Consider the following 82,727-nt stretch of genomic DNA (forward strand, 5'->3'; position numbering starts at 1 on the left):
GTCACTGTATCGCTATGTCTGTTATTGTCCTGAACCTGAAAAAGGTTCTTTGCGCCTTTTTTGTGTTCCTATATTGTTTGCTAATAACACATCATCTACCGCAGCGAAATTTGAAATTCGTATTTGTTCAGTAGACATTACTTCGAAACGGAAAATACATGACAGCTTCATTATATGTGATATTGAGCGTCATTCTTTGCTTTTTCGGTACAGTTCTCGGTATGACGCTCTCTCGCTTATTAAAAGCGAAGCTCGCGCAATAGAAAAAGCTTTTGCGGGTTATAATTCCCTCAAAAGCTTTTTATTTTTAATTATATTTTAATACTATTATTTTCCTATATACAGAATATCGCTGATATTACGCTCGTAAAAGCCATTGCCGTCTGTAGGAATGTTTACTACTTCACCGTTGAACCACATTGTCGCCGATCCGCCTCCGTCCAGATTATACGCACATGTGCAGTTCAAGTCTGCGAAGACATCCGCAAGCTGATAAAGCGACAAACCGGCGCTCTTGTCGGTACGCCCGTCGGATACGACAAATACATAGTGAAGGGGGGAAATGATGCCGATGGCTGTGCGCGGATTGCTCGACATAGCGCGTCCGACCTCCGCATTCTTAGAAACAACGATTTCACTGTTGTTAATAAGCGTCGGTCCGAAGGACAGAATCTGATACGCTCCCGCGGAAACAAGCGAATCAATATTTGCCGTGCTTTCTTTTATAGATTTGAATGTGCCGTCGGCAAAAATAGCGAGCGCGTCTCCCGTCCCCGCCGTTGAACGGTAAAGAAAACCATTTCTCAAAACGAAGCCGGTATTTCTGAAAGCGTAATAATCTCCGTTTATTGCGAATATAGCGTTATTACTTTTGGCCATTGCTGATGTCTTTTCTTTTAGGTTTCGACCGTACGAATTTTTCGCAAAAGCAGTTTTTAAATATTTCAGACTTGATACTTTTATGTCAGCGATATAAACCTGTGTGCTGTCGCGTCTGATTTCATTAATATTGATCTCTATGTTCTCATCTTTATAATAATTGTCTTTAATTACAGGATATTGCTGTAAAGGCTCTTCTGTGACGGGCTGTCCCTGTGTGTATGTACCTGTATTGGCTTCTGTTCCGGTAACGGGAGTTAAATCCGTATCGGAATCCATTACCGTGGTATTGTCAGAATTGATATCCGACTCTTCGGATGTCTGCCAAAAGAAATGTCCGTGATTTCCGGTTCCGGTCGCGGTTATAACCGCAATTACTCTGGGTATTACAAACGTATCCAGCAGGACAAATGTCATGCAGGCGGCCAATATCGCCGAAAACGTCAAGGCCCATCGATATGGCTTTTCAAAAAATTTCTTCATAATATCCCTCATGTTATAAACGCTGTATCATCGCTTGTGAGAAAAAGGAGTCTGGGTATGTAAAATTGATTATTCATATAATACTGCATTACCCGGTAAATTAGATGAAAAAAGTGTGAATTTTTCTGATTAAACGTAAAAATCCTACACTTTGACTTCGGTCATTTATCTTATTAACCTCAACATTTAAATAATTACCGCCAAAAGAGAGAAAAGGCTCTGGTATATGAGCTTTTCTCTCTTATAAAAACAAAGCTTACTTAAGCCGATATAATAATTCAAGCTTTAAGCGCGTCGACAAGCGCATATAGCGATGTGTAAATTCCGCATCCTCCTGATGCGAGAAGCGTTTCGCGGCTTTGGTGGCCGTTTGCGACAAGGGCACAGTCCGCGCCAATTATACGCGCAGTTTCAAGATCATGCGTGGTGTCACCGATGAACAGCGGGGATTCCGGCTTTACCTTTGCCGCCCATTGTTCTGCGATTATAAGTTTACTTTCCGCAAGGATATTATCAAGGCCGACAACATCGGTGAAATACTGCGATATTCCAAGCGATTTTATCTGCTTTTGCAGCATACCGCTCTCCGTCATGGATATGACTGTCTGCGGCAACTTCATGGTAGCGAATAATTCAAGCGCTTCCTTGACACCGGGGCAAAGCGGAGAAGACAATGAATTCTCAAGATATTCCTTCACCCATTCGCGGGCGAGCATATCATAGCTTTCCGGAGAAACGTCATGTCCGAGCGAACGGTAATACTCCTTTATGGGGAAGCGGAAAATGGAGTGATAATGCTCCCGGTTTTTGATAAGCGGCATATTGCGTCGGTTAAGAAGTGTATTCTCGCTCTTTATAGCGGCATCCGTGTCATCAAGGATCGTGCCGTTGAAATCCCATATAATATGCTTATACTTCATTTCCCGACCATGTATCCTTTTTTTATCGAATTATTTATCACATATTCGACAAAGCTCCAAAGCGCGGGGATTGCAGTTTTTACAGGCTCCATGCGCCGGTATACCTTTGAAGCTTCGACTCCGTGCAATGCCCATGTATAACCGTCGGTCATATAATTATTGATAAAAGGCTGAAGCCGGTCGATTGCGGAGGCATACAATGCGTCCGGCGTTTTCATTTCGTCAAATTCCTCCCACTGAGCTCGGAAGTCCGCGGCCTGATCATCAGGCAGAAGAGCGAAAAGTCTGTCAGCCGATGCTTTTTCCCGTTCGGCTTTCGACAAATTGCCCGCATCGTCGTAAGCGAAGGTGTCTCCGGCGTATATTTCGACAAGGTCATGTACAAGCGCCATTCTTATCACCCGGTTTATATCGACTCCATCCGCGTCGGCATATTCGCTCAGAGTCATCGCCATCATTGCAAAATGCCAGGAATGCTCCGCATCCGTCTCCCGGCGGGATTTGTCTATTAATACGGTCTGACGCAGAATATTCTTTAATTTATCAATTTCTATGAGAAAATCAAGCTGCTTTTTGAGTCTTTCAGTCATTCTATCTCCTAAGCATTATATATATAATATTTTGTAAAACCTGATTGTGACATTGATAATAACAGAAAGCTTTTGATTTTAAAGCTTGACATAATGAATTCAATATGATATAATTTTAAAAAATAAAATAGATAAAAAAGAACCGTCGTGTGCGGATTTTGTACAGAAGGGCTTTTTTGTATTTACATTACTGTGAGGTAAGCGATATGAAGAAAGCCGCTTCTGTTTTTTTGTGTGCGGACATAAATTCAAACGATATAATGAATCTTATAAAATGGCTTCAGGATGAATCCGTGACACAGTTTCTCAACGAATACGAATTCGCGACAGCAGAATTGAATTATCTGTATGATAATGTTCCGGAATTTATGTATACATTTCATTTAAATCATTCGGGGCGTTTTTTTATGATATATTCGGAACACAGAGAGCCGATCGGCTTTTTAAGATTTAATGATATATCCGATCAGAACGCATGTGAAATCGTCTTTGCGATAGGTGAAAAACACCTGTGGGGACACGGTTACGGAAAAAGCGCGGTAGGAGAGGCACTAAAGTATGCTTTTTTTGAACGGCGCGTTGAAAAAGTTATAGCGAATATTTACAAAGGCAACTTACGTTCGATGAGAACTGTTTCAAGATGCGGTTTTCGTCCGGAATTAAGCGGTAATAAACTTACAAGATTTACGGTTACTTCTGATGATTTTATATCAAAAGCTAAAATCGTTTAAAACAATTAAACAACCACTTCATAACGCCGTCAATTATTAAACGGCAGTTAACAGCCATTTTATTTTGTATAATGCTTTAGCTATTAGCGATTCCTTTAAATAATATTGAATTCTAGCGAGCAAAACCCATATACCAGTGTTTCTCATCTTTAAGGGGTGATTATTTAATTGTGGCGTTAATAATACTCATATGACCGCGTTTATTCCGGCGCGAAGCGCGGCAAGATTGATTTCAACATGAGTCGGTTTAACGATCTTCCTTACTGCAGACTCGGTATCCTCTATGGAAAACGGCAATAATCCTTTACCGAGAGCGGCGCCGACCATCACAGTATTCATTACCTTCGGATTTCCAATAGCTGATGCGACAGAAAGCGGATCAAATACGATTACATAGATTTTGTTCCGCAGGTTTGTCAAATAATTACAGACAGCCGATGGATCGTAAGCGGCGTTCTTCGGCGCGGAGGAATAAACGGGTGAAGGCGAGAAAATAAGGCTTCCGTCCGGCTTGAGATATTTCAGATTTGCGGCCGCCTCTGCCGGCTCGAACGCTATCAAAATGTCTGCTTCTCCCTGCGGAATCATACTTGAGCATTTCTCCGAGTATGTTCTGACATGACTGACGACGCTTCCGCCGCGCTGAGCCATTCCTATAGTTTCAGCGGTGCGTACAAAAAGCCCCGCCTCCATCGCGGCGGCGGCAATCAGGCGCGAACAAAGCACGGTCCCCTGCCCTCCGACACCGGCAATAAGTATGTTCATCTGTTTATTATCCATTAGCTTTAACCTCGTTTGCATTTGCAATTGTAATTGCGTTTACGGGGCATACATTGCTGCAAAGAGCGCAGCCCGTGCATGTAATGGCGTCGATTTTTGCCTTTTTATCGGCAATAAATATCGCAGGGCATCCGAGCTCTTTTACACAGCGGCCGCAGCCGATACATTTATCGCTGTCGACCGTATATTTTTTCTTTTGTTTTTCTAACGCAATGCAGGGAGAGCGGAATATAAGAACCGAGAGTCCGATGTAATCCGCGGCGCGTTTTACAGCATCGGAAGCGGCGTCATAATCAAACGGGTCGCACACCTCGACAAAGCCCGCTCCGCAGGCGCGTGAAATATCTTCAATAGAAAGCTTTGGCGCGGGCGCATTCATTACAGTGCGTCCTATTCCGGGATGAACCTGGTGCCCTGTCATCGCGGTAGTGGAATTGTCAAGAACAATAACAGTTATATCTGCGCCGTTGAACGCGGCGTTGACCAGTCCGGTTATCCCGGACGCAAAAAACGTGGAATCTCCGATAAACGAGAAATATTTTCTTGAACTATTTTTTAGCTTTTCGGAAGAGTTCTCCGCAGTATCGCCGAAAAAGCTTTCTGCGTGAAAAAGCCCCTGCGCAACGGTGACAGACGCGCCCATGCAAAGGCATGTGTCGACCATATCTAGCGGCATTGCGTTTCCTAGAGTATAACAGCCGATATCGCCGCAGAATACCGCGTTTTTGCCTTTCATCGCTCGCTTTACCGCGTAAAAAGAAGCTCTGTGCGGACATCCGGCGCATAGCACAGGCGGACGTTTGGGTATAAAAGGAGCTTCCGGAAACTTTTCTGTCTTGACGGGCTCCGGGTTTAACAGTTTTGAGAGTATGTTTTTTACCGACGCGCATGACAGCTCTCCGGCATACGGCACGTCTTTGCTGTGCTTCCCAAATATTTCAATTTTCTGCGGAAGGTTCGTGCGCATTTTTAAAAGCTCGTCCTCGATCACATAATCAAGTTCTTCGAAAACAATAACTTTTTTTACCCCTTTCAACGCCTCCGATATAAAACGTAAAGGGAACGGAACCTCGGCACAAAGCTTTATAAGCTTTATTCTTTTTCCAATGGATAAAGAATTTAACGCTTCAAGGGTGTATGAAAAAGAAACTCCCGACGCGACCGCCGCCGTTTCACAGCCGGCATCGCCGTATACCTCGTTGAACGGGATATCGGAATATATTTCCGAACAGGTTTTCAGCTTTTCTTCTATTTCAAAGTGTTTTCTGTAGGAAAGTGCAGGGAAAATGACAAATTCACTGTTCTTTTCAAAAAGCTTCTGATCGCGGACATTGCGGCTTCCGTCAAGCTTTATTGAAGCACAGCCATGACAAACACGTGTCGTGGGCCTGAGAATTACGGGAAGAGACAGCTTTTCGGACAGCTCAAAGGCGTATTTTGTCATCCTGTATGCTTCCTCAGGAGTAGACGGATCAAGCACGGGAAGTTTTGAGAATCCGGCAAAGCGTCGTGTATCCTGCTCTGTCTGAGAGGATATCGGCCCCGGATCGTCGGCACATAATATAACCGTGCCGCCCCGGCAGCCGATATATACGAAGCTCATAAGAGGGTCTGACGCGACATTCAGTCCGACCTGCTTCATTGTGACCATTGTTCGAGCGCCCGTATATGACGCGCCCGCCGCCGTTTCCATGGCGGCCTTTTCATTTACCGACCATTCGACATACATCGTTCCATCGTTAAGCTTAGCGCATGTTTCCAGAACTTCGGTGGAAGGCGTGCCGGGATATCCGCAAACAACTCTCACACCGGCCTGAAACGCGCCCCATGCGATGGCCTCGTTTCCCATCAATAATTTAATTTCATTCATATTAAAATATTACTTTCTGTCATTGTTTGTTGTATGGTTCACTGACTATATATAAATACATCGCTTGTGATATGGCCTTTACCGCCATTGCGAATAATACAAATTCAAAGCTGTGAGTAAGAAGGTATAAAAACAATATTAAGACAGAAAGAACAGCCGATATCACGGCAAGCGTTACGGCACTGCTCTTGAACCGTCCGGATGCCGCAACAGTTTCATCAAGGCAGGAAAGCGTTTCCGGTACTATGACAAGATCCGCGCCGTCAAGCTCTTCTGTGCGATCTTTTGCCCCGCAAAGAATTCCGTAATAATATTTCCCGACGTTTTTCCCTTGTTTCTGTATAAAATAATCGAAATCTTTTTCTACCGCTTCGCCTTTTTCAGACGAGAACTCAAGCACGCGTGCTATCGCAGCTCCGCTCTTTTTTGTGTTTTTTATATGATCTCCGACAAGACTTGATATATATATTTCCTTGGCCGCTTTGAATTTTTCCTCCGATACATATTTTATCCTGTCAGGATCAGGATTTTCAAAAGTCTGTTCCTGATTTATATACGGACCTTCCGTGAAATCATATTTGATATAACCTATCGGCTTTTTATCATAATAAATATAAATTAACTCATATGTATTTCCGTCAAATGCATTATCCCGTGTGATGACACTCGCTCCGGCGGCGCTTTTTGCGACAAGCGAAAAAACGTGGCTGCCAAGGCTGTATGTGATATATTTTCCGTCTGAAGATGAAACAAAACGCATTCCGGAAAGAATTTTACCGGCATTGTCGTCTGAATTCAGAATAAACTCATTTTTTTTACAATATTCCTTCAGCGGAATAAACATTGCATCAGTCGTAGCCTCTGTCATTTTATCAAGCACGCGGTGAATAAATTCCCTTTTGGCATCGAGCTTCATATCTACCGATAGCTTTACGTCGCTGCATTTTAGCTTTTCAAGAAGCAGTTTTTCAGGAATAATACATATTTCAATTTCCGCGGCTTTTGCAATATCGTCTTTCCTGCGCGGAAATATTCCCATATCGGCAAGCGACGAGATCATATGTGAATAAATAGCGTTTAGTGCGCATAAAAATTGATCGCACAAAGTCGCACATAAAAGTGCAAGCGCAGTCGGAAGAAAGCCTGTTTTACCGAATCCTGTAGAAAAAACAAATGCCACGCAAATAATCAACGCTACGCGTAGTATGGAAACTGCTGTGATTATGCGTCTTTGCACGCCGGAATGCGCGTATGCAAGAGCATAATATCTCTCGGTTATCCTGTTCGCAAAGCTATCTTCGTATCCTCTGACAAATACGGCTTCCGCCTCGCCGGTGAGGATTTCCGTACCCGAACAAATGTCATCGCCGGATTTAAGTATTGAAGGAACCTCATCTCCGTCAGATGCCACAAATTTACAGACTATCTCTCCCGAGGTTATCTTTGCGTCCGCCGGACACGCTTCTCCCGCGGAAAAGCGCACCTTATCGCCGGGCGTTATCACGCCCTTTTTTTTCTGAGAAACAAATCTGAGCGATGACAGCGAAAACTCATACCGTATTTCACGGACATTGTAAGCGCGGCTGTAAATAAAAAATGAAAGCGCGTCACAGAAAGTAAATATTGCCGCAAACCAAAATGCAGTATTATTTTTTCCTGATAATAAAAAAGCCGCCAAAATAACCAATGCCGCAAGATAATCGCTGGACGGATAAGTCTTTACCGCCCTGAAAGCATAAGCACACAAAACGGGAAGAAATAATAACGCGATGGAAACAAAATAAAAGCTCAGCGACGCCGCCTCTGAAAGCGCCTTGAGCAAGGAGCAGCGATAAATAATATATGCAAGAAGAATGAGCGCAAGCTTTGACAGCACATATCCGAAAGGAATTGTGCCGTAATAAGAAAAATAATTCGCGCCTGAAAGCGCCCCGAAGCTGTCCGGGTCGGAATAATGCCGGTCGCTGTACTGACGGATGTATACGCCGGCGTCGTCAACGAGCGTACTAAGTTTTTGATCTGTTTCGGCGGCCTGTTCGCTCGTGTTCTCACTTATTTCTGTTTTAGTTTTCTGCCTTTTTATCATATTGCAGCCATGTCGATTCAATTATGATTTTTTATGTTTAAAGCTGTGTGCGCCCCTCAAATGCCCGCGCAAGCGTCAGCTCGTCCGCATATTCAAGCTCTCCTCCCGCAGGAAGTCCGTATGCGAGCCGGGTCACCTTTATTCCCATAGGCTTTATTAGCCGTCCTAAATACATAGCGGTCGCCTCGCCCTCCACGCTGGGATTGGTGGCGATTATAACCTCAGACACAGTTTCATCAAGCCTTGAAAGAAGCTTTTTAATATTAAGCCTGTCTGGACCTATGCCATCCACCGGTGAAATGAGCCCGCCGAGGACATGATATAGCCCTTTATATTCGCGCATTTTTTCTATTGACGAAACATCCTTAGGCGCTTCAACGACGCAGATCGTTCCTCTGCTTCGTTCCTCGGGTTCGGACGAGCAAAGCTCGCAGACATCCTCCTCACTTATATTGCAGCAGACGGAGCATGTCTTTATCTGAGTCTTTGCCTCAATTATGGCCTCGGCAAAATCGTCGGCGTCAGCCTTGCTCATATCGAGCACGGCAAACGCCAGCCTGACCGCCGTTTTATATCCGATTCCGGGCAGCTTTCTGAATTTTTCGATCAGATGCTCAAGCGGATGAATATATTCCATTAAAACATACCCGGAACACCGGGCATTGAAAGATTGCCCGTTATCTTCTGCATTTCCTTAGAGTTCGTTTCTTCCACACGCTTAATTGCCTCGTTTACACCCGCAACGATTATATCCTGAAGCGTTTCGGCGTCATCCGGGTCGATTACGACTGGATCAAGCGTGACAGAGAGAATTTCTTTTTTACCGTTTATCTTTATTTTGCATACTCCGCCGCCTGATGCGATTTCATATTCCTTCGCGTCAAGCTCCTCCTGCAGTACAGCTATATCCTCCTGCATCTTCTGAGCCTGGCGGATCATGGTATTCATATTCGCGGGCCCCTTGCCCATTCCTTCTGGCAGTCTTGCTTTCATTTCCTGTTTTCCTTTCGGTTTTTCAAAGTGAGTCTATCGCGTCCGGTTCTTTTTTCCTCTGTTCGGACTCCAGACGGACAGCTGTTATTTCGGGAGTTATATTTTTTACATATCGAAGAATTATATCTTCGGCCTTCATATACGAAAGTATGCCGTTTGTGAAGCTCTCCGTCAATACCGCAAGCGTGTTCTGATCACGGCAAATGAATTTCGCAGATTCAAGATACGGATATATTATCGCTTCACCTTTGAGAGACTGAAGCAGGCGGCGCGATTCTGGATATGTCCCGGAGGAAACGGAAGGCGCCTGCTTAGATTCCTCAGCAGCAATTTTCTGTTTTGGAGCTATCTTTTCTGCTTTTTCGCCTTTATCTGATGGTAATTTTGGGGCGGCTTCATATCCGCCGCCGTCGAGGCGAGATTCAAGCTTATCAATCCTTGCGGACAAAGCGTCAAGAGATGCCGTCGGCTGTGACTGCGGATGACACATCCGTATAAAGGCAAGCTCGACCGAGGCCCGTTTGCCTGACGACAGATAATCGTATCCTGAAACAAGCGGCTGAAGCACCGAAAGCTGATATATAAGCTCTGACTCTGACGCGGCGGATGCAATATCGCACAGCATTTTATATTCCGTTTCCGAACAGTCGATGAGCATCCTCGGAGACGGCACCGACTTGATGACGGTTATATCACGGTAAAGCTTAATTATTTCGTTCAATGATGCCTTGAGGTCGGAGGATTTTTCATAAAGCTCCGAAATAAGCGCCATACAGCGCGACGGATTGCTTTTTATGCAGGCTTCGCACAGGTCGATTAATATTTCGCGATCAGACAGTCCCAAAATCGCAGTTATTTCATCGGGAGTAATGACTCCCGCTTTCCCCGCACATGCTTCCAAAAGGCTGAGCGCATCACGCATTGCGCCGTCCGAAAGCCGGGCGATTATCGCGGCGGCCTCACGTTCTATGGATATGCCCTCCTTCGAGGAGATACGCATAAGCCTGTCGGTAATAATTTCCGGTGAAATTCGTCGAAAATCGAACCTCTGACAGCGTGAAATTATCGTGGCGGGAACCTTCTGCATTTCGGTCGTCGCCAAAATAAAGAGTACATGCTCCGGCGGCTCCTCAAGGGTTTTCAAAAGAGCGTTGAAGGCCGCGATAGTAAGCATATGGACTTCGTCGATTATGTATACTCTCTTTTTAAGATCGGCAGGCATGAATTTAACCTCTTCGCAGAGGCTTCTTATATTGTCGACACCGTTATTTCCCGCAGCGTCTATTTCCATCACGTCAAGCGTCGTCTGGGAATCTATCGCGCGGCACGAGGCGCATTTGTTACATGGATTTCCATCCTCCAACGCTTCGCAGTTCACCGCTTTAGCAAGCAGCTTTGCGCAGGTGGTCTTCCCTGTCCCCCGTGAGCCGCAGAACAGATATGCATGTCCGACCTTGCCGGATTTTAGCTGGTTTTTTAAAACGGTTACAATGTGTGACTGCCCCACGACATCACCGAACGTCTGAGGGCGAAATTTTCGGTATAAAGCCTGATACATTCTTTTACCGTGCCTTTATTATTAATTACGAGGTTGAGTACGGTCGCTTTTTGAAAAAAGCTCCGCAAAAACTTTAAAGTTCTTGTTGAGCAGATAATCAGCAGCTATTATTAACTCGGCATTTAAATAACTACCGCTTAAAGAGAGAAAAGACTCTCGTATATGTGCCTTTCTCTCATGTAAAACAAGGATACGAAATAAGACTGTGCACCCCGCTTCGAAGATAAGGTTATGTGCGCTTTTCTTTTTACCGGCTCGGAACAGGCAACCTGGCGGCACATCAAAGTCACCGCTTAATGCTGCTTGGTTCCCCACCTGACATGATTCGTGGTCTTTGATTGCGCAAGACCCATTCGTCAACGCCGGTTCAAAAGGAGCATCCACACAATTTATTCCTCAGACGGGGAATTCACCCCTGCTATAGCGGATGGCAGGTACAAGGCACCGCTGACTCCCCGGATAGCACAGTCTTATTTCGTATCCTTTTGTATATCGGATCTGAAATCGGATCACATATTATATTGTATTTATTTGGTGCCGAATATTCTGTCTCCCGCATCGCCCAGACCGGGAACGATATAAGCATTTTCATTGAGCTTTTCATCAAGGCATGCGCAGAAGATTTTTACATCGGGATGCGCGGCAAGCAGCGCTTTTACTCCCTCGGGAGCCGCGATGATATTCATCATTTTGATGCTTTTTACGCCGGCGCGCTTCAAGAGGTCAATGGCGGCGATCGCGCTGCCGCCGGTGGCGAGCATCGGATCGATAATTATCGCGTCGCGTTCCTCGATATCCGACGGAAATTTGCAGTAATAAGTCACGGGCTTGAGAGTGTCATGATCGCGGAAAAGACCGATATGCCCTACCTTGGCGGCCGGTATATGCTGTATTATTCCCTCTTCCATGCCCAAACCGGCGCGAAGAATCGGAATAACGGCAAGCTTTTTACCGGAAATGACCTTTGTTTTAGCGATCGCGATAGGCGTTTCAATCTCGACCTCGCGGAGCGGGAGATCTCTTGTCGCCTCATATGTAAGAAGCGAAGAAATTTCGGTGACGAGCTCTCTGAAATCCTTCGTGCTCGTGTTTTTATCTCTTAAAAGAGAAAGCTTGTGCTGTAAAAGCGGATGGTCGCATATGATAAGATTCGGGAAATTTACGTCCATTTTCTCTCGCGACGACAGCCTTTGCGCCGCCGCCTCTCCTAATTCGATTTACGATTATATATTATAACATAGCCCAGGCTATATTTCAAGTATTAATTTCCCGGAATTATTCGGATATATGGAAAGCGGTTTATATCAGTTTTCATAAAAAATGGCTTTGGTAAAATTAATAAAATAAAAGACGAGTTTTCTATAAAAGATAAAAAAGTAATTAAAATATTTGTCATATTTCATAATTAGATGCTTTTTCGTGGTAAATATAATGATTTTATTATCTTTTACTAATTTTTAATATTTTTGATTGACATATATATAATAATAATTTATAATATATATTGATCTTATTTCTGATGAATTTCAACTTTCTTAACAGGGTTATACTGGTTTTTCATAGTTGGCACGATGTCAAAATATTATAGTAAAACTTTATATAATAAATTGAGGTAAATATTATGAAAATTTTAAAGTGTTTATTATCAGGAATTTTTTTATTATTATTGGGAATAGCGTTTACAATTATTACAGGGGGAAGATCATGGGGTGGAGCCGCAGGCATTATTTTATCTATTTTAGGCTCACTTGTTTTTATCAGGGGATTGTTCTATAGGGACAATAAAAATGACGATAATAAAAGATGAATATTTCCCTGACGTTCTTGAAAACACCCGCGAATCGCTAAACGTAATGCTTGATATGACGAAATGATTTAATTATAGGGAACCTCTAAATATTCAATAATCTCTTGTTTTCTTTTATTATCTCTACTTTTCTCGTTTTTTTGAGAGTAGAACAATAGCAAAAACGAGTTCTTAGAGGTTACCTATACAATATAACAGGAGAAAACATGATGATTTCAAAATCAAAAAAGCTGCTCTTAATCGTTTCTGTTTTGATTATACTTATATCAGTTTTCTCCTGCTCCCCAAAATCGCCGGAGACGCTTCCTCCTGAAACAACACAAACATTATCCGCAGGAACAAATACAAAAGAAGCTGAGCCAATAGAAACAGCAAACCGAACAGAAACCACGGTATTACCCGCAACAACGGCGGAACAGACTGATGAAAAGCAGACAGGCATAAGCGAACAAGAAAAAGAAAAAACCCCATATGAAATAGAGCAAGAAGAAAGAGAAAAAGCGATAATAGCGCTGAACCGTCCAATGACTCATGGCGGAGTTTATAAATCCATTCTTGATGATTTTTTTAATGAGATGTTAGAATCATATACTTATATAGGTGTTCTACTTGACGATCACGATAAACAGATTAATGAATTTACAGAAGTATGTGAGAAAGAATTTGAAGGAATGACGCTTGATCAAATACTTGAAAGCCATTGTGCAACTTATACTGGCATTAGGTATTTTAATATTACAAAAGAAAATTTTTCAAAAGAATGGACCCCCCAATATCCAAGTGATTCACCATTATACCTTTCTCAGGAAATAGTTGACGCACTCTACAACGACAACTGGCTCGAAGCAAAGGAAGCGCTCGCGCTTCCGGAAACAATCTATTTCGACGGAACGATATACCGTTACAAAGACCTCAATAAAGAGCTTTTGACAGAACTTTTGAATAAAGGTCTCGACAAAGCAAAGGCGCATAAATATTTCGAGTACATGGAAAAGTTCCTCGCGATATATTTCCCTGACGTTCTTGAAAACACCCGCGAATCGTTAAATATAATGCTTGATATGACGAAATGATTTAATTTTACAATATAACAGGAGAAAACATGATGATTTCAAAATCAAAAAAGCTGCTTTTAATCGTTTCTGTTTTGATTATACTTATATCAGTTTTCTCCTGCTCCCCAAAATTGCCGGAGACACTTCCTACCGAAACAACACAAACATTATCTGCAGGAACAAATACAAAAGAAGCTGAGCCAATAGAAACAGCAGACCCAACAGAAACAACAGTATTGCCCATAACATCGACGGAACAGACTTGTGAAAAGCAAACAGGCATAGGCGAACCAGAGAAAGAAAAAAGCCCATATGAAATAGAGCAAGAAGAAAGAGAACAGTCAATAAAAGAGCTTAATCGTCCGTTTACTCCCGGTGAAATCAATCTTAATTTCTATTTTGATGAGATGCTATGTTCAAATACTTATATATGTATTTTTCTTAATAACCCTGATAATCAAATTGATGAATTTGAAGAGTTCTTTAAAAACGAATTGATAGGAATGACACTTGATCAAAAACGCGAAAGTCACTGTACAACATATACAGGTATTAGATATTTTAATATTCCCAAAGAAGAATTTCTAAAGGAATGGGGTCCGCAATTCCCAAAAAACACACAAAGCTACCTTCCTCAAGAAATTGTCGACGCACTCTACAACGATAACTGGCTCGAAGCAAAGGAAGCGCTCGCGCTTCCGGAAACAATCTATTTCGACGGAACGATATACCGTTACAAAGATCTCAATAAAGAGCTTTTGACAGAACTTTTGAATAAAGGTCTCGACAAAGTAAAAGCGCATAAATATTTCGAGTATATGGAAAAGTTCCTTGCGATATATTTCCCTGGTGTTCTCGAAAACACCCGCGAATCGTTAAATATAATGCTTGATATGACGAAATGATTTAATTTTACAATATAGCAGGAGAAAACATGATGATTTCAAAATCAAAAAAGTTGCTCTTAATCGTTTCTGTTTTGATTATACTTATATCAGTTTTCTCCTGTTCTCCAAAATTGCCGGAGACGCTTCCATCCGAAACAACACAAACATTATCCGCAGGAACAAATACAAAAGAAGCTGAGCCAATAGAAACAGCAGATCCGCCGAAAACCACGGTATTACCCGCAACATCGACGGAACAGACTTGTGAAAATCAGACAGACACAGGCGAACCAGAAAAAGAAAAAACTGAACAACAGATTGCGGAAGAAGAAAGAGAACAGGCAATAAAAGAGCTTAATCGTCCGTTTACTCCCGCTGGGATTTGTGATGCTCATTTGGATTATTATAATGATGAAATACTACAATCGTTGACATATATTGATTTCGTTGTTACCGACGAACAAAAAATAAATGAGTTTATGGAATACACCTACAATGTTAAGTGTAAAGGTATGACAATCGATCAAATATGTGAGAGCACATTAGCAACATACGAAGGTATATGGTATTTAAATATCCCTAAAGAAGATTTTTTAAGGCAATAGGGACCTCATCATCCCAAAAACACACAGAGATACCTTTCCCAAGAAATTGTCGACGCACTCTACAACAACAACTGGCTCGAAGCAAAGGAAGCGCTCGCGCTTCCGGAAACAATCTATTTCGATGGGACGATATACCGCTATAAAGACCTAAACAAAGAGCTTTTGACAGAGCTTTTGAATAAAGGTCTCGACAAAGTAAAAGCGCATAAATATTTCGAGTACATGGAAAAGTTCCTCGCGATATATTTTCCTGACGTTCTCGAAAACACCCGCGAATCGTTAAACGTAATGCTTGATATGACGAAATGATAAATTTCCTGTTTTTTTCTCCTTCACAGGAATATATTATCGACAAAATAACGCGCCAAAAGCGCGTTATTTTGTTTGCTATTTTACCGCTTATAAAACAAAGTATACTTTAATATCATCCGTTCCAGCCGTATTTAATCACAAAATAAATAACATATCCCCAATTCAATAATCCGTGAAAAATCGCCCAGCCTATCGAATGCCATTTTACATATGAAATCACCATAGCGAGCGCAACGCCGAAACCGATTCCCTGCTTTGCGGTATTGCCAACTGTCTGATTTGTGACATTGGTGATATTTGTTACCATATTCCGTTTTTCACCATATATTATTTCTTCAACAGACACATTAAATATCTGAGAAAGTTTGAATAAAGTATCGATATCCGGTTGTGTTTTTGAATTCTCCCAATTTGATACGGCTTGTCTGGTCACATTCATTTTTTCGGCAAGCTGATCTTGAGTCATGTTATTATCTTCTCTGAATTTTTTAATTATTCTTCCTATATTGTCCATATAACCGCCTCCTTGTTCTATATTATAACTCAAATCCCATTTATATCAAGCAACAATTTATTGCTGTCACTTAAACATGGAATTTTTATAAATGCCAAATTAAAAATCCGACTTGCAAATGCAAGTCGGATTTATTGGTGCCGGTAGTCGGGGTCGAACCGACACGGTATTGCTACCACTGGATTTTGAGTCCAGCACGTCTGCCAATTCCATCATACCGGCAAAGGAAAAGTATCGGCAGATGGTATTATAACATATCGGTGACCGAAATTCAACAGTTTTTTCAACATTGTTCCATAATAAATACAAATTCAATAATACATGTCGCCATTTTAAAAATTTAGCAGATAAACGCTATAATTCAATATACCCGCAAATATCAACCAAAGAAGATACGGCACCTGAAGCCATGCCGCCGGACGGCTAATCCTTGCGAACGCAAATATCATTGCGGCAACAAGCAGCGCGAGAATTACGAGCCATATAAACGAAACAAGATAAAACTGTCCCTTGAAAAATAATATCGGCCATACGAAATTAAAGGCAAGCTGTGTGAAATATAATATTGCCGCCGCCTTTTTCTCAGACACGTGGTTCTCTTTTATATAAACCAGATATGACGATATACCCATTAACCCAAAAAGAATCGTCCAGACAATCGGGAAAACAACCGGAGGCGGAGCAAATGCCGGAAGGTTCAGCGATTCATAGATTTGCCCTGCTCCGCGTGTAATAAATCCGGAAATTCCGCCTACAGCAAGCGGTATAACCATGGATATCAGAAATTGCTTAATTCCGGATGGATTTTTTTCTGTTGCTTTTTCTGTGTTTGTCATAACTCCGCGCACCTTCATATTATATTTTTATTATTTTATGCGGCAATTTCTATTTAAATTCCCTTTATTCCATAAATATATCAAAGGAATTATTAACTCAGCAATTAAATAATTACCGCTTAAAGAGAGAAAAGACTCTGGTATATGGGCTTTTCTCTCTTATAAAACAAGACTTATTTAATTGCCGAGTTAATAATCAAGCTTTCTCGATCTCCGCCTTGCTCCAATAATTTCTGATATAAACACTATTGCAGACTTTCAGCAGTATATTTCCGTTCTTTCAGGATATAAAAAAAGCTCTGTTATTAAAACGGCATTTACTTATTTAAATGCAGAGTTAATAAAAGAGCTTTTTAAGGTATGTACGGTGGTCAGGATACTCAGTATTTATTTGCTTTTGCTGCCAAGGCGGATCATTTCGTCTATACAGCGTCCGGCATCCGCAATAGTTTTCGGATCAAGGCTTATTTCCTCACCTTCGCCATTAAGCGCGTCAAATACGTCCACCAAAGTCGTAAGCTTCATATCAAGACATATCAGCTTTTTTGAAAGCGGGTAAAATTTCTTTCCCGGCGCGTCATATTGCAGATGCTCCGCCACAGCTAATTCTGTGCCGATGATAAATTCTTTTGCTTCGCTTTCCTTCGCGAAATCGATTATTCCCGCCGTTGAACCTACATAATCCGCTTTTGCGACAACCTCTGGCACGCATTCCGGATGCACCAAGACAAGCGCATTGGGATGGGCATTCTTTGCTGTGTCGACTTCTTCGGGAAGGACAGAAGCATGTATCGGGCATCCGCCGCTCAATAGTTTTATGTTCTTTTCCGGGCATTGCTTTGTGACATAGTCGCCTAAATTGCAGTCAGGGATGAAAAGAATGTTTTTATTTGATATATTTTTTACAATCTTTACAGCCGAGCTGCTTGTCACACAGACATCGCATACCGCCTTTAAAGCGGCGGTTGTGTTTATATACGCAACGACGGTATATCCCGGGTTACAGCGTTTAAATTCCTCTACTGTTTTTACATCAAATTGTTCCGCCATTGGACATGCGGCACCTGAATTGGCAAGAATCACACGCTTTTCGGGTGAGAGAATTTTAACGGTCTCAGCCATAAACCTCACGCCGCACATTACAACGGTTTTGTTTTGAACCTTGCTTGCCTTCACGCTGAGCTGATATGAATCGCCGGTGAAATCGGCAATTTCACATATCTCACGCGCTTGATATGTGTGTGCAAGAATACATATGTCTTTTTTTAATTTTAGTTCTTTTATTTTCCTCTGAAGTTCGCCGACATTTGCGGCAGGAGCTGAAGCAGTCGCCATTATTTGTTCCTTTCAAGAATGCTTGGTATGTTTTGGGAGCTTTTTATTGCTTTTATTTTGTTTCTTTTTACTGCGGTCATATCTTATTATGGCAATATACAGTCCGAACAGCACGGCCGATATACATATTATGATCAGAATTATCAAAAATATAATGTCCAGAGCGCTTTTTCCGTCATCGCGTTTTCCATACCAGCTGTTGATATTAAAACTCTTGTTAAAGCTTTCGATCATTTGATTGCCCGAAAAGCTGACAGTAACTTCGGAGCATTTCCAACCGTCTTCAGTTTCGTTGCTGAAATTTATTCTTGAAGGCTCTCCGATCTCAGGCGGTAGAATTATGTTGAAATTTTGTGTCTCTCCGCGGGCAAGCGGAGAATTATACAGCTTTGAAAGCTCATTTGTTATGTTTATTTTATCGCTTAGCTTTTTCTCTCCGGTAAATCTGTCCGTATATTCAAACTGCATCAAAACTTCCGAGGCGGTATCCGCACCCGGCTCGTCGGCAGTAGTCAAAGTGAAAGTGTAGGTATTTTTACCGAAAATCTTTATATTACACTGAACACTCGCCGTGCTTTTATTGGTGTCGGTAACCGTCACCGTGAACGGATACAGTCCGTTTAATAAGGCGACACCCGATATTTTACCTGTCACATGATCAAAATCGAACCCATTCGGTAGTTTCCCCGCTGTTACACTATACTCATATGGCTCCGCTCCTTTAGCAACGGAAAAGCCGGAATATTCAAAGCTTTCCCCTTCAATGCCATACGGAATTTCGGTATTATAAAGCTCTACTCCTATTATATTCCAGCGAGCGTAATAAACTTTATCGGCATTGATTTTAACGCTGCCATTAACGGCTGTGTCTCCTTCTCCGGAAGGTTTATCAAACCAGCCCAGAAATTCATATCCGCTCTTCACCGGTACCGGAAGAGTAATATTCTTCCCTTTTTCCAATGACGTCACCTGATCTTCAAGTCCTGCTATCCCGTATGAAAGCGTGACCGTAACCTGACCGATCATATCGTTGAGCTTTGCATCTCCGCGGATAATGCAGGAGCCTTGTATCAGACAGCCCGCACCCGCTCCGACATCCTTGGCAGGATTCTTTTCAAGCTCGGCTTTATTCGATATGTCGCTATCAGAAAACAAGATATCTGAGTATTGCGGATTGAAGGATATCGGTTCAACCAAAGCTTCATCCGGAATTTGTTTCTCAATGTCAGGTTCAATTTTAAATTCGCCGAATGCGTAATCTCCGTGAACATATGATTTTTGTGTCGTTACAGGCTGATCCGGCTCGGTTCCGATTTCCGCCGTTTGGTTTTCGTTTCCGGTCTGATTTCCAGTATCAACTTCGTTTCCGGAACCATTCTGATCATCGGTGTTTTCGACCTGAGCTTCGGTAACGGTGACAATGATCTGTTTATTGGATACACTTTTGACCACCGCGCTGTCCGAAACGTTTACTGATATTCCCGCGGCGTTTTTCCCGCCGCCGATACCGGCACCGTATTTGCCGCCAGCTGCTCTGACCTGAGCGCTGCCTGAGATGGTAAGCGAACCGGACACCACAAAGCTGTCGACCGAATTTTTGCTACCAAGCCCTATTCCGGCTCCGAGATTACCGCCCTGCGCGACGACATTGCTGTTATCTGTTATCGTAACCGTTGAAAATGACCCGCAATCGGCTCCCGTACCGATTCCCGCTCCGCCCTTTCCGCCGACAGCAACGCATGACGCGGATGAATTTATCAATATTGAGGTTATATTTCCGTTAGAACCGCTGCCTATTCCCGCGCCGTTTTTACCGCCGAGCGCTCTTACGACAGATGATCCGGTTATTTCAATACTGCCCTCTTTTACAGAGAAAGCGCTTCCAATCGCCGGGCAAAAGCTTCCGCCGTAAGCCTTGACATTTGCAAATCCGGATATTTTCAAGATATCGAATCTGCCGCCGATTCCGGCTCCGTATGAACCGCCGATTGAACAAACGACTGATTTATCACCGATTGTTATATTGTCTGCCGAACCGGATGTATATTTGGCACTTCCGATCCCGCTGGCATTTTCACCGCCGCCCGCTCTGACCGAAGCCGCGCCGGATATTCCGATATGCTTGACGCTGCCGTTGTATCCGCAGCCTATTCCGGCACCGCCGGCTCCGCCGTGAACGCGAACCGACGCCGAACCTGAGACCGCAATTTCTGATACGGATCCGGATTCACCTGTTCCGATTCCCGCTCCGTTTACGGCGCCCTGAGCTTCTACTTTCGCGTTATCGGTAATAAGGATTGTCCTTGACACCGTTCCGTTTTTACCGGAACCAATTCCGGCACCGTAAAGACCGCCGGCGGCATGCACAGACACATCCTTCGAAATAGTGACGCTGCGTGCGCCTCCATCCCGTCCGCCGCCTACTCCCGCGGCTCCTTCTCCGCCGTACGCCCATATATTGACATTATTTGTTACCGTGATATCTCCGGTATCGGTACCGACAGTATCGGCTCGCCATCCTCCGCCGATTCCGGCTGCATATTTACCTCCGGATGCGTCCAGATAGCCATCTCCGCGTATTGTAAGGGAAGCGAATTTCCCGACCTGCAGACCGGCCATATAATCACTTCCGGCAAGGCGGTTATTCCCGATCAAAGTTAAGACAACATCCTCGCCGAGATCCATACAAAAAGGGCTTTCCAGAAAATAAGAATTCTCTATTATAACGTTGTCAAGCGTGATGTTTGCTGACACATTTCCGCATATAAATATAGAATTGCGGGTCGTTTCACCGCCCTTGATTATTATTTCCGTATTGCGGCCGACTGACTGAGAAGTTTTTTTCTGAGTTATCAGCAGGTTGCCGGCATTGTAAGGATCCTGTTCTATTCTGATGCTGCCGCTGTTGATGATATATTCAACAGGAGCGGCATAAGCGCAAAAAGGATTCACCGCAATGACAAAAAGCAGCGCGGCGGCGATCAGTATTATTCCTATGTATTTTATGTTTGTGCGGGACATTGGGGTTTGATTCCTTCGGATTTATTTTTGGCGCGTATTATGTTTATTATCAATATATAAGCTTATCAGAAGCAACAATGATATCGCGGCGGTAAAATTTAAGTATATCAACGGCCTTTTTTATGGCGTTGAAATACAACAGCTGCTTCTGTCCGTTCGCGTCTTTATATATTATGAAGTAAAGACTCGGCGAAGACATTGAATCGGCCGCAATAATCTTCTTTTTAATATCAGGCGATTCAATCCTGTTTTTATATTGCTCCTCGACAGGTGCGCAAAATTCAACGTCCGCGAGCTTGAAGCCGCAAAGCTTCTTCCTCTGGCGGCGGCCGTATATTGCTTCCATTTCCATTTCGCCGGCCGCGATAACATACTCGTATTCAACGGAAACAAATCTCCAGAGATACCATCCGAGTATTATAAACAAAAGCGCGTAAACCGCGCCGATTGCCGGCATTTTTTCCAAAAGAAACGCAGACGAAACAATGAACACAACAACAAGCGCCAAAATAATCAGAATTTTTTGTGCCAATACTTTCCCGGTGTTTTTTCGAGGAACGAGATATTCAACATAATTTGCAGTATATCCTTCGTTGCTCTTCAAATTGTTTGTCATTATATATCTCTCCACTTTAATATTATTCTTTGACAGTATATCATATTTTCTGTCGATTTTCAACCTGTTTATTATAGCCTACATAAATTTAAGCCGGCAATCAATAACGACCGTCGGCTTTTCCTAATAATGTACTTGATATTATAATGCGTGCTCCGCTGACCAGAGACCTTTTTCTATTGCTTTTTCCCAATCCACATGAAGAGTACGGATTGTTCTTGAAAATCCGATACGTTCTTCTTTCTTTACGATGACGCCCATATCAATAAGCTCCATTAAGGCCGTTCTGACATTGTCTTCACATACATGATAACGGACGGCCACATATTTTACTGTCGATAAAAAGGTCGGGTATACGTTCTTTTGTCCCTGTTTGAATAAATAATCAAAGTTTTCGATCAGCATCTTATAGTAATTTACGCGTTCATCATCCTGATTCGGGAACTCAATACATTCGTCGGCGATTGATTTCAATTTACCGCTGACAGCGCCTTTTACGCCATATATAATTATCTTTTTTTTCTTTTTTATTTTCAAATACCTGACGACCGAGCTGAAATGTCCGTCGCCGGTAAATAATATGTAGGTATCCGCTTTGGGGTTTTCATCTGCTTCCTGATAGATACAGTCGAGCATTATGAAATCCGTGTAGTCCTTTTTATATGTCAGAGAAGGATTTTGTGTGTCTATAATATTATTTGTCACTTCTCTGATGCCATCCATTTCATTCCTGAGCAGCGGATTAGTAAAGTCGCCGAAGAAAAGCATCTTAATTACATTAAATCTCTTTGTAATTTCCTCGTATTGATTTCTGACCTGCGGCCGCATATTGTGCAGTCTGCTCAGGGAAATACACCAATGCTCGAAATCGACAAAGATGATTGCGGTTGGGAGGGACGCATTTTTTTTGCGGAACAGCTCGAAAAAGCTCATAAATCTTTACCTGACCTTCCCTGTGTTATCCTTTTCTTTTTTTGATTTTTTATAGCAGATTCCTTCTTTTTATATAATTTTATCTGAATTTTCTTTTACTGTTGGCTTTTTCTTTTATATTTAATAATATTTTGCTTAATATTTTCTGTTATATATTCTATAATATCATATTTTATGGAAAAAGTATAGAGTATATTGCAGAATTTTTTATACTTTCCGGAAACCTCTAATAGCTATAAATTAAATGAAAAATAGAGGTTGCTGTTTCGCGATTAATTTATAATGTCTGCTGAAGTTTTTGGAAATCGAAAAACCAGCCAAAACCTGCAGTATCCATTAATTACCATATGCACCTGAACAATCATTATTTTTATATTTACCTTACTGTCGTATGTGTTTTATGATTATTCAGCAAACATTAAATAATGTCTTGTTTCTTTGTTCCAATTTTAAACACGAAAAAGCGGGAAGCAAAATATAACTTCCCGCCTAGTAAGCTATTTCATTGTGAACTTATTCGCCCCAGACATCAATTAAATCATTATACGTTTTGTCCATGGCTGTCTGCGCTCCGCTCATGGCAGCATCAAGTTTAGAAGTGAATCCGCCGTTCGTACTTACGGCAGAGCCGATAACATTAACTAATGAACCCCAGCCGAAGGTATATCCGACATCATATATTTTTGAAGAAAAAATTATATCAAACATGTCTCTCGTGTCCAGATCGGGCGTGAGACGCGATTTTATATAGCTATCATAATATGCCGGAGTCAAATCCTTACGACCATAATAAGCAAGCTCCTCCATTATAATTCCGGTCATAGCCAAATCGGAATTGGTGGATGGCACACAGTACCCGGAGCAGGCATTCGTGAGAACAAGATGATAATACCTGTCCTGCGTCGCTTCGTATTTCGGTATCGGAAGAACGCCGCAAACATCAGTCATCTGAAGATACTGACGAAGATTATATATGTTTGCCGGACGGAACATTACTTTTCCGGCGACCATATTCGCATTGAGCGTGGTCCAGTCTCCGAAATTCTTTTCAACAACGCCGACAACGGAATTGTCATTGTATATATCCGCGATCTTCTTTACCACTTCCGCGGAACGTGAGTCATTTATAGTAATAACAGGTTTTCCGCTTTCATCAAGGCTCGCGAAGCGTTCGCCGCTTCCGTGGAACAGACAAAACGCGCTGCTGAAAGCATGGCCGAGGCCGTATTCATCGTTCTTGTCAAATTTTCCGTCGCTGTTCAGGTCGTGAGTGCCAAGCTTCGCAAGAGTGTACATTGTGTCAAGCGTCCAATTGTTGTCCTTAATATATTGATAAGGATTGATATCGTATTCGGCGGCAAAGGTTTTATTGAACGCGATACAAATATTAAGCTCTTCGTCAGATATCGAAATGTCGCCGGTGATTGTAAACAGCTTGCCTCCGATTGCAAGGTCTTTCTGTATCTGCTGATCCCAATATGTCTTTGTGAGGTCAAGATTCTCTACGTTGTGAAGCTCGACAAGCGCGTTCTTCTCAACAAGAGTATATACGGTATTCATCATCGGCGCGACCAGCTCGTAATCATCGGTGCCGGCGGATATGGAGGTCATTGCCAATGTGCTGACGTTGTCAGCAGTTGTGACTATCGGTTTTATTGTGATTCCGTATTTACCCTCAACGGCACCTTGTCTCATATGAGCCGCTTCGTAAATCATTTCGCCTTCCTGATCGTTATTATCATAGAAATCGATGTTGTCGATGTCCGTGCCACCCTTGTATATAAGTATGCGGAATTCCTTGCCTTTAAAGTCGACATCAGTGGGTACATTAGGCACTTCTTCAGCCTCAGAAGTTTTTTCAGTCGTTGCGGTCGGCTCTTTCGTGGAAGTTTTGTTCGCCCCTGTATCGTTTCCTTTTGTCTGCTCACAGGAAACGAGAAGAAACGATGCGATTATTATAGTAATTAATACGCGAAGTGTTTGCTTTTTCATCGATAATCTCCTTATTTAATTCTTATAAGGCATATTTTTAATCAATTGTAAACCATTGATTAAATTATCAGCACCGATAAGTGTATGTATTATGTCTACATTAAATTATATCATATAGATTTCACAAATTCAATATACTGCGACTCGAAATTTTTTGCGATGTTTTACCAATAATAAATATTCAATGTCATATTATTATGCTTTTCCGAATAAATGTTCTGTGAGTACAGGCCTTTTATTCGAGTTCACCCAAAAAACAAACCCGCGGCATATGCCGCGGGTTATTTTTATGCTGTTATATTATTTGCCGACTTTTTTAGCGGTGTTTCTGATTCCTGCGATGATATTGTCGCAGTCAGTCGTGGTCAGACGCGGATGCATCGGGGTGTTGAATTCTCTCTTATAGAAGAATTCATCAGCCTTCGGGCAGAGATGAGTTCCGTATCCCATATTCCGGAAGCTCGTGAAGTCATATGTCGGCTGATAGTGGAGAATTCCCTGAACTCCCTCTTCTTTGTAAAGAACTCTCAGGAAATCGTCACGTGAAGCGCCGAGTACTTTTTCTTCGATGCAAACTGTGTAAAGGTGATAAATGTGCTTGCAGTTCGGATCTTCGAAAACGGGGGTCACTCCCTTAATGCCGCGGAGTCCTTCGGTAATATAACGGCCAAGCTCGATTCTCTTTGCGTTGAGCATCGGAAGCTTTTCGAGCTGGCAGACGCCGACCGCGCCCTGGCATTCGGTCATTCTATAGTTGTTGCCGTGCTTGCCGTTGACGTCTCTGTTGTCAAAGTGTGACGGCAGCCAATAATCGGTCTGATTCTCCCAGTTGAAGTTGTTCATGCAGCGGAGCTTGTCGATCTTTTCATAAAACCAGTCGTTGTTGAAGGTGATCATGCCGCCTTCGCCGAGAGTTGTGATGTTTTTGAGAGAATGGAAGCTGAAGCAGCCGAAATCTCCGATGCTGCCGGCTTTTCTGCCCTTGTATTCGGCTCCGGGCGCGTGAGCGCAGTCCTCAAGAACATAAAGATGGAATCTTTTTGCGATATCCATGATCGGATCCATGTCGCACATTTGTCCGCCGTAGTGAACGACAAAGATTGCTTTTGTTCTGGTGGTTATCTTCTTTTCTATTTCAACGGGATCAATATTAAAAGTCATAGGATTAATATCGGCAAATACGGGGGTTGCGCCTTCTTTGATTATTGCAAGACTGGTTGCGACAAAGGTGTTCGGAGTGACGATGACTTCATCTCCGGGAACAAGACCCATTGCCTGTGCGGCAACATGCATAGCGGTCGTGCAGTTGGAAGTGGCAAGAGCATACTTTGTGCCGGTCATATCGGCAAAATTCTTCTGGAATTCGGCAACCTTCGGACCCATTGTAAGGGAATCCTGGTGCATAGCCTTCAGAACGGCCTTCTCTTCTTTTTCATCGTATATGCTTCCGAAGAAGGAATACGGAACTTTCAATACTACGCCGTCGTCAACGCTGTAGCTTGAGGTTATACCGCCTTCGGAATCGTTTCCTACGGCGAGATCTTTTTCTTTTTCGGTCATGGCAATAAATTTCCTTTCGAAAATAGTATTTTTCAACTGTTACATTATAACATATCGAAATAAAAAATGCAACGGTTTTGGCAAAAGAATTTTTATAATAATAAGACATTTTTTGTTCTTTTGCGAAACGTCTTATTGCTTCGGTGATTTGTCCTGTAATTGATATAAGCTTGTTTTAATGTGCAGTATTTAAGACATTTATTGCTATTAGCCTATTTGTTGTTATTATTAAAACAGCAATTAATTAATCGTTATTTCACAAGAGAAAAGCATTGATATATGCGCTTATCACCCGCATGAAAAAGCAATTAACTTAACTTGAGGCAGAGCAATGAACGGCTTAAAATTATTGCATAAGAGAAAAGCCTATATGTCAGAGCCTTTTCTATCTTTATACTGTAATTTTAATAAGTGATTAAGAATAAATCACGGTTCAAATGGTGAAAATATTTTAAGAACTTTTTTTCATTTTTTGAAAACACAGGATGATCCGGATATATTATCTATGCCAAATTTTTTAAAGCAAGTCAAAAGTATCAATACATATAATTCCGTTTAAAGGCACACATTATGTTTGCGCGAAAAACGCAAAAAACGAGCGGAGAAAAAAAATGCAAATAAAAACAATCGGGCGCTTAGCGGCAATCATATCAATCATTGCTTTGATATTTACAGCATTCACGGTTCCTTTTCAGGATACTGCTGTTGCTGCAGCGGCAGTAGGGGATGAAATAAAGCTAATTCCCGGCGGAGAAAGCTTCGGTATGAGGATAGACGCCGCAGGAGTTGTTGTAACAGGTATTTCGGAAATTGATTCGGGTGGAAATAAAATTTCGCCGGCGCAGAATGCCGGGATCAAAAAGGGCGATATAATCCTTATGATTAATAATAAGGAAACAAACTCTTACTATGATGTCGTAAACACCGTGGAAAAGAGCGGAAACGCCGATATAGTCCTGACAATCATGAGAAATGGCGAAAAAATCTCTATTAAGCTTCGGCCGGCGAAAAGCGATGCCGACGGAAAATATAAATGCGGAATCTGGATCCGCGACAGAGCTGCCGGAATAGGAACCATAACGTATATCGATCCCGCAACAGGCGAATTCGGCGGACTCGGGCATGGGATCTATGATACCGAATCCCGCGTTTTGATGCCCATGCGCAGCGGAGATGTATTCAATGTAATTCATTCCGAGACAATAAAGGGCGAAAAAGGAAAACCAGGCGAGCTTAGAGGAATATTCGGCACAAAAAATCTTGGAATATTAACAGCCAACACGGAATGCGGTGTATTTGGTATGCTCAACCAAGAAGGCCTTAATATAACAAGCTCGAATTTTATCGGAATAGCTTCGAAAGATGAGATAAAACCAGGTAAAGCGACAATTTACAGTACTCTTTCGGATGGCGTAAAAAGGGAATATGAAATAGAAATTGAAAAAATCGGTCCCGGAAACGGCGAAGCCAAAAACATGCTGATTCATGTAACCGATGAAAAGCTTCTCAACGAAACAGGCGGCATAATTCAGGGCATGAGCGGGAGCCCTATTATACAAAACGGCAAACTCATCGGCGCTGTGACACATGTGCTTGTAACCGATCCAACACGCGGTTACGGTATATTTATAGAAAATATGATCAAATGCCGTCCTAAAGTGGCGGCGTGAACAATATTGGAAATATTTGTAATTAATTTTACGGAATACTATTGATTTTTTTGGAAATTTATGTTAATATATCCTCACCGACATAAAAACTAATAATTTTAGATAGGGAGTATTAACCATGAGTCATGACGCAGTATTGAAAGTATTCATCGTAGATTCCGGGAGTGATTACAGATATGTATGCTCGGAAAACCTAAAAAAGCTCGGCTTCGATGTTGTAGGCGACACCGGAGACGGTCAGGAAGCGCTTGTTGCAATCAGAAGGCTTAAGCCTGACGCGGTCCTATTGGACATGTGGTTTCCGGGCTTCGACTGTGCCGGGCTCATACGCGAAGTTAAAAAAGTGATGAGCTCCGGCGCGCCGAAATTTATACTTGTCACAGGAATTACGAACAAGAAGCTGCTTGAAGAAGCATTTACGGCAGGTATTTCAAACTGTATGATCAAGCCTTTTGATTATCAGAGCCTTGCCGACAAAATCAGACAAACGGTTAATTCACGTAAAGGCGATATGATCGCGGGCGATCGCGTATCGGATTATGATCTTGAAGCTTCTGTCACAAGGATAATACATCAGGTCGGTATTCCCGCGCATATTAAAGGATATCAATATCTGAGATGCGCAATAATGATGGTCGTGCGTGACAGCCGTATAATAAACGAAGTAACAAAAACTCTTTATCCTTCCGTGGCGCGTGAGTTTGACACGACTTCTTCCAGGGTTGAACGAGCCATACGCCACGCGATTGAAGTCGCATGGGACAGAGGCGATGTTGATGTATTGAACTCGTTCTTCGGATATACAGTGCAAAACACCAAAGGCAAACCGACAAACAGCGAATTCATCGCAATGATTGCTGATAATTTAAGATTGAAAATGCGTGGCATGATTTCATAAATTTTCTTATTTTCGTAATAATCAACATTAATTCTAAATTTTTCGTATTTATTACGGCAAAGTCCTTTTTATAGTACATGATATGTGCTATACTTAAAGCATGAAATAAAACCGGACAGTATAAAGGAGACAAATAATATGATAGGAACAATACTTGCCGTCGCGTTTTTCGGCTTTGTAATAGAATTATGCCGTATTGAAAACGAGGAGCGGAATCCTGCCCCGCATCCTCGCCCTTCCAAAAGAAACGCGGGACAGATCAGAAATTCCCGTAATGCCGATGCGGAATTTCAAATCATGTATGCGAGATATCTTGATAAAAAGAGCCAGGGTCTAATAGAAAACAAATCATGTAATCAGCTTGTATATACCGGCGAAAGATACGGTGGAATGCAGAAATGCGCGAGCGTTGAGATGCGCGGCTTTCTTGAAAGAAAGCCTGGCAAAGAACTTTAATTTATAGATTCAGGCGTTGCGGTATATACCTCGGAAAGCCGGAAACATAAGTTTCCGGCTTATTTTTTTCTGAAAATGGTTTGATGTGCTTTTAGCTAAAAATCATAATAAACTTACTATTAATATTATGTTTACAATATTTCCATTGAAACATAAAATTTTGGCAGTAATATGGAATTGAGATCAAATGTCGAATATTTATAAAAGTTAAATACATTTTAATATAAATAGCAATATGTATATACAATTTTAAGCGTCTTTCTCACATCAGGAGGAGAACAATGAAACATTCAAAAGTTATTTCAGCATTTTTATTTATTCCCATAATTATTGTATCCGCTTTTTCGTGTGTAAACGCGCCTGAAAACACAACCGAAACCGCAATTAATACGCGAGAGACCATTTCGAAAACAATAGAGCCTTATACAAGTGTAACTACAGAACCGATTATAAGCACAAATGAAGAAAATTTTCCGGATGGCAGCGATGATATATCGTTTAGTCTTTTTGCTTTTTGCGGCGATGAATTGGAAATTTCAAAATCGATCAGCGACTTAACATCAAATATATTTGATATAAATAACATGGACGCCACACAATATTCATTCTTTACAAGAAAATATTATTCCTCGATAATAGGCCCTGTTTATGAATACACATCGAAGGTGAGAGAAACGGCAAGAGACAATTTAAAGAAGTTTTTATCGCTTATAGGAATTTACGCAGAAGACGCTGAAATCAACACAAATAATACAGTTTATCAAGAGGAATATATAAAAGACGGGCTGGAAGTAGGAAGCTCCATAAATTATGGAATAAGAATCTCAAACACCTCATTTGACGTCGACATAAATACTTCTCCGGAGGATATCTTAAAATTAATCAATAACGATATACGCATTAAATCTGCCTGTATCTATAACAATATAAAAAATCCTTTTGTTTATAAAACCGTGAGATATTATCAATCCGGAGAATTTATGGGCAAAATATGCGAAGTAACATTCAAAATCATTGATAAATCAAATTATATTAATGACGCGCAAAATAATGTTATTAAATATGTAGAAATAACATACAATCTGGAATTTACGGCTGAATCTAGATGTATTTTACGTATCGCAAATGAACCCGTTACAGAAATAAGCGTGAAGGAAGAGGACGCCGTCTCATACGATGAAGCGTTGGATTTCCTTCAAAAAGGTTATTATTATTTGGGAAAGGGTCTTTTCCCGTCGATAATAATACCCGTATCGTTATCTGAAGTGGAATTCTGTGAACTTACGTATACAAATATTTTTAATTATATATCACTACCGAATAATAAAATTACGCCTGCTTATTATATTCCTTGCTATAAATTTTACGTAAAAGGTGAAAAAGATCAAAATGTACCGGAGCTCACCGATTATTATATATGTTATATCCCCGCCATCAGGAATTACGCGGTTTTCCCGGACAAGTATTGATAAGCCTTCCCGTACTTATACTAATCTTTTTCCTGACTTACTTCTATCCCGATTTCCCTTTCGAGATTTACGGGGAAAAGACTTTTCAAAAATAATTTGCCCGTTCCCCTTGACAAATGATGAACGTCAGTATATAATTTTTACATATTGAAAAGCGATGATCGGGAGTAAGACGCAGCGCGTCTTAACGACAAAGAGAACGTTTACAGAGAATTGCCGGTTGCTGAGAGGCTTTAAGCAGAATCTCTGTCGGATACATCCCGGGAGTTGCATCGCAGAAACATCATACGCGGTTTTGATGCCGCGGGAAAGTATGCGATGCCGGGCGCGGCCGTTATTCCGCCGGGGTATAATACATTTTTTAGTGTTTCGTACCCGTCAAGGTTCTGCTTCGCGAGAAGCTTGAACAAACAGAGGTGGTACCGCGAATTTCGTCATGATTTTCGCCCTCGGGGTTTTCCCCGAGGGCTTTTTTATGTTCTGTTCGCTTTCGATCCGCTTTTCAAAATTCATTTTTGAGGTTATGCTATGTTCTGGAAAATCTTCATGCTCGCTGTATTTTTCTTGATCACCGTCATCGTCGGCTTTATGTTCCGTAAAAAAGCGAATGATGTCGGCTCATTCGTGCTCGGCGGACGAAATGTCGGCCCGTGGCTTACAGCTTTCGCATACGGTACGAGTTATTTTTCCGCCGTTGTTTTCGTCGGATACGCCGGCCAATTCGGATGGAATTACGGCATATCAGCAACGTGGATCGGAATCGGAAACGCGGTTTTCGGCAGTCTGCTCGCCTGGGTCGTCCTGGCGCGCCGCACTCGCATCATGACCAAGCATCTGGATGCCGCGACAATGCCTGACTTTTTTGAAAAAAGATACGACAGCCGCGCAATCAAGCTTATCTCCTCTCTGATCGTATTCATTTTTCTCATTCCTTACTCCGCTTCAGTATACAAAGGATTGTCAGGCTTGTTTTCTATGGCCTTCGGCATTGATGTAGTATACTGTATAATTATCATGGCCGTTTTTACCGCCATATACGTTATAATCGGCGGTTATTTTGCCACAGCCGTCAATGATCTCATACAGGGCTTTATCATGATCGTCGGAATCATCCTGGTAATTGTCGCCGTTCTCAACGGTAAGGGCGGTTTTACGAATGCAATAAATTCACTCTCGCAAATAGAAATCGAAGCCGCGCCGAACATGAAGGGTGCTCTTGTATCATTCTTCGGTCCCGATCCCATCGGACTTATATCCGTTGTAATAATGACAAGCTTCGGTGCCTGGGGGCTTCCTCAGATGGTTCATAAATTCTATACCATAAAAGACGAACGCTCCATTAAAAGCGGAACGATTATTTCAACCGTATTTGCGTTAATCATCGCCGGCGGCTCATACTTCATGGGCGGCTTCGGAAGACTATACTATTCTCCCGAAAACGGCAAGGTTCTTTATGATAATATCGTACCGACAATGCTGTCGAATCAGCTCTCCGATATACTCATCGGAGTAGTTCTGATGCTCGTGCTGTGCGCCTCCATGTCGACTCTTTCATCTCTTGTGATTACATCCAGCAGCACATTTGTCCTAGATTTTATCAAGGACAGCCTTAAAATAAACATTGACAAGAAAAAGCAGCTTTATTTTATCCGTTTGCTTTGCGCGGTTTTCATACTTATATCGGTAGTGCTTGCCCTTAATCCAAATTCTCTTATCACCGCGCTCATGTCTCTTTCCTGGGGCGCTCTCGCGGGAGCTTTTGTCGGTCCGTTCATGTACGGGTTGTTCTGGAAGCGTGTGACAAAAGCCGCCGTATGGGTGAGCTTCATCTGCGGAGTGGGATTCATGACGGCCAATCTATTTATCAGTTTCATGCCGATGACAATGGCGGCCACCATTGCGATTATTATTTCACTTATCATAGTGCCGGTTGCTTCTCTTCTCACGCGAAAGCCCGATTCGGGGAAGGTTGAGAGCATTTTCTCATGCTATAATGAAAAAGTAATCGCTCCCACGGTCGAGGTTTTACCGGACGAAGAATAATATAAAATTTAGGAGAACTTTTGGTAGGCCTCATTAAAGCTTTTCTATCTTTAAAAAATGCACCGGGGACTTTTACAGAAAAAGTCTCCGGTGTTCTTGTTTGATATTTATTAAAACAGCAATTAAATAATCCTTGTCTTATAAGAGAGAAAAGCCCATATACCAGAGCCTTTTCTCTCTTTTTAGCGGTAATTATTTTATTGCCGAGTTAATAATTAATGAGTTTTAGTGGCCTTAATCGGGATATTTTTCTTTTATCACATCGCTTATGAAACAGGGCTTGTATCCGTTTTCGCCGGCCCATGCGCAGGCCGTACGGATCTTCTTCTCATAATCCGGCTGATACGCACAGTAATACGGATAGAAATATTGCTCGTGTGTGACAAAATTCATCGTTCCCGCCTCCGTGGGACGCTCGTCACGCAGATAGTCGAGGCGCGGGCGTATCGCGTCGAGAGCGAAGGCATCGATAACCATCTTGTCCTTGGAGAAAATAATTCCTTCTTTATTGTCAACCCAGAAATCGCGGTCAAAGCAATGAAGAGTCTGTTCTTTATTAAGATAATATGAAACATACGGATCGCCGTTCGAATCAAATGTATAGTATCCGACAAGACAGTTTATACCGCATTCGCGTAGAGCTCTCGCGCCTTCTACCGTGGTTTCTCCATAGTGAAGCCCGTTTGCGCTCGTATTCATCGTTTCTTTTCCGGCGAAGCGGATAATCTGATCTGTCACAAGGTTATAATCGCGGATGAGCACGGAATAAGGTGAATAACGATAAATTCTCGACGGTTCGTTGGCATAAGCGTGGAACGTGAGCTTAAGCCAGCTGTTGTTGGCGATGAATTCCTCTTTGTACTTATCCGGCATCATCGTGAGGTCAAAGCCATTTTCGTCGGTATAGTATATATTCATATGTACATCGGTCCCGAAGTCGTTGTTCAGATTCTTGAACAGCCGGAAAAACGCGCAGTCGAAAATGGATTTATATTCATCCTTTTTTTCAGCGAGCTCACGAACCGACCAAATTATATCGTCAAGCGCAAGGCGGTATTTTTTATCCGCGCTTTTGAAGCGATAAATATATATTACTTCGTTTTCCGCACCGCATTTGGCGTCAAGCGCCGTGCGGTATCCGTTTATTGTAATGGGCACAGAATATTCGCACATGCCCTCGCTCCCGCGGCCTGAATCAATGGCTTTGTGTTCGTTGACTGTCAGCTCACAGCCTGCCGGCGCAAGAAGCCTTACATTTATCGCAACGCCGCCGTTTTCATCGGCTTTTCCGTCTGCGGGAGTGATTACGTCTCCGTCAATCGGGAATAGAAATCTGATTTTTGACATTATTCATACCTCATAAATAATAAAATTTATATTGACATACCGAATCAAATGTGATATATTATTGCTTGCGCGTTCCGAAATAAATACGCGATAAACATATAAATGCTGGTGTAGCACAGTGGTAGTGCAGCTGATTCGTAATCAGCAGGTCGTGAGTTCAATCCTCACCACCAGCTCCAGACGAAGTCCTCCTGAATCCGGAGGCTTTTTTTGTTTCGCTAAATGATCAAACTTGCTTTCAAGGCAAAACATGCTGGAATTCGCAACGGTTTCCGTATCGCCTATCGCATATCGAATATCGACTGAATGATTATATCAAATATACATAAAGAAAGCAAGCATTCACATGTCGATATAAATAATTTTCTGAAGCAAAAAAGGCGGATCACTAGATCCGCCTTTTATTATCATTGAATTTTATTGTCTGTAGAACAACGGTATATCCATCCAAACTCCGCCCTTCATAGCCGCTTCGTGCGCGATAAGTCCCGGAAGCGTCATATCGAGAGCCTTGACAACATCGATAGCGGGCTTTCTGTCATATAGAATATCATCGATAAATGTCGAGATAAGGTAATATTCGCATGTACCGTGACCGCCGGCTCTGAGTTGTTCTGAGGCATTCGGATCACTCGCGAGGCAGTTGTAGTCCACGCCGCCCTCATCGATACCCTCGAAATATCTGCGGGCACGAGTGGAAGTATAGCTGTCCGTTTCGATGAAGCCCTTGCTTCCATAGACGGCGTATCCGCAGAGCGCGGGCTGACGCGGAGAAACGCTGCTTCTTAATAGGCGGATAGTCGCGCCCTTTGAAGTTTCAAAAAGTGCGCATTGCATATCTATAGCTCCGGGGCCGACATTTTCTATTATATTTACGCCTGTTCCGGAGGCTGTGCCGCGGACGATATAATCGTCGAGCCAGAAAAGAATCGGACCCAGACTGTGTGAACAATAATGAAGCGGAGCGCGCTGTGTTCTCCAAAGGTTATTACCGGATTTGTCAATTACTCTGTCCCTGATTTCATGGACATATTCGCCCTCGGCATAATGAATATGACCGAGATATCCTTTGTTGATGAAATCCTTCCACTCAAGAACGAAATGCATGTAATTGCAATTTTCGGCAAGCATATATTTGGCTTTTGAACGCTTTACGGCGTTGTATATGTTTTCACAGCCCTTAACTGTGTTTGCGGCGGTGACCTCGCAGAGAACGTTTATGTTCATGTCGAGCGCTTTTATGACCTGCTCCTCATGATAAGGAATCGGAGTGCCGAGGATTACGAGATCAAGACCCGAATTGATGAATTCGTCATAATTTGTAAATAACTGCTTATCTGTAAGATTGAAATGCGGTGCGTTTTCGGCAAGCTTTTGCTCATCAAAATCGCAAAGAGCCGTTATTTCGGTTCTCGGGTTGTTTTCGATGACATAGCCGTATGCGGTGCCTCTGCCGATACCGACCATGCCGACGCGAAGCTTATCCATATTGTAATACCTCTTTTGAATATAAATAATTTTAATTTTCAGAAATTGCGAGCATATCGTCTCGGATGGCCTTTAAGACAATATTCTCTATGAGATAGAATAGCAATTTTCAACACGTTTGTCAACAGAAATAAAAAATAAATTTACTCTTTGCTTACCGACATGCCGTTTGATAATACTTTGATATCACACAGCCTTTTGCCTGCGCTCAGTTACGCCTTATTTTCACAGCCGGTATGTAAATCGGGAAGAATTTATGATATAATCATGTCATATTGACTATAATGTTTATGCGTAATTCGGTTAAGGAGCCCTTTCATGAAAATACTGTCCAAATTCAAACTGAACCTAAAGGAATTTGCCCTTTTAAATCTCGGTATTCTGCTGATATCGGCAGGAGTTTATTTTTTCAGCTTTCCGAACAAATTTGTCGACGGCGGAGTTTCGGGACTTGCGATAATTCTCGGCAACATTCAGAATGTCGTGTCTACGGCGACAATAATCGTTATTATAAACACTCTTTTGCTTATCGCCGCATTCATCATCCTGGGCAGGGATTTTGGTTTTAAAACAATATACGCCAGCTTCATGTACTCGGCAGTAACATGGGTGTTTGAAAAACTGGTTCCGCTCAAGGCTCCTCTGACGGGCGAGACATTTATGGAGCTGTTGTTTTCCATAGGGCTTCCCGCAATCGGATCGGCTATATTGTTTTACCTTAACGCATCAAGCGGCGGAACTGATATCATTGCCCTTATATTAAAAAAATACTCTTCCCTGAACACGGGAACAGCATTGCTCGCTTCAGACGCGCTGATCGCTTTTTCGTCTCTGTACTTTTTCGGAATACGCACAGGAATGTTTTCGGTGCTTGGGCTTTTCATGAAATCCTTCATAGTAAACAATGTTGTCGAAAGCTTGAATATGTGTAAATATTTTACAATTGTCACTGAAAAAGAAGAAGAAATTCGTAATTACATTATTCATGAACTTGAACGCGGCGCAACCTGCGTCGACGCGGTTGGAGCCTTTACGGGGTCAAAAAAGAAAATGATTATGACAGCCTGCAAACGATCAGAAGCTGTCATGCTTAAACGAATGATAAAAAAAGCCGATCCGGACGCGTTTATGTTCATCACCAACACGAGTGAAATAATCGGAAACGGATTTTTAGGTGTATGAGACAATGACGCTTTAATCTACGCAGAAATTATAACAAACGTCGACCATATGGCCGGCGTTTGTTTTCCATATGCTGCTTGTGTCGGTTATACGACTTATGCTATGTCATATTCGAAATCATATTTTAATTTTACCGCAATGCTTTGGATACTTGCAGTAATATTCACAGCTTTTGCGAATATAATTAAATATAAGTATTTTATTACGAAATATCCGCATTATGTGCGGCATCACAATACATATTTATACTTTATGCTGTCGTGAATGAGATCGCTTTGATATCCCAGATGGGCCGCGGCTCTTTGAAAAATAATTGTAACAAAATTCTGACGCCTGGAGAAATAATATGAAGAACAAAACAAAACGCTCTTTGACCGGTTCCGGCAATGTTTTTTTAAGCGCGATTTCATCGGCGTTCGCCGGATTCATCCTTGCGCTTTGCGTTATGCTGCCTGCCGCCGCCGTAATATCAAAATCCGAAAAGCCCGAAACCTTTTACAGTATAGCGGCTATAGCCTGTCTCGCCCTCGGTGCGGTATTCGCGGGCGCCCGCTTCACATCCAAAACCGGAAAAGCTCCCGGAGCCGCCATGCTTTGCGGAGCGGTGTTCGCATTGATTACCCTTGCTTTTTCCTTAAGCGCCGGAGCGGGGGGAAATTTAGATTTAATGAGCATCGTAAAGCTTGCAATATGTCTTGTCTTTTCTGCGATCGGCAGTTATATCAATACAAGGCTGTCCAAGGGACGCGGCATAAAGAGCATAAAGAAGACGATATCGAATCCATCCTTCCGCCGTGCATTCGCAAAATCAAAGAAATAACAGGCGGATAATTTTAAACACATGACAGGATAAAATACCAGAACCTTCGCCGTATGATTTGCCGGCGGAGGTTTTCGCCTGCAATCTTTTAATAATAAAACGCTTTCATTGTAAGAAAATATTCAAAATAAAGTGTTGATTTTGTATCCGGCGTATGTTATAATCACTTTGTTTAAAATTATGGCGAAAGGCGATTCATCATGAAAAACATTAAAACAATAAATACGAAGAAATCAATTACACAAATTAAAAAGTCCGGATGCGGCGAATGCCAGGCCTCCTGCCAATCCGCGTGCAAAACATCATGCACGGTTGCTAATCAGAAATGCGAAAGGGTCTCAAAGTAATATAATTCTTTGAGGCTCTGCTGTGCATACTTTTTAACGCGGAAGGGGGTAATGAGGAATTTTTCATTACCCTCTTTATTTTTAAATTTTTATTTGCGATGAGTATTATTAAAATTATTGTCTGAATTATAAGAGAAGCTCTATATCATAGCCTTTCTCTTAATAAAGCGGTATAATTTACGCATCAATAAACAGCAGTTTTTTATATGAGACTTTTTCTCACGAGAACTAATTGTCTAATTTACTCGCAAATAAGCACATATTATAATTATTAAGGACTATAAAATGCAATACGGTATGATTCATAAATTTGCTTCCGATGGTTATTATCTTGTCCTCGATGTAAATTCCAACACTCTACATTCGGTAACAAAACCGATTTACGATATACTTGATTTTATTGCCCCACCGTTTTCCGAAAATATTCCGGAATCTCTGTACGGAGAAAAAGCTCTTTCATATTTAGACGAAGAGACGCTTTCCGAGTGCTGGGCGGAAATTCGCGAACTGTATGACGCCGGGATGCTGTATTCTGCCTTGCCGGAGCTTGACAGCGCCGCAATGAACTTTGATTCTATGCCGATAAAGTCAATGTGCCTGCATATAGCGCATGACTGCAACATGAGATGCCGCTATTGCTTTGCTGAAACAGGCAGCTTTCACAGCGAACGCTCTATGATGAGCTATGAAACCGGAAAAGCGGCTCTTGATTTTTTATATAAAGCATCCGGTAAAATACGCAATCTCGAGGTCGATTTTTTTGGCGGTGAACCGCTCATGAACTTCGACGTTGTGAAAAGCCTCGTCACTTATGCCCGTGAGCGTGAGAAAACGCTTGACAAGCATATAAGATTCACGATAACCACGAACGGCTCGCTGCTTGACGATGAGTCGATCGCGTTTATAAATGAAAATACGGATAATGCAGTGCTTTCCTGTGACGGGCGACGTGAAATACACGACTTCATGCGCCCCGCAGAAGACGGAAGCGGCACATACGACACAATCATGCCAGCTTTTAAAAAGCTTGTCGCCGAACGCGGCGAAAAAAGCTATTACATACGCGGGACATACACACGTAAAAACCTCGATTTTTCGCGTGACGTGCTTGCTATGGCCGCCGAGGGCTTTGATCAGATCTCCGTTGAGCCGGTCGTACTTTCTCCGGAAAGCCCATATTCAATACGCGAGGAGGACCTTCCGCGGATACGCGCCGAATACGACGTGCTTGCCGCGGAATTGATACGACGCAAGCAGAAAAAGGAAGGGATGTTCAACTTCTTCCACTTTATGGTCGACCTTGACGAAGGCCCGTGTATATACAAACGCATAAAAGGCTGCGGAAGCGGGAGAGAATACATCTCGGTGACGCCGACGGGAGATATATATCCTTGTCACCAATTTGTCGGGAAAACCGAATTTATGATGGGAAATGTCTTTGAAGGAAGCATTGACCAGAAAATCAGAAAGCAATTCACACGTGCCGCCGTGCTGTCAATACCGAAATGCCGCGACTGCTGGGCCAAATTTTTCTGCGGCGGCGGGTGCGCGGCCAATAACTACAGCTTTAATTCCGATATTAATATTCCCTATTCGATCGGCTGTGAAACCGAAAGGAAACGGCTTGAATGCGCATTGATGCTCAAAGCCGCGGAAAACGGGGAACCGCTTGAAGCGGAGTCGCCCGAAGCGAAATCGTTCGAAGCGAAGAAAGCTCAGCATTAATAATCATGAAAAAGAATTCAATCAATCATATAATCGCATTAATACTGTGTCTGGCTTTGGTCTTTTCGTACCTTTGTTCATGTGATATCGGCAATAATATACGTGATAAATATGCCGGCGAAATGTGCAATCAGGGGAATAAATCCCTATTTTGTGATAATTACGGAGTGTTTTTTGCATCGACGCTTAAGCTGACAGGTGAAAACGCTCCGACAGCAACCATAATCAAAAGCAGCGACGGAAAGCTGTACGCCGCATATCCGCAATTTACCGCCGCGTCACTGACAGACACGGTCAAATCAGAGATTGACGGCTTTATATCCAAAGTAAAGCTTCCGGAAAACGATCAGAAAAAGCTTGATTATACCGCAGAGGTTTTTTCGAACTATATCAATTTCACGTTCGCTTTAACTTCATCCTCAGCAAAAGATGACCGCGTATTCATGTTTTGCCTTGATACAAGTTCCGGAACGATTCCTTCTCTCAAAGCTCTTTTCAAATACGAGAAATTCGCCGAAACACTGTATCCTTACATTAAAAGCCAGATATCCGGGAACAGTGCGTTTTCAGGTCTCTATGACAGTGAAAAGCTCGCTTCATTCTGCGAAACTAAATCCGAAATAAAGTATTTTCACCGCACTGCCGCCGGAGCCACCTTGTTTTTCGATGATTCTACATTTGCCGGCGAAGGCAAAACATTAAAGCTTTTCATATCAAACAGCGTTCTTGACACCGCAGGCAAACCCGGAGGAACAGATAATTACAACCCTGTTGTTGACAACAACGAAAAAGTGATTGCTCTTAGCTTTGACGACGGTCCCAATCCGCTTCAAACACCCAGACTTCTTGATATGATTGAGAGATACGGCATAAAAGTTACCTTTTTCCAAATAGGTGAACAGATAGGTTCAAAGGATGGCAAAGTATTTCCAGAATCAAAAAAGATTTTGGAACGTCAGATTTCACTTGGCTGTGAAATAGGTAATCACTCATATACTCACGCGAATTTTAACAATATCACGGATGCGGAAGCAAAAAAAGAGCTTGAGCTGACAAGCTCTTTGATTACCAGCGCATGCGGAGAATATCCGATTCTCTTTCGTCCGCCAGGAGGAAACATAAAAAACAAAAAGTCTCTCTGCACGGAGCTTGGATATTTCATTATCAACTGGGCCGTAGATACAGAAGACTGGAAGCTTAAAAAGCTTGCGACCGAAGAAGCCACGGCACAAATACTTCAGACCGTCAAATCAAACGCGAAATCCGGAAGAATAATACTCATGCACGACCTCTATAAAAACTCGGTAGACGCAGCGGAGCATGTGATAGAATACCTTCTTTCGGAGGGCTATCGCTTTGTAACAATAAGCGAACTATGCGATCTCAGAAACAAAACACCGGACGGTCAGGTAATATTTAACCGATCAAGTCTGGCATAAAATAATTCAGGAGTACCATCAGATGGAAATGATGTATAAACGTTTTTTGGAAACCGAAAAAACCGGCCCCAACGGAGAGCTGATCGATTTTAAATGGAAAAAGCTCGAAAGCTTTAATTTTGCTTATGACGTTGTGGATGTCATAGCAAAGGAAACACCGGATAAACGCGCCCTGCTGTGGGTAAATGACAAAGGCGAAAAACGCAATATAACGTTTTCGGAGCTTTCCGAAAAAAGTGATGCGCTTGCCGCGTTTCTTATGTCTAAGGGCATTAAAAAGGGCGATAAAATCATGCTCGTTATGAAGCGTCACTATGAATACTGGTATTCATACCTGGCTCTTCATAAAATAGGAGCGGTGGGCATACCGGCCACGAGTCAGCTTTTAGCAAAGGATTATATATATCGCTTTGAGCTCGCGGATGTTGCCGGAATTATCGCGACAGGCGACGGCCAGGTCGCCGAATATATCGACGAAGCGGAAAGCCATTATCATCCGATATTAAAAATATTGAACAAGACAAAGCGAACCGGCTGGTACAATTTTCAGTCAGCGATCGATTCCGCGCCAAAATTCATAAAACCTGCTCCGGACGAGCTTCCGAAGCCCGATGATACGATGCTTTTGTATTTCACCTCGGGTACCACCGGAATGCCGAAAATGGTAATGCACGATTTTATGTATCCGCTCGGTCTTACTCCGATGGCGCTTTACTGGCATAAGGTTGTTCCGGGCGGCCTTCATATCACGGTCGCCGAAACCGGCTGGGCAAAAGCGGCATGGGGAAAAATGTACGGCGCATGGATGGCCGACTGTGCGTTTTTCGTATATGACCATGACAGATTCCACGCTGCCGATCTATTGGATGTCATAACAAAATATAAAGTCACGACTTTTTGCGCTCCTCCCACGATTTATAGATTCATGATTCAGGAAGATCTCACAAAATACGATTTCTCGCATCTTACTCACGCGTCAATAGCGGGTGAAGCGCTGAATCCTGAGGTTTTCAATCGTTTTTATAAAGCCACAGGTCTTAAACCTATGGAAGGCTATGGCCAGACAGAGCTTGTGCTCGTTGCGTCCACGCTTTTCTACATGGAGCCTAAGCCCGGATCAATGGGTAAAGCAGTTCCGTATCTTCCGCTTGACATTGTTGACGACGACGGCAACACAGTCGACAACGGCGTCAACGGCGAAATAGTCTTGAGATGCACTCCTTCTGATAAACAATACGGAATATTCAAGGGTTATTATAAAGACGAAGAAATGACGAATTCCGTATGGCAAAACGGAATGTATCACACCGGCGATATCGCATGGCGCGATGAGGACGGTTATCTTTGGTTCGTCAGCCGCAAGGACGATGTCATAAAATCAAGCGGATACCGTATAGGTCCGTTTGAAGTTGAAAGCGTCCTTATGGAGCATCCCGCCGTTGTGGAATGCGCGGTCACCGGAGCTCCGGATCCGGTCAGAGGTCAGGTTGTGAAAGCGACTGTCGTTCTAGCCAAGGGATACGAACCCACGGAAGAATTGAAAAAGGATATTCAGAACTATGTCAAAACACACACCGCTCCATATAAATATCCCCGCATAGTTGACTTCGTAGACAGTCTTCCCAAAACTATCAGCAGCAAGATCCGCCGTGTAGAAATCCGTGAATCCGACAAAGCAAAATCATATTCAGACTGAAATTTCAATAAAATCAAAATATTGTCATAACTTTTGGAGGAAAAAATGAAAATATCCGTAACTACCTATAGCTTCGGTTCGCTTATAGCCGAAGATGCGCTCGGACTCAAGGGCATGATGGAAAAGATAAAGGAATTCGGCGGCGACGCAATCGAGTATTCAGTTTCAAACCGTCCATATGACGAATTTATTGAATACGGCAAAAAAGCTAAAGCGGCATCGGAAGAAGCCGGGATAGATACCGCCGCATTCTGCACCGGTGCCGACTTCATAAACGGAAGCAACGGCAGCCTTAAAGACGAAATAAAACGCGTTCAACAGCTGGTTGATGTGGCCGAAGCCTTCGGCGCAAGAGTTATGCGTCACGACACCGCTTACGGTTTTTCAGATAGCGTCAAATCAAAGAGAAGCTTTGACAGCGCGCTTCCCCGCATAATCGAGGGCTGCAGAGAGGTGACAAAATATGCCGAGCAAAAAGGCATAGTCACCTGCACCGAAAATCACGGATACTTTTCACAGGACGCCGACAGAGTGGAAAAAATCATCGACGGCGTCGGCGAAGACAATTTCGGCTCACTTGTAGACTTCGGAAATTTCCTCTGTGCTGACGGAGATCCTGTAAAATCAGTCGGTCTTCTCGCTCAATATGCACGTCATGCGCATGCAAAAGACTTTTATTACAAGCCGGGCTATCTCGACAACCCCGGCGAACAATGGTTTCAAAACCGCAACGGCAACTATTTGAAAGGTACAATCATCGGTCACGGCGTCGTCCCGATCCGCCAGTGCATAAATATTCTCCGTAAAAACGGATATGACGGATATGTCACAGTCGAATTCGAGGGCTACGAGGACAGACTCGACGCAATAAGAATAGGCATTTCCAACCTCAAGAGGTTTATGGCTGAATAACTCGTCACTTACGCTTAAGAGAAAAGGCTCTGATATAAGGGCCTTTCTCTTATAAAACAATATTATTAATCGCCTTTTAATAATAAATTGCCAACTTTAAAATCGCAGAATAGTCTGCGTACCTGAGTTACCCTTATACTATTCGGAACACCATTCCGAATAGTATTAATAAATTTTTATGCAGACTTCCCTATTCTGCCTTTAAGAATTATTTGAAAACTTTAATTTTCTCATTTGAACTTTTTTAAAAGCCCCGGGATTTTACGCGAAAATTCTCCAAACGGGGGTTTCGGGGAAAGCGCCCGGATTGTAATATTATTATTATTAAAACGGAGGCGGGTCATGTCCGGAAAAAAATCGCACGGAGCGCAGCTCACATATAAACAGACGTTTACACTTGTTATATGCTGTATTGTTGTTCTGGCTCTTTTGGGAACGGCCGCGGCCGCTCTGATAAAATATAAAAATGATAACGGCTTTTGGTTCTGGGAACGTTTTTCCGCACCGGAGAATACCGGCGGTCCTTCCGTAGAATACTACGAAGCGAATTATGATGAAAACATTTTTGAAGACAAGGACTATATGTCGCTTGTCAGAGACATATATTATACAACCGGCGGATATACCGAACTTCTTGACAAAGCCGGATGCGAAAGCAAAGGCAAAGACGCCGTATTTTTTCGCGAATTTTTTGACGCCATAATATCCGGAGACGCGGATACCTATAATACGTTTTTCATGAAGAACTATTTCGAAACTAATGAAAAAGATGACAGCTTCACAATGCAGCGCATATACGATATTTCTGTCACCGTTCGTGAAGACACCGAAACAGAGCTGAATGGCGCCAAAATAAAATGCAGCAATTATATCGTTTCGTATAAAATCATGAAGAATAACGGAACTTTCAGGCTAGGTATTCCCAGCGATACCGTAAAGCCACAGCTTTATAGATTAATTGAAGAAAACGGCAAGCTGAAAATTCACAGCATATTAGAAATTAAAACAATTTATGAATAGGGATAAAAAATGAAATATCTCGTAATGCTTGGCGACGGCATGGCGGATTTGCCTGTTCCGTCGCTCGGCGGCAAGACACCGCTGGAAACAGCTATAAAACCTGTTATGGATTATTTGGCCGCACACGGCCGAGGCGGCCTAGTTAAAACTGTTCCCGACGGAATGGTTCCGGAAAGCGACACCGCAAATCTTGCCGTTCTCGGATACGATCCGCTTATATACTCGAAGGGACGTTCTCCCCTTGAAGCGATGAGCATAGGTCTTTCCATGGCTCCAGATGATGTCGCTTTCAGATGCAACCTCGTCACAATATCAGATGACGAACCGTATGAATCAAAGATCATGCTCGATCACAGCGCCGGCGAAATCACAACAGAGGAAGCTGACGAGCTGATACGCTCGCTTGACGAATATTTTGGAAACGATGTAAGGCATTTATATACCGGCGTCAGTTACCGCCATTGCATGATATGGAAAAATCCTCCCGGATCCGATAAATCCGAACGCATATATGATTTTTCGCGCCCGCATGATATTCTTGGCAAGCCCATAGGCGAATATATTCCGAAGGGATCGATTGGCGGCGAATACGGCATGATGTATCCAGAAAGCTATAAACTGCTGATAAATCATCCGGTAAACAAGAAGCGGATTGGACGCGGTCTTCGTCCGGCAAACTCCATATGGTTATGGAGTCCCGGGAAAAAGCCCGCTCTTCCGAGCTTTAAAGCGCGTTTTGGCCTTGACGGAACGGTTATTTCAGCCGTGGATCTTATAAAGGGGATTGCAATATGCGCCGAGCTTAAGGCACCGAGCATACCCGGAGCAACGGGAACGGTCAACACCAACTACGAAGGGAAAGCACACGCGGCTATACACGCGTTCAATTCCGGAGACAGCTTTGTTTATATTCATGTTGAGGGTCCGGACGAATGCGGCCACCGTGCCGAAATCGAGAACAAAGTCAAAGCTATCGAGCTGATAGATTCTAAAATTTTATCTCCGGTTAAGAATTATCTTGACAGTATGGGCGAGAGATACCGCATACTTCTGCTTCCGGATCACCCGACACCTCTCTGCCTTCGCACGCACACGCGTGAACCCGTCCCGTTTGTCATATATGACAGCGACGATATAAACGCTTCCGGAATTTCATCTTTTACGGAAAACTCCATGAAGTCAGGTGAATTCGTGCCTGAGGGGCAAAAGCTTATAAATATGTTAATCGGTTGAAAACCGATGCGGTTGAAAACCGATGCGGTTTATTTATAAGTGTTTGAACAAATTGCAAATTTTACTGTTTTTTGAAAATTGTAATTGATTATTTTATAGCTTTATGCTATACTTACGCTGTTATGGTATGGATCGAAGCAGTCCTCTGCCGGTCTCAGCATGAATGCTTCATGTCCTTTCCGAAATTTATATATTCTGAAAGGAGAAGCCTTATAATGGATCTTTTAAAGGCTTTGACAAAAGAGCAGCTCAAAGAGAGCGTTCCCGTATTTGAAATCGGAGACACCGTCCGCGTTCACAACAAAATCAAGGAAGGCGCCAAAGAAAGAATTCAAATGTTTGAAGGCACCGTGATTGCGAAGAGAAACGGCGGCATTTCTGAAACCTTCACCGTCAGACGAGTAACTTACGGAGTCGGCGTTGAAAAAACATTCCCGCTTCATTCCCCGAATGTCGCGAATGTCGAGGTAATTCGCCACGGTAAAACCCGCAGGGCAAAGCTCTATTATCTGCGTGACCGCGTCGGCAAGTCCGCCAAGGTTAAAGAGCTTATATAACAGAGCTTATATAAGCGCCAATAGCGAAAACGCTATCATTACCGAAAGGGGCTTTGTCAAAAAAGTCCCTTTCGGTTATTTTTCGGAGATAATTTATGACACAATCCACGTTCATGAAGCCTATTAACAACAAAAAATTCAATCCTGTCGCAGATTTTTACGACTGGATCGAAACATTTTTATATGCGCTTGCTCTCGTTGTCCTGATGTTCACATTTCTTTTCAGATTTGTGACCGTTGACGGCGAATCCATGACGCATACCCTTAAAGATAAGGATTATCTTATTATATCCGATCTCGATTATAAACCAAAAACAGGAGACATCATCGTATTTGACGCAATGAAATACAACGGAGGCGTAAAGCCTCTTATTAAACGCGTCATCGCCACCGAAGGTCAGACAGTCGACATTGATTTTGACACATGGCAGGTATATGTAGACGGCGTTCTGCTGGACGAGCCATATGTCAGACGGGAAACCACCGGAAGAATGGAAGACGGAGATCGCGCCGATATGTATCCGATCACAGTTGATAAAAACTGTGTCTTCGTTATGGGAGACAATCGCAATGGATCCCGCGACAGCCGAATGTCTAATGTGGATCAAATCGACACACGTTATATTCTCGGAAGAGTTCTTGTCAGGTTTTTCCCATTTGAAGCCGCCGGAAAGGTAAACTGAGAATGCCATCAAATCAAATTCAATGGTTTCCCGGTCACATGGCAAAAACACGGAGGCTCATTTTAGAAAATTTGTCATCCGTAGACATAATTCTTGAAATTCTTGACGCCAGAATACCGTATTCTAGCAAAAACCCCGAAATCGACCGCATGATCGACATAAAACCGCATATCATTATTCTAAACAAATCATCGCTTGCCGACAGCCACGCAACCTCCGTTTGGATATCATATTACCGCAAAGCTCTGCAAAATGAAATCTCTGTAATAGCGGCAGACTGTATTACAGGCGAGGGCTTTTCATCGATAGCATCCGAAATCAGGCGGGTTTTATCAGATAAAATCGAACATTTAAAGCAAAAAGGTGTCGAGCGACCATTGCGCGCTATGGTCGTCGGAATTCCCAATGTCGGGAAATCAACCATCATCAATAAAATGACCGGAGCCAAAAAGGCCGCAGCTGAAAACCGTCCCGGTGTCACACTGACAAAGCAATGGGTAAGGACAAAGGATGGCTTTGATCTTCTGGATATGCCAGGCGTACTCTGGCCGAAATTCGAAGACAAAACGGTTGGCGAAAATCTCGCCGCAACAGGCGCGATAAAGGACACTCTGATTTTTTCAGATGAAATTGCGCTCACACTGATCGGAAAGCTTAAAAAAGCATACCCAGAGCTTCTCAATAAGAGATACAAGATTACTGACGAAGAATTTGCCGGATCAGAAGATAATTACACGTTGTTTTGCTTGATAGCAAAAAAGCGCGGGCTATTGATCTCAGGCGGAGAGCCTGATACGGATCGCTGCGCCGCAATGCTTCTTGATGAATTCCGATCCGGAAAGATCGGGCGGATTACGCTCGAGTTTCCATAAGTCTCAAACCAAGCAGATTCCTGACGAAACAATTTAATATAACGTGTTATTACATGCTGGCAATGTCAGTTTTGCCTGGTTCCGATCCGAATCATGACGCCAAATTCTTTTACGGAGGTCAATATGGATTGGTTTTTTCAGAACAGCATCGTTCCCGAAGGCTATTCTGTCGTCTGCGGACTTGACGAGGCCGGACGCGGCCCCCTCGCGGGACCGGTTTATGCCGCGGCGGTTATCCTTCCGCAGAATCTGACGATACCCGGTCTTGATGATTCAAAACGTTTATCTGAAAAAAAGCGTGACGAGCTTTTCGAAGTGATAAAGGCTTACGCCATTGATTGGGCAGTCGCTCATGCAGAGCCCTATGAAATCGACATGATGAACATCCTGAATGCGAGCATGCTTGCCATGAAGCGCGCTACATCGCTTTTGCGTGTCAGGCCGCAGCTTTTGCTTGTCGACGGAAATATCGCACGGGGCTTTGACATTCCGGCTATTCCGGTAGTAAAAGGTGACGGCAAGCTTCCGAGTGTTGCGGCCGCTTCTATTCTTGCCAAGGTGTTACGTGACCGATTTTGCGAGGAGCTTGACAAACAGTATCCAGAATATCATTTTGCGCAGCATAAGGGATATCCGACAAAAGAACACCGCGAGCTTATAAAAAAGTTTGGGCCCTGTCCGGCTCACCGCATGACTTTTCTCAGAAATATAATAGGCGAAGAATCCGACCAGCTCCTTTTATCATGAATATTTGATATTGCTATTAATATGAATAAATCAAAAAAAGCCTTCGGCAGCGAAGGAGAAGCGCTGGTTCGTTCGTACCTGATAAAAAATGGATATGAGCATATAGCTTCTAATTATACTGTAAAAGGCGGCGAAATTGACCTTATAATGATGAAGGACGGCGTCATCTCTTTTATAGAGGTAAAAACCCGCACACTTGAAAGCGCGATGAAATTCGGGCGTGGCGCATCCGCCGTAAACGAGAACAAACGCCGCCGCATTGCTTATTGCGCCGGGCGTTACATATTCGAAAATCCGTCGTTATGTGAAAACGTTCAATTCAGATTTGACATTGCAGAGCTTTACCGCGACAAAAGCGGAAAGCTTTTTTTCAGGCATTTTGAAAACGCGTTTTTTGCGCAGCCGGATAACTCAAAATTGATATAGCCTTCCATACGCATTTTATGCAATCCAATTATGAGTTCTGTATTAAAACCGAGCAGAATTCACCAATAATTTGTTTTTTGACAATCTGATTCAGCCATCATTATGTATTAAAGCTACTATATGTTTAATTTAAATTTTGATTCCCCAAAAATCACAAAGAGGATTTGTAAATGAAGTATATAAGCACACGCGGAGGATGCGACGGCGTATCGAGCGCATATGCAATCAAGAAAGGGCTTTGCGCAGACGGCGGTCTGTATATGCCGGAAGCTATTCCTCAGCTGACCGCTCAGGAATTGAAGGAGCTATGCGGTAAAGATTATGCCGGACGCGCCGAGGCCATACTCAACAAGTACCTTGACGATTTCGGCCCGGAGCTGATTCATTCCCTTTGTCAAAAAGCATATTCACCCGAACGTTTCGGAAATAATCCCGTACCTGTGATACCGGTAGGCGACAGACTTTCGGTAATGGAATTATGGCACGGCCCAACCTGCGCGTTCAAGGATATGGCCCTGCAGATGACACCGCTTCTTTTATCCAACGCGCTCGCCATTACGGGAGAAAAGCGCACGGCCTGCGTTCTCGTTGCTACTTCCGGCGACACGGGAAAGGCCGCACTGGAAGGTTATCGGGATGTTCCGCAGACCAAGATCATAGTTTTTTACCCCAAAAATGGCGTAAGCTGTATGCAAAAGCTTCAAATGGACACACAGGAAGGAAACAATGTCGCCGTATATTCGATAAACGGAAATTTTGATGATGCCCAAAGCGCCGTTAAAAGTATCTTTTCAGACGCAGAGCTTAATAAAGCAATTGAAAATACCGCTTTCCTTTCAAGCGCCAATTCAATAAACTGGGGTCGTCTCGTTCCTCAAATAGCTTATTATGTATCTTCATATTGCGATCTTGTTTCATCCGGGAAAATTTCTATGGGCGAAAACGTAAACTTCGCCGTTCCGACGGGAAATTTCGGCAATATATTCGCCGGATATCTCGCCAAGCGCATGGGGCTTCCCATACGTTGCCTCATCTGCGCGTCAAACACAAATAACATTCTCTCCGATTTTTTAAAAACCGGCATATACAACCGCGAAAGGCGATTCTATCAGACAATGAGCCCTTCGATGGATATATTGATTTCCAGCAATCTCGAGCGACTTCTTTATCTGCTTGCCGGCTGCGAAGAAACGAAGAATTATATGACACTTCTTAGCACTCAGAAAAAATACAGCGTTTTATCCTGTGTAAAAGCAAAGCTTGACAAGACGTTTTTCGGCGGATGGTGCGATGAATCAATGACCGCTCAAACCATTAAAACAACTTTTTCTGAGTATAAATATTTATGCGATCCTCACACGGCGGTTGCTATGAAGACCGCAAGAGAATATATGCGTCAAAGCGGAGATTCATCATATATGGTGGTCGCCTCCACCGCGAGCGCTTATAAGTTCCCCGCAAGCGTATATTCGTCTCTTACAAATAAATCGGTATCCGACGAATTCGAAGCAGTCAAGCTGCTATCTGAATTTACGGATACCGAAATACCGAAGCCGATTGCTTCGCTGATATCTAAGTCTATACGCTTTAATGAAACTCTGTCAAAAGAGTCTATGAGCGCCGCCGTGCTTAATCTGCTCGGTTAAGCTGACAGCTCCCGACATCATCGCGTATCAGACGCGTTATGGCTTTGTGCTTTTCGGCTTGAAAGTCGAACAGACCGTCTCCGTACTGCACTGAGCACTGTACGGACCTACATTTATTTTTTCCGCCGTACAATAACAGCCGTCCTCATTATATGAACAGTTATTCACATCGCAGCTTATACCTTTGATATGCCTTGAAATATCATTTCTTGATTCCGTGTCATTTTTTGAATTTCTCATTGAATTCATCGTTTATCTAATACTCCTTTGTTTTTTAATTTGCACAGCGTTATTATTTCACTCATACAGGTTACTTATTCATGATATCGCGAGGTAAAAATGTCGCTTTTTGTTTTATCAGATCCTCATCTTTCGCTGTCCGGCGAAAAACCGATGGATGTTTTCGGCGGTATGTGGAGTAATTATACAGAAAAGCTAAGTGAAAACTGGAATCGCACTGTTTCCGCCAGTGACACCGTTATAATACCGGGTGACATTTCATGGGCAATGACCGCTTCCGAAGCGCTTGAGGATTTTAAGTATATTGATTTTCTTCCCGGAAAAAAAATTTTAATGCGCGGAAACCACGATTATTGGTGGGCGACATTGTCAAAGCTGAATAATTTCTGTTCGGAAAACGGCTTTGAGAGCATTTCATTTTTACATAACAACGCCATGCGAATTGAGAATTTTATCATTTGCGGTACACGCGGCTGGATTTGGGAAGATAAAATGAGTGATGACGACACAGCAATTCTGCGCCGGGAAACTTTAAGGTTTCAAATATCGCTTTCCGAAGCAAAAAAGCTTTTCTCATCCGCATCTTCGGAAAATACCGGTTCACATATTGAAAAAATTGCTTTTTTCCATTATCCTGTTGTAACCGGTGCCGAAAAACGTAATCCTCTTGTCGATCAAATCAAGGAAGCCGGGATAACCCGGGTATACTGCGGTCACCTTCACGGTCCTTCTTTCACGAATGCCGGCCTTAATCCGTATCTGTCGTGTGAAGGCATTTCATTCTATCTCTGCTCCGCGGATTATCTCCGATTCGAGCCTTTATTAATAAAACCGGCTTATAATAAAAATCTCTTAATATGAAAAATAAGCAAAATTTCGACATTTAATATTGACTTATTCAGCATAAATATATATAATGTATATTGTTGCAATTTTACTGTCAATCGAAAGGATTATTTAAATGAAAAACGCCGCCGGCAAAAAAGCCGTGAACAAATCGGCCATTACGATTAACGTTATAAGCATTCTTCTCTGTGTCTTTATTATTTCCGTCGTTGTAACTGCAATTCTGAACAGATCCGATATATTCTCGACAGACGAATTCAAAGATATCATGAAAAGTTATCTCGGCAAGGTTCCTGCCGCGATAACCGAAACCGATCTGGACACTGTCAAGGCGGTTGTCATTTCAGATACAAAGCTCTACCTTGGCGGAGAAGATTTTATTAACGCCATAAAAAAGAACGATTCGCTCGCCGACGGCGAAGAAGAAGTCTCTATTTCAGACCTTTACAAGGAATATGACCTTAAAGCACCGATTGATAATTTTAACGACATTAAGCTTTTTAAGCATCTTGAATATCTCAGCATTTCTGATGTCGCGTGCTTCAACGGATTCTCCGATATTGAATCTTTTAAGGAGCTTTATTTCCTTGGAATTTCCGATTACACGGTTTCCTCTCTTGAACCTCTTAAGGATTATCCCGCGCTTCGTTCGCTTTCACTCAACAAGATCGGCAATTCCGACCTTTCAGTAATCGGTTCTTTGACCGACCTTATTTCCCTTTCCTTCACAAGCAACGAAGCCGAAGATATTTCCGGTATTTCCGGTTTGAAAAATCTCCGCACGCTTTATATTAACGATAATAAGGTCACCGATATTTCAACAGTTTCTAAATTCTCCTCTCTTGAAAATTTTGATTTTGACTCCAACAGCGTTTCGGACATATCATCTCTTTCAAGTCTCGACAAGCTTGTTTATGTTTCATGCAAAAAAAACAAGATAACAGATATATCCGCTCTTTCCGGTAAGAAGAAGCTTAAAAATCTCGATGCCTCTGAAAATGAAATTTCAGATATTTCCGTACTTAAGGATTCGACCGCTATGCAGGTTCTGTCACTTGCAGACAATAAAATTTCAGATCTCACCGCCGTCGGAAAAATGACAGAGCTGCTGCAGCTATTAATTGGCAACAACCTTGTTGAAAATATCACGCCTCTCAAGACCTGCACAAAGCTTTATTATCTGACCATAGAAAAGAATAAGGTTACGGATTGGACAGCCCTCGATGCCTTCGGCGATAAAATATATGTAACCGGCAAGGATGATCAGCTCACCGACGAGAAGCCTTCAACTACGGAAGAGCCTTCGACAACTGGAGAGCCTTCCACAACAGATGAAACTCCCGTAACGACGGAAGAACCCTCGACCACGGATTGATCTACACTATAATTAACAATAACCGCAGGCAACGCCTGCGGTTATTGTTAATTTGGCAATTATATGTTCACCGCTTAAAGAGAAAGAGCTCTGGTATATTGGCTTTTCTCTTAAGTAACAATTATTAACGCCCGAACTGGCTCTGACCAATCCGGGTTGATTCCTCGTATTTTTTTAATTTCTTTTATTCTTTTTCGCGTCTATATAGCTCTGTAAAATGAGCTGAGCCGAAAGCGTGTCGATGACGCGCTTTCTTTTTCTGCCCGAAATACCCGTTTCATTTAAAAGCTTATGAGCGTGCATAGTCGAAAATCTCTCATCGACGAGCTCTGTTTTGACCGGACATCTTTCATTTACCATTTTTGCAAATGCACGCGATTTTTCGGCTTTTTCTCCCTGAATCCCGTCCGTTCTGATTGGGAGCCCGATCAGTATCAGCTCTGCTCCTGTATTAGCCGCCTCCAATACTGTTTTATCGGCGGCATCGCGCATTCCGGTTACATCAATCGTCTTTAAACCGAACGCAATGGTTTCATCCCTGTCACATGAAGCGAAGCCCACATGAACCTCGCCCAGATCAACACATAATATCTTCATAATCAGTTTTTAAGGCTCTGCAGCGGCGCGGGTACTCTTCCCCCTCTGCCTATAAATACCTCAGGTGAAGCGGTGTTGACCTTCATAACCGGCGCGATGCCTAAAAGCCCGCCGAATTCCACCATATCTCCTACAGATTTTCCGTATGCTGGGATAAGCCGCACTGCGGTTGTTTTAGTGTTTACAACACCGATGGATATCTCATCGGCGATTATGCCGGAAATGACTGCTTCCGGTGTATCTCCCGGAATTGCGATCATATCAAGTCCGACCGAACAGACTGCCGTCATTGCCTCGAGCTTTTCGATCGTAAGGCAACCGCTTTTTGCAGCGGTTATCATTCCCGCGTCTTCACTCACCGGAATAAAAGCTCCCGAAAGCCCTCCGACGTGGGACGAAGCCATAACGCCGCCTTTTTTCACCGCGTCATTCAACAGCGCGAGACATGCTGTCGTGCCGCAGGCACCGCATGTTTCAAGCCCCATGGCTTCAAGCACATGAGCGACGGAATCTCCTATCGCCGGAGTCGGCGCGAGAGAAAGATCAACGATGCCAAACGGTACACCCAGTCTTTTTGATGCCTCGCATGCGACAAGCTGACCGACTCTTGTAATTTTAAAAGCGGTCTTTTTGATCACATCCGCGATTTCGGTTATATTACAGGCGCCGGCCTTTTTTATTGCGCTGCTTACGACTCCCGGCCCGGAAACGCCGACGTTTATAACTGTGTCAGGTTCTCCGATGCCGTGAAAAGCTCCGGCCATGAATGGATTATCATCCGGAACATTCGCGAAAACCACAAGCTTTGCGCAGGCTATCGAGCCTTTTTCGCGTGAAACATAAGCCGCTTTTTTGATTATGCCGCCCATTTGAGCGACAGCATCCATGTTTATGCCCGCCTTTGTCGTGGCGACATTCACGCTGGAACACACATAATCTGTCTCGGTAAGCGCATACGGTATAGATTCGATCATTTCGCGCTCTCCAAGCAAATATCCCTTTTGAACAAGCGCGGAATATCCTCCGATGAAATTCACTCCCAATGTTTTTGCGGCTTTGTCAAGCGTCATGGCAATTTTAATATAATCGTCTGAGGAAACATTTCCGCCTATAAGCGAAACCGGCGTCACAGACACGCGTTTGTTAATTATCGGAATACCGTATTCCTTTTCAATTTCCATGCCAGTCTTCACAAGGCGACCGGCGCAGCGGGTTATCTTATCATATATTCTTTCGCATAACACATTGATGCTGTCTGCCCGGCAATCAAACAGTGAAATGCCCATTGTTATCGTGCGGATGTCAAGATGCTCGCCGTCGATCATATTAATCGTTTCGAGGATTTCATCCTTGTTTATATTAATCATTTAATGCTTCTCCGAAAAATCAGATTTTGTGCATCGAGTTGAATATATCCTCGTGCATGGTGTGTATCATGACATTTTTCATTTCGCCTATATTTGACATTGAGTCCACAAAATCCGAAAACGGAACATTCAGCCCGTCAATCTCGACGAGCATTATCATCACGAAATAATCCTTTAATACGGTTTGTGATATGTCAATAATATTTACCCTGTTTGCGGCGCATTCGCTGCTTACCGCGGCAATAATGCCAACGGCATCCTTGCCTGTTACTGAAATTACAGCTTTCATATGAAACCTTTCATGTAAATGTATTTTATCCCGGAATATTAAAATTCAACTTGTTATCTACTATTGAAGCTGATATACCGCTGTATTCAAAAAAACCAGTTGCATTATATACGATTTTACTGTATAATGATAAACGTTAACATAATACTATACGGAGGACTTTTATGATATTTTTATTGGAAGACGCCGCTGCGGCAGTTGATCCCGCATACAACTCCGGTCAGCTCTGGGTCACGATCGGCACCTTTGCCATCGTAATCGCGTTTTTATATTTCGGCATGATACGCCCCCAGAAAAAGCAGGAAAAGCAGGTCACTGAGATGAGGAATAATCTTCATGTCGGCGATGAAGTATCAACCAACGGCGGACTTATCGGCAGAATCGTAAAGATCAAGGACGATATTATCACTCTTGAAACAGGTACCGATAAAACAAAACTTAAATTCTTTAAATGGGCTATACGCTCTGTTGAGATACCCATTGACGCTCCTGCGGAAGAAGCTCCTAAAAAATAAATAATTACGCTGTCAAGGCTCCTCCGTGAAACAGAGGAGCCTTTTTTGCAGTTATTTAACGATTTCGACCTTTAAAGTATTAGTGCTTCCCGGCGTGTCAAGAGGGATGCCGGCGGCGATTACGACATGGTCGCCGGAAGCCACGGCGTCAATCAGCTTAGCACAGTCAATAGCGTGAAGAAAAAGCTCGTCCGCTGTGTGCTGGTATCTGGCGAGTACGGGAAAAACTCCCCATGACAGTGCAAGCTGGTGAAATGTCTTTTCAACCGGAGTAGCGGCAATTATAGTTTCGCGTGGACGGAATTTTGACATTCTTCTGGCTGTCTGCCCATATTTCGTCAGGGCGATTATCGCCTGAGCCTTAATATCTTTTGCAAGTGTGCACGCGGCGTCGCAAATGGCATTTGTCGTATCCGAGGTGTCCATATCATAGCTTATATTATCATATATCCCGGCTTCAAACGCGTCAAATTCCGCCTGTTCGGCAATTTTAGACATGACGCGCACAGCGTTTACGGGGAATTTACCGGCCGCTGTTTCGCCCGATAGCATAACCGCCGACGTTCCGTCAAAAACGGCGTTGGCAACGTCGGTAATTTCGGCACGGGTCGGACGGTAATTATTTATCATTGATTCGAGCATCTGGGTCGCCGTTATTACCATCTTTCCGGACTGGTAACACTTTTTAATAAACTTTTTCTGTAAACCCGGCAGTCTTTCGTATTCTATTTCTACTCCCATATCACCTCTGGCGACCATTATTCCTTCAGAATAATCCAATATTTCGTCAAAATTCATGACGCCTTCAAGGTTTTCGATTTTTGATATTATCTTGATGTCATGTCCGCCGTTATAATTGATAAATTTTCGCAATGCTATAACGTCATCCTTTGATCTGACAAAAGAAGCGGCTATAAAATCGACATCGTTTTTGATACCGAACAATATGTCGTTTTTATCCTGATCGCACAAATACGGAATATTTATATGTATGTGCGGTATATTTATCGATTTATGGTTTTTGATCACTCCGCCCTGAATCACGGTGCAGGTAATTTCACCGCCGTTTATCGATTCAACACGCATTTCAAGATTTCCATCGTCTATAAGTATTGTATTCCCGGGAGAAAGAGAATCGGCAAGGCACGGAAACGAATACGATGCGCCGTTTTCATCGCCTTCGATATCACGTGAGGTAAGAAGGAAGCTTTTGCCGCTTTCCACTTCGGCACAGCCGTTCTTAAAATTTTTAAGCCTTATTTCGGGGCCCTTCGTGTCAAGCATTATAGCCAGTGATACGCCTTTTTCTGTTCTCAGCTGTTTTAATGTATTGATATTTTTAAGGTGATTTTCGTATGTGCCGTGTGAAAAGTTGAGACGAGCGACATTCATTCCGCTGTCTATCATATCGGACATTATTTTTATATCAGAGCTGGCGGGGCCGATAGTGCAGACAATTTTTGTTTTTCTCATATTCAGATAAAATCCTTTTTGCGGCTGCGCCGCTGCTTTTATTAACTCGGCAATTAAATAAATACCGCTTAAAGAGAGAAAAGACTCTGGTTTATGGACTTTTCTTTCTTATGAGACACAACTTATTTAATTGCCGTTTTAATAATTATATAAAAAACCGGAAAGCAAATTTTGCAAATGCCTGAATTATATTAATATGTTGCTTCGTAATAATATAGCTTGTCGGCTATTTTTTCGGTATAGTAGGTCACATCAGAGGATTTATAAATGAATCCTCCATCGCTTTTAATCAGCTCAACTGAAAAATCACTCAGAAATACAGGGACATCCGTAACAGAATAATACACGCCGAAATAATATCTCCCGCTGCCTCCGCAGCTGAATTCGCATACCGAATAATTTTTACCGGAATTCGCCGCTATCGACACTACGCCGCATGTTTCGAGAACTGTCCTGACATTCTCGCTGTCAATAGCAGAAATGTTTTTATTTTTACCGTCGACAACATCAGCGCGGTACAAGCCATTGATAGTTTTGTCTTCGATCGGGTATTTGTCGGTCGAGGAGATATATACATCGGATTTATATGCTAAAACCTCTTCGGCGCATTTTATAAGTTTTTGTCTGTTGTCAATACACTCGGATATGATTTTCCCCCTGTCGGGCGTATATGTTTCAAACCCGCAGGAAACGAAAATTAATATTATTGCAAGAATGGATACGATGGCAGCAACACGGTTTATATAAGAATGTTTACTCATTTTTTTGGTCATACCTTTCCGCCGGACCGCAAATTTGTGGCGGCTTCGGCTTGCTACCGTAAACAATTATATCATAATTTTTTTAATGATGCAACCGATATCATCAGAACATGAATTATGACATATCTCTTACATATTCAATATCAATCCGTGTTTTCCTTCTATACGGACTCCAAAGGATATGTGCTTTTCGGTTATACGGTATCTGGGATCCAGCTTAGGACCGCACGAGTTGCTTCCTATCCCCGAAACGCGGTAGTCGGCGGAAATATATATATTTCCATCAGATCTAAGCTCCTTATTATGAGAAGCAGAAGAAATTGCCTCCGGCGAATACGGCAAAGCATTGAACGAAAACGATTGTGTTTCAGAGCACGGCGTTATTTTCATGCCTGTTCCGTATACGTCTTTTACTGCCGCATATCGGACTCCGAAATGGCTTCCCGTCTCCTGCGGCTTTATATAAGGAATAAAATTATCCTTCACATCGGATGCGAAAAGCCCCATGCGGGAAGCAAGCCTTTTATCCTCGTAGCTTTCATACGGTCCCATGCCGAAATATTCCATCCTTCCGTTTTCACCCGGAGACACAAATTCAAAGCCGAATCTCGGAAGAAACGGCGCATCGGGAGAAATATCGGCTTCTGCCAAAATCAACGCGGAGCCGTCAGCAGAAACTTCAGTAATGAGATGTGCTTTCAGGATATACGGTTTTGTCTCGCACAAAAGTGATATTTCAGATGAAAAGGCGACAGAGCTGTCGCCGCAATGAATCATGCTTACTCCATGAACACGTTTCCTGGCTTTGTCAAATCCGAAGTGTTTCCATTCGTTGACTATATTGCGGTCGTTGTCTGTCGGAGCGCGCCAGATCTGAAGCTTTACAGGGGCACAGATTAGCTTCTTGCCTTCATATGTCAGACGCGTGATCATTCCCCCCGACTCGTCAAAGACATATTCCGCCTCCCCTGCCTTTATTACTGTCAATAAATTGTCGTCGCCGCGTGCAACCGTAATACATACCGTATTTCCGTATACAGTCAAAGACGCGTCTGATAATTCAGGGACGGATTTCAAATGCTTTTGATATGAGCAGATGCCTTCGCCCGGAGCGCGCCACTCCCGGCCTTTTTCTTCCAGTAAAAAAATGTTTAAATAATATTCGCCGACATCCTTCATTTCCGGCATGGGTGGCAATCTGTATACGGCGCTCCCCAGAGCGGGGATTTCAACTTCGTATATTCGTGTTTCGTATATTTTTAAACCGTTTCTTTCCGCATTTATATAGAGAGACACACCGTCAAGCGATGTGAAATACTTTTTCGATACAATCGTAAGCTCATTTACGGCTTCATCATACATGAATTTCACGGGTGCGTATGCCTGTTTGGCTTCCAAAAATCCGGTATGAGGCGTCCTGTCAGGGAACACAAGCCCGTCTACACAAAAATTTCCGTCGTTCGGAAAATCTCCGAAATCTCCGCCGTAATTATATTTCTCGCTTTCCCGCGGATAAATCAACGCGTGATCGCAGAATTCCCATATACAGCCGCCGAAAAACCTGTCGTTATTTTCTATCTCAGCCCAGTAAGCGGCAATATCTCCCGGTCCGTTGCCCATGGCGTGACAGTATTCGCACATAAAATAAGGCTTGTCAAATTTCGGATCGGATAAATAGCTTCTGATCATTTCTATTGACGGGTACATAGTGCTTTCCAAAGGGGAAAGCGAAGTAAATTCGTCCGAATAACGCAGGCAGCTGCCTTCGTAATGGATAATAGCCGACATATCACGCGAGAGAATGTAATCGCGCATGGCATAATGGTTCGCTCCGCAGCCTGATTCGTTGCCGAGCGACCAGAAAACGATGCCGGCGCGGTTTTTATCGCGTTCGTAAAGCCTTTGAGCACGATCAACAAATGCGTTTTTCCATTCCGGCGAATCTGACAGCTCATTCCATCTTCCGTCAGTCTGCATTCCATGCGCTTCGAGATCGGCCTCGTCGACAAGGTATATTCCGAGCTCGTCGCACATCTCTGGCAAGCGCGGATCCGGAGGATAATGTGATGTACGGATCATGTTCACATTAAAGCGCTTCATAATCAGCAGGTCGCGCCGCATATCCGAAACAGAAACTGCGTAACCGCGCAGCGGATCTGAATCGTGGCGGTTCACGCCCTTTGCTTTTACATAGCGACCGTTGATCATGACCGCTCCGCCGACGATGCTAACTGATTTGAAGCCGATACGCTGAAGTATAATCTCATCCGAATGAGTTATATACAAATTATATAAAACCGGAGATTCGTCGGACCATGGTGACACACCCGGAAGAACAATCGATATACTTTCATTTGGCGGGCATTTTCCGCTCCAGAGAACTGCCCCGTTCTGGTTTTCGAGGACAATCTCGGAAGCAAGCAAAGATGCGGGACATGATTTGAGTTCTATCGTCAGCTTTCCGAGCGGAAGATCTCCGTCATCGTCGTAATCGGTTTTGATTCTTACATCGGTAATATGCTCCTTTGCGTGCGCGAGAAGATACACATCCCTGAAAATACCAGACAGCCTCCACATATCCTGATCCTCGAGATAACTGAAAACGCACCACTTCATTACGATTACCGTAATACGGTTTTCTCCGGATTTGACAAACGGAGAAACAAAAAACTCGGATGTGGAGTGGCTTACCGTGCTGTATCCGACATATCTGCCGTTAATGTAAAGATAATATGCGCTCGAAACTCCGTCAAAATTGATATAAAGCTCTCTGGACGTAAAATCAGCTCCGAGCGTGAATACGCGCGAATATGCTCCGACCGGGTTGTTATCCGGTATTTCCGGCGGATTTACCGGGAAAGGATACTGCATGTTTAAATATTGCGGAACATCACCGGGGACCGGATGCGAAATCTGCCAGCAGGAAGGGACATTGAGCTTTTCACAGCTGCATATATCTTCGCATGATGAATCAAACCCGTTTACAACCGAATCCGGAACCGATTCTATCCGGTCATAATGGCAGAAATCCCATTCACCGGACAGTGATTTAAAATACGCGCTGTCTTCGCGCGGAGCCCCTGGAACGGGCTTTTTTTCAAACGGAATAAAATACGCTCGGGGAGGCAGTGTGTTTTCGTGCAAACATGACAGCGACTTATGATTGAAAAGCTTCATAATATTCGCCTTTCTTTTTAAGGAACCTCTAATAACTAATAATTACAACAAAATTAAAAGAGGCTGCCTTTATGTATTCAGGTTTGATTTATTATTAACTCGGTATTTAAATAACTACCGCTTAAAGAGAGAAAAGGCTCTGGTATATACACTTTTCTCTCCTATAAAACAAGGCTTATTTAATTGGTATTTTAATAACTCGGCAATTAAATAATTTTATATTGACTTTCCTTATACTTTGCGGATTTATTCCCGGTAAAACGGAGCAAATTATTTACGGTCATAATTGATTTCGACTCCAAGCCCGGGCGCGTCGGAAAGAATTATATTTCCTTTTTCAAATTTAACGCTGCTTGAAACAGGGTTTTCGCTTATAAGGAAAGGAGGATCGAGGTCGATTTTTGTGACGACATCCGCATTTGCGGCGGCAAGATGAGCGGCGGCGATCACTCCGACGGGATTTTCAAGCATACATCCCATCATACACCGAACTCCGTATTCACGGCAGATGGAGATAACCGAGGCTGCAGTGTTGAGCCCTCCGGTTTTCATCAGCTTAATATTTATCATATCTGCCGCGCCGCGCTTGATCACCTCTATCGCATCGGAAATGCCGAACACAGCCTCATCCGCGAGCACAGGAGTGAGCACACCCTTAGAAACCGTCTCCAAGCCCTCTATGTCAGCGGCTTTAACTGGCTGTTCAACAAGCTCAACGCCAAGATTGCGGCGTTCAGCTTCATTTATTATAAATATAGCCTCCTTCGGGCTCCATCCCTGATTGGCGTCTATCCTTAGGATAATCTTTTTTCCGACGGCTTCTCTGACCGCTTCAAGGCGGTATAGATCGGATCTTGGGTCACCGCCGAGCTTCAGCTTAAGTATATCAAAACCGCGTCCGATCGCGGTCACGCTGTCTGAAACCATTTTTTCGGGAGTGTCAAGTGAAATCGTTATATCTGTCTTCAGACTGACCGGCTTTGAAGCGCCGAAATATTTATAGAGAGGTATGCCCATTGTCTTTGTGTAGAGATCAAAATAAGCGATTTCACAGGCGGCTTTTGCGCTTGTATTCCGCTGGATACATGACTTTATCTTTACAAGTACGGCCGTCTTGTCGAAAAGATCCATTCCTATTATGGAAGGAAGTATAATATTAGTAAGCGAAAAAGTGATTGACGCGGATGTCTCGCCTGTTATTGCGGCAGTCGCGGCGGCTTCTCCGACTCCGTATTTTCCGTTGTCACCGAACAGCCTTACACATATGCCGTCGGTGGCAGAGGTGGCGCGCAGCGCTGTTTTAAAAGGAGTGATTAATTTCGCCGTGAGCGGCGTGACTTCATAATGAGTAATCTTCACAAAAAAATCTCCAGTATACATTGATATTATATAAATTTATATTCGGTCAGTGCGGCTTTGCCAAAAGAAGCAATTGCATCTAATGCCTTTTGAGGTTCATAAACATCGCTGATAAAAACTGAAAGAATGATAGTTCTTCCGTCCTTCGTAAATAATCCGCTGTCGTTTTCAACTCCGCCCTTTTTGGGCTCCGGGTCAAGTTCTCCGCCTTTGCCGGCAAAAAACAAGCCGGACGGGATCTTAGCCGGCAGTCCGTCAAGATGACGCTGTCGGCTGAGCAGGGATAGGAGTGCCTCCGACTTTTTCTTTCCGAAGCCACCGTTTACAACGATGTCCAAAAACCTCACGCAGTCTCGGGTTGAGGTGAAATTGTCAATACCTCTTGCGACCGCGTCAAAGTCGAGCATGATGCGCCTGAGTGACGTACCTGAAAAGCCGTGCGAAGCGATAATTGAATTTATATATTCGAATCCGTATTTTTTAATTAAAATATTTGTGGCATCATTGTCGCTTACGGTAATCATTTTTTCTAAAAGCCCGGAGGTGTATTCATCTATCTCAATTTTTTCTTCTTCAAAACGAGTCAATACCGCCAAAGCAATATACATTTTAATGACCGAAGCGGAACGGAACGGACGGTTTTCCCCCCAGTAAAATTCATTGTTTGTGTCTGCGCCGAAAACTTTTAACCCCGCGGACCAGCTGCCGACGGGATCAAACAAATTCGCAGCATATGATTTATCGAAAATCATTATAATTCCCCTTTCAAGCATTAGCGTGAAAAATCCCGGTCTTCCTCCGAGCATAACATATAAATAATTCTATCACATCGCGTTCTCACTTTCAATACCGCGGCGTGAATTTTCGGAAGCGAGAATAAGAGGGGCTCAGTATTTAAATAATTACCGCTCAAATAGAGAAAAGACTCTGGTATATGGGCTTTTCTCTTATAAAACAAAGTATAATTAAAAATACGGCGCCATACAAAGGCACCGTAAAAAATTGATATAAATGCTTTCCATTTTTAAGTAAGCAAGGATATTTTATCTTACTGCTTAGGCTCCATGCTTTTATTTGCCTCAATCCATTCATCGAGCGTTTCATAATTCCTATCTTTGCATTCACTTCTACGCCAGCTATCAAACAACGCGTCAAGATCAACTTTTTCAGAAAGCGTATAAGTTTTCTCCGCATTGAATTTAAGTTTATTATTTATCACTTCAGCAGAGCCATATTCGCTGTAGAATTCGTCTCGACCTGTGCAAATGTACAGAACACCGTAAACAAATTGATTCGCGTCGAACTTTTTCGCCATACGGAAATATTTCAGATGCCCGTCGTCATCGCGGTATAACGAGGTCGTGGTGTCTTCTTTCTGATCGTATGAAGTATGTATCTCACCCGTTCCGCCTTCCCAAAAAGCAAAGGTATCTCCGAAATTATAATATAGCTTCGATATGACCACAACGCCGTCGGCTTCAAATACAGCAAACTCAAAATTACCGTACATTTGAATCGGGTTTTCAAAATGCACGCTGCTGCCCTTTGCAACGATGTCTGAACAAAAAGCCGTGTTATCGTGAATGATGGCAGTTAAAACAGCTCTGTCCGCATCGGTAATACGCAGCTTCAGGCTTTTACCTTGATATGCGTCGTCCTCACTGATATCGTTTATATATTCACCAAGCTCAGACGCGGCAACATCAACCTCAATTAACGGTTCCTCCTCAGTCTTGGTATCAGTTATATATGTTTCTGATGTATCAGTTTCTGCCGCATCAGTTTCGGTGAAATACGTTTCGGGAATATATGTATCTGTACCGGACGCCGTATCATGATCGGAAGAAGCTTCCAATGCGGTTAATGATTGTGCGGTATCAAGTGTTTCATGCGGTTTATTAACCATGTCACATGAAGATATTATCGACAAGGATATAGCTAAAACAGAAATAATTAATATAGTGTGTTTCATTGTTTCCTCAAATCGGTATCGGTAATCCGCAAGGGCTCGGGAGACCGCAAGGGTCTCCCCTACGCGATCAATATCCTTCCGGAAGTCTGTTAACCGCTTCGTTGGTTCCGTATTTTGCGTCTTGAGTTACGAACTCCATCAATCTGCTCATCACCCGATATCTGCTCAGATAATAAACACGGCTTTTATTCCCAAGCTTTGTAATCAGGTAAACCTCGTCGTCACCGCCAGCTTCGGACTCGTTTGTTTTCGGGATAACCGTCAGCTTTGCCTCCGATGATAAATATACCTCAATCTTTTCGGCAGATTCATATCGCGGCGAAATGTAAAGTCTTTTGCGTTCCGTTATGGTGAAAAGAGAGCGCATTACCTCGGTATTCTGCCCGTTTAAATGAAATATACTTTCGGTTCCGCCGGCATCTCTGACAACCGAATAGCACGAGCTGTTTGTGATTGCATCGGCTGTATATGCAGTAAGCTCATTTTCATATGAGTAATAATCGTATCTGTCGGCAACAGCGAATATCACCGCGCCTATACATGCCGCCAAAAACACAAAAACGGAAGCTATCAGAATTTTACCCTTTATCATATTATTAATGACCTTTTTCCCTTACCGGAATTTTATACAAACCATATGTTTGTGCAGAACAATATTATCAGAAAGCCTATAAGTCCGAATATCAGCGCCACGACAAGCCCGGCGAGCATAGCGTTAAGCACCATTCCCACAGACTCCCGCCGTGTCATTTTTTCTGGCTCATTGGCAGAATCAGCTGCCTTTTCCGTTTCTACGGCAGAATGATCTTTCTTTTTTTTATACGCCTTGAGAAAACCGATGAAGTGCCGCGACGAATCCGGCATTCCATCAATATTCATATTCGCGATGACTCTCCCGTCATCATCCTCGTATTTATTATGCTTTTTTGACATATTATTTATCATATAAATGGCAGCTTACCGTGTGCCCGCCGCCGATATCTATTGTTTTTGGTTTTTCACATTTACATCTTTCGGTACAGTATCCGCATCTGGTGTGAAATTTGCATCCGGAAGGCGGCTTTACGGGCGAAGGGATCGAGCCTTCGAGAATTATGCGATTCATCTTTACGGTCGGATCCGGAACCGGAATCGCGCTGAACAACGCCTTTGTGTACGGATGCAGAGGATTTGAAAATATCTCATCCTTTGTACCGAATTCGACAAGATTGCCGAGATACATAACTCCGACAGTATCGGAAATATGCTCTACAACCGAAAGGTCGTGAGAAATGAACAAATATGTCAGCTTGAATTCATTCTGAAGATCCTTCAACAGGTTGATTATCTGGGCCTGTATCGAAACGTCCAGAGCTGAAACAGGCTCATCGCAAACAACAAAATCCGGATTAAGCGCAAGAGCGCGGGCAATACATATCCTCTGACGCTGTCCGCCGGAAAATTCATGAGGATATCTGTCCTTGTGATATGTCCTCAGTCCGCAAGCGTTCATTATTTTCGTAATGTACGAATCATACTCCGCTTCCGGCACGATTTTATGCTCTCTGACAGCTTCTCCGATTATTTCACCGACAGGAAGACGAGGCGACAGACTTGAATACGGATCCTGAAAGATGATTTGCATCTTCGGTCTGAGCTTTATCATTTCTTTTTTTGACAGATCATAAATCTCTCTGCCATCAAAAAGAACCTGTCCGTCGGTCTTCGGCGTCAGCCGCAGAATGGTGCGGCCGATCGTCGTTTTACCGCAGCCGGATTCGCCGACAAGCCCCATGGTCTGACCTCTTTTTATAGAAAAAGTAACGCCGTCGACCGCCTTCACATATGCGCAGATTTTTGACAACATACCGCCCTTGATCGGAAAATAAGTGCGCAGAGCATTTACTTCCAACAGATTTTCCGGATCATGCTTGATCGGTGTAAACACATTCTTAGCAAGAAGCTCAGCCATATTATTTATCCTCCTTTCCGTTTTCACCTGACGCGGCATCAAACAGGTAGCATGACACATAGTGCGTTTCGGTAATTTTTATTTCGGGAGGATATTTTCCGCAGCATTTTTCTCCGCATCTATTGCATCTGTCTTTAAAATAACAATAATCGGGCATATTTATCGGATTGGGAACCTTTCCAGGAATGCTGTAAAGCTTTTCAACGCGTTTGTTTACTACCGGCTTGCTCTCCATAAGACCGATCGTATACGGGTGGCGCGGGTCTTTGAAAACCTCCAATGCTGATCCTTTTTCCACGACCTTTCCGGCATACATGACAACGACAAAATCTGCCATTTCAGCAATGACTCCGAGGTCATGGGTGATCAGCATTATACTTGAATTAATCCTGTCCTTAAGCCCGCGTAAAAGATCAAGTATCTGCGCCTGAATTGTCACATCAAGCGCGGTCGTCGGCTCATCGGCAATAATAAGCTTTGGCGAGCATGAAAGCGCCATGGCGATCATGACTCTTTGGCGCATGCCGCCGGACAGCTCGTGAGGGTACATTTTATAAACACCCTCTGCGTTTGAGATGCCAACCATCTCCAGCATCTGTATTGAACGCGTTTTCACGTCCTCTCTGGACATGCCGTTATTGTGCAGAAGAATGACCTCGTCGAGCTGCATCCCTATACGGAATATCGGATTCAGGCTCGTCATAGGTTCCTGGAAGATCATTGATATTTTATTGCCGCGGATCGTCTGCATAAACTTAGTGGGAGCCTTTGCTATATCGTAGACTCCGTCGCCGCTGTCAAAACGGATCGCTCCGCTTACTATCTGACCCTGCGGCCGCTGAACCAGGTGCATCAGGGAAAGGCTTGTCACCGATTTGCCGCAGCCTGATTCCCCGACAATTCCGACAGTCTTTCCCTTCGGAACCTCAAAGGTAACCCCGTCAACAGCCTTAACAGTGCCTATATCAGTAAAGAAATATGTGTGAAGATCATCATATTCTACGACATTGTCCGGATTTTTCATCTCTGTGGTAAATTCAGATATATTATATTTTTTTCTGCTTCGCTTTTTTTCGAGTTCATTTGTTATTTTTCTGTTTTTTCTGGATATCGCGCGAACTTCCTTCGCGGAAAGGTAGTTTACGCTTTTTACTGTTTTTTTCTCGTTTGCCAAAACGCTCACCTACCTTTTCATTTTAGGATCAAAGGCGTCGCGAAGTCCGTCGCCGATAAAGTTGAATCCGAGCACCGTGATCAATATCAAAAAACCGGCCGGTATCCATACAAACCAATAATTGCCGAGAATATAAGGATCGTTGACGGCATTTATTATATTGCCCCACGAAGCGTAGGGGTATTTAACGCCGAGATTTAAAAAGCTCAGTGTCGCTTCGGTAAGAATAACGCCGCCGAGACCCATTGTAGCGTATACGATAAGCTGAGGAATGACGTTTGGGACAAGATGCTTGAATATTCTTCTCGTTACGGAAAGGCCGGTCGCCTCTGTCGCGGTCATAAATTCCTGCTCGCGTAAAGAAAGAATCTGTCCTCTTACGACTCTTGCGATCCCTGTCCACCCTGTTATTCCGAGAATAACCATTAAAAGAGCGATTCGTGTCCCGTTTGTTATCTGAAGCGTACTTAAAAAAGCGCTCAGTATTATGTAAAGCGGCAGCGTAGGGATGCAGTTCATGGTATCAACTAAACGCATGAATACTGTATCGATCCAGCCGCCGAAATACCCGGACAGACCGCCGATGATCACGCCCATGAAAACCTCAATGAAAATCACTATGAAGCCGATTACAAGAGAAACGCGTCCGCCGTACATAAGCCTGACTAGCATATCCATCCCGTTTCCGTCTGTTCCGACCGGATGCATTGCGGACGGAAATGCATACGAATCAAGCAGATCGGTGACACGTTCGGTTTTTATTGAGTATTCCATTTCTTTGCGTGTGATCGAATATACCGCCCGGGCACCGTCCGCATCTGTAAATGAAAATTCCTTCAGATCGGCGGCAATCGCTTTGTATACTTCCGTTTTGTATTCCAGTGACAGAAATATATCCTGTGAATATGGGGTCACAATGAATTTTGATATGCGTGCGAATGGCTTGCCATTAAGACTCAAATTATAAGCGTCAAAGTCATTATCGTGCTGTATTGAATATTCTTTTCCGTCAAGCCCGAATGAAGAGACGCCTTCAGTAAGCGCTTTAATCGTGTTGTATTGAAGCTCGTATGAATTTACTGACAATGGATCAGCAAATGAAATTACGGATTTGGATAATATGACAGCTCCTTCATAAGTAAATACAAAGCTTTCGCGTTTTGCGGTTTTAAGCAAATACTCCGTTCCGTCATACACCATTGATGTCTTCTTATCGGATACAGCTTTTTCATACGCTTCTTTGAATCGGTCATCTACAACGATTTTTGTATCAGCGGCCGGTTCAAACTCGTTCTTGCCGGCAATGGTATTGACGGTCACCTCTGTTTTCAGGCGGAGAAGATTATATGAATCCTCTCCGAGCTTTTCTATTTTGAAGGTGACTGTTTTGGATTTAATCTGGGTATTAAATATTTCATTTTTCGCTTCAATTGCTTTTGCGAGATCAACACGGTTTATACTTCCGAAGCTTTCGCTTTCAATTCCTTTTTTAGCGATCCAGTAAAGCGTATTATTAAATGTCGCTCCGGCATAATTCGCGACAGCCTTTTCTTTTTTAAAAAATTGCTCGGCCTCTCCATAAGGATTTACTATGCCTCCAATAAAAGCGAATGTGAACATTATTATAATAATTATCAGTCCAAGCACAGCAAGGCGGTTGCGGATGAATCGCTTTGCCACAAGCATTCCCGGAGAGAGGAGCTTTACTCGCTGTTCGTCGTCAAGAGAAGACGATTCGCTTATATGTCCCGATTCGTCATTAATATCATCGTTTGTTTTATTTTCGCCATTTTTATTTCGGTCATTTTTCAGCATTTTGTGCTTCCCTCCTCTCAGTTTACTCTGACACGCGGATCAACAACAGCATACAGAATATCCGCCATCAGTGTGCCGACCAGCGTCAATACTGCCAGAAACAGCAGATAGAACATTGAGAACGGTATGTCTCCCTGCACCATCGCGTTGTACGCCGTATATCCGATACCAGGAATGGCAAACAGCTGCTCTGTTATAAGCGCACCGCTGAAAAGCCCGGGAAGCGTGCCGCCGACTATGGTTATAATGGGAATAAGCGTGTTCCTGAAGGCATGCTTGTTTATGACAGTTTTTTCAGGCAGCCCTTTCGCGCGCGCTGTTCTTATATAGTCGGAGTTAAGCACCTCAAGCATATTCGTCCTCGTATAACGCATTAAAAACCCTATGCTCACAATTGTAAGGGTGGCGACGGGGAGGATAAAATGCTGTACCACATCCCAAAATTTTCCGATATCGCTGAGCTGATCGTAAAAGCGCCCGACTTTTCCCACCGGGTCGACCCAGTTGAGCTTTATTGCAAATATAAGCTTCAAAAGCGTCGCAAAGAAAAACGATGGCAGAGATATCCCGATAAGCGCAAAAACAGTCACTGCGTAATCGGTTCTGCTGTATTGCCTGCGTGCGGCGAGAATTCCGAGCGGAATGGCAATGACCAACTCAAGGAGCAAGGAAACAAACGAAAGCCAGAATGAATCCCATATTACTTCCTTGAATTTCTGGACAACGGGAACATTATATACCCAGGAATCTCCGAAATCACCCTTTATTATCTCTCCCAGCCACCCGAAATAGCCCGGGATGACATCACTGTCAAGATGATAAACGGCCTGAAGCTGACTTAATATTTCGGTAAAGCTTTTTGCTCCCGGAAGCGCGGAGCGCTCGCGAGCAACACGTTCTACATATGACGTTGGGAGACTGCGCATTATCGCGTATATTATGATAGAAACCAGAAACAATATCAAAACGCACAAAAGCAGCCTTTTGATTAAAAATTTTCGCATAAAGACTTCCTTACCTGACTATTTCAAAGAAAGCCCGCCTATCATAAGGCAGGCTTTCTTTAGAAATTGTGTTATTTTGATTATTCGGCAGTATTTACAGGTGTTTCTGTTTCCACGACTTCAAGCAGCTCTATATCATGCATCCAGCCCCAGTATGTCGTGATATCCGGAGTCAAGGTATCAATTTTAACTCTGTTTGTCGAGAATATTATTACGTTCTGTCTCTGATAAGACGGAATTTCAACAGCCCAGTCAATTATTATATCAAGGCATGCCTTGTATATAGTTTTTCTTTGCGACTGATCGGCAGATTTGCGCGCATCGACAATGTATTCGTCAAGCTTTGCGTCGTCGATGTGGTAATGGTTGGAATCAGAGCCGTTTCTGCCTATTATTCCCGAGCTGTGATAGATCTGATACATATCGGGATCGATCGTGGCGCTCCATGCGGCAGTCCAGATTTCCTGGGTTCCAGCGTCAATCCTGTCCCAGAGAACCGTGGAATCGGTCAGATCGTTGACTGTCAGAGTAATGCCTATCGTTTTAAGGGCATTGGAAGCGTTGGACAAAATTTGGAAGTTAGGATGATCGCCCACTCCGTCTCCCGGGACAAGAGCTTCATATGTGAGCTTCGCGCCGGCGGGAGCTGCGGTAAATGTCTTTGTGGATTCGCTGTAGGTAAAGCCGGCTGCCTTAAGGAAGCCGACCGCCGCGTTTAAAGCAGCTTCATATTTTGCGTTGGCATCCATATCGGAGGTATAAATCGGTTTGCCGTCTACATCCTTGGAGAACGCCACTTCGTAATCGGCATCTGATTTCTGCGGAGCAGCCCACGAAGTGTTGGATATCGGGTAATTGATTACCGCGGCGGCATCGCCGTAATAGCTGTTGATGGATACATCACGGTATACCGCGAAAAGTGTTGCGAACGCGCGTCTCAGGTTCTTGGAGGCATCGGAAGCGGGATCGGTGCCGACAAGAACGGTAGAAGCGTTTATTCCCATATAGCCGTAGCCGAGATTGTCCACGGAGTTTGTTGTGATAATGTCACCGGTTAGCTCCTTATTGGAGTTTGTGTCTCTGATAGCCTGGAATTTGACCTTGCTGCCGGACGGATTCGATACATCGGCGGCGCCTGTCTGCAAAGCGGTTATCTTATCGGCTTCGCCTACTTCCTTGAATTGAATATAATGAATCTTCGGGCAGCCCTTGTAATAATTTTCGTTCGCTTCGAAATACACTACTTTGTTTTCGTATTTTACAAATTTATAAGCGCCGGCGCCCATAGGGCTGTTGGTTTTGGCCTTGACTATATCAAGATTGCCAAATTCATGACCGAATTTGTTTGCCTTGTAATCATATAGGGCTTCGTTTCCGTAATAATGAAGCGGAGCGATTGATATTCCGAATATCGAATAAATCGCAGGAGCCTCATAACCGTTGGTCGTAACTTCGACTGTGCGCTGGTCGATTTTCTTTATTCCGGAAATGCTGGGCACGCCCGTGCCGCCCATTGCTTCGTCTTTTGAGCCGAATTTAAGGATGAATTTGTTGTATGTCGGGCCGACAACGTCGGTTGCATCTCCGGAATATTGCTCTGTCGCCCAATATTCTTCCGGATTGCCGTTGTATGCGCCGTATGCCACTGCATATAAATCATCTATTGTCGGGTATTGATTGTTTTTAAGATCATATGTCTTTCCGCCCGCGGTGATTTTTCCGGTGGCTTTTTTGTCACTGTCTTTTTCCGCAGTAGCAAATCCCCACATAACCATTCCAAACGGAATCTGAAGCTTTTCGTTTGCGATGATTTCATCACTTGTGAAGCCGAGTTCTCCTTCAGCATAAGAAGCGGCGTATTTACCGACGCAGTAGTTTACTATTCCCTGAAGGTCTTCTTTCCAGGATTCAGCGATCAGATCCCAGTATCCTGTTTGCTGTTCTTCTGTCCATTCGTCGGAAGATGCCCATTTGTGATCCTTGCCGGCGGCGTAGATTTTTTCAGCGATGGTATGATATTTGTCATAAACCGCGCTCGTGGTCTGAGTCTGATAATCGTTTAACCCGATTATATTATAGGAGCCGAGAGTGGTTGATCCGACATAGGACGGATCGAGAAATACGTAATATGTGAATATTACATCATCGGCGTCAAATTCTTGACCGTCGGAGAATTTCACGCCGCTCTTAATCTTTGCGCGGTATGTGGTCGTGTTTTTCTTTTCGTCAATGCTAACCTTTATATCGGCAATGCCTTTATAATTATAGGCAGTGCCGTTGTATTTGACGGTTTGACCGCCAATGGCGTTGTATACTATGCCTCCTGATCTGTCAGTTGTCAAAAGCTGCAGCTGAGTCATGTCTACAACATCCTGATCATATGCGGAATCCGCGAAAAACGGGCTGAATTTTGCGGAAAATGGGTCATATGCGACAACAAGGGGAGTTTCGAGTGTCGGAGCGGTCGGTCCCTTGGTTCCGCCGCATGCCGCGAAGGAACAAAAGCACATTGACAAAACTAAAATGAACGTTATAATGCGTCTTGGGGTTGCTTTCATAGTTGTCCTCCATTAGTCAAATTTCCGCGTTTTTATCAAATTCGCGGATTATTATAGGTATATGGAAATATTTTAATGCCAAATGTTGATTTTGTCAATATTAATTTATATTTTATTCCCCTATTATACATACTTTGCTCACAATTATCTGTTTTATATTATTATTTTATGCGTATTTTCAACTGCTTATTACATTTTAAACAATCGATATGCATAAATACATGCTTATTTGAATATTTATTTTTCTTCTCACATTTATTTTCTCTGTAATTTCCATTTCGAGAATACACTTTTCGAATTCATGCTTAGAATTTCTTTCTAGCTCTTATTCCTATCGCAGCTTTTTCTTATACTAACCTCCATTTCAACTTATACAATGGAATTATATCTTGTAAATTTGCGTAAAATATTTGCAAAATTCATAATATTTTTTTCTTTGCTATTGACAAAGCATACGTTCTTGTTTATAATATTATGGTATATGGCGGTTAAATACCGCTCTTCTTGCTTCGCGCCTGACGGATTTATTCGATAACGGTAATGCGGCGCCGCGCGAGGCCTTATGTCCAAAAGGAGGTGTAATAGTAACATGGAAAAACTGCAATCCAAATACGAAACCGTTTTTATTGTAAATCCCGAGCTTGGCGATGAAGCCGTCACTACAATATGTGACAAGTTCAAAGCTTTGATCGCTGCCAACGGAACGATTGACGACGTAGCCGATTGGGGAAAGAGAAGACTCGCATATCCGATAAACGATGTTTTAGACGGATATTATATGGTCATCAAATTTACCTGCGGTCATGATTTTCCCGCGGAACTCGACAGAATTTTCAAGATTACCGACGGTATGCTCCGTTCTGTAATCGTAAAAGAAGAAGAATAATTCAGGAGGATGTCATGGCAGCTTTTAACAAGGTCATTTTAATAGGAAATCTTGTAAGCGATCCCGAATTGAAGCAGACAAACAGCGGTATTCCCGTTACCTCTTTTTCAATCGCGGTAAGCAGACGCTTTGCAAAACAGGGTGATCCGGTACAGGCTGACTTTATAAACATCGTTGCCTGGCGTTCCACCGCGGAATTTATCACAAAGTACTTCACAAAAGGCAAATCGATTCTCGTCTGCGGTTCGCTTCAATCCCGCACCTGGACGGATCAAAGCGGTCAGAAGCGATATTCCACCGAGGTCGTTGCCGAAGAAGTCTCCTTTGTCGAGAAAAAAGCGGACAACGCTGCGGGCGGCGCGATAAATAATTCCGCGCCCTCTCCGTACAGCTCAAGTCCCAAGGACGTCGCCTTTGAGGAAATGTCCACCGACGACGATCTTCCCTTTTGACATTTCCATTTCATTTATAACAAGGAGGTTTTAACATGGATAAGGAAGCTCCAAGATCATCGGGCTACAGGCCGATGAACAGAAGAAAAAAGAAAGTCTGCGCTTTCTGCGCCGATAAGATAGAACATATCGACTACAAGGATGCCAATAAGCTTCGTAAATTTGTTTCCGAACGCTCCAAGATCCTTCCCAGAAGGATTACCGGCACCTGCGCAAAGCATCAGAGACAGCTCACCACCGCAATCAAGCGCGCGCGCCAGATTGCCATTCTGCCCTATATCAGCGACTGATTCAGAGACCGATAAAAATACAAGGAGGCAAAAATATAACAAATGGGAACATTTATAACTGTCCTTAGTTGTTTTCTCATATTCTTTGCCGTTTGTTTGATCGTGCTTATATTGCTTCAATCCGATAAAAGCGGCGGTATGTCAAACGCCATCGGCGGCGGCGCTGCCGAAACATTTTACGGAAAAAGCAAAGGCCGGGCGAAGGACGCGCTGCTCTCAAAGCTCACCACGATCATTTCTATAGTGTTCGTCGTGATAATTGCGGCAATTTACGTTCTGCAATAATCGTCTGATTCCTGTCACGTATTCAATGAACCGCAAATAAAAACCGCCCCTTCGGGCGGTTTTTTGGCTTTTTATATTGACAAATACCCGCTCTGCTGTTAAAATAGAGCGGTGTCCTTATGCCCCCGTAGTAAAGTGGATATTACAAGTCCCTCCTAAGGACTAGTCGTGAGTTCGATTCTCGCCGGGGGTGCCATAGTTTTTAGAAAAAATCAATTGCAAAACAATTGATTTTTTTCTTTTTTGTGCTATAATTTGACATATGGGAGATGGTAAATTAATCATGAAAAAAGACTGCATGTACCTTGAAAAATTAATTGAGTCTATAATATACACTCCAAACGCTTTTAAAATAAATTTGGGAAATGGAAAATCCATTCTATCAATTGTTAGCAATGATAAAGGCATAAATGAATATTTTGCTATATCAGCGATATACGATACTATTATTGACATAGATCGTATAATCAAATACGCATTTGCAGAAACAACAAAATATAACTTACCAGAAACACTAGATGAATACAATCCACTATCTAAGCCAAGTGAGATGGATATAATAGCTTTATACCATATTGAAAATATTGTATTTCGAATTAGTGTTTTATGGGATTTGTTGGCACAGATATGTAATATAATTTTTCATACAGATCAAAAACCTGAAAAAATTTATTATAATAAGTATTTTAGATATTATGAAAATTCTTTTAATATAGCAAAAGATATTATATCATATTTTGATGAAGAAGATAATAATACAGATAAGAATCCTTGGCTCGGTAATCATGCATTTCTTAATGAATACAGGAATCAAATGACACATCGTATCTCACCGAGTATTACTACAATATCCACTTTTGGTTCAATACTTAGACCACCTGCGATGTATATACTACATCGTTCTATAGAAGATTATTATGTTGTATCATCCTATCTATGTCGGGTATTAAACGATTATACGACCACAAATACAGACTGGCCGTCTATAAAATTATAGATTTGAAATGTTTGTTAGCCATTATACTAATATATAACGTTTAATCTCCCACAAAACCCCGCCGCAAACAAATTCTCCTCTTGTTTGCGGCGGGCGCGTTTTTATATCAAAACTTCCTCCCGCATTTCGGGCAGAACGAAAAGTTATCATCAGACTCAAATCCGCAGTCGGGACAACTCCAAACTCCGGATTGAAATCCAGGACGCGTGAAATTCAGTGACGAAATATCTATTGAATCTAGATTCTTCCTTTTCCTCTCAATATCACGCCCTTGCTCTGTGTCCAGCTCGCACACCGCTCCGCAGCATGAAAGCCGCGCGAAATAATGCCTGTTCCACTTGAAAATCGGGATGAAAAAAAGCATGAAATAAGTATATTCAACCCATAAATTCAGATGCCCGAACGCCCCGCACACGGGGCAAACTACATTCCGGTCAGAATTAAGCTGTTTTCTCGCCTGATCTATGCCGAATATCAAAAACATAAACGCTTCCCTTCTCCCTTTCTTTTATGTGTATGCTTTAAAAACATCTCTCACCGAAAAATTCGCACGCAACACGGAAAAACTCATCCGGATTAGTTATAATGGCGGGATGCCCACCATGCTCAAACACATGCATTTTACCGTGCCCGGCTTTTTGAATCAGCCCAGCATAGATCTTATCATAAAAATCCGCCGCAATCGGAGCGGTGTATTCGTCCTCACGGCTCCCTGTCATGAGAATGTCTGTTTTCAGCATTGAAAACGGCTTGTGAAAAAATTTACCGATGGTTTTTGCGTGCGCGGTCACGGCGTGCGTGTCGTTATCCACGACGTTTTCCCATCCTTCACCGTGCATGCTGATATAAAATTCCCTTGCTCCGGGATTGGCTTTAGACGCTTCTCGATCACATTCCACGGTCTCGACAAAGGATGGCATCGGCGTTTCGCCCTCAAAGCTGTCCGCGATGACCTTAATAAACAGCTCCGGCGCCTCAAGCGCTGCGTTTACGGCAGCCAGCGCGCCGCCGCTGCTTCCTATCATATATGTTTTACCTATGTTTTTCTGCTTTATAAACTCAACGACCTGCATTCCCTCGTCATACCACAGATCATCGGGAAAGCTCTTTATTCTGTCCGAACGACCGTGGCCGAGAAAATCGATCAGGATTACTCTGTATTTTTTTGTGAAAAGTTCATATACTCCGTCGAAAATTCTGGATGACGCGGTATTGCCGTGAAGCATCAGAAGAGGATCGCCTTCTCCGTGCTCCTCATACCAGCAGGCGTGATTATTGTAATTATAATATGGCATTATCATACCGTCTTTCTATTATTCTTATCATAAGTTTCTTGCCGCGTACTTTTTATAACCAAATCGGCGCCGCTGCAATCGTCAATGCAGCGGCGCCACGCTTTTATCGCGATTTATGCCGATCTTATTTCCCGGTTATAGTTTCGGTCTGTAAACCGGTATCTGTTTCAGTTTGCGTTCCGGTTTGTGCCGATGTTTCAGGAAGCTTGAACGAAATTATATCCTTGTATGCTTTCAGAGCGTTCTGATATCTTTCCTCCGCTTCGTTTTCGCTTATGCCGATTGTCTGCTTTGAGCGCAAGCATATGATTGTGTCTGCGGGAAGCTGATCAAATCCGGGAAGCTTGTATATGTCGAGATTGCCCAGCATATACGAATACGCGTCATACGAGTCCGCAGGAGCCGCGTCCATAAATTCCACAAACGGAACAAGAAGATCATCATCAAGAAGATCGTCGTAATACGTGCTTTCAAGTAGATATATCTGAGCGTCGCCGGCAAGCAGCTGCTGACGGTACATCTCAAATGTATTCATTTGATTGTCGAAAAGAACATCTCCATTACTGTCTGTATAAATCGAGTATTCTATATAGTTGACATTTATCGAGCCATCGCCGTTGTAATCGTGAAGGACATCCCTGCAGGAGGTCTTAAGGTCATCGAGATGCTGATAGCTTACCGATGCCGGCCCGGCATACATAAAAGTCACGTCGGCGTCCTTTTTTATCGCCATCTGCACAGAGCAAACCACGATGAAAACCACCACGAAAATCCCGGCAACAGTCACCCATTTGTAATGGTACCAATAGTTTTCAACCTTTTGTCGGAAGGTCATTTTATTGACATTCAAAGCTGCACCTCTTTCCTTTCGCATACGTTACGCTGTGTATTGTTTGCTTGGATTTAATAAAATTAAAGCTCCGGCTTCATCGTCGGGAACAAAAGCACATCTCTTATCGACTGTGAATCGGTAAGCAGCATGACAAGACGGTCTATGCCGATGCCCAGTCCGCCCGTAGGCGGCATGCCGTATTCGAGAGCTGTCAAAAAGTCCTCGTCTATATCGCAGGCCTCTTCGTCTCCGGCGGCCTTTGCGGCAGCCTGAGCCTCAAATCGGCCGCGCTGATCAATAGGATCGTTCAATTCCGAAAAGGCGTTTGCAAATTCGCTTCCGAGAATGAAAAGCTCGAACCTTTCCGTATGCGACGGATCGGAAGGCATGCGCTTAGCAAGAGGAGATATTTCAACCGGATGACCTGTGAGAAATGTGGGCTGTATAAGCTTTTCTTCAACATATTCCTCAAAGAAAAGGTTTAGGATATCGCCGACGAGATGACGCTCTTCGTATTTGATGTCATGAGCCTTCGCGGCGGCGCGGGCTTCTTCGACCGTGGTTATCTTCGTAAAGTCGACGCCGGCGTATTTAAGTACGGCATCGCTCATCGTGATGCGTTCAAACGGCTTTTCGAGATCAATCTCCACGCCGTTGAATTCGATGACGGTCTTGCCGCAGACCGCTCTCGCGACGCTTCGGAAAAGTGATTCGGTTATTTCCATCATACCGTTGTAATCCGTGAACGCCTGGTAAAGCTCAAGCAGCGTGAATTCGGGATTGTGGCGTGTGTCCATTCCCTCGTTGCGGAACACCCTGCTGATTTCGTATACTCTGTCAAAGCCCCCGACAATAAGACGCTTTAAATAAAGCTCAAGGGCTATACGCAGATACAGATCAATATTAAGCGCGTTGTGATGCGTAATAAACGGACGAGCCGCGGCTCCTCCTGCAATGTTGTGCAATACCGGAGTTTCGACTTCCATGAAATTTCTGCCGTTCAGAAAGCTTCTTATCTCGGTAATTATACGCGAACGCTTTACGAATACATCCCGAACTTCCGGATTGACGATGAGATCGACATATCTCTGACGGTAACGCAAATCCTGATCCTTTAATCCGTGCCATTTTTCAGGAAGCGGAAGAAGCGACTTTGAAAGCAGCGTGATTTTTTCGCAATGGATCGAAATTTCACCTCTGCGGGTGCGGAATACCTTTCCGAACAGCCCTATAATATCTCCGATATCCCATTTTTTATATGCGGCGAACGTATCTTCCCCGACATCGTCTATTCTGACATACACCTGTATGCGTCCCTTTGAATCGGATATATCAATGAAGTTCGCTTTACCCATGTCACGGCGCGACATAAGGCGTCCGGCAACGGACACCTCACGGCCTTCGTATTCATCAAAATTGTTTTTTATATCCGCGGTATAAGCCGTGACGTCAAAACGTGTAATGAGATAAGGATCATTTCCCGCATTCTTAAGCTCCGAAAGCTTTTCTCTGCGGATACGGAGAAGCTCGTTCAGCTGTTGTGCCTCTTCTGCTTCTGACAGTTCCTCTGCGGGATTGTAAATTTGTTCTTCGGTCATCTTTATGTCTTTGCCTTTCTAAAATTCCGGTTATATCAAAGTATGGCGAGAAGTTCGATCTTAATTACGCCGCCGGGCGTGATGACCTCGATAAGGTCGCCGGGCTTTTTGTTTAATAGTGCCTTGCCGATTGGTGATTCATCGCTGATGAGCGAATTTGACGGATCGGCTTCTGTGGAACCGACTATTTGATATGATGCCTCTTCTTCAAGCTCGGTATCGAATATTTTAACTTTTGAACCGACGGAAACCACCGAGGAAGTCGCGTTGGCGGATATTATTTTTACATTGTCGAGCATTTTTTCGATTTCGGCAATGCGCTTTTCAACCTCTCCCTGCTCGTTCTTCGCTTCATCATATTCACTGTTTTCGGAAAGGTCTCCGAACGAAGTCGCCTGTTTTATAGCCGCGGCAACCTCCTGGCGCCGCGTGATTTTAAGGTATTCAAGCTCGTTCTTGAGCTGATTAAGACCTTCTTCCGTAACAAAGGTATATTTTGTTTGCATATTATCCACTCCTGATATAATTGTTAATAATTTAATTGCAGATATTTCATACTGAACTTTCTTCGCTATTTTTTAGCAATAGCGGTTTCCAGATAATTTCTTGCCGCCACAAGCTGATCATCCTCATCCTCATTTAGAAAATAAAACCTTGACAGCTTTTCATCCGACAGCTCAACTGTTTCATCCGGTGTTACGCCCTTACCTTCAAAATTTTCAGAAAAAGGCGGGCAATAAAGCTGTGAAGAAATAATAAGCGCTGAAAGATCAGGCAGCTTATATACAGATTGAACAGTCCCCTTGCCATAAGTTGTTGTTCCGAATGAGCGTGCCTTTTTATAATCCTTGAGCGCCGCGGTAAACAGCTCCGAAGCAGAAGCCGATGATGAGTTTGTTATCACCGCCATAGGCAGCTTAATCTCGTTGGCATCGCTGTCTCTGCCATCCTCCGTGCCGTCCTTTTTATATGTGCGCACAATCGGTCCCTCCGGAAGAAGGTAATCGAGAATATCGCATACGGCGTTATAATCTCCGCCAGGATTATTTCTTACATCAAACAAAAGCGCCTTCGCGCCGGAGGATATAAGCGAATCGACGGCTGTTTTAAATAGCTCGGCGGCGTTAAGATCGAATTGCGTTATCGCAATATATCCTATGCTGTCGGATATCATCTTATACGAAACACTGTCACGATGCACTGAAGCTCTTTCAACCGTAAAGGCATATTCCTTTTCATCGCGCATGACCGAAATCGTGACAGCAGTGCCCGCGTTGCCTTTAATCTTGTTGGCGGCCGAATAAAGCCCGATATCGGAAACATATTCGTCTCCGACTTTATACAGCATGTCTCCTATTTTTATACCTGCCTTATCAGCAGGCGAGTCTTTTACGACATCGTAAACATAAATCTCGCCGGTAATCTTGTTATAAGAAACATTTATTCCTATTCCACAGACCTCGCCGTTGAAGCTTGCCGTATATTCCGCATATTCCTCTTTGGTAAGATAGCTTGAATATTTGTCGTTAAGCCCGGCGATGTATCCTTTGATTATCATGTCGGACAGCTTGGTTTCGTCAATATCCTTGACATACAGTTCCCGAACAATTTCATCAACATTCGCGAGCTTTTGAAAATCGGATCTTGCATTGTTTATCTCGGTGATTTTATCATCATATGAGCGGCCGACATATACATATGTCAGCTGGAAGGTTATCGCCGCGCCGATTAACATCAAAGCAATCGAGGCTCCGATTGATATTTTACGTTTCATCTGTTAATTCTCTTCATTATTATTTCACCGGATATTTGTATGGTATTTTTACGTAGTCGCCGGGAAATACGGGCGAACCGTTCAGCATTACTGTAAAATGGAGATGGTTTCCGGTCGACCTTCCAGTGCTGCCGACATAACCGATCAGATCGCCTTTTTTTACGGTTGTTCCGCTTTTAACTTTAATTACGGAAAGATGCGCGTAAAGCGTCGAAATCCCGCTGCCGTGATCTATAATGACGCAGTTTCCGTATGTACCTTTTGGAGCGGCGTAGATTACTTTCCCACTGTTCGCGGCGTAAACCGGAGGCGAAGCGCCGTTTGTCCCGATATCTATTCCGTTATGAAAGCTCTCCGTTTCGCCGGTGACAGGGTGAGTGCGGTATCCGTAATTGCTGGTTATGTAATTCGAGCCGTCCGACACAATCTGAAGCGGCCAGCGCATATCACCTTCATATTTTGCTTTTTCATCAATCTGTTTTTGCAGAAGCGTCATCAGATCTTTAAGATCCTTGGCTTCCTGTGCATCCTGATCGGCGAGCTGTTTATAATACTCTTCCTGGTATTTTAAATTATTTATAAGTGTATTTACATCAGATATCTTTTGGTCAAGTTCGATCTTTTTATTTTCCGATTGTTTCAATATCTCATTACAACGCTGTACGGCCACCTCGCGCTCCGCCTTTTTGTTTTCGAGCAGCGTCTTATCATCGGCAAGCTTTTGAATGAGTTTTTTATCATATTCCAAAAAATCGTTCGTAAGCTCCACACGGGAGAGAAAATCGGAAAAATCAGCGCTGCTTAAT

At 43.2% G+C, this 82,727-nt stretch carries 79 protein-coding genes, 3 tRNA genes and 1 other RNA gene; 36 read left to right on the top strand and 47 right to left on the bottom strand.

The genetic code is table 11. From position 1 onward, the window contains the following. Positions 1-327: 327 nt before the first annotated feature. The 3 genes from VB118_05225 to VB118_05235 all read right to left on the bottom strand — a co-directional run bounded on the left by VB118_05225 (position 328) and on the right by VB118_05235 (position 2,872). Positions 328-1,362: a phosphodiester glycosidase family protein gene (locus tag VB118_05225; GenBank protein ID MEA4832004.1), complete on the bottom strand. Its 1,035-nt coding sequence runs from the start codon at positions 1,360-1,362 to the stop codon at positions 328-330. A 278-nt stretch (positions 1,363-1,640) separates the two neighbouring features. After that, positions 1,641-2,282, bottom strand: a complete 642-nt coding sequence (locus tag VB118_05230) for an HAD family hydrolase (GenBank protein ID MEA4832005.1) — start codon at positions 2,280-2,282, stop codon at positions 1,641-1,643. Further along, on the bottom strand, positions 2,279-2,872 hold the full coding sequence (locus VB118_05235; GenBank protein ID MEA4832006.1) for an HD domain-containing protein: 594 nt from the start codon (positions 2,870-2,872) through the stop codon (positions 2,279-2,281). Before VB118_05235 ends, VB118_05230 begins: the two co-directional genes overlap by 4 nt. 206 nt (positions 2,873-3,078) lie before the next feature. Between VB118_05235 and VB118_05240 the strand changes: the two genes are divergently transcribed. Then, the gene (locus VB118_05240; GenBank protein ID MEA4832007.1) at positions 3,079-3,603 is read left to right on the top strand and encodes a GNAT family N-acetyltransferase; all 525 of its coding nucleotides are present in this window, start codon (positions 3,079-3,081) and stop codon (positions 3,601-3,603) included. Positions 3,604-3,789: 186 nt separating this feature from the next. On the opposite strand, the gene VB118_05245 is transcribed toward VB118_05240, so the two are convergent. From VB118_05245 to upp, 8 genes are all read right to left on the bottom strand, one after another. After that, the gene (locus tag VB118_05245) at positions 3,790-4,383 is read right to left on the bottom strand and encodes an indolepyruvate oxidoreductase subunit beta (GenBank protein MEA4832008.1); all 594 of its coding nucleotides are present in this window, start codon (positions 4,381-4,383) and stop codon (positions 3,790-3,792) included. Next, the gene (gene iorA, locus VB118_05250) at positions 4,376-6,253 is read right to left on the bottom strand and encodes an indolepyruvate ferredoxin oxidoreductase subunit alpha (GenBank protein ID MEA4832009.1); all 1,878 of its coding nucleotides are present in this window, start codon (positions 6,251-6,253) and stop codon (positions 4,376-4,378) included. Before iorA ends, VB118_05245 begins: the two co-directional genes overlap by 8 nt. Positions 6,254-6,272: 19 nt before the next feature. Beyond that, a complete protein-coding gene (locus tag VB118_05255) occupies positions 6,273-8,339 on the bottom strand; it encodes a hypothetical protein (protein MEA4832010.1) in 2,067 nt (688 codons plus the stop codon). A 37-nt stretch (positions 8,340-8,376) separates the two neighbouring features. Beyond that, positions 8,377-8,976 (bottom strand): recombination mediator RecR, encoded by a 600-nt coding sequence (gene recR, locus VB118_05260; protein MEA4832011.1) that lies wholly within the window; start codon positions 8,974-8,976, stop codon positions 8,377-8,379. Then, the gene (locus VB118_05265) at positions 8,976-9,332 is read right to left on the bottom strand and encodes a YbaB/EbfC family nucleoid-associated protein (GenBank protein MEA4832012.1); all 357 of its coding nucleotides are present in this window, start codon (positions 9,330-9,332) and stop codon (positions 8,976-8,978) included. The genes recR and VB118_05265 overlap by 1 nt, the downstream gene beginning before the upstream one ends. A 22-nt stretch (positions 9,333-9,354) precedes the next feature. Next, a complete protein-coding gene (gene dnaX, locus VB118_05270; GenBank protein MEA4832013.1) occupies positions 9,355-10,890 on the bottom strand; it encodes a DNA polymerase III subunit gamma/tau in 1,536 nt (511 codons plus the stop codon). A gap of 203 nt (positions 10,891-11,093) precedes the next feature. After that, an RNA gene (gene ffs / locus VB118_05275) (signal recognition particle sRNA large type) lies at positions 11,094-11,358 on the bottom strand. 59 nt (positions 11,359-11,417) lie between these two features. Continuing rightward, entirely contained in the window at positions 11,418-12,059 is a 642-nt protein-coding gene (gene upp / locus VB118_05280) for a uracil phosphoribosyltransferase (protein ID MEA4832014.1), read from the bottom strand. Between the two features lie 452 nt (positions 12,060-12,511). Here upp and VB118_05285 point away from each other — a divergent pair, with 452 nt between their 5' ends. The 5 genes from VB118_05285 (at position 12,512) to VB118_05305 (ending at position 15,553) form a co-directional block, all read left to right on the top strand. Continuing rightward, positions 12,512-12,697 carry a hypothetical protein gene (locus VB118_05285; GenBank protein ID MEA4832015.1) on the top strand — a complete coding sequence of 62 codons (186 nt, stop codon included), beginning with the start codon at positions 12,512-12,514 and terminating at the stop codon, positions 12,695-12,697. 206 nt (positions 12,698-12,903) lie between these two features. Beyond that, entirely contained in the window at positions 12,904-13,770 is an 867-nt protein-coding gene (locus tag VB118_05290) for a hypothetical protein (protein ID MEA4832016.1), read from the top strand. Between the two features lie 29 nt (positions 13,771-13,799). Then, complete coding sequence (locus VB118_05295; protein MEA4832017.1) at positions 13,800-14,657, top strand: hypothetical protein; 858 nt, start codon at positions 13,800-13,802, stop codon at positions 14,655-14,657. Between the two features lie 29 nt (positions 14,658-14,686). Next, a complete protein-coding gene (locus VB118_05300; protein MEA4832018.1) occupies positions 14,687-15,244 on the top strand; it encodes a hypothetical protein in 558 nt (185 codons plus the stop codon). Positions 15,245-15,406: 162 nt separating this feature from the next. After that, on the top strand, positions 15,407-15,553 hold the full coding sequence (locus tag VB118_05305) for a hypothetical protein (protein MEA4832019.1): 147 nt from the start codon (positions 15,407-15,409) through the stop codon (positions 15,551-15,553). Positions 15,554-15,668: 115 nt separating this feature from the next. On the opposite strand, the gene VB118_05310 is transcribed toward VB118_05305, so the two are convergent. The 9 genes from VB118_05310 to VB118_05350 all read right to left on the bottom strand — a co-directional run bounded on the left by VB118_05310 (position 15,669) and on the right by VB118_05350 (position 26,363). Further along, positions 15,669-16,070, bottom strand: coding sequence for a helix-turn-helix transcriptional regulator (locus VB118_05310; protein ID MEA4832020.1), 402 nt, complete (start codon positions 16,068-16,070; stop codon positions 15,669-15,671). A gap of 135 nt (positions 16,071-16,205) precedes the next feature. Continuing rightward, positions 16,206-16,292: transfer RNA gene (locus VB118_05315), tRNA-Leu, on the bottom strand. 110 nt (positions 16,293-16,402) lie between these two features. Next, positions 16,403-16,906 carry a TspO/MBR family protein gene (locus tag VB118_05320; protein ID MEA4832021.1) on the bottom strand — a complete coding sequence of 168 codons (504 nt, stop codon included), beginning with the start codon at positions 16,904-16,906 and terminating at the stop codon, positions 16,403-16,405. A 387-nt stretch (positions 16,907-17,293) separates the two neighbouring features. Further along, a complete protein-coding gene (gene nadA, locus VB118_05325; GenBank protein MEA4832022.1) occupies positions 17,294-18,241 on the bottom strand; it encodes a quinolinate synthase NadA in 948 nt (315 codons plus the stop codon). A 12-nt stretch (positions 18,242-18,253) separates the two neighbouring features. Continuing rightward, positions 18,254-21,262, bottom strand: coding sequence for a putative Ig domain-containing protein (locus VB118_05330; GenBank protein ID MEA4832023.1), 3,009 nt, complete (start codon positions 21,260-21,262; stop codon positions 18,254-18,256). 49 nt (positions 21,263-21,311) lie between these two features. Continuing rightward, the gene (locus VB118_05335; GenBank protein MEA4832024.1) at positions 21,312-21,878 is read right to left on the bottom strand and encodes a hypothetical protein; all 567 of its coding nucleotides are present in this window, start codon (positions 21,876-21,878) and stop codon (positions 21,312-21,314) included. 141 nt (positions 21,879-22,019) lie between these two features. Then, positions 22,020-22,811: an NYN domain-containing protein gene (locus VB118_05340; protein ID MEA4832025.1), complete on the bottom strand. Its 792-nt coding sequence runs from the start codon at positions 22,809-22,811 to the stop codon at positions 22,020-22,022. 513 nt (positions 22,812-23,324) lie between these two features. Next, the gene (locus tag VB118_05345; GenBank protein MEA4832026.1) at positions 23,325-24,803 is read right to left on the bottom strand and encodes a hypothetical protein; all 1,479 of its coding nucleotides are present in this window, start codon (positions 24,801-24,803) and stop codon (positions 23,325-23,327) included. 300 nt (positions 24,804-25,103) lie between these two features. Further along, positions 25,104-26,363: a DegT/DnrJ/EryC1/StrS family aminotransferase gene (locus tag VB118_05350; protein ID MEA4832027.1), complete on the bottom strand. Its 1,260-nt coding sequence runs from the start codon at positions 26,361-26,363 to the stop codon at positions 25,104-25,106. 548 nt (positions 26,364-26,911) lie between these two features. Here VB118_05350 and spoIVB point away from each other — a divergent pair. From spoIVB to VB118_05370, 4 genes are all read left to right on the top strand, one after another. Continuing rightward, a complete protein-coding gene (gene spoIVB / locus VB118_05355; GenBank protein ID MEA4832028.1) occupies positions 26,912-28,033 on the top strand; it encodes a SpoIVB peptidase in 1,122 nt (373 codons plus the stop codon). 118 nt (positions 28,034-28,151) lie between these two features. Beyond that, positions 28,152-28,931: a sporulation transcription factor Spo0A gene (gene spo0A / locus VB118_05360; GenBank protein ID MEA4832029.1), complete on the top strand. Its 780-nt coding sequence runs from the start codon at positions 28,152-28,154 to the stop codon at positions 28,929-28,931. A gap of 138 nt (positions 28,932-29,069) precedes the next feature. Further along, positions 29,070-29,387: a hypothetical protein gene (locus VB118_05365; GenBank protein MEA4832030.1), complete on the top strand. Its 318-nt coding sequence runs from the start codon at positions 29,070-29,072 to the stop codon at positions 29,385-29,387. A gap of 281 nt (positions 29,388-29,668) precedes the next feature. Next, positions 29,669-30,856: a hypothetical protein gene (locus tag VB118_05370; protein ID MEA4832031.1), complete on the top strand. Its 1,188-nt coding sequence runs from the start codon at positions 29,669-29,671 to the stop codon at positions 30,854-30,856. Between the two features lie 233 nt (positions 30,857-31,089). On the opposite strand, the gene VB118_05375 is transcribed toward VB118_05370, so the two are convergent. Further along, positions 31,090-31,266 (bottom strand): hypothetical protein, encoded by a 177-nt coding sequence (locus VB118_05375; GenBank protein ID MEA4832032.1) that lies wholly within the window; start codon positions 31,264-31,266, stop codon positions 31,090-31,092. A gap of 118 nt (positions 31,267-31,384) precedes the next feature. Between VB118_05375 and VB118_05380 the strand changes: the two genes are divergently transcribed. Continuing rightward, on the top strand, positions 31,385-32,899 hold the full coding sequence (locus VB118_05380) for a sodium/solute symporter (GenBank protein MEA4832033.1): 1,515 nt from the start codon (positions 31,385-31,387) through the stop codon (positions 32,897-32,899). Between the two features lie 234 nt (positions 32,900-33,133). On the opposite strand, the gene VB118_05385 is transcribed toward VB118_05380, so the two are convergent. After that, complete coding sequence (locus VB118_05385; GenBank protein MEA4832034.1) at positions 33,134-34,246, bottom strand: hypothetical protein; 1,113 nt, start codon at positions 34,244-34,246, stop codon at positions 33,134-33,136. A 104-nt stretch (positions 34,247-34,350) separates the two neighbouring features. Between VB118_05385 and VB118_05390 the strand changes: the two genes are divergently transcribed. Beyond that, a tRNA-Thr gene (locus VB118_05390) sits at positions 34,351-34,425 on the top strand. A 238-nt stretch (positions 34,426-34,663) separates the two neighbouring features. On the opposite strand, the gene VB118_05395 is transcribed toward VB118_05390, so the two are convergent. Continuing rightward, positions 34,664-35,734, bottom strand: a complete 1,071-nt coding sequence (locus VB118_05395) for a Gfo/Idh/MocA family oxidoreductase (protein MEA4832035.1) — start codon at positions 35,732-35,734, stop codon at positions 34,664-34,666. 318 nt (positions 35,735-36,052) lie between these two features. Between VB118_05395 and VB118_05400 the strand changes: the two genes are divergently transcribed. The 15 genes from VB118_05400 to thrC all read left to right on the top strand — a co-directional run bounded on the left by VB118_05400 (position 36,053) and on the right by thrC (position 51,039). Then, positions 36,053-36,916 carry a YitT family protein gene (locus tag VB118_05400; GenBank protein ID MEA4832036.1) on the top strand — a complete coding sequence of 288 codons (864 nt, stop codon included), beginning with the start codon at positions 36,053-36,055 and terminating at the stop codon, positions 36,914-36,916. Positions 36,917-37,262: 346 nt separating this feature from the next. Further along, positions 37,263-37,736 carry a YrzE family protein gene (locus VB118_05405; GenBank protein ID MEA4832037.1) on the top strand — a complete coding sequence of 158 codons (474 nt, stop codon included), beginning with the start codon at positions 37,263-37,265 and terminating at the stop codon, positions 37,734-37,736. A gap of 200 nt (positions 37,737-37,936) precedes the next feature. Beyond that, positions 37,937-38,083 carry a six-cysteine ranthipeptide SCIFF gene (gene scfA, locus VB118_05410; GenBank protein MEA4832038.1) on the top strand — a complete coding sequence of 49 codons (147 nt, stop codon included), beginning with the start codon at positions 37,937-37,939 and terminating at the stop codon, positions 38,081-38,083. A 285-nt stretch (positions 38,084-38,368) separates the two neighbouring features. Next, positions 38,369-39,808, top strand: a complete 1,440-nt coding sequence (gene scfB, locus VB118_05415) for a thioether cross-link-forming SCIFF peptide maturase (protein ID MEA4832039.1) — start codon at positions 38,369-38,371, stop codon at positions 39,806-39,808. 5 nt (positions 39,809-39,813) lie between these two features. Next, the gene (locus tag VB118_05420) at positions 39,814-41,247 is read left to right on the top strand and encodes a polysaccharide deacetylase family protein (protein MEA4832040.1); all 1,434 of its coding nucleotides are present in this window, start codon (positions 39,814-39,816) and stop codon (positions 41,245-41,247) included. A gap of 22 nt (positions 41,248-41,269) precedes the next feature. Beyond that, complete coding sequence (locus tag VB118_05425; protein ID MEA4832041.1) at positions 41,270-42,943, top strand: AMP-binding protein; 1,674 nt, start codon at positions 41,270-41,272, stop codon at positions 42,941-42,943. A gap of 45 nt (positions 42,944-42,988) precedes the next feature. After that, positions 42,989-43,855 (top strand): sugar phosphate isomerase/epimerase family protein, encoded by an 867-nt coding sequence (locus VB118_05430; protein ID MEA4832042.1) that lies wholly within the window; start codon positions 42,989-42,991, stop codon positions 43,853-43,855. A 342-nt stretch (positions 43,856-44,197) separates the two neighbouring features. Continuing rightward, positions 44,198-44,875, top strand: a complete 678-nt coding sequence (locus VB118_05435) for a hypothetical protein (protein MEA4832043.1) — start codon at positions 44,198-44,200, stop codon at positions 44,873-44,875. Positions 44,876-44,884: 9 nt separating this feature from the next. Beyond that, positions 44,885-46,108: a cofactor-independent phosphoglycerate mutase gene (locus VB118_05440; protein MEA4832044.1), complete on the top strand. Its 1,224-nt coding sequence runs from the start codon at positions 44,885-44,887 to the stop codon at positions 46,106-46,108. Positions 46,109-46,323: 215 nt separating this feature from the next. After that, the gene (gene rplS, locus VB118_05445) at positions 46,324-46,665 is read left to right on the top strand and encodes a 50S ribosomal protein L19 (GenBank protein ID MEA4832045.1); all 342 of its coding nucleotides are present in this window, start codon (positions 46,324-46,326) and stop codon (positions 46,663-46,665) included. Positions 46,666-46,760: 95 nt separating this feature from the next. Beyond that, positions 46,761-47,348, top strand: coding sequence for a signal peptidase I (gene lepB / locus VB118_05450; protein ID MEA4832046.1), 588 nt, complete (start codon positions 46,761-46,763; stop codon positions 47,346-47,348). 2 nt (positions 47,349-47,350) lie between these two features. Beyond that, positions 47,351-48,220, top strand: a complete 870-nt coding sequence (gene ylqF / locus VB118_05455) for a ribosome biogenesis GTPase YlqF (GenBank protein ID MEA4832047.1) — start codon at positions 47,351-47,353, stop codon at positions 48,218-48,220. Between the two features lie 123 nt (positions 48,221-48,343). Next, the gene (locus VB118_05460; GenBank protein ID MEA4832048.1) at positions 48,344-48,967 is read left to right on the top strand and encodes a ribonuclease HII; all 624 of its coding nucleotides are present in this window, start codon (positions 48,344-48,346) and stop codon (positions 48,965-48,967) included. A 21-nt stretch (positions 48,968-48,988) separates the two neighbouring features. Then, entirely contained in the window at positions 48,989-49,393 is a 405-nt protein-coding gene (locus VB118_05465) for a YraN family protein (GenBank protein ID MEA4832049.1), read from the top strand. A gap of 170 nt (positions 49,394-49,563) precedes the next feature. Continuing rightward, on the top strand, positions 49,564-51,039 hold the full coding sequence (gene thrC / locus VB118_05470; protein ID MEA4832050.1) for a threonine synthase: 1,476 nt from the start codon (positions 49,564-49,566) through the stop codon (positions 51,037-51,039). 36 nt (positions 51,040-51,075) lie between these two features. Here the strand turns inward: thrC and VB118_05475 are convergent, their stop codons facing one another. After that, positions 51,076-51,279, bottom strand: coding sequence for a DUF1540 domain-containing protein (locus tag VB118_05475; protein ID MEA4832051.1), 204 nt, complete (start codon positions 51,277-51,279; stop codon positions 51,076-51,078). Between the two features lie 99 nt (positions 51,280-51,378). Between VB118_05475 and VB118_05480 the strand changes: the two genes are divergently transcribed. Then, positions 51,379-52,140, top strand: coding sequence for a metallophosphoesterase (locus tag VB118_05480; GenBank protein MEA4832052.1), 762 nt, complete (start codon positions 51,379-51,381; stop codon positions 52,138-52,140). Positions 52,141-52,240: 100 nt separating this feature from the next. Beyond that, positions 52,241-53,500 (top strand): hypothetical protein, encoded by a 1,260-nt coding sequence (locus tag VB118_05485; protein ID MEA4832053.1) that lies wholly within the window; start codon positions 52,241-52,243, stop codon positions 53,498-53,500. 174 nt (positions 53,501-53,674) lie between these two features. Here the strand turns inward: VB118_05485 and ruvX are convergent, their stop codons facing one another. From ruvX to VB118_05500, 3 genes are read right to left on the bottom strand one after another with little or no spacing between them, the layout of a single operon-like run. Beyond that, positions 53,675-54,097: a Holliday junction resolvase RuvX gene (gene ruvX / locus VB118_05490; protein MEA4832054.1), complete on the bottom strand. Its 423-nt coding sequence runs from the start codon at positions 54,095-54,097 to the stop codon at positions 53,675-53,677. A gap of 2 nt (positions 54,098-54,099) precedes the next feature. Then, a complete protein-coding gene (locus VB118_05495) occupies positions 54,100-55,464 on the bottom strand; it encodes a PFL family protein (protein MEA4832055.1) in 1,365 nt (454 codons plus the stop codon). A 19-nt stretch (positions 55,465-55,483) separates the two neighbouring features. Then, positions 55,484-55,753 carry an ACT domain-containing protein gene (locus tag VB118_05500; protein ID MEA4832056.1) on the bottom strand — a complete coding sequence of 90 codons (270 nt, stop codon included), beginning with the start codon at positions 55,751-55,753 and terminating at the stop codon, positions 55,484-55,486. A 164-nt stretch (positions 55,754-55,917) separates the two neighbouring features. Here VB118_05500 and yajC point away from each other — a divergent pair, with 164 nt between their 5' ends. Continuing rightward, positions 55,918-56,268, top strand: a complete 351-nt coding sequence (yajC, locus tag VB118_05505; GenBank protein MEA4832057.1) for a preprotein translocase subunit YajC — start codon at positions 55,918-55,920, stop codon at positions 56,266-56,268. A 51-nt stretch (positions 56,269-56,319) separates the two neighbouring features. Here the strand turns inward: yajC and pyk are convergent, their stop codons facing one another. The 13 genes from pyk to VB118_05570 form a co-directional block, all read right to left on the bottom strand. After that, positions 56,320-57,741 carry a pyruvate kinase gene (gene pyk / locus VB118_05510; GenBank protein MEA4832058.1) on the bottom strand — a complete coding sequence of 474 codons (1,422 nt, stop codon included), beginning with the start codon at positions 57,739-57,741 and terminating at the stop codon, positions 56,320-56,322. Between the two features lie 191 nt (positions 57,742-57,932). Continuing rightward, positions 57,933-58,502 (bottom strand): hypothetical protein, encoded by a 570-nt coding sequence (locus VB118_05515; GenBank protein ID MEA4832059.1) that lies wholly within the window; start codon positions 58,500-58,502, stop codon positions 57,933-57,935. A 129-nt stretch (positions 58,503-58,631) separates the two neighbouring features. Beyond that, positions 58,632-61,679: a glycoside hydrolase family 2 TIM barrel-domain containing protein gene (locus VB118_05520; protein ID MEA4832060.1), complete on the bottom strand. Its 3,048-nt coding sequence runs from the start codon at positions 61,677-61,679 to the stop codon at positions 58,632-58,634. 270 nt (positions 61,680-61,949) lie between these two features. After that, positions 61,950-63,038 carry a dipeptide epimerase gene (locus VB118_05525; GenBank protein ID MEA4832061.1) on the bottom strand — a complete coding sequence of 363 codons (1,089 nt, stop codon included), beginning with the start codon at positions 63,036-63,038 and terminating at the stop codon, positions 61,950-61,952. Between the two features lie 26 nt (positions 63,039-63,064). Continuing rightward, complete coding sequence (locus VB118_05530; GenBank protein MEA4832062.1) at positions 63,065-63,790, bottom strand: serine hydrolase; 726 nt, start codon at positions 63,788-63,790, stop codon at positions 63,065-63,067. Positions 63,791-64,086: 296 nt separating this feature from the next. Further along, positions 64,087-65,010: a hypothetical protein gene (locus VB118_05535; GenBank protein ID MEA4832063.1), complete on the bottom strand. Its 924-nt coding sequence runs from the start codon at positions 65,008-65,010 to the stop codon at positions 64,087-64,089. Between the two features lie 67 nt (positions 65,011-65,077). Then, complete coding sequence (locus VB118_05540; GenBank protein MEA4832064.1) at positions 65,078-65,602, bottom strand: hypothetical protein; 525 nt, start codon at positions 65,600-65,602, stop codon at positions 65,078-65,080. Positions 65,603-65,634: 32 nt separating this feature from the next. After that, complete coding sequence (locus tag VB118_05545; protein MEA4832065.1) at positions 65,635-65,955, bottom strand: hypothetical protein; 321 nt, start codon at positions 65,953-65,955, stop codon at positions 65,635-65,637. Next, positions 65,945-66,961, bottom strand: coding sequence for an oligopeptide/dipeptide ABC transporter ATP-binding protein (locus VB118_05550; protein ID MEA4832066.1), 1,017 nt, complete (start codon positions 66,959-66,961; stop codon positions 65,945-65,947). Before VB118_05550 ends, VB118_05545 begins: the two co-directional genes overlap by 11 nt. Before the next feature lies 1 nt (position 66,962). Then, complete coding sequence (locus VB118_05555; protein ID MEA4832067.1) at positions 66,963-68,135, bottom strand: ABC transporter ATP-binding protein; 1,173 nt, start codon at positions 68,133-68,135, stop codon at positions 66,963-66,965. A 9-nt stretch (positions 68,136-68,144) separates the two neighbouring features. Beyond that, the gene (locus VB118_05560; GenBank protein MEA4832068.1) at positions 68,145-69,950 is read right to left on the bottom strand and encodes an ABC transporter permease; all 1,806 of its coding nucleotides are present in this window, start codon (positions 69,948-69,950) and stop codon (positions 68,145-68,147) included. A 17-nt stretch (positions 69,951-69,967) separates the two neighbouring features. Then, positions 69,968-70,954 carry an ABC transporter permease gene (locus VB118_05565; protein MEA4832069.1) on the bottom strand — a complete coding sequence of 329 codons (987 nt, stop codon included), beginning with the start codon at positions 70,952-70,954 and terminating at the stop codon, positions 69,968-69,970. 80 nt (positions 70,955-71,034) lie between these two features. Continuing rightward, positions 71,035-73,512 carry an ABC transporter substrate-binding protein gene (locus VB118_05570; GenBank protein MEA4832070.1) on the bottom strand — a complete coding sequence of 826 codons (2,478 nt, stop codon included), beginning with the start codon at positions 73,510-73,512 and terminating at the stop codon, positions 71,035-71,037. 589 nt (positions 73,513-74,101) lie between these two features. Here VB118_05570 and rpsF point away from each other — a divergent pair. The 6 genes from rpsF to VB118_05600 all read left to right on the top strand — a co-directional run bounded on the left by rpsF (position 74,102) and on the right by VB118_05600 (position 76,422). Next, positions 74,102-74,398 (top strand): 30S ribosomal protein S6, encoded by a 297-nt coding sequence (gene rpsF / locus VB118_05575; protein ID MEA4832071.1) that lies wholly within the window; start codon positions 74,102-74,104, stop codon positions 74,396-74,398. Between the two features lie 14 nt (positions 74,399-74,412). Next, positions 74,413-74,850 (top strand): single-stranded DNA-binding protein, encoded by a 438-nt coding sequence (locus tag VB118_05580; protein MEA4832072.1) that lies wholly within the window; start codon positions 74,413-74,415, stop codon positions 74,848-74,850. 35 nt (positions 74,851-74,885) lie between these two features. After that, positions 74,886-75,140 carry a 30S ribosomal protein S18 gene (rpsR, locus tag VB118_05585; GenBank protein MEA4832073.1) on the top strand — a complete coding sequence of 85 codons (255 nt, stop codon included), beginning with the start codon at positions 74,886-74,888 and terminating at the stop codon, positions 75,138-75,140. 42 nt (positions 75,141-75,182) lie between these two features. Next, positions 75,183-75,425 carry a preprotein translocase subunit SecG gene (secG, locus tag VB118_05590; GenBank protein ID MEA4832074.1) on the top strand — a complete coding sequence of 81 codons (243 nt, stop codon included), beginning with the start codon at positions 75,183-75,185 and terminating at the stop codon, positions 75,423-75,425. A gap of 121 nt (positions 75,426-75,546) precedes the next feature. Further along, positions 75,547-75,621 (top strand) — tRNA-Arg (locus tag VB118_05595). Positions 75,622-75,708: 87 nt separating this feature from the next. Continuing rightward, positions 75,709-76,422, top strand: coding sequence for a Cthe_2314 family HEPN domain-containing protein (locus VB118_05600; GenBank protein MEA4832075.1), 714 nt, complete (start codon positions 75,709-75,711; stop codon positions 76,420-76,422). A gap of 106 nt (positions 76,423-76,528) precedes the next feature. On the opposite strand, the gene VB118_05605 is transcribed toward VB118_05600, so the two are convergent. The 7 genes from VB118_05605 to VB118_05635 all read right to left on the bottom strand — a co-directional run. After that, on the bottom strand, positions 76,529-76,906 hold the full coding sequence (locus VB118_05605) for a zinc ribbon domain-containing protein (protein MEA4832076.1): 378 nt from the start codon (positions 76,904-76,906) through the stop codon (positions 76,529-76,531). Between the two features lie 37 nt (positions 76,907-76,943). Continuing rightward, positions 76,944-77,717: an alpha/beta fold hydrolase gene (locus VB118_05610; protein ID MEA4832077.1), complete on the bottom strand. Its 774-nt coding sequence runs from the start codon at positions 77,715-77,717 to the stop codon at positions 76,944-76,946. Positions 77,718-77,841: 124 nt separating this feature from the next. Beyond that, positions 77,842-78,567 carry a hypothetical protein gene (locus tag VB118_05615; protein MEA4832078.1) on the bottom strand — a complete coding sequence of 242 codons (726 nt, stop codon included), beginning with the start codon at positions 78,565-78,567 and terminating at the stop codon, positions 77,842-77,844. A 62-nt stretch (positions 78,568-78,629) separates the two neighbouring features. After that, a complete protein-coding gene (gene lysS / locus VB118_05620; GenBank protein MEA4832079.1) occupies positions 78,630-80,147 on the bottom strand; it encodes a lysine--tRNA ligase in 1,518 nt (505 codons plus the stop codon). A 35-nt stretch (positions 80,148-80,182) separates the two neighbouring features. Continuing rightward, complete coding sequence (greA, locus tag VB118_05625; protein MEA4832080.1) at positions 80,183-80,653, bottom strand: transcription elongation factor GreA; 471 nt, start codon at positions 80,651-80,653, stop codon at positions 80,183-80,185. Between the two features lie 65 nt (positions 80,654-80,718). Then, the gene (locus tag VB118_05630; protein MEA4832081.1) at positions 80,719-81,921 is read right to left on the bottom strand and encodes a S41 family peptidase; all 1,203 of its coding nucleotides are present in this window, start codon (positions 81,919-81,921) and stop codon (positions 80,719-80,721) included. 19 nt (positions 81,922-81,940) lie between these two features. Beyond that, a partial coding sequence (locus VB118_05635) for a peptidoglycan DD-metalloendopeptidase family protein (protein ID MEA4832082.1) occupies positions 81,941-82,727 on the bottom strand: 787 nt, incomplete at its 5' end.

It is taken from the genome of Oscillospiraceae bacterium, assembly GCA_034925865.1.
Classification (GTDB): Bacteria; Bacillota; Clostridia; order Oscillospirales; family SIG627; genus SIG704.

Coding starts and splice junctions, on each gene's coding strand:
- VB118_05225 (MEA4832004.1), bottom strand. CDS start 1,362: ATGAAGAAATTTTTTGAAAAGCCATATCGATGGGCCTTGACGTTTTCG.
- VB118_05230 (MEA4832005.1), bottom strand. CDS start 2,282: ATGAAGTATAAGCATATTATATGGGATTTCAACGGCACGATCCTTGAT.
- VB118_05235 (MEA4832006.1), bottom strand. CDS start 2,872: ATGACTGAAAGACTCAAAAAGCAGCTTGATTTTCTCATAGAAATTGAT.
- VB118_05240 (MEA4832007.1), top strand. CDS start 3,079: ATGAAGAAAGCCGCTTCTGTTTTTTTGTGTGCGGACATAAATTCAAAC.
- VB118_05245 (MEA4832008.1), bottom strand. CDS start 4,383: ATGGATAATAAACAGATGAACATACTTATTGCCGGTGTCGGAGGGCAG.
- iorA (MEA4832009.1), bottom strand. CDS start 6,253: ATGAATGAAATTAAATTATTGATGGGAAACGAGGCCATCGCATGGGGC.
- VB118_05255 (MEA4832010.1), bottom strand. CDS start 8,339: ATGATAAAAAGGCAGAAAACTAAAACAGAAATAAGTGAGAACACGAGC.
- recR (MEA4832011.1), bottom strand. CDS start 8,976: ATGGAATATATTCATCCGCTTGAGCATCTGATCGAAAAATTCAGAAAG.
- VB118_05265 (MEA4832012.1), bottom strand. CDS start 9,332: ATGAAAGCAAGACTGCCAGAAGGAATGGGCAAGGGGCCCGCGAATATG.
- dnaX (MEA4832013.1), bottom strand. CDS start 10,890: ATGTATCAGGCTTTATACCGAAAATTTCGCCCTCAGACGTTCGGTGAT.
- upp (MEA4832014.1), bottom strand. CDS start 12,059: ATGGACGTAAATTTCCCGAATCTTATCATATGCGACCATCCGCTTTTA.
- VB118_05285 (MEA4832015.1), top strand. CDS start 12,512: ATGAAAATTTTAAAGTGTTTATTATCAGGAATTTTTTTATTATTATTG.
- VB118_05290 (MEA4832016.1), top strand. CDS start 12,904: ATGATGATTTCAAAATCAAAAAAGCTGCTCTTAATCGTTTCTGTTTTG.
- VB118_05295 (MEA4832017.1), top strand. CDS start 13,800: ATGATGATTTCAAAATCAAAAAAGCTGCTTTTAATCGTTTCTGTTTTG.
- VB118_05300 (MEA4832018.1), top strand. CDS start 14,687: ATGATGATTTCAAAATCAAAAAAGTTGCTCTTAATCGTTTCTGTTTTG.
- VB118_05310 (MEA4832020.1), bottom strand. CDS start 16,070: ATGGACAATATAGGAAGAATAATTAAAAAATTCAGAGAAGATAATAAC.
- VB118_05320 (MEA4832021.1), bottom strand. CDS start 16,906: ATGACAAACACAGAAAAAGCAACAGAAAAAAATCCATCCGGAATTAAG.
- nadA (MEA4832022.1), bottom strand. CDS start 18,241: ATGGCGACTGCTTCAGCTCCTGCCGCAAATGTCGGCGAACTTCAGAGG.
- VB118_05330 (MEA4832023.1), bottom strand. CDS start 21,262: ATGTCCCGCACAAACATAAAATACATAGGAATAATACTGATCGCCGCC.
- VB118_05335 (MEA4832024.1), bottom strand. CDS start 21,878: ATGACAAACAATTTGAAGAGCAACGAAGGATATACTGCAAATTATGTT.
- VB118_05340 (MEA4832025.1), bottom strand. CDS start 22,811: ATGAGCTTTTTCGAGCTGTTCCGCAAAAAAAATGCGTCCCTCCCAACC.
- VB118_05345 (MEA4832026.1), bottom strand. CDS start 24,803: ATGAAAAAGCAAACACTTCGCGTATTAATTACTATAATAATCGCATCG.
- VB118_05350 (MEA4832027.1), bottom strand. CDS start 26,363: ATGACCGAAAAAGAAAAAGATCTCGCCGTAGGAAACGATTCCGAAGGC.
- spo0A (MEA4832029.1), top strand. CDS start 28,152: ATGAGTCATGACGCAGTATTGAAAGTATTCATCGTAGATTCCGGGAGT.
- VB118_05365 (MEA4832030.1), top strand. CDS start 29,070: ATGATAGGAACAATACTTGCCGTCGCGTTTTTCGGCTTTGTAATAGAA.
- VB118_05370 (MEA4832031.1), top strand. CDS start 29,669: ATGAAACATTCAAAAGTTATTTCAGCATTTTTATTTATTCCCATAATT.
- VB118_05380 (MEA4832033.1), top strand. CDS start 31,385: ATGTTCTGGAAAATCTTCATGCTCGCTGTATTTTTCTTGATCACCGTC.
- VB118_05385 (MEA4832034.1), bottom strand. CDS start 34,246: ATGTCAAAAATCAGATTTCTATTCCCGATTGACGGAGACGTAATCACT.
- VB118_05395 (MEA4832035.1), bottom strand. CDS start 35,734: ATGGATAAGCTTCGCGTCGGCATGGTCGGTATCGGCAGAGGCACCGCA.
- VB118_05400 (MEA4832036.1), top strand. CDS start 36,053: ATGAAAATACTGTCCAAATTCAAACTGAACCTAAAGGAATTTGCCCTT.
- VB118_05405 (MEA4832037.1), top strand. CDS start 37,263: ATGAAGAACAAAACAAAACGCTCTTTGACCGGTTCCGGCAATGTTTTT.
- scfA (MEA4832038.1), top strand. CDS start 37,937: ATGAAAAACATTAAAACAATAAATACGAAGAAATCAATTACACAAATT.
- scfB (MEA4832039.1), top strand. CDS start 38,369: ATGCAATACGGTATGATTCATAAATTTGCTTCCGATGGTTATTATCTT.
- VB118_05420 (MEA4832040.1), top strand. CDS start 39,814: ATGAAAAAGAATTCAATCAATCATATAATCGCATTAATACTGTGTCTG.
- VB118_05425 (MEA4832041.1), top strand. CDS start 41,270: ATGGAAATGATGTATAAACGTTTTTTGGAAACCGAAAAAACCGGCCCC.
- VB118_05430 (MEA4832042.1), top strand. CDS start 42,989: ATGAAAATATCCGTAACTACCTATAGCTTCGGTTCGCTTATAGCCGAA.
- VB118_05435 (MEA4832043.1), top strand. CDS start 44,198: ATGTCCGGAAAAAAATCGCACGGAGCGCAGCTCACATATAAACAGACG.
- VB118_05440 (MEA4832044.1), top strand. CDS start 44,885: ATGAAATATCTCGTAATGCTTGGCGACGGCATGGCGGATTTGCCTGTT.
- rplS (MEA4832045.1), top strand. CDS start 46,324: ATGGATCTTTTAAAGGCTTTGACAAAAGAGCAGCTCAAAGAGAGCGTT.
- lepB (MEA4832046.1), top strand. CDS start 46,761: ATGACACAATCCACGTTCATGAAGCCTATTAACAACAAAAAATTCAAT.
- ylqF (MEA4832047.1), top strand. CDS start 47,351: ATGCCATCAAATCAAATTCAATGGTTTCCCGGTCACATGGCAAAAACA.
- VB118_05460 (MEA4832048.1), top strand. CDS start 48,344: ATGGATTGGTTTTTTCAGAACAGCATCGTTCCCGAAGGCTATTCTGTC.
- VB118_05465 (MEA4832049.1), top strand. CDS start 48,989: ATGAATAAATCAAAAAAAGCCTTCGGCAGCGAAGGAGAAGCGCTGGTT.
- thrC (MEA4832050.1), top strand. CDS start 49,564: ATGAAGTATATAAGCACACGCGGAGGATGCGACGGCGTATCGAGCGCA.
- VB118_05475 (MEA4832051.1), bottom strand. CDS start 51,279: ATGAGAAATTCAAAAAATGACACGGAATCAAGAAATGATATTTCAAGG.
- VB118_05480 (MEA4832052.1), top strand. CDS start 51,379: ATGTCGCTTTTTGTTTTATCAGATCCTCATCTTTCGCTGTCCGGCGAA.
- VB118_05485 (MEA4832053.1), top strand. CDS start 52,241: ATGAAAAACGCCGCCGGCAAAAAAGCCGTGAACAAATCGGCCATTACG.
- ruvX (MEA4832054.1), bottom strand. CDS start 54,097: ATGAAGATATTATGTGTTGATCTGGGCGAGGTTCATGTGGGCTTCGCT.
- VB118_05495 (MEA4832055.1), bottom strand. CDS start 55,464: ATGATTAATATAAACAAGGATGAAATCCTCGAAACGATTAATATGATC.
- VB118_05500 (MEA4832056.1), bottom strand. CDS start 55,753: ATGAAAGCTGTAATTTCAGTAACAGGCAAGGATGCCGTTGGCATTATT.
- yajC (MEA4832057.1), top strand. CDS start 55,918: ATGATATTTTTATTGGAAGACGCCGCTGCGGCAGTTGATCCCGCATAC.
- pyk (MEA4832058.1), bottom strand. CDS start 57,741: ATGAGAAAAACAAAAATTGTCTGCACTATCGGCCCCGCCAGCTCTGAT.
- VB118_05515 (MEA4832059.1), bottom strand. CDS start 58,502: ATGAGTAAACATTCTTATATAAACCGTGTTGCTGCCATCGTATCCATT.
- VB118_05520 (MEA4832060.1), bottom strand. CDS start 61,679: ATGAAGCTTTTCAATCATAAGTCGCTGTCATGTTTGCACGAAAACACA.
- VB118_05530 (MEA4832062.1), bottom strand. CDS start 63,790: ATGATTTTCGATAAATCATATGCTGCGAATTTGTTTGATCCCGTCGGC.
- VB118_05535 (MEA4832063.1), bottom strand. CDS start 65,010: ATGAAACACACTATATTAATTATTTCTGTTTTAGCTATATCCTTGTCG.
- VB118_05540 (MEA4832064.1), bottom strand. CDS start 65,602: ATGATAAAGGGTAAAATTCTGATAGCTTCCGTTTTTGTGTTTTTGGCG.
- VB118_05545 (MEA4832065.1), bottom strand. CDS start 65,955: ATGATAAATAATATGTCAAAAAAGCATAATAAATACGAGGATGATGAC.
- VB118_05550 (MEA4832066.1), bottom strand. CDS start 66,961: ATGGCTGAGCTTCTTGCTAAGAATGTGTTTACACCGATCAAGCATGAT.
- VB118_05560 (MEA4832068.1), bottom strand. CDS start 69,950: ATGCTGAAAAATGACCGAAATAAAAATGGCGAAAATAAAACAAACGAT.
- VB118_05565 (MEA4832069.1), bottom strand. CDS start 70,954: ATGCGAAAATTTTTAATCAAAAGGCTGCTTTTGTGCGTTTTGATATTG.
- VB118_05570 (MEA4832070.1), bottom strand. CDS start 73,512: ATGAAAGCAACCCCAAGACGCATTATAACGTTCATTTTAGTTTTGTCA.
- rpsF (MEA4832071.1), top strand. CDS start 74,102: ATGGAAAAACTGCAATCCAAATACGAAACCGTTTTTATTGTAAATCCC.
- VB118_05580 (MEA4832072.1), top strand. CDS start 74,413: ATGGCAGCTTTTAACAAGGTCATTTTAATAGGAAATCTTGTAAGCGAT.
- rpsR (MEA4832073.1), top strand. CDS start 74,886: ATGGATAAGGAAGCTCCAAGATCATCGGGCTACAGGCCGATGAACAGA.
- secG (MEA4832074.1), top strand. CDS start 75,183: ATGGGAACATTTATAACTGTCCTTAGTTGTTTTCTCATATTCTTTGCC.
- VB118_05600 (MEA4832075.1), top strand. CDS start 75,709: ATGAAAAAAGACTGCATGTACCTTGAAAAATTAATTGAGTCTATAATA.
- VB118_05605 (MEA4832076.1), bottom strand. CDS start 76,906: ATGTTTTTGATATTCGGCATAGATCAGGCGAGAAAACAGCTTAATTCT.
- VB118_05610 (MEA4832077.1), bottom strand. CDS start 77,717: ATGCCATATTATAATTACAATAATCACGCCTGCTGGTATGAGGAGCAC.
- lysS (MEA4832079.1), bottom strand. CDS start 80,147: ATGACCGAAGAACAAATTTACAATCCCGCAGAGGAACTGTCAGAAGCA.
- greA (MEA4832080.1), bottom strand. CDS start 80,653: ATGCAAACAAAATATACCTTTGTTACGGAAGAAGGTCTTAATCAGCTC.
- VB118_05630 (MEA4832081.1), bottom strand. CDS start 81,921: ATGAAACGTAAAATATCAATCGGAGCCTCGATTGCTTTGATGTTAATC.